The 115,343-nt window shown below is 48.4% G+C and carries 92 protein-coding genes, 3 tRNA genes and 2 pseudogenes (1 of these 97 running past the window's edge); 45 read left to right on the forward strand and 52 right to left on the reverse strand.

Going from position 1 to position 115,343, the window contains the following annotated elements:
* On the forward strand, nt 1-121 hold a 121-nt coding region (locus VGN67_RS24570), incomplete at its 5' end, for a transposase (protein ID WP_414717289.1).
* A 340-nt stretch (nt 122-461) separates the two neighbouring features.
* Here VGN67_RS24570 and VGN67_RS14140 read toward each other — a convergent pair.
* The 3 genes from VGN67_RS14140 to VGN67_RS14150 form a co-directional block, all read right to left on the reverse strand.
* Nucleotides 462-806: a carboxymuconolactone decarboxylase family protein gene (locus tag VGN67_RS14140; RefSeq protein ID WP_327487506.1), complete on the reverse strand. Its 345-nt coding sequence runs from the start codon at nt 804-806 to the stop codon at nt 462-464.
* A 144-nt stretch (nt 807-950) separates the two neighbouring features.
* Nucleotides 951-1,760 (reverse strand): hypothetical protein, encoded by an 810-nt coding sequence (locus tag VGN67_RS14145; RefSeq protein ID WP_327487507.1) that lies wholly within the window; start codon nt 1,758-1,760, stop codon nt 951-953.
* Nucleotides 1,761-2,002: 242 nt separating this feature from the next.
* On the reverse strand, nt 2,003-2,341 hold the full coding sequence (locus tag VGN67_RS14150) for a nuclear transport factor 2 family protein (RefSeq protein ID WP_327487508.1): 339 nt from the start codon (nt 2,339-2,341) through the stop codon (nt 2,003-2,005).
* 916 nt (nt 2,342-3,257) lie between these two features.
* Between VGN67_RS14150 and VGN67_RS14155 the strand changes: the two genes are divergently transcribed.
* Together VGN67_RS14155 and VGN67_RS14160 are read left to right on the forward strand one after the other, a co-directional pair.
* Nucleotides 3,258-4,994: a PQQ-dependent sugar dehydrogenase gene (locus VGN67_RS14155; protein ID WP_327487509.1), complete on the forward strand. Its 1,737-nt coding sequence runs from the start codon at nt 3,258-3,260 to the stop codon at nt 4,992-4,994.
* 334 nt (nt 4,995-5,328) lie between these two features.
* Nucleotides 5,329-6,990: a hypothetical protein gene (locus tag VGN67_RS14160; RefSeq protein ID WP_327487510.1), complete on the forward strand. Its 1,662-nt coding sequence runs from the start codon at nt 5,329-5,331 to the stop codon at nt 6,988-6,990.
* 12 nt (nt 6,991-7,002) lie between these two features.
* Here VGN67_RS14160 and VGN67_RS14165 read toward each other — a convergent pair whose 3' ends face one another.
* From VGN67_RS14165 to VGN67_RS24450, 3 genes and pseudogenes are all read right to left on the reverse strand, one after another.
* Nucleotides 7,003-8,169 carry a PKD domain-containing protein gene (locus VGN67_RS14165; RefSeq protein WP_327487511.1) on the reverse strand — a complete coding sequence of 389 codons (1,167 nt, stop codon included), beginning with the start codon at nt 8,167-8,169 and terminating at the stop codon, nt 7,003-7,005.
* Nucleotides 8,166-9,101 (reverse strand): amidohydrolase family protein, encoded by a 936-nt coding sequence (locus VGN67_RS14170; RefSeq protein ID WP_327487512.1) that lies wholly within the window; start codon nt 9,099-9,101, stop codon nt 8,166-8,168. The genes VGN67_RS14165 and VGN67_RS14170 overlap by 4 nt, the downstream gene beginning before the upstream one ends.
* Nucleotides 9,102-9,263: 162 nt before the next feature.
* Nucleotides 9,264-9,813, reverse strand: a pseudogene (locus VGN67_RS24450) (recombinase family protein); the annotation flags it as partial.
* Nucleotides 9,814-10,113: 300 nt separating this feature from the next.
* On the opposite strand from VGN67_RS24450, the gene VGN67_RS14180 reads away from it, so the two are divergent.
* Together VGN67_RS14180 and VGN67_RS14185 are read left to right on the forward strand one after the other, a co-directional pair.
* A complete protein-coding gene (locus VGN67_RS14180) occupies nt 10,114-10,881 on the forward strand; it encodes an IS5 family transposase (protein ID WP_327487513.1) in 768 nt (255 codons plus the stop codon).
* Between the two features lie 365 nt (nt 10,882-11,246).
* Nucleotides 11,247-11,447 (forward strand): hypothetical protein, encoded by a 201-nt coding sequence (locus tag VGN67_RS14185; protein WP_327487514.1) that lies wholly within the window; start codon nt 11,247-11,249, stop codon nt 11,445-11,447.
* Nucleotides 11,448-11,641: 194 nt separating this feature from the next.
* Here VGN67_RS14185 and VGN67_RS14190 read toward each other — a convergent pair.
* The 7 genes from VGN67_RS14190 to VGN67_RS14220 all read right to left on the reverse strand — a co-directional run bounded on the left by VGN67_RS14190 (nt 11,642) and on the right by VGN67_RS14220 (nt 17,662).
* Nucleotides 11,642-11,728 (reverse strand) — tRNA-Ser (locus VGN67_RS14190).
* A gap of 49 nt (nt 11,729-11,777) precedes the next feature.
* Nucleotides 11,778-12,851 (reverse strand): asparaginase, encoded by a 1,074-nt coding sequence (locus tag VGN67_RS14195; protein ID WP_327487515.1) that lies wholly within the window; start codon nt 12,849-12,851, stop codon nt 11,778-11,780.
* A 40-nt stretch (nt 12,852-12,891) separates the two neighbouring features.
* Nucleotides 12,892-13,665 (reverse strand): TatD family hydrolase, encoded by a 774-nt coding sequence (locus VGN67_RS14200; protein ID WP_327487516.1) that lies wholly within the window; start codon nt 13,663-13,665, stop codon nt 12,892-12,894.
* Nucleotides 13,666-13,833: 168 nt separating this feature from the next.
* On the reverse strand, nt 13,834-14,826 hold the full coding sequence (locus VGN67_RS14205) for a glycosyltransferase (RefSeq protein WP_327487517.1): 993 nt from the start codon (nt 14,824-14,826) through the stop codon (nt 13,834-13,836).
* Between the two features lie 50 nt (nt 14,827-14,876).
* The gene (locus VGN67_RS14210; protein ID WP_327487518.1) at nt 14,877-15,500 is read right to left on the reverse strand and encodes a polysaccharide deacetylase family protein; all 624 of its coding nucleotides are present in this window, start codon (nt 15,498-15,500) and stop codon (nt 14,877-14,879) included.
* A 28-nt stretch (nt 15,501-15,528) separates the two neighbouring features.
* Nucleotides 15,529-16,665, reverse strand: coding sequence for a glycosyltransferase (locus tag VGN67_RS14215; protein ID WP_327487519.1), 1,137 nt, complete (start codon nt 16,663-16,665; stop codon nt 15,529-15,531).
* A complete protein-coding gene (locus VGN67_RS14220; protein ID WP_327487520.1) occupies nt 16,658-17,662 on the reverse strand; it encodes a lysylphosphatidylglycerol synthase domain-containing protein in 1,005 nt (334 codons plus the stop codon). The genes VGN67_RS14215 and VGN67_RS14220 overlap by 8 nt, the downstream gene beginning before the upstream one ends.
* Between VGN67_RS14220 and ruvC the strand changes: the two genes are divergently transcribed.
* Entirely contained in the window at nt 17,661-18,284 is a 624-nt protein-coding gene (ruvC, locus tag VGN67_RS14225; protein ID WP_327487521.1) for a crossover junction endodeoxyribonuclease RuvC, read from the forward strand. The genes VGN67_RS14220 and ruvC overlap by 2 nt on opposite strands.
* An 83-nt stretch (nt 18,285-18,367) precedes the next feature.
* On the opposite strand, the gene VGN67_RS14230 is transcribed toward ruvC, so the two are convergent.
* Nucleotides 18,368-20,395: a thioredoxin domain-containing protein gene (locus VGN67_RS14230; protein ID WP_327487522.1), complete on the reverse strand. Its 2,028-nt coding sequence runs from the start codon at nt 20,393-20,395 to the stop codon at nt 18,368-18,370.
* 32 nt (nt 20,396-20,427) lie between these two features.
* Entirely contained in the window at nt 20,428-22,077 is a 1,650-nt protein-coding gene (locus VGN67_RS14235) for a T9SS type A sorting domain-containing protein (protein ID WP_327487523.1), read from the reverse strand.
* Nucleotides 22,078-22,182: 105 nt separating this feature from the next.
* On the opposite strand from VGN67_RS14235, the gene VGN67_RS14240 reads away from it, so the two are divergent.
* From VGN67_RS14240 to VGN67_RS14255, 4 genes are all read left to right on the forward strand, one after another.
* Nucleotides 22,183-22,629 carry a hypothetical protein gene (locus VGN67_RS14240; protein WP_327487524.1) on the forward strand — a complete coding sequence of 149 codons (447 nt, stop codon included), beginning with the start codon at nt 22,183-22,185 and terminating at the stop codon, nt 22,627-22,629.
* Nucleotides 22,630-22,707: 78 nt separating this feature from the next.
* Nucleotides 22,708-24,021 carry an MFS transporter gene (locus VGN67_RS14245; RefSeq protein ID WP_327487525.1) on the forward strand — a complete coding sequence of 438 codons (1,314 nt, stop codon included), beginning with the start codon at nt 22,708-22,710 and terminating at the stop codon, nt 24,019-24,021.
* A gap of 21 nt (nt 24,022-24,042) precedes the next feature.
* Nucleotides 24,043-24,120 (forward strand) — tRNA-Val (locus VGN67_RS14250).
* Between the two features lie 122 nt (nt 24,121-24,242).
* Nucleotides 24,243-24,965 carry a hypothetical protein gene (locus VGN67_RS14255; protein ID WP_327487526.1) on the forward strand — a complete coding sequence of 241 codons (723 nt, stop codon included), beginning with the start codon at nt 24,243-24,245 and terminating at the stop codon, nt 24,963-24,965.
* A 23-nt stretch (nt 24,966-24,988) separates the two neighbouring features.
* Here the strand turns inward: VGN67_RS14255 and VGN67_RS14260 are convergent, their stop codons facing one another.
* From VGN67_RS14260 to rpe, 10 genes are all read right to left on the reverse strand, one after another.
* A complete protein-coding gene (locus VGN67_RS14260; protein ID WP_327487527.1) occupies nt 24,989-26,020 on the reverse strand; it encodes a hypothetical protein in 1,032 nt (343 codons plus the stop codon).
* Nucleotides 26,021-26,025: 5 nt separating this feature from the next.
* Nucleotides 26,026-28,707 carry a hypothetical protein gene (locus tag VGN67_RS14265; RefSeq protein WP_327487528.1) on the reverse strand — a complete coding sequence of 894 codons (2,682 nt, stop codon included), beginning with the start codon at nt 28,705-28,707 and terminating at the stop codon, nt 26,026-26,028.
* Between the two features lie 6 nt (nt 28,708-28,713).
* Complete coding sequence (locus VGN67_RS14270; RefSeq protein ID WP_327487529.1) at nt 28,714-29,463, reverse strand: glycosyltransferase family 2 protein; 750 nt, start codon at nt 29,461-29,463, stop codon at nt 28,714-28,716.
* Nucleotides 29,464-29,536: 73 nt separating this feature from the next.
* Nucleotides 29,537-30,661: an acyltransferase gene (locus VGN67_RS14275; RefSeq protein ID WP_327487530.1), complete on the reverse strand. Its 1,125-nt coding sequence runs from the start codon at nt 30,659-30,661 to the stop codon at nt 29,537-29,539.
* 8 nt (nt 30,662-30,669) lie between these two features.
* Nucleotides 30,670-32,364 (reverse strand): hypothetical protein, encoded by a 1,695-nt coding sequence (locus VGN67_RS14280; RefSeq protein WP_327487531.1) that lies wholly within the window; start codon nt 32,362-32,364, stop codon nt 30,670-30,672.
* A 384-nt stretch (nt 32,365-32,748) separates the two neighbouring features.
* Nucleotides 32,749-34,491 carry a glycosyltransferase family 39 protein gene (locus VGN67_RS14285; protein WP_327487532.1) on the reverse strand — a complete coding sequence of 581 codons (1,743 nt, stop codon included), beginning with the start codon at nt 34,489-34,491 and terminating at the stop codon, nt 32,749-32,751.
* A 90-nt stretch (nt 34,492-34,581) separates the two neighbouring features.
* A complete protein-coding gene (locus tag VGN67_RS14290; protein ID WP_327487533.1) occupies nt 34,582-36,621 on the reverse strand; it encodes an OmpA family protein in 2,040 nt (679 codons plus the stop codon).
* 123 nt (nt 36,622-36,744) lie between these two features.
* A complete protein-coding gene (locus VGN67_RS14295; RefSeq protein WP_327487534.1) occupies nt 36,745-38,085 on the reverse strand; it encodes a DUF4038 domain-containing protein in 1,341 nt (446 codons plus the stop codon).
* A 2-nt stretch (nt 38,086-38,087) separates the two neighbouring features.
* Complete coding sequence (locus VGN67_RS14300; protein WP_327487535.1) at nt 38,088-40,667, reverse strand: M14 family zinc carboxypeptidase; 2,580 nt, start codon at nt 40,665-40,667, stop codon at nt 38,088-38,090.
* A gap of 47 nt (nt 40,668-40,714) precedes the next feature.
* Nucleotides 40,715-41,374 carry a ribulose-phosphate 3-epimerase gene (gene rpe / locus VGN67_RS14305; protein ID WP_327487536.1) on the reverse strand — a complete coding sequence of 220 codons (660 nt, stop codon included), beginning with the start codon at nt 41,372-41,374 and terminating at the stop codon, nt 40,715-40,717.
* A gap of 128 nt (nt 41,375-41,502) precedes the next feature.
* On the opposite strand from rpe, the gene ligA reads away from it, so the two are divergent.
* The 16 genes from ligA (at nt 41,503) to VGN67_RS14385 (ending at nt 62,827) form a co-directional block, all read left to right on the forward strand.
* Entirely contained in the window at nt 41,503-43,590 is a 2,088-nt protein-coding gene (ligA, locus tag VGN67_RS14310) for an NAD-dependent DNA ligase LigA (protein WP_327487537.1), read from the forward strand.
* 73 nt (nt 43,591-43,663) lie between these two features.
* Nucleotides 43,664-44,554, forward strand: a complete 891-nt coding sequence (gene dapA, locus VGN67_RS14315; RefSeq protein ID WP_327487538.1) for a 4-hydroxy-tetrahydrodipicolinate synthase — start codon at nt 43,664-43,666, stop codon at nt 44,552-44,554.
* Between the two features lie 79 nt (nt 44,555-44,633).
* On the forward strand, nt 44,634-45,158 hold the full coding sequence (locus VGN67_RS14320) for an ABC transporter permease (protein WP_327487539.1): 525 nt from the start codon (nt 44,634-44,636) through the stop codon (nt 45,156-45,158).
* A gap of 231 nt (nt 45,159-45,389) precedes the next feature.
* Nucleotides 45,390-46,187, forward strand: coding sequence for a class I SAM-dependent methyltransferase (locus tag VGN67_RS14325; protein WP_327487540.1), 798 nt, complete (start codon nt 45,390-45,392; stop codon nt 46,185-46,187).
* Between the two features lie 187 nt (nt 46,188-46,374).
* Entirely contained in the window at nt 46,375-48,033 is a 1,659-nt protein-coding gene (locus tag VGN67_RS14330; protein ID WP_327487541.1) for a TldD/PmbA family protein, read from the forward strand.
* Between the two features lie 24 nt (nt 48,034-48,057).
* A complete protein-coding gene (locus VGN67_RS14335; protein ID WP_327487542.1) occupies nt 48,058-49,404 on the forward strand; it encodes a TldD/PmbA family protein in 1,347 nt (448 codons plus the stop codon).
* A gap of 49 nt (nt 49,405-49,453) precedes the next feature.
* Nucleotides 49,454-51,094: a TldD/PmbA family protein gene (locus VGN67_RS14340; protein WP_327487543.1), complete on the forward strand. Its 1,641-nt coding sequence runs from the start codon at nt 49,454-49,456 to the stop codon at nt 51,092-51,094.
* A 290-nt stretch (nt 51,095-51,384) separates the two neighbouring features.
* A complete protein-coding gene (locus VGN67_RS14345; protein ID WP_327487544.1) occupies nt 51,385-53,025 on the forward strand; it encodes a TldD/PmbA family protein in 1,641 nt (546 codons plus the stop codon).
* A gap of 26 nt (nt 53,026-53,051) precedes the next feature.
* Nucleotides 53,052-54,389, forward strand: coding sequence for a TldD/PmbA family protein (locus VGN67_RS14350; protein WP_327487545.1), 1,338 nt, complete (start codon nt 53,052-53,054; stop codon nt 54,387-54,389).
* A gap of 102 nt (nt 54,390-54,491) precedes the next feature.
* Complete coding sequence (locus VGN67_RS14355; RefSeq protein ID WP_327487546.1) at nt 54,492-55,160, forward strand: Uma2 family endonuclease; 669 nt, start codon at nt 54,492-54,494, stop codon at nt 55,158-55,160.
* A gap of 48 nt (nt 55,161-55,208) precedes the next feature.
* On the forward strand, nt 55,209-55,826 hold the full coding sequence (locus VGN67_RS14360; protein WP_327487547.1) for a DUF4159 domain-containing protein: 618 nt from the start codon (nt 55,209-55,211) through the stop codon (nt 55,824-55,826).
* A gap of 2 nt (nt 55,827-55,828) precedes the next feature.
* A complete protein-coding gene (locus VGN67_RS14365; protein ID WP_327487548.1) occupies nt 55,829-56,809 on the forward strand; it encodes a MoxR family ATPase in 981 nt (326 codons plus the stop codon).
* A gap of 27 nt (nt 56,810-56,836) precedes the next feature.
* Nucleotides 56,837-57,703, forward strand: coding sequence for a DUF58 domain-containing protein (locus tag VGN67_RS14370; RefSeq protein ID WP_327487549.1), 867 nt, complete (start codon nt 56,837-56,839; stop codon nt 57,701-57,703).
* On the forward strand, nt 57,703-58,944 hold the full coding sequence (locus tag VGN67_RS14375) for a BatA domain-containing protein (RefSeq protein ID WP_327487550.1): 1,242 nt from the start codon (nt 57,703-57,705) through the stop codon (nt 58,942-58,944). Before VGN67_RS14370 ends, VGN67_RS14375 begins: the two co-directional genes overlap by 1 nt.
* Nucleotides 58,941-61,145, forward strand: coding sequence for a hypothetical protein (locus VGN67_RS14380; protein ID WP_327487551.1), 2,205 nt, complete (start codon nt 58,941-58,943; stop codon nt 61,143-61,145). The genes VGN67_RS14375 and VGN67_RS14380 overlap by 4 nt, the downstream gene beginning before the upstream one ends.
* Complete coding sequence (locus VGN67_RS14385; protein WP_327487552.1) at nt 61,142-62,827, forward strand: hypothetical protein; 1,686 nt, start codon at nt 61,142-61,144, stop codon at nt 62,825-62,827. Before VGN67_RS14380 ends, VGN67_RS14385 begins: the two co-directional genes overlap by 4 nt.
* A gap of 18 nt (nt 62,828-62,845) precedes the next feature.
* Here the strand turns inward: VGN67_RS14385 and VGN67_RS14390 are convergent, their stop codons facing one another.
* Genes VGN67_RS14390 through VGN67_RS14400 form a run of 3 tightly spaced genes read right to left on the reverse strand, consistent with a single transcriptional unit; the run spans nt 62,846 to nt 64,658 of the window.
* Complete coding sequence (locus VGN67_RS14390) at nt 62,846-63,217, reverse strand: LytTR family DNA-binding domain-containing protein (RefSeq protein ID WP_327487553.1); 372 nt, start codon at nt 63,215-63,217, stop codon at nt 62,846-62,848.
* A 3-nt stretch (nt 63,218-63,220) separates the two neighbouring features.
* On the reverse strand, nt 63,221-63,628 hold the full coding sequence (locus tag VGN67_RS14395; protein ID WP_327487554.1) for a LytR/AlgR family response regulator transcription factor: 408 nt from the start codon (nt 63,626-63,628) through the stop codon (nt 63,221-63,223).
* Nucleotides 63,603-64,658, reverse strand: a complete 1,056-nt coding sequence (locus VGN67_RS14400) for a sensor histidine kinase (RefSeq protein ID WP_327487555.1) — start codon at nt 64,656-64,658, stop codon at nt 63,603-63,605. The genes VGN67_RS14395 and VGN67_RS14400 overlap by 26 nt, the downstream gene beginning before the upstream one ends.
* A 259-nt stretch (nt 64,659-64,917) precedes the next feature.
* Between VGN67_RS14400 and VGN67_RS14405 the strand changes: the two genes are divergently transcribed.
* Nucleotides 64,918-65,178, forward strand: coding sequence for a hypothetical protein (locus VGN67_RS14405; RefSeq protein WP_327487556.1), 261 nt, complete (start codon nt 64,918-64,920; stop codon nt 65,176-65,178).
* A 277-nt stretch (nt 65,179-65,455) separates the two neighbouring features.
* Here the strand turns inward: VGN67_RS14405 and VGN67_RS14410 are convergent, their stop codons facing one another.
* Nucleotides 65,456-67,969 (reverse strand): M14 family zinc carboxypeptidase, encoded by a 2,514-nt coding sequence (locus VGN67_RS14410; RefSeq protein ID WP_327487557.1) that lies wholly within the window; start codon nt 67,967-67,969, stop codon nt 65,456-65,458.
* 266 nt (nt 67,970-68,235) lie between these two features.
* Here VGN67_RS14410 and VGN67_RS14415 point away from each other — a divergent pair.
* From VGN67_RS14415 to VGN67_RS14425, 3 genes are all read left to right on the forward strand, one after another.
* Nucleotides 68,236-68,307: transfer RNA gene (locus VGN67_RS14415), tRNA-Glu, on the forward strand.
* A 304-nt stretch (nt 68,308-68,611) separates the two neighbouring features.
* A complete protein-coding gene (locus VGN67_RS14420; protein WP_327487558.1) occupies nt 68,612-69,001 on the forward strand; it encodes a hypothetical protein in 390 nt (129 codons plus the stop codon).
* A 912-nt stretch (nt 69,002-69,913) separates the two neighbouring features.
* Nucleotides 69,914-70,159, forward strand: a complete 246-nt coding sequence (locus tag VGN67_RS14425) for a hypothetical protein (protein ID WP_327487559.1) — start codon at nt 69,914-69,916, stop codon at nt 70,157-70,159.
* A gap of 19 nt (nt 70,160-70,178) precedes the next feature.
* On the opposite strand, the gene VGN67_RS14430 is transcribed toward VGN67_RS14425, so the two are convergent.
* From VGN67_RS14430 to VGN67_RS14445, 4 genes are all read right to left on the reverse strand, one after another.
* Nucleotides 70,179-72,326 (reverse strand): hypothetical protein, encoded by a 2,148-nt coding sequence (locus tag VGN67_RS14430; RefSeq protein ID WP_327487560.1) that lies wholly within the window; start codon nt 72,324-72,326, stop codon nt 70,179-70,181.
* 85 nt (nt 72,327-72,411) lie between these two features.
* Nucleotides 72,412-73,071, reverse strand: a complete 660-nt coding sequence (locus VGN67_RS14435) for a hypothetical protein (RefSeq protein WP_327487561.1) — start codon at nt 73,069-73,071, stop codon at nt 72,412-72,414.
* A gap of 24 nt (nt 73,072-73,095) precedes the next feature.
* On the reverse strand, nt 73,096-73,722 hold the full coding sequence (locus VGN67_RS14440) for a DUF4136 domain-containing protein (RefSeq protein ID WP_327487562.1): 627 nt from the start codon (nt 73,720-73,722) through the stop codon (nt 73,096-73,098).
* Nucleotides 73,723-73,763: 41 nt separating this feature from the next.
* Entirely contained in the window at nt 73,764-74,528 is a 765-nt protein-coding gene (locus VGN67_RS14445) for an SDR family oxidoreductase (protein WP_327487563.1), read from the reverse strand.
* Between the two features lie 92 nt (nt 74,529-74,620).
* Here VGN67_RS14445 and VGN67_RS14450 point away from each other — a divergent pair.
* Nucleotides 74,621-75,523: pseudogene (locus tag VGN67_RS14450) on the forward strand (histone deacetylase).
* A gap of 62 nt (nt 75,524-75,585) precedes the next feature.
* Nucleotides 75,586-75,954 (forward strand): hypothetical protein, encoded by a 369-nt coding sequence (locus VGN67_RS14455; RefSeq protein ID WP_327487564.1) that lies wholly within the window; start codon nt 75,586-75,588, stop codon nt 75,952-75,954.
* 253 nt (nt 75,955-76,207) lie between these two features.
* Here VGN67_RS14455 and VGN67_RS14460 read toward each other — a convergent pair whose 3' ends face one another.
* Together VGN67_RS14460 and VGN67_RS14465 are read right to left on the reverse strand one after the other, a co-directional pair.
* Entirely contained in the window at nt 76,208-76,762 is a 555-nt protein-coding gene (locus VGN67_RS14460; protein WP_327487565.1) for a DUF6580 family putative transport protein, read from the reverse strand.
* Between the two features lie 140 nt (nt 76,763-76,902).
* Nucleotides 76,903-80,139, reverse strand: coding sequence for a VPS10 domain-containing protein (locus VGN67_RS14465; protein ID WP_327487566.1), 3,237 nt, complete (start codon nt 80,137-80,139; stop codon nt 76,903-76,905).
* Nucleotides 80,140-80,306: 167 nt separating this feature from the next.
* Between VGN67_RS14465 and VGN67_RS14470 the strand changes: the two genes are divergently transcribed.
* The 4 genes from VGN67_RS14470 (at nt 80,307) to VGN67_RS14485 (ending at nt 83,967) form a co-directional block, all read left to right on the forward strand.
* The gene (locus VGN67_RS14470; protein WP_327487567.1) at nt 80,307-80,864 is read left to right on the forward strand and encodes a DinB family protein; all 558 of its coding nucleotides are present in this window, start codon (nt 80,307-80,309) and stop codon (nt 80,862-80,864) included.
* A gap of 350 nt (nt 80,865-81,214) precedes the next feature.
* The gene (locus VGN67_RS14475) at nt 81,215-81,892 is read left to right on the forward strand and encodes a response regulator transcription factor (protein ID WP_327487568.1); all 678 of its coding nucleotides are present in this window, start codon (nt 81,215-81,217) and stop codon (nt 81,890-81,892) included.
* The gene (locus VGN67_RS14480) at nt 81,889-83,253 is read left to right on the forward strand and encodes a sensor histidine kinase (protein WP_327487569.1); all 1,365 of its coding nucleotides are present in this window, start codon (nt 81,889-81,891) and stop codon (nt 83,251-83,253) included. Before VGN67_RS14475 ends, VGN67_RS14480 begins: the two co-directional genes overlap by 4 nt.
* A 405-nt stretch (nt 83,254-83,658) precedes the next feature.
* Complete coding sequence (locus VGN67_RS14485; protein WP_327487570.1) at nt 83,659-83,967, forward strand: hypothetical protein; 309 nt, start codon at nt 83,659-83,661, stop codon at nt 83,965-83,967.
* Between the two features lie 217 nt (nt 83,968-84,184).
* On the opposite strand, the gene VGN67_RS14490 is transcribed toward VGN67_RS14485, so the two are convergent.
* From VGN67_RS14490 to VGN67_RS14505, 4 genes are all read right to left on the reverse strand, one after another.
* A complete protein-coding gene (locus VGN67_RS14490; protein WP_327487571.1) occupies nt 84,185-85,006 on the reverse strand; it encodes an N-acetylmuramoyl-L-alanine amidase-like domain-containing protein in 822 nt (273 codons plus the stop codon).
* A gap of 60 nt (nt 85,007-85,066) precedes the next feature.
* Entirely contained in the window at nt 85,067-87,304 is a 2,238-nt protein-coding gene (locus VGN67_RS14495; RefSeq protein WP_327487572.1) for a bifunctional alpha,alpha-trehalose-phosphate synthase (UDP-forming)/trehalose-phosphatase, read from the reverse strand.
* A 476-nt stretch (nt 87,305-87,780) separates the two neighbouring features.
* Complete coding sequence (locus VGN67_RS14500; RefSeq protein WP_327487573.1) at nt 87,781-89,361, reverse strand: MFS transporter; 1,581 nt, start codon at nt 89,359-89,361, stop codon at nt 87,781-87,783.
* 12 nt (nt 89,362-89,373) lie between these two features.
* Entirely contained in the window at nt 89,374-91,119 is a 1,746-nt protein-coding gene (locus tag VGN67_RS14505; protein ID WP_327487574.1) for an alpha-amylase family protein, read from the reverse strand.
* Nucleotides 91,120-91,318: 199 nt separating this feature from the next.
* On the opposite strand from VGN67_RS14505, the gene VGN67_RS14510 reads away from it, so the two are divergent.
* The 7 genes from VGN67_RS14510 to VGN67_RS14540 all read left to right on the forward strand — a co-directional run bounded on the left by VGN67_RS14510 (nt 91,319) and on the right by VGN67_RS14540 (nt 100,413).
* Complete coding sequence (locus VGN67_RS14510) at nt 91,319-93,244, forward strand: glycoside hydrolase family 13 protein (protein WP_327487575.1); 1,926 nt, start codon at nt 91,319-91,321, stop codon at nt 93,242-93,244.
* A gap of 79 nt (nt 93,245-93,323) precedes the next feature.
* Complete coding sequence (gene pgmB / locus VGN67_RS14515) at nt 93,324-93,983, forward strand: beta-phosphoglucomutase (RefSeq protein ID WP_327487576.1); 660 nt, start codon at nt 93,324-93,326, stop codon at nt 93,981-93,983.
* Nucleotides 93,980-94,561, forward strand: a complete 582-nt coding sequence (locus tag VGN67_RS14520; protein WP_327487577.1) for a DinB family protein — start codon at nt 93,980-93,982, stop codon at nt 94,559-94,561. Before pgmB ends, VGN67_RS14520 begins: the two co-directional genes overlap by 4 nt.
* A 25-nt stretch (nt 94,562-94,586) precedes the next feature.
* Complete coding sequence (locus VGN67_RS14525) at nt 94,587-96,914, forward strand: glycoside hydrolase family 65 protein (RefSeq protein WP_327487578.1); 2,328 nt, start codon at nt 94,587-94,589, stop codon at nt 96,912-96,914.
* 144 nt (nt 96,915-97,058) lie between these two features.
* Nucleotides 97,059-97,499, forward strand: coding sequence for a type II toxin-antitoxin system Xre/ParS family antitoxin (gene parS, locus VGN67_RS14530; protein ID WP_327487579.1), 441 nt, complete (start codon nt 97,059-97,061; stop codon nt 97,497-97,499).
* 2 nt (nt 97,500-97,501) lie between these two features.
* Complete coding sequence (locus tag VGN67_RS14535; RefSeq protein WP_327487581.1) at nt 97,502-97,951, forward strand: RES family NAD+ phosphorylase; 450 nt, start codon at nt 97,502-97,504, stop codon at nt 97,949-97,951.
* A gap of 227 nt (nt 97,952-98,178) precedes the next feature.
* A complete protein-coding gene (locus tag VGN67_RS14540) occupies nt 98,179-100,413 on the forward strand; it encodes a tetratricopeptide repeat protein (protein ID WP_327487582.1) in 2,235 nt (744 codons plus the stop codon).
* 19 nt (nt 100,414-100,432) lie between these two features.
* Here VGN67_RS14540 and VGN67_RS14545 read toward each other — a convergent pair whose 3' ends face one another.
* Nucleotides 100,433-101,182, reverse strand: a complete 750-nt coding sequence (locus VGN67_RS14545; RefSeq protein WP_327487583.1) for a hypothetical protein — start codon at nt 101,180-101,182, stop codon at nt 100,433-100,435.
* A gap of 454 nt (nt 101,183-101,636) precedes the next feature.
* Here VGN67_RS14545 and VGN67_RS14550 point away from each other — a divergent pair, with 454 nt between their 5' ends.
* Nucleotides 101,637-102,266, forward strand: coding sequence for a porin family protein (locus VGN67_RS14550; protein ID WP_327487584.1), 630 nt, complete (start codon nt 101,637-101,639; stop codon nt 102,264-102,266).
* 38 nt (nt 102,267-102,304) lie between these two features.
* Nucleotides 102,305-102,994: an OmpA family protein gene (locus tag VGN67_RS14555; RefSeq protein ID WP_327487585.1), complete on the forward strand. Its 690-nt coding sequence runs from the start codon at nt 102,305-102,307 to the stop codon at nt 102,992-102,994.
* 325 nt (nt 102,995-103,319) lie between these two features.
* On the opposite strand, the gene VGN67_RS14560 is transcribed toward VGN67_RS14555, so the two are convergent.
* The 12 genes from VGN67_RS14560 to VGN67_RS14615 form a co-directional block, all read right to left on the reverse strand.
* Nucleotides 103,320-104,144 carry an SDR family oxidoreductase gene (locus VGN67_RS14560; RefSeq protein ID WP_327487586.1) on the reverse strand — a complete coding sequence of 275 codons (825 nt, stop codon included), beginning with the start codon at nt 104,142-104,144 and terminating at the stop codon, nt 103,320-103,322.
* A gap of 371 nt (nt 104,145-104,515) precedes the next feature.
* A complete protein-coding gene (gene dnaK / locus VGN67_RS14565) occupies nt 104,516-106,420 on the reverse strand; it encodes a molecular chaperone DnaK (protein ID WP_327487587.1) in 1,905 nt (634 codons plus the stop codon).
* 409 nt (nt 106,421-106,829) lie between these two features.
* Nucleotides 106,830-107,453 (reverse strand): hypothetical protein, encoded by a 624-nt coding sequence (locus VGN67_RS14570; RefSeq protein ID WP_327487588.1) that lies wholly within the window; start codon nt 107,451-107,453, stop codon nt 106,830-106,832.
* A 148-nt stretch (nt 107,454-107,601) separates the two neighbouring features.
* Nucleotides 107,602-107,946, reverse strand: a complete 345-nt coding sequence (rplT, locus tag VGN67_RS14575) for a 50S ribosomal protein L20 (protein ID WP_327487589.1) — start codon at nt 107,944-107,946, stop codon at nt 107,602-107,604.
* A 108-nt stretch (nt 107,947-108,054) separates the two neighbouring features.
* A complete protein-coding gene (gene rpmI / locus VGN67_RS14580; protein ID WP_327487590.1) occupies nt 108,055-108,252 on the reverse strand; it encodes a 50S ribosomal protein L35 in 198 nt (65 codons plus the stop codon).
* 133 nt (nt 108,253-108,385) lie between these two features.
* Complete coding sequence (infC, locus tag VGN67_RS14585; protein WP_327487591.1) at nt 108,386-108,937, reverse strand: translation initiation factor IF-3; 552 nt, start codon at nt 108,935-108,937, stop codon at nt 108,386-108,388.
* Between the two features lie 101 nt (nt 108,938-109,038).
* Nucleotides 109,039-110,994: a threonine--tRNA ligase gene (gene thrS, locus VGN67_RS14590; RefSeq protein ID WP_327487592.1), complete on the reverse strand. Its 1,956-nt coding sequence runs from the start codon at nt 110,992-110,994 to the stop codon at nt 109,039-109,041.
* A 29-nt stretch (nt 110,995-111,023) separates the two neighbouring features.
* Complete coding sequence (locus VGN67_RS14595) at nt 111,024-112,181, reverse strand: tetratricopeptide repeat protein (protein ID WP_327487593.1); 1,158 nt, start codon at nt 112,179-112,181, stop codon at nt 111,024-111,026.
* A gap of 127 nt (nt 112,182-112,308) precedes the next feature.
* Nucleotides 112,309-113,196: a class I SAM-dependent methyltransferase gene (locus VGN67_RS14600; protein WP_327487594.1), complete on the reverse strand. Its 888-nt coding sequence runs from the start codon at nt 113,194-113,196 to the stop codon at nt 112,309-112,311.
* A 5-nt stretch (nt 113,197-113,201) separates the two neighbouring features.
* The gene (locus tag VGN67_RS14605) at nt 113,202-114,797 is read right to left on the reverse strand and encodes a hypothetical protein (RefSeq protein ID WP_327487595.1); all 1,596 of its coding nucleotides are present in this window, start codon (nt 114,795-114,797) and stop codon (nt 113,202-113,204) included.
* Complete coding sequence (locus VGN67_RS14610) at nt 114,784-115,197, reverse strand: EVE domain-containing protein (protein WP_327487596.1); 414 nt, start codon at nt 115,195-115,197, stop codon at nt 114,784-114,786. Before VGN67_RS14610 ends, VGN67_RS14605 begins: the two co-directional genes overlap by 14 nt.
* A gap of 75 nt (nt 115,198-115,272) precedes the next feature.
* Nucleotides 115,273-115,343 carry the 3' portion of a DUF2452 domain-containing protein gene (locus VGN67_RS14615; RefSeq protein WP_327487597.1) on the reverse strand. It continues 379 nt past the right edge of the window, so only the last 71 of its 450 coding nucleotides appear in the window; its start codon lies beyond the right edge, outside the window; the stop codon is at nt 115,273-115,275.

Raw genomic sequence — 115,343 nt, forward strand, 5'->3', positions numbered from 1 at the left:
ATTTGGATGGCTCAATTTCAGACGCCGACTGGCTAAGGATTATGAGAAAACCGTAGAATCTTCTGAGGCCATGATACAAATCGCTTTTGCAACCATATTCCTAAATAGAATGCCAAATTAGTTTCCAAAACATAATCTTAGTGTTAGTTTTCTAAGGTCGCTACTGGTAAGAGGTTCAATAACAACCTTAACATATGCCGGTGGGTTTACACCTGTGTAGAGCAAATACATGTTCTAGATATTTCACGAATTTACGTAAATTATAAATAGTTTACAAAAAACGTAAACTATTTATATGCAATATTCTAGGGTAAGCAGACCAAGTCAAGGTATAACAAAGTCAGGACGAGGCAGGTTAAAAGAGCCCGCAGAAGAAGCGTTTTGTTACAATGACTACCCAATCACCAGGCTGGCTCACCGTGGTGAATGGGTAGGCGTGGGATGTATTAAAAATTGATACCTTATTTGCTGGCTGAACTGGCTTCCTCAAAAAGACGCATCGCCATCAGACCGGTTCCTACCGCCCCTCCCGCCCGGAGCGCAGCCGCAATGAAAACCGTTTCGGCAATTTCTTCCCGCGTAGCACCAGCCTGTACAGCATTGTTAATATGGGATTCGATACAATAGGCGCACTGAGTAGTCAGGGCTACAGCTACCGACATTAACTCCCGATACTTAATGGGAATCACTCCATCGGTTCGTTCGGCTGTATGCTTAAGGTTCATGAAGGCAGAGGCCTCTTTGGGAGCCGCATTCAGTAGGGCGTTGGTATACGCACGATCTTTGGGTGTTTGATATTCGGACATAAGGGTTAATAAAAACGGGTTAACAATCAGTAGCACCATGAACAAGAGGAATTAAGCCTTTTGTTGCCAGGCAAACGCGGGTACGAAAGTACGAAATTTGCTTGTATAGCAGCCAAAGAGTTGCTTTGGGAAAGTCCTATACTATCAATATTTTTTGTCAGTAAATGTATGCCAATCTATTTCAAAATCACTTTCAGAGACTCCAAGTACTTTGTCAAAATCCCCATACGATTTAATGAAATCGCCTAATTTATCCTTGCCATATGTACTAACAAAATAGTCAATAATTGTGTATCCAATCGTATAAATTTGATTACTGTTGTTAAGTTCCTGCAAAGTCGGCCTGTTTTTCATACCATACTTTACACTAACTTTATTTACCATACCAGCCTCATAATCACTAAGTGCTTCCCAGAGCCATTGTGGGTATTTTTTCTGAAATTTTTCTTCAAAAGCTTTGTCAAAGTCACCCAGTCTCTCCTGTGCAGTTTTAGAAAGTGCATCTTGAATTAAAATATTTAATTGTACACAATGAGTAAATTCGTGGACTGCCACCTTGCTCATGTCTTGCGGAAAAACACTATTATACCAAGTGTCGTATTTCAAATGGAATGTCAAAGGTCCACGACTAGTTCCGTTTGCTTTGCTATTAATTAACCCAGTCGCCTTATTAAAATCTTCTTGTGAAGAATGGATGTAAACAGATATTCTATCGTGTTTAGGGTCCTGCAATTCCTCCCTGATCCTGTCGTAGTTTGCTTCTAATGCTTCTGAAATGTCCTTTCCCTCGCTTTCAAGAATACCACTATATCGTACAACAAAATTTTGTGTTGTTATTTCTTGATTGTCAGCCACAACCCTTATTTCTCTAATTATCATTGATGAAAAATAAATTAGCGCTAAACTCCCGACGGCAACCAGAGACCATTTAAAAACATTTCTTATTTTTTTCATTATTTATCCAAAAGTTTATGTTATAGTTTTATGTATGGTCCTGTTTTGCCAGTTAGTGACTTTGTGCATATAGGGCATTCTAGTACCGAAGCTGATTAGAATATTCTAATATTTGTTTTTGCACAAATGCTTCATAGAGTTCCCATCAGCCCCGCTTGCATAAAACCCTTGTTAGCGGATCGTCGCTTTTCTCGTGTCCCAGTTGTTCTTTGGTAATTAAATTTGAAATCCACTTCCTGCGATTATTTCCACGAATTATTAAATAATTTCCATACTCTTAAGTATTTAAATTTGCCATCGATAATTTGTCCGTCATATTTTGCTTTCAAATTAACTGTGACAGCAACAGCAGATATATCTTCAATTGTACTTATCGTCCGGTCGGTTGTAGAAATATCGTAAATGGTCATAATGCCTGAACGATAATTCTCAATGTCCATTGCTTTGGTAATTGTTTGTCCTGTTGGAATATTAAAAATTATACTGTCGTGTAAAAGTTCGTCCAGAACCTTGATGTCACCAATTTTTATTGCTTCTAAAAGTCTGTTTTCACAATCCACTATCTGCTCTTCCTGTGTCATAATTTGTTGAGTCAATAAGTTTTTATTGTCCAATTAAATGTCGCTTTAAAATGACCGCTAATATCCATCGGTATGCCGCTGTACCGGGATTGGTGGTTCGTCAGCTTAAATTTAGTGCTAAAGTTCAATAGAATTAAAAAGTCCAGCACTTATTCGTCAGCCGGTATAGTGGCAAACCCCTGTCGAACTAAACCTTCGGCAGCTTTTCATACGTTGAAAGTAATTACCCTGAGAAGTAAAATCAAACTAACGATAGCTATGGTGACGAAAAAAATCTTTGGAAGGAGTAAGGTGGAACAAGTACCTGAACCGGGCCTGCTGTGAGGTGGCCGGTTTTGAAGGTGTATTACGCTGAAACAGCCTTACACTTATTTCGTCGTAATTGTACCATTATAATACGCAAGGACGGTAGAGATCAGGCACTTACAATAACCTTTAGAATGTGTTTGGAAATTTTGTTTTGCCTCTTGGGTTGATTCGTTGCAGCATAATCTGAATATTTGCTAAAAGTAGCCATCCAACCGAACCAGGCGCCCGGAGGCGGCAAGAACAAAATGTTAGTGCTCAATAATGTCCGGAACAAGTCGCACCGGTGCCCCGGTTGTACATCGTGTTTTTGCCTGCGTACGTCAGGATAGAAATTATGATGAAATTTATAGCGTTTCATTTGCATAGATCAAAGAAGTCGGTCCGATTTTGTCTTGATTTGGGAAGTATCCGCTAATGTTGGCTAACAGGTGCGTAACATACAGTAGTTCGACTTTGGTCGACCACTGAGGCAGGTATTCTGCGCCCCTCTTTTTAGAATGTCCAGCAGGGTGGAGGCTAGCCTCCTCAACCTGGTATTTGCTGTGATATTCTTGAAGACAGTAAATCAATTTGAAAAACAACTTTAAACAACTTCCAATAAAGTAAAATGAATTTATCGAAAGCCTATTTTTTTGAACTGATATGCATTTTCATAGCGAGTGCCTTCCTCTACGGCTCTGTTCAAAAATCAAACCTCCCGGCAGGCAATGTTGACGATGGCGGTCTTTTCCTGCCCGACGGCTTCGAAGCGTTGGTTGTGGCAGACCATATTGGCCGTGCCAGACATCTGGCCGTGAATGAAAATGGGGACATTTATGTGAAACTTACTTACGCGAAGCAAGACTCCGGAAATGTTGCTATCCGTGACAGCAACAACGACGGTAAGGCTGACATTATAGCCTATTTTGGAGATTACAAAGCGGAGAGCGGTTATGGCCCAACGGGCATGAAAATTTACAATGGCCATATTTATTTTAGTACCAAAGGCGCTGTATACAGGCAGAAATTAACGCCGGGAAAACTAGTACCCGAAAGCAAGATAGAACTTGTACTTACAGACAATTATAAAACGGAACATATTGGCAAATCGCTTGCTTTTGACGACGATGGACACATGTATGTCAATTTTGGGTCAATAAGTAATAATTGTCAGATAGATAACAGAATTCCCGAAAGCCCAGGTCAATATCCGTGCGCTGAACTTACTGAACATGCCGGCATATGGAGATTTGCTGCTAATAAACTAGATCAAACACAAAAAGACGGAGTTCGGTATGCCACCGGACTTCGAGACGGGATAGCCATGGACTGGAATCATGCAACCAATACTCTATTCGCCGTAGAACACGGCAGAGACGGACTGCACCAAACATGGCCATCACTGTATTCAGAATGGGAAAGTGCCATGCTGCCTTCTGAGGAATTTTTTGAAGTGAAAGAGGGAATGAATGGTGGGTGGCCTTACTATTATTACGACCAACTGCAGAATAAAAAAGTGGTGTCTCCTGAATACCGTGGTGTCGATTTAACAAAAGAAGTGGATAAGCCCGCCAATCCTATTATGGGCTTTCCGGGACATTGGGCCCCGAATGATCTTTTCTTTTATACCGGCAACCAATTTCCTGACCATTATAAAAATGGCGCTTTTATAGCTTTTATTGGATCAAGTAATCGAGCCCCGTACCCACAATCAGGTTTTTTTGTTGGTTTTGTTCCTTTCAAAAATGGGGCGCCGTCAGGCTCCTGGGAAGTATTTGCTGATGGATTTGCTGAGAAAGAAACGATTGTGAGTTCATCCGAAGCGGCTCATCGCCCAATGGGAATAGCCATGGGTCCTGATGGCTCCTTATACATAAGTGATGCTGTCACAGGAAAGGTATGGCGAATCATGTACAAGGGAAGTAAAGAAAGTTTTGGAACGAATCAGTTGACAAAAATGGAAGAGCGTAAAATGCTAACCCACCTCAGGACTCCTGATAAAATCAAAGATAACCTTACCAAAGGTGTGGCGGACGAAGGGCAGAAAATTTATAATGTTTATTGCATTTCATGCCATCAGAAAGATGGCATGGGAGACGGGAGTCGTTATCCCCCACTGGGGCAATCGGAATGGGTAACCGGAGATAAAAATAGGCTAATAACCGTATTATTAAATGGTTTGAAAGAGCCAATTACCGTAAATGGGAAGCACTTCAATGGCGAGATGCCCAAATATGATTTTTTGAGTGATGCTGATATTTCAAAAGTAACCTCCTACATCAGAATGAATTTCAAAAATAACGCAAGCGCCATCCACGAAAAGGAAGTAGCTTCTGTAAGGGGTAAAATAAAGGGCAAAAAATAGGGACAGAAATCATTTAAACACAAGGACAATCATGTTTAAATTTTCAAATGAAATGAAAAATATAATCGGAGGGTTCTTTATCATACTCGTTCTTCTGCCACAGCTTCTACAAGCCCAGAATAGGGTTCAGGGACAAAAATTTATCGTTGAACCACCAACCCTTGAAAATTTGGGGTTCGAATGGTATATCGCTGGTGACGACAACCGGAATGCTACGGTAAAAGTTGAATATCGAATCGCAGGAACGGGCAACGCATGGAAAAAGGGGATGCCTCTCCTTAGGCTTGGGGGGGAACATATTGAAAGAGCGGGAATCGATTATACCGTTCCCCACATGTTCGCTGGAAGTATTCTGGACGTCAATCCCGATACCAGGTATGAGGCCCGCTTTACCCTGGAAGATCCCGATGGGGTCGAAGGGGAGGCGGTTAAAGTAGTCAGTGTTTCCACACGGGCCGAGCCTGTGGCTGCCCGTGGAGGAAGGGTGAGACACGTTTATTCCCAATATTATACGGGTGTGAAAGAAGAGCCGAATTATCCGGGGCTGGTTTCTGCTTATGGCGGTTCTGATAACACAAAGGGAGACTGGAATGTGGTGGCCGAAGATGTAGTGCAACCTGGTGATATTATTAAAATACACGGAGGACTGTATCAGGGGGTACTTCTCAACTACCCTGATTGGCACAACATACCCTTCGATGGAACGTATTTTTTCACGGCAAAAGGTACGGCGGAACGCCCCATTGTGATCGAGGCAGCGGGGGATGGTGAAGTCATCTTTGATGGAGCTGGCGCCGCTATTCTATTCAATGTCATGGCCACCGAACATCATATTTTTCAGGGGCTTACCTTTAGAAATGCCGGCCGGGTTTTCGATGCCGGCCGGAAACGTTTGGCGGGAGCAAGTGATTTGACTATTCGGAACTGTCGTTTTGAGAGTGTTGGAGAGGGGGTCGTGACGGAATTCGCCGGTTCAAAAAACTTCCTTATCCAGGATAACGTCCTCCTTGGTCGCGATGATCGAAACAGATTGTACGGTTGGAACGCTCACCGCGAGGGCCTGATCCCCTACGGGACGCACCTATTGGATTCTTACTATGGTATCAAAGTGTATGGTTCCGGCCACGTAATCGCTCACAATTCCATTGCATTCTTCCACGATGCCATTGGTGTATCGACTTACGGGACTCCGGAAAAGGAACAGGAATTGAAAGCGGTGTCGATCGATATTTACAACAACGACCTGCACCTCCTGGTCGATGATTTTATCGAAGCAGACGGGAGTGTACACAATGTACGCGTCATGCGGAATAGGGGTGTAAATGCGGCCGAGAATGGAATAAGCGCCCAACCCGTATTTGGTGGCCCCGCCTACTATATCAGGAACATCCTCTATAATGTACCACAGGGAGGAGCGCTCAAAATTCACGGGGGAGTTCCGGGTCTTACCGCTTATCATAACACGTTCATTTCGGAAAGCAATGCTGGTTCCAAATACCCAAATTCCAACTACCGGAATAATTTGATTCTTGGTACGGATGGGCCGGTAAACGTGGCGGCTTTCCCCTTTACCACTGCCTATTCGGTAGCTGACTACAACGGATATCGGCCCAATAGAGGGCCTGAAAGTCCGGAAAATCAATTTAGCTGGTTAGCACCTGATGGGAAGGTAGCTGGCTTTAAGACATTAAAGAGTTTTAACGAAGCGAGTGGTCTTGAAGCACACGGTATAACGGTAGATTACGATATTTTTGAGAATCTTCAAAAACCGATCGTACCATCGGTAGGAAGTATTCCTGGTCCCGTTTACCACGCCGTAGATCTTAATTTCAAACTTAATCCCAGGGGGAAAGCGGTAGATACTGGCGTTATCATTCCGAACGTGAATGATGGCTATAGCGGAAAAGCACCGGATTTGGGGGCACTCGAAGTAGGGAGTCCGGCTGTGATTTACGGAGCGCGCGGCCTTGATCCAGCTCATGAGTTCTACCGCTGATCAGGTATTGCCCTACCGTATCATCACTTCCCAATATCGGGTACGTTTGGAACTGCCTTGGGGCCCTTCGACCTTTAGGGTAATGACTGTTCGCACCCCTTTATTCTTAAATCGATAAATCGGATTTTGTTCCGTCGAGCTATCGCCATTGCCGAAATCCCAGGTCCATTTATCGACCGTTCCAATGGATTCATCTTTGAAGGCCACTATTCCCTTTTCCTCGTCCACCACCCTGAACGTCCACGCTGCTTTAATGGGCTCCAAAAATTCTTTTTCTAACGGCATCAGTTGAAAGGCACATAGATACGAGGCGTTATTGACCATTTTGGTGTTGTGGGCGAGATTGATGTGGCCTTCCCTTTTTCCCCCGTCAAAATCTAATATCGACCAGGCGAGGCCGATGACTTTATTTTCCCTTAGTTGCGATTCCACGGCCTTTTGCGGTCCTTCGTAAGGAGCGTAGTCAAAGGGGGTGATCCAACCTTCCAACCTCAAAGTACCGCTTTCCCCGTGTTTAAAATGATAATCATAGGCATAGTTTGCGTGGGGAAACTCAGAAATCCATGATTGGCTCCCCCACACCAATACCCAGGCATTGTTTACGGGCGGCGTATAAATATGGTAGTTCTGGGCATGCACGCCACTAAAATTAAAGTGGTTTTCGATATAGGAAGCGGTCTGAGGTTGCCACTTTATCTGCTCAGGATCATATAAGGGGTTTTGAATAAAAGGGCCGCCCGAAAGATCGCCATCGACTACGAGCTCAAATATATCGTTCAGATATCCCTCGGGATTGAAGCGTTCGAAATCCCAAAAATCGTCGTAGGCCTCGTACATAAAATAAATACGGTTCAGGCCTTTGACCCAGCCGATCGTCACTTTTACATCGAGGTCTTTAGGGTCGATGTCGCTGCCCATCCCGTCTTCGGTATCGCTTAATTGATCCGTACCATAGGTATATTTTTCGGGCACGATGGCCCAATCGCTTTTGTCTCCGTCGATGCGTGGCATTTGATTTCTGGGGAATTGAAAAATCTGAAAGACTTTCCCATTTCTTGCCGTTTTATAGGTCGGGGTGGACTGGCCGTTTGCCATCGATATATTGAACAACAAATAGCCAAGGAAAAACAGCCAGGCCCTATTACCTTCCCGAAAATTTAAGTCGCTTTTGTTTTTCATAGCCTGTAAATACGATCAGCATTTTTGTGGTATATTTTGTGGAGTTCTTCGTCGGAAAATTGTCCCGTAATTTTTTCAAAAGCCCTAGACCAGCTTTGGTAGGACCCAGCCTTCAGTACCACGGGCCAATCCCCGGCGAAGACCAAACGATCCATCCCGAACTTTTCAATGACATATAGGATGTAGGGTTTGATTTTCTCGACTGACCAATCCTGCCCGAAACGGGTGATGATGCCCGAAATTTTACAATTTACGTTGGGCAGTTCCGCCAATTTCGCTATACCGTTCTGCCATAGCGTGGTATCTGCCTCGCCTACGTTCGGATTGCCCAGGTGATCCAGGATAAAAGTTGTATCAGGAAATTTTTTGGCCAGCTCAACCGCTTCGTCCATCAAGGGTGGAGAGAGCAATAGGTCGAAACTCAGCCTATGGTTGGCCAGGGCCTTGAAGCCTGCCAGGAAATCGCTGGAAGTTGCCGCATTTTTCGGGAAACCGGCCCGTATACCCTTCACCAAAGGGAGCTCACAGAGCTGTTCCAGGGCTTCTTCCGTATCAGGCCCTTGCGAAAGATCCGCCCTGGCCACTATTCCCTTGATTTTTGGTTCGGATAGGGCCAACTGGCTGACGAGGGTAGCTTCCTTAAGACCCAAACCGGCGTCCGTTCCGCTTTCCATAAACACCATTTTTCCGATGTTCGAACTTTTCGTGGCCTCTTTGTAATCCTGTAAATCGAAATTACGGTTGATTGTGGGCGAATTTTTTAACCAACCGTAGGATAGATTATGTAAATCGAATAAATGTACGTGTGTGTCAGTTTTAGGCATTTTCTCTGGTCGGCCATCCCTATTTTCGTAGAACCACATTGCACTGGGAGTACATAGCGCACTTGTTGAAAAACTAAGGAGGTTGTTGGAGAATGTTCTTCTGTTCATGAGTCAATTTAAATTATAAGGGCTTAACTACTCAAATGTGCAATTTTCCCCGCGGATTGCTAAAATGGTTTTATTGAGGCAAGAGTACGGCCACAATCGATTCTGAGTGCTCAGGTTTTCTATTTTTTTTGGTGTAAGCACTACTGGAACGCCACGCAGGCGCAAATATTTATAAAGTGTCATTTTTGAAACGCCAATGGTTTCGGCAATTTCGTCCACGCCTATCTTTTCTTCTTTGTAATACATCTCGGCCAGCATGGATTTCTTCTGTGCTTCGGTGGAAAGCCCGCTCCTTCGACCTCCTTTTCTGGCTCTGGCTGCTTCCAAACCTGCCTTAGTCCTTTCCCGGATCAAGTCCCGCCGGTTCGCCGACGGTCAGCCGCTGCTGTGCGATCAAACTCGGCAATTGATCCAAACATATTCACTATCAGCCGACCCTGGGGTGTGGTCGTGTCAATGGATTCCTTTTTTCAAAATCAACAGCCAGGTTCAACAGGTTTTTCACCGATCGGCCCAAACGATCAAGCTTGTAAATACAAACTACATCTCCCTTCCGAAGTTGGTTAACCATTTTTTCCAGCTCCGAATGATCCGCCTTTAGGCCAGAAACCTTTTCCTGAAAAATGATCTCACATCCAGCTTTTTTGAGTGCGTCCAGTTGGAGTTCCAAATTTTGGTCCCAGGTTGATACCCGTGCGTAGCCAACTAACATTTGTATATCTTTAATCAAGTTTTATGTAAAGAAATTATACTTGATAAGTATACAAGTTTGGTTTACTAAATCGGGTACTTCTCGTCCCTTTTCCTTGCTTTTAATGTAGGTAAGCCCATTGGCTGTGGTCAGGAAAGCTTGCGGGATGGATACTTTTCGCTGGAGGATAGGATCACCCTCTTCGTTCTTTGAAACAAACTTGAAGCCGATCAAGAGTATTTAAGAATATGTTTTGGATTGAATAAAACCAATAAAAGGAGTCAGTCGTTAGCTTGTTGAATCTCACCTCAAACAAGCTAAATGAAAGAGAATTTCTCTGAAATGACTGACTCCTGCTGGCAATTTGTCGAAAAAATAATTGATAACAAAAGAGATCGCCAACATTCCTTGCGCACGATAGTCAATGCCATATTTTGGATCAATAATACTGGCTCCCAGTGGCGGAACATGGAAAGCAAGTACCCTCCCTGGCAGACCGTGTACTACCATTTCCGACAATTCAAGCTGCGCGGAATCTGGGAGGAATTGCTTGACTGCCTTGCCATTGAAGAACGTAAGAGACAGGAACGAGAAGCCACGCCCAGCTTAATGGCTATTGATAGTCAAAGCGTTAAGTCGGTTCAGTTTATTAGTTCAGAAACAGGGATTGATGGCAATAAAAGAATAAACGGACGCAAAAGGACGATTCTGGTTGACACACTTGGTATCCCATGGGCCGTCAAAGTAACCTCTGCTGGAAGCTCCGACAACCAGGCGGGTATCCGGGCTCTTGAAAGCTTGAAAGGCAAGGTGCCTCGCTTACAGAAAATCATTGGCGACCATGGTTATAAGACAACTTTCATCCAACATGCCGACGAGGAGTATGGCTGGAAGATAGAAATTGCACAAAAACCAGAATCGATCCAAGGGTTTGTGCCACAGAAAAACCGCTGGCAGGTCGAAAGATCATTTGGATGGCTCAATTTCAGACGCCGACTGGCTAAGGATTATGAGAAAACCGTAGAATCTTCTGAGGCCATGATACAAATCGCTTTTGCAACCATATTCCTAAATAGAATGCCAAATTAGTTTCCAAAACATAATCTTATATCAGGTAATAAAGGGTAGTAGCCCGTTAATTTATTTTTTCGGGCCAATTCTCCTCCAGAATCTCCGTGCTTTGACAATAAAATCGTATTCTTCAGAACTTAGAATTAATAAGTCAGGTAAAGGGAAAGATTAACCAGGTCCTATACAGGCCGTGCAAGGGGAGGGGTATCAAAGAGGGGAAAACAGGTAATAAAAAGTAGGGCAAATAGTGTGATAGTCAAATAAATACCTTATATTTGATTGCATTTTGCGTCGTACCTTTCAAGGTAACCGGGTCGTCCGCCCGTTTTACTTTTCGAATGCCGATCAGAATCTGGTTCATCAAACTCATCCCAACCACTACCATGTCTGATCTTATCAAACACCCCCTCCTGGAAAAATACATTGATCTTAACACCGTCAATGCCATATTTCCGGATACTGATGCTAACGGGCAGCCCCGTGTCGTGTTTCTGTTATTGAAAAAACGACCGAAAAAAGAGATTCAATGGGAATTTGACAACGAAGAAATACGGAACCATTTCCTGATTCAGATTCAAAAGTAGGGAAACCTTCCTCCCCAACCCATAGGCAGCGGTACCAGTTACCCGTACTGCTTTAAATTGAAATAAATATCGTAAATATCAAAGCCGCTCCTGTGATTAGGAGCGGCTTTTTGCAGAGTTTATCGTTTTGCATTTTGTCCCGCACTTGTCCCGAAAATTAAAAATGCCGTTTCCTGAGCAGGAAACGGCAAAAGCAGAGAGGAAGAGATTCGAACTCTCGATACCGTTACCGGTATACACGCTTTCCAGGCGTGCCCCTTCAACCACTCGGGCACCTCTCTGTGTGGGGTAAGAGGCTGCAAATATAGTGCAAATAGCTATACCTGCAAATCAAATGCTCATTTCGCCCCGAAGGGGAGAAGCGAGCAAATCGCGATGGTGCTGGCTACCAAGGTCTGTACCAAATACATACATCATTTTGGTGATGGCCGCTTCGGCCGTAATATCCGACCCACTTACCACGCCAATCTGCTTAAGGTACTTGCTGGTCTGGTATTGACCCTGCGTAACCCTGCCACCTTCACACTGGGAAACATTGTACAGAATTATGCCCCGATCTATCGCCATCCGGAGCTCTTCCAGAAACCAGTAGTCGGTGGAAGCATTGCCTGCCCCAAAGGTTTCCAGCACAACTCCCTTCAGACCTTCAATATGAAGTATTGAGCTTACCACCTTACGACAAATACCCGGAAACAGCTTCAGAAAGGTAACATTGGCATTAAGTGAGGTATGCAGTTGCAGCTCTTTATCCGGTTCATAGGGTTTAATGTAAGGAAGGTTGTATTCAATCCTTACGCCGGCGGTAGCCAGGGTGGGGTAGTTTTGGGAATGAAAAGCGTTAAAGTCGGAGCTTTCCTGCTTTCGGGCCCGGTTGCCTCTTAGTAGTACTGAATTAAAATAAATACAAACCTCCGAAATTACCGGCTGGCCCGCTTCATCAGTAGCCGCGGCTATTTCCAAAGCCGTAATGAAATTTTCCCGGGCGTCGGAACGGGCCACCCCAATGGGTAACTGAGCACCGGTCAAAATTACGGGTTTGTTCAGGTTTTCCAGAAGAAAGCTCAGGGCGGAGGCTGTATAAGCCATGGTATCGGTACCGTGCAGAATTACAAAGCTGTCGTACTGCGCATAGTGGTTAGAAATTATGCCGGCTATTTCTATCCATATCTGCGGTTTCATGTTAGACGAATCCAAAGGCTCCGAAAGGGTCAGGAAGGTAATCTCAAAATCGAGCCGTCGTATTTCAGGTACCTTATCAATGACTTGTTCGAAGTCAAAAGGTACCAGCTGACGGCCTTTGGTCTCGTACATCATTCCTAAGGTACCTCCGGTATAGATTACCAGCACGGAAGCCCGCGGAGGCTCGGGCGAAATAGGATTTATGTATACTTTCTTATATTCCATTTTCAGGTAAAATCACTTCAAAGGGAGAAATGGCCAATGACTACCGGGCCAGGCTGGAGGTAGTGAGTAAACTGGCGTTGCGGGTAGTTGCCTCTAGTACTACCGCTTTCGGGAGCTGCATAAGGTCTGCCACCCGCTGGGCCACCAGATCCAGGTAGGATGGTTCGTTGCGTTTGCCCCGGTAGGGAACGGGTGCCAGATAAGGGCTATCGGTTTCAAGGACCAGGTGTTCCAGGTCCACGAATGGAAGTACCTTGTCCAGCCCACCGTTTTTGAAGGTACTTACGCCACCAATGCCCAGTTTAAAACCCAGTTCGATGGCCTTGTTGGCTTCTTCGAGGGTGCCCACAAAGCAGTGGAAAATACCGGTTAGTTCCGGGTCGGCAAATTTTTCCAGAAGGGCCACCGTTTCCCAGAATGCATTACGACTGTGAATGTCTATCCAGAGGTTATGGGAGCGCGCCAGACCGCACTGTACCAGAAAGGCTTCTTCCTGTTGCTCACGAAATGAAGTGTCCCAGTATAGGTCAAGGCCAATTTCACCAACCGCCAGAAAGGGGTACCTGGACAGCCAGTCTTCCACAATCTGCAATTCTTTCTCAAAATCTTTCCCGACATAGCACGGGTGAAGCCCCATCATGGGCAGGCAACGCTGCGGGTACTCCCGGGCCAGTTTCATCATACCGTCGATGGTATGCTGGTCACAATTGGGCATCCAGATTTGTTCAATCCCCGCCTTCCACGCCCTTTCCAGCATTTCGGGGCGGTCGTCGGCAAATTGGTCATCATATAGGTGGGCGTGCGTTTCAATCATGGGTAAAATTAGGTAGTAGTCCGGGTAACATTGGCTTGCTGTAAGACTTACGGAGTCAATTCTATTTTTTTGAAATAAACGGTAAATCTTATTTTTTAGAAGAGTTGAAAACGCCCAATTGCATTCGGCTACAACTCTTTTAAGTACTTCTTTGCCGTTACTTTTTAGCTAGTACTTCCTTCCTTTCCAGACCGTAGGGTTGGGCAGGTAGTAGTTTACCAGCATGCAGGTATAGTTAATCATGGTATAAAACCAGAACAACGGTACTGCTTTCCACAGATCCCGCTGCTGGATAATGGCTACGGTAACAGCGGCACCCAGCGTAACGTGTCCATAATGAAACAGCGCGATTCCTGCACTCAGACCGGGATTCCAAAAGGCTAGTACTAACAGAAACGGCAGAAAGAGGGCAGTAACAAACGAAACGCTTTTGAGCAGCCACGGTAGCTTCATCGCCCCAACCATCCAACGTTTCCTTTGAATCATCAGTTCTTGGTAGCTCTGCAAAGGTTCGGAACGGGCCAGTACGCCCTTGTCAAAGGCCTGAACGAAGCCAAAATCCGCTTTGATAATGGCCATAAAAAGGCTGAAATCTTCCACAATGGAAAAGCCAATTTTTTCATAGCCCCCTACCTTTTGGTACGCTTCCCTCGTTACAGCCATGTTATTGCCCATACCCGTAATTGGAATTTTAAACAGGGAAAGCATACGGACGCCCCCCATGGTAAAAAGCCACTCGAGCGATTGGAGGTCGGCGAAAATGCCTTCCGGACGCATGCGGGTTACGCCCACCACTATGCCGGTATTGGGCTTGAAGTGCTGGAGAAGGTTCGTAACCCAGTGGTTGGGTACGGTAATATCCGCATCACAAAATAAAAGGTATTGGCCCCGGGCGTGGCGGGCCAGCTGGGCCAGTACATTAGCCTTGGCCTTAAGACCGGCGACTTCCTGTTCAATGAGAAAATAACGAAAATGAGGTTTGTCAGCAATAAAGGTTTTAATAATTCGGGCCGTTTCGTCCGTAGACTGGTCATCTCCCACCAGAACTTCCAGCCGATGGGCTGGAAAATCCAGGTCAGACAAAGCCTGTAAGCAACGTTCAATGTTTGCTTCTTCGTTTCGGGCTGCAACCAGAATACTTACTTTACTATTTTCTTCCAAAGCCTTTACGTAATCTTTTTCCCAAGCTACAGTAAAAATTATTCCAAAACTCAGTCCATGGGAAGTGGTTCAAAACTAAAACCGGCTTCTGAAAAATGCTGCAATACCCGCGGGAGGGCAAATTGCATGTTGGTTCGGGCTTTCAGGCTATCGTGAAAAAGTACCACCGAACCAGCCCGACCATGTCTGATAGTTTGGCGGAGGCAGGTGTCAGGGCTTATATTCCTGGAAAAATCACCACTGAGTACGTCCCACATCACCACCTGCTTAGTAAAGGTCACTACCCGCGCCTGGCTCCTTTTTATCCGGCCGTAGGGAGGGCGGAAAAGGTTGGTAGGTTGCCCAAGCTGTGCCGTGCATTGCTCAATATTAGCCAGGTAGTCTGCGTCGGGCGTTTGCCAACCATTCAAATGATTAAACGTGTGATTTCCCACCGAATGACCCGCCGAAAGTAGTTTTTGGTAAATGGCGGGATGTTTTTTTACATTATCACCAATACAAAAAAACGTGGCCCCGGCACTATATTCCGCCAGTGTCTCCATTACAAACTCGGTCACGTCCGGGATGGGGCCATCATCAAAAGTCAGAAAGAGTTTTTTTTCCTGCGTAGGTACCCGCCAGAGAAATCTGGGATAAAGCGCCCGGAGCCAAAACGGCGAATAATGTAAGAACATCAGCAAGAACAATTGAATGTACAACTTGTCAAACAAGCTTCCGGCCTTTCCACTCGTACTCCGGGTGCTGTACCACCAGGCCAAAAAAAGTGACGTAGAAGGGGTAAACTACCTGTACCAGGGGTATATACGGAATGGATTTCTTCTTTTTCAGGAAGCTTAGTATACTTCCTATAAAAAACCACTCGGGTACCCATTTGAGGAGCAATATAGTCAGAAGGGTCGAAAAGGACATGAAACCGGAAACCGCCAGGGCAATTGCCAGAATCAGAGCGGCGTTGCAACTAAAAATATAGAGGGCCAGGGCCTGCGGTACCAAACTTTTGTAGTGTTTCCACTTACTGGCCCAGCGCTTTCTTTGCCGGTAAAATTGCCGCCATTCCTTATGGGCCGTAGTCTGGACCACGGATTCATCCTGTTTCAGAAAATAAATGTCCCGGGGGTACTTGGAAGCTATTTTGTGCATCAGAAATTCATCATCGCCGGAGGCGATATGCCTGACTCCCTCAAAACCGCCTACCTCCATAAAGACCGCTTTGGGGTAGGTCAGGTTGGCACCGTTACACATGGTAGGTTTGCCGGCCGCAATGGCGCAGGCCCCACTACCAATCAGGCTCGAAAACTCCACCGTCTGCAAATGGTCCATCAGGCCTTGCTCGGCCGTAAACGTAACGGGTCCACTGATAAGCCGGGCCTGCGTTTGTTCGTAACAGTTGGCAATGGCTTCCAGCCAGCCGCTACCCACCCGGCAGTCCCCGTCGGTGGTGACGATAAGGGTACCTTTGGCCGTGTGAATAGCCGACTCAATAGCCCTTTTTTTGGGTGATTCCGTAAAAACATCGCTCAGTTCCAGCAAGTAAATAGGGCAGGTTGAGGTAGCCTGAAATTGCCGCACCAGTTCTACGGTCTGGTCGGTAGAAGCGTCGTCCACTATGATCACCTCAAACTGTTGGTTGGGTAAAGACTGCTGTTCCAGGTCGCGCAACAGCTGTAGTATATTCTGGGCCTCGTTCCGTACGGGTACAATGACCGAAAGGGTAATAGTGGTAGAAGCTTTCGGGCATGTTTTCTTTGGAATGGAAAACCAAAGTACTACCAGCCCGGTAGTAAAGACGGCATAACTCCCAATCAAAACCAGCAGAATTATATTAATTGTTTCAATCATCGCGGGAAAGCCATTTGTGTTGCCACACCAGTACTATACCTACCAGCAGTGGCCCCAGAATGTTTATGGCCCACACCAGAAGGGTAGCCGAAATTACCTGTTCAGAAGGTAAGCCGTAGTGGCTGAACAGGTACAGCGCCGTAAATTCCCGCAGTCCCAGGTCACCAAAAAGATTGACGGCCGGGATCAGGGTTTTGGCCAGCAGGATCAATCCCACGCAGGCCGAGAGCTCCAACAGACTTAGCCGGAAGTCGAAGAGCGAAAGGGCCAGGACAAACTGAACCATGAACACGCCGTACCGCAGCATACCGTACAGGAGAGCAGTCAGCAAATCGCGCGTTTCGTACTGACTGATCACCTGAAAGTAGGGGGATATTTTTTTTAGGAAGGAATTGGTACTGTTCCACTGGGTTAAGGAGGCCCGGTAACAGGCAACCACCGGACCCAGCATAACCAGAAACAACAGCCCTCCCGTAATGGTACCTCTTATCGTCGAGGAAACCGAAACGGTACTTCCTACTAAAAGCCAACTCACCAGCCCAACCGCCAGCGAAACATAAAACTGAATTCCGTTGGAAACCAGGGCTGCCCCAATGGTCAGGAGCCGATTGCCGGACTTAAGGGAGGCCACCCGGCCCAGGGTATCGCCCAGTTGGGCCGGCACGGCCACTCCCACCGCCAGACCCGTCAGGGTACTTCGAAAGGCTTCCCCAAAAGTAATGGGCACCACTTTCTGCGCCAGGCGTTGCCATTTCAGACTTTCCAAAGCCCAGTTGAGAGGGACCATCAATAGCATGAGCAGGAGTAAAGTGCCATTCTGGGCCACAAACACCCCCGCCAATACCGTTCCGATGGCCTGAAAACCTTTTTGCTCCTGTTGCAGCGTAGAAATAATATAACTGATAATAAGCCCGGTCACTAAAATTTTGAGTAACCACCAAAGCTTTCGGCGTACCGTAGTTTCGTTTGAAAGGGGGAGTTGTTTATCTTGCACCATGATGAGTAAACAGCGAGAGGAAGTACCCGGTGTGGCGACACCCGGTGTGGTAGCACCCGAAAAAGTAATTATCGGCGTGGATCCGGGTACCCAGGTGACCGGTTATGGAGTTATTATGGTCAGGAGCCAACAAATTAGCCTGGTTCAGTACGGTGTAATCCACCTCAGCAAATATAGTACGCATGAATTGAAGTTAAAGAAAATTTTTGAGCGGATCAGCCAGCTTATTGACGAATACCTGCCCGACGAAATGGCCATTGAAGATCCATTTTACGGAAAAAATGCTCAGTCCATGTTAAAACTGGGCCGGGCCCAGGGAGTAGCCATGGCCGCTGCCCTTTCCCGCAGTATTCCCATTGTTGAGTATTCACCCAAAAAAGTAAAGCAGTCGGTAACCGGTAATGGAAACGCGTCCAAAGAACAGGTAGCCTACATGCTCGAAAATATCCTCAAAATGGAGCTTAGCCGGGAGTTTATGGACGCTACCGACGGGATTGCCATCGCTATTTGCCATCACTACCATGCCAATGCTCCCGCCTCCATTGGCGCAGGTACCAATAAGAAATCCAAAAAAGGCGGGTGGGGCGCTTTTGTAAACGAAAATCCGGATCGCCTCAAGTAGAAATCAAGTTTTGAATTTAACGTTTATGAGCTTGTGGTACGGTACAAGTACTCATTTGCACCCTTGGATTCCATCCATTCTCCCTAATAACTTCTTGCCACTTTCAATTGCTGTAAGGCTTCCTCCACGCTGGTAACGGGTAGTTGACAGGTCCTGTTGAAGCAAACATAAATAGCGGTTTGGCCCTGTATAGTAGTGCGGTCGGTCAGCAGGGGGAGGGAGGAAGTGGTGGTAGTAGTACCGGCTACAACTTTATTAGGAATGAAGTACTTATCCAGCTCTTTCCGGCATTGGTCTGCCTCCGGCCCTACAATAGCGATTTCGGCCGTGGGAGCAGCCCGTAGGCAGAATAAAGCCGCCCAGTTGGTCACCCATTGCACATCCGCCAGCAGGATTTTTCGCATTTTGGAAAGCATTTTATCCGATACTTCGAGGTAGTCCGGCCTTTCTAGGAGCAAACCCAGCTTGTATAGCGTGTGCGCCATCATGGAATTGGAAGCAGGAATTACATTATCAAGTATTTCTTTTTTTCGGGCAATGAGGGACTCACCTTTGGCATCAGTAAAATAAAAAAATTCATCCTGCGGGTCGAAAAAATGATCCAGCGCATAGTCGCAAAGGGTTTGCGCTTCCCGGAGCCATTGCTCCTCAAACGTAATCTGGTACAAACCCAGGTACCCATCAGTCACGGCGGCGTAGTCCTCCAGAAAGGCAATAATGGTGGCCTTTCCCTCCTTATAGCTGTGGAACAACCTGCCTTCCTGCGACATTCGGGTCCGGATAAAATCTCCAATCCCGATGGCCGCCCGACGGATATTTTCATCCCCCAGAGCGCGGTACGCATCGGTGAGGCCTTTCAGGAGCAGCCCATTCCAGGAAGCCAGTATTTTATCATCAAGTCCCGGCCTTACCCGGCCCGACCGGACCTCGGCCAGCTTTTCCAGGGCGCTGTGGTACTTTTGGTCAAAATCCGGAATAGTTATTCCCAGTTTTTGCGCGGTCTCTTCGGGTGGGGCTGTCAGGTGAAGGTGGTTGTACCCATCCTCCCAGTTGCCGTGCTCACTTATACCGTAGAGGCGGGCAAACCAGTCAAAATCCGGCCCTAGTACCTCCTGCAATTCCGCCTGTTTCCAGATATAGTACTTGCCTTCCATGCCTTCGCTATCCGCGTCGAGTGCTGAGTAAAATCCGCCTTCGGGGCCTTGCATTTCCCGTTGGAGCCAGTCAAAAGTCTGTCGTATCCTTTGGGCGTACAGGGGCTTCCGGAACAAGGAATAGCCTTCGGCGTAGGTACTCAGGAGTTGGGCGTTGTCGTAAAGCATTTTTTCAAAATGCGGAATAAACCATTCGTCATCCACCGAGTAGCGGGCCCAGCCACCGCCAACATGGTCATAGATTCCCCCCAGGGCAATCCGGTCGAGGGTGAGTTCCAGTTGGGCCGCGGCTTCCGGGTGCTGGGTAAGGTCGTAGTACCGCAGCAGAAAGGCATAAATGGACGGCATGGGAAATTTGGGCGACCGGTTCATGCCCCCTTTTTGCGGGTCGAAATTGCGCCTGAGTACTTCAAACATAGTATCAGCTTCGTCTTCAGAATAGGTGCCCGAAGTACTACTCAGACCGTATTTTTCCGATTCGCTTAACAGCATGTTCTTTACAAAGCCTTCGGCCGACTCGGCCAGTTCCTGGTAATGTTGCCCAAAGGCGTTGTTTATGCTGAGTAAAAGATTGACCCAGTTTTGGGGTGGGAGGTAGGTTACCCCGTAAAAAGGCCTGGCGTCGGGCAGCAGAAATACGTTCAGGGGCCAGCCGCCCCGGGTACCCATGGCCTGCAGGGCATCCATATAAACGGCATCTACGTCGGGTCTTTCCTCCCGATCCACCTTTATACATACAAAATGCTTGTTCATAACCTCTGCTACCTGCTCCTGCTCAAAACTTTCCCGCTCCATAACGTGGCACCAGTGGCAGGCCGAGTACCCAATACTCACCAGTATTGGCTTGTTCTCCTGCCTTGCCTTCCGGAGTGCATCTTCTCCCCAGGGGAACCAGTCCACCGGATTATGGGCGTGCTGGAGCAGGTAGGGGCTGGTTTGGTTGGCTAATCTGTTCACGAAGTACTAGTTTAAATTTCCTGGCGTTACCGCTACTTTATCACTACCAGCCGCCGGGTAAGTACCTTGTCATTACCCGAAAACCGGGCAATGTACACCCCCGGCGAAACATCCGGCGGCAGGTTGATTTCGTAGCGCGAGTCTCCCGGATAAACCCGGTACTTGCTTTCCAAAATAATTATACCTCTCTGGTCCGACAAAGTAAAATGTACTTCACCGCCACCAACTCCCGTCAGAACCATTGAAGCCTGCTCGCGGGCCGGGTTGGGGTAGAGGTGGGCGTCAACCAGGTAAGTTTCCTCCGATACTACCACGTCATTCAGGTCAAAGCTGCAAAGAAATACTTCTCTTCCTTTCAGGCGAATGGTTTTGTACCAGTTGCGATAGGCTACCGTCAGTTCAGTTTCCTGGTTGTCGTTGGCGTAGGTATTTTGTGCCGCCACGAGTATCCGGTCGCCCTTTACCACGCCCCGCCAGATCGGGTTGCGAAGTTCCATGTGGTCGCGGGCCGACTGCGGTATAACCAGCTCATAGTTGCCCTGAAACATATCGCTGTATTGGGAAAGCCGGTACAAGCCGTAAATAAAATGTTCGTAGGTGGCGTAATTCTCCTGTCGGGTCCGTTCGTACTGGTTGCTGTCCCACAGCCATAATCCTTTAGCGCCGGAAAAAAACGGGAATATGGCCGAAGCTTCGGCCATGAAGGAAGATATCTGGAGCGCTTCCGGCGAAAAGCTGGTGTGGTACCGCATCCAGACAAAGGGCACAATGGGCTTGTTAGACCAGGCGCGGTTGACCTCCACCTGAAATAGGAGGTAAGACAGGTAATCTTTCCCTAAAGGATTGGTGTACGGATAAAAGTAGTAAGCCGACGGAGTCAGAATGTCCATCTGCTCATAAAAGCTGCCGCCAATTTTGCCGGTGTTGTCCTGCATCAGGTAGTGGGTACGCTGCGGATTGGTTGTCCAGTCGGACCAGCTATTGGCCGTAATATTCAGCCAGGTACCCCGCACGGGTACATCGCTGTAACTGGTGATTTTGGTAGATGGATCCAGTCCTTTGCTTTTCAGGTGGCGCACAGCCTCGGTATACCACCACCTGATATCCTGCTTGTACCTGCGTAAAAACTCACTGTCGGGCAGGGAGAGGTACTCATCGGGTACCCGGCGTTCCGTTTTGAGCCGAAGTATATCCCGGTCTTCCTCCTGCATGCGTTCAACATCCAGGCAGATAATATCGGCCCGGGGTACGCCGGTGCCCCTCGAGTTATCAAAATTGTTAGCCAGTCGGCCCAGGTAGTTATCCCAGTAGTTCCGGTACAGCGTGGTGTCGTTGCGCCAGGGACTTTCCAGGCCCAATACTGACCAGGGTTGTTTGTTGTCAACCGTTGCTACGGAATTCCAAAGCAGGGCACGGTTTTTGGTAGGCAACGTACTACCTTCAGGGCCACTAAAATTAGCCAGGTGACTGAACCCGTGCCGAAGCGGCTGGGACTGGGAATCGTTAAAACGCGGGCCTTCGTAAACAATGGTAAACGGCAGGGAAAACTCGGGAAACTTGCCCCACTCAATGGCGTTGGACTGGCTAACTGGCACCAGTTTATAAGCCGGTTCGCAGTCTTGTCCCACGGATACGTGTAACTTAAAAATGAAAATTATAAATAATAGGATGAAGTATTTCATACTTTTTTATTGAACAGGTACTGATAAGAATAGACGCGACTAATTCGTTACCTTTGCAAAAATCTTTAACATAGTTCGGAATCCCTAATAATAACGCTTTGATATATGAATCGTTTACTGACTTATTTATCGGTTCTTGCTTTTTTCTTTGTTATGGCTGGCTGTAACGAAGGTTCAAATCCCGGACCGACTCAATCCAAAGATAAAATTCTGGTTTCTTCTCCCTGGCGTCTGAAATCAGTCACTGATCCCAGCGGTAAGGCGATTCCCCAAAACCAGCTTTCGTTTGAAACGCAGGCTATTTACATGTTTGATATTCAGTTTTTTGATAATAACGTTACCAAGGCACTCGACCGGGTTTCGCGGCAGGTAGTAAACGGAGGTACCTGGTACCTCAAAGACAACTCCCAAACCCTGGATATTGAAGTGAGTCAGTTCAAAGGGCTGTTTGGGGTGGTTGAGTTGTCCAGGACAAAAATGACCCTGAAACAAAGATTTTCGATTGGTGGCGTGGAGCAGGAAGCCTACCTGGTTTTTGAGCCGGTAGTGTAAACTCAGCCAACAAAGAATTGAAAGAAAGCGACAGGTTAACCTGCCGCTTTTTTTATATTGCACCAAATTTAGACCCTCATGCAGAAAAACAATCCCCGCACGGTCAATGCCTGGTGCATGTACGACTGGGCCAATTCAGTTCATTCGCTGGTTATTGTGTCCAGTATTTTTCCGGTTTATTTCAGTGCTACCGCACTCAACGAACAAGGAGGTAATATCATTCAGTTTCTGGGCTTTTCTATCCGAAACACGGTCTTGTTTTCCTATTCGGTTTCCTTTTCCTTTCTGGTCGTAGCCCTACTGATTCCTTTCTGTACCGCCATTGCCGACTATGCCGGCCGAAAAAAGCTTTTCATGAAGCTTTTCTGTTATACCGGAGCCGGCAGCTGTGCCTTTCTGTACTTTTTTACCCGCGACACCCTTACCATTTCGGTTTTTGCCTTTATGCTCAGCCTAATCGGGTGGAGTGGGAGCATCGTTTTTTATAATTCATTTTTGCCCGAAATAGCCACCGAAGAAAACTTTGACCGCTACAGCGCCCGCGGCTATTCCCTGGGGTACCTGGGCAGCGTGCTTTTGATGGTTTTCAACCTCACCATGATTTTGTTCCCGCAGCTATACGGAATTACTGACCCATCGCTGCCGGCCCGGATTTCGTTTTTAACGGTGGGCATATGGTGGATACTTTTTGCCCAGATACCCTTCAAGTACCTACCCAGCAATACCCACAACAAAAAATCAGAAGGAAACTGGCTGTTTAACGGTTTCCGTGAACTCAGGAAAATATTTGGGCAGGTACGTACCCAGACCAATCTGCCCAGGTACCTGCTGGCCTATTTTGTTTTCAATATGGGGGTACAAACGGTCATGTACGTGGCTACTATTTTTGGAGCAAACGAACTTCGACTACCCGACCAGAGCCTCATCATTACCATCCTGCTGATTCAGTTGGTAGCCATCGCGGGCTCGTACCTGTTTGCCTATCTGTCGGGCCGTTTCGGTAATATCCACGCGCTGATGATGGGGGTAGTAGTCTGGATTGGGATATGTACCGCGGCCTATTTTATCACCACCGAAATGCAGTTTTATATCCTGGCCTGCGTGGTAGGTATGGTGATGGGGGGTATTCAGTCGCTGTCCCGCGCTACCTATTCCAAACTAATCCCGGACGATACCCAGGACACCGCCTCCTATTTCAGCTTTTATGACGTGACCGAAAAAACGTCCATCGTACTGGGTACTTTGGTTTATGGACTGGTAGAACAGCTTACCGGCAGTATGCGCAACAGTGTGCTGGCTCTGCTCTTCCTGTTCGTGATTGGGTTTATCCTGTTATCCCGTATTCCTTCGCAAAAAGTATATCGTTATCGCTTGGGCGGTTCGGGAAATTAGTATATTTGCTGCATTGAAAGCAGGATGTTAGCTCAGTTGGTTCAGAGCGCCGCCTTGACAGGGCGGAGGTCAGCGGTTCGAGCCCGCTACGTCCTACCAAAAAGGGAAAGTGATTTTGAGATCACTTTCCCTTTTTTATTTTGACAATCGGGTAAAAACATTTTCTTGAATTACAGGTACAATGGTAGAGAGGAGTAGTGCCTGGTAATCCTGAAAATACTATGAAAAAAAGTGAAGTAAGTTTAGCTACCATTTCCTGGGCCCGTGATGAGCCGGAAGAGTTACTTTTAAGGGAAGCCCTCAAGTACCTGGCCGAATTGGACCGACCCGTGTTTATTACCGATGGTGGTTCGGGGGAGGAGTTTCTGCAATTTCTGGCTGGATTCCCTCATTTTTCGGTTTTTAAACCCGAAGTACCTGGTTTATGGAATCAGGTTAAGCAGAGTATGGCGGCCGCCAGGGGAACCGATTCCAGATTTATTCTTTATACGGAGCCGGACAAAGCCGATTTTTTTAAATCGTCGCTTCCCCGATTTATTGACCAGGCGCCTGACCAGGAAATGGTAGGGGTGGTACTGGCTTCCCGTTCACCCCAAAGTTTCCGGACTTTCCCCGAATTCCAGCAAAAAACGGAAACTACTATCAATAACTGCTGCGCCGAGGTCATTGGTACCTCAACAGATTATACCTATGGACCTTTTTTGTTCAATCGGGACTTGCTCCCCGGGCTGGACAGGTTAGACGGGAGCATAGGCTGGGGCTGGCGTCCCTACCTGTTTGGTCTGGCTCATCGGCTGGGGTACCGGGTGGAGCCGCTGGAAATGGAGTTGCCCTGCCCCCCCGACCAGCGGGAGGATACCAGTCAGGAGCGCCTATACCGGATGCGCCAGTTGCAGCAGAATATTCAGGGAATAGTACTTTCCACCACGGTACCCGTCCCCTAGTCCATGTTTGGTAAAGTACCAGGCTATTGGTTAGTAGTCTCTTTGCTTATCTCGTTTAAAAGGAGCCGGTTGGTTTTATCCAGCCAGAGGTACTGCCCTTGGCACGTCCAGTGCGAGTCTCCGACCAGATACGACTTTTCTTTCATCTTCCGGAAATCTTCCAGTACATCCACGTAGGGTATAGTCAAATCGGGATGGTTATAGACCCTTTCGATCAGGTGATTGTAATTGTAGAAGTAGGGTAAAAGTACCGAGGTTTTGTTGGGAATAATGGACAGCAGCACGTGGTCAAAACCCATGGCTTTAAACTGTCGGGTACTTTCGTTCAGGTGCAAAACCAGGGTATCAACCTGACTATCCCTGATATGGGCGAAAGAGGAGGTAACCTGGGTGGTGTCGGTGTCGAGGTAATACACGATGTTTCGGCCGTCTTCGGAAACAGTCACTTTGTCGTTGGCACGGTCAAAGAAAAAGTGGTTAAAGCTGGCTTTTAATTCTTTCAGCAACAGGACGGGGTCGTATTGGAAAAGTAGCAGTTCCAGTCGCTCTTCGGTATGGTTAGAGGCAAACTGGTTATCCAGTTGCACCATAAATCGTGGTTCCTCGTAAGTGACCTTGAACGTAGCACTATCGGGTACCAGGCTGGCAATAGGGGCGACCAAATGTTGCCGGAAGTGCCGCTCCACCGATTCCAGCAACAGTACATTAGTGGCCGTGGTATCGATCTTAACGTGCAGCACATCGGCCCAGTGTACGTACTGGTAGCTGTCCACGGGGAAATCCTGCTGGCCTACCCGCTGCGCCTCGGTAAAGCTATCGCCAATAATGTACAGGTGTATCTTCTTATCGGCCGGTTTGGTTGGTGGGGTATAGTCGGGACAGGGTTGGCGCTGGTCCCTGAATTGGGGCAGGTTTGACAATCGGTACAAATCACCGTAGCGGTAATCGTCGGGAAGTACTTCCATTTTGCCCAATTGCTGCATAATGGTGCGGCTACAACCCGCGAGCCACAGCATACCAAACAGGAACAGGAAAAAATACCGGAGAAATTTCATATCCTTTACCTAAGCTTTATGGTCCACGCCTGAATTTTTGGTCCTGACCGGCTAAATACAAATACCTTGTAAAATGCCGGTTGGTAGGTTACCCTGACCGGCTGATCGGATGGGATGGGCTTGTCGCCCAGACGGCGGCCCGTCAGGTCAAATATAGAGGTAAATGCACCGGACCTTACCGTAATAAAACGATTATCTACCCCAAAAAAGTGGTACTGTATGTCGGAGCCGGGCTGCAGGTTCTTTATTTCAAACTGCTCGGTGCCTTCTTTGTTAAGGATAGCCAAACGGCTATCCGAAGACCGGATAATTAACCAGTCCAGCGAGTTCGAATCAAACAGTACCTTAAATCGATTGGACGGTTCGGGCCGTAGCAGTTGTCGTCGCGAACTGATCTTGCCCGATAAATCAATGGTAATCAATTCGCCCAGGTAACTTATCCCCACCAGCTCCGGTTGATTTGTGGCTGGATTCTGCGTCCAGGCAAAGGGGCTTTCCGTGCGGGTTAGTATATCGGCCGGAAAACCCTGTTTAACCATACCATCTTCCTTCAGCAGGAAAATCTTACCGTTTCGCTGCGTGACAATGAAGTACTTGTTGCCCAACTGATTCAAAGCTACCACCGGACTCTGGATATCTTCCAGATTGACAAAACGATTTAATTTTTTAGGTGTTTTGGTTACCTGGTCCCAGGCGTATAAGTCAGAAGTGGTTGTCTTCAGCACAAAACGACTACTTCCTTCGGTACCACCATCAACCCTGTATAAAGCTTCCAGCGTCTGCCCGGCGGGAAGTGAAACCGATAGAGGAGTTACGAGTCCCTGCTCGTCTTCATCAATGGCATACACCGTCCTGGGAGTGCCCAGGATGCTCTGCTGCCGCCCGATATTCAGGAAATCAACTTTATAGGAAGCGCCAACCAATGGCCCGTCGAGCCGGGCCAGAGTCTGAATTTTACCCGTTTTAACGTCTTTTATGTTGAGCAGATTGTTGCTTTTGTCAGTAAGCAGTAGCTCGGGTGTGCCGTCCGCGGCATTCTGAAGGGCCGTAAGTCCCGAGTCGTACAGGGTAGGCCACTGAATATCCGTATTAAGAAAGGTGCGGTTAAGTACCTTACTGGAGGTGCGTTGTTTTTTGGGCAGCAGGGTCAGCTTCGGATAGGCCTTGTTGCCCTCAAACCGGCATTCATAGACCAGGCTTTCCATTTTTAAGGTTAGGTCGCTGCGAAGTCCGGGAGCTGCCGCCGATATGGCTGATTCGGCCTTTCTCAAATTTACAATCATGGAAAGCTGCGCCTGGTCGGTCTTTGATATCAGCAGGCTGTCATAATCCGGCGACTGCTTCCAGGTAAGCTGGTTTTCGTAGTCCACAATGTAGTTTCTCAGGGCCTGGGAGTTATTGCTGAAAACCAGATAAGGCGCTACGTAGGTAATATAACTCCGGGGAAAACCAGTGAAAAGCGGACCGTACAGTCCGGCGGGTAACTCCGAAATCGCGACGGAATACAGGTCATATCCCTGAAACTGATCAATGGATACGTTGGTTTCGGGGGTGGAAAGTCGGGCCAGTCGGGAAAGGACAGGACGGAGCTTATCGTAGTTGGAAAACTCAACCAGCAAAATTTTGCCATCGTTAATACTATTGCTTTCTTCTAACTGGCAAAGTATCATTTCAGAGCCGGTATTCCTGACCAGAGAATCACCCTGGCCGCCAATGTAGTAGTTTAGCCGTTCGCGGGCGGGGGAGGGGTTACGCTGGCTCCAGCTCAGGTACTTCTCCTTAAAAGCCGCCTTATCCTGACTGGCCACCCGGAACAGGTAGGACGACTGCTGGGAAATGTGGCCGTGGCTCCGGAACGGCGTGCCTTCCTGATTGGTAACCCAGGAGGTCAGATAGTTTTCTTCGGGTTCGCAACCCAAAGATTGGAAGCTGAGTACATTGTTTTTGCCAGTTACCAGATGGTAATCCTGTACGGCAGGGAAAAGGCGGGCAAATTCAATCAGGTTAGGAGGGTAGGAAGATTGTAGGAGCAGGTTTTTCCACCCGATTTTCCGGATGTACAGGCTTAGGCCGTAGTCTTCGTCGTCAGCGTATTCAAATTGGGACTGCAACAGGAACGACTGCAGACGGGAGGAAATCTTACGTACCACATCTTCAATCAGGTCTCCCTGCCGACTTATAATGAGGTAGTCGTCTTTGATCAGGTACGAAAACAGCGCCTTTGACTTAGTGTCATTGACATCGGTTATCCGCTGGTCCTGAAACGTGTGGTGCAGGACCCTGATATCACTGCGTCGGGGCGAATCCAGCCATTGCCTTTCGGTTTCGTTGGCAATGGGTATGTACATGATTATACCGGCCCGGGCTCCCGAAATAGGGTGAAAAGAATACGTAATGGCCTTGTCTTTTAGGAAGGCCGCAATCTGGCTGGCATCGCTGGTAAACCAGTTGAGAACACCAAGGTTCTCGCTGGCAACGTCCAGGATGGGGAGATTCTTTACATTAATAGAAGCATCGGTTGCCACAAAGGCCGAATCCTGTAACCGGTCACTGGTCATAACGGCCAGGGTATTGGAAGGAATCAACGTCCAGGCGGCCTCAGAGCGCCCTCCCCCTTTGTACCAAAAGTACCCCGCCGCGCCAAGCAGCAGTATTGCCAGTAGGGCCAGCGTATAACTCCTTCGCACAATAACTCAGTTCGTTGATCGAATCGCCTTCACTTTATCGTTCAAATCCATACGGAAACGCAGCAGCTCATTAAATGACCGGATACACACTTTCCACAAGTTCCATTTTACAATGGACACCGTACCGGTTTGACGGTCCTTGTGGGTAATAGGAATGTTGTATACTTCCTGACCGGACTTTTTGGCCATAACCGCCAGGAAAATATTGGGAGCAAAAGGCTCCGGGTCGGGAAGCTGAGCCATCAGCTTGCGCAGAAAGCTGCCCTTAATGAGCCGGAACGGAATATTACTGTCCAAGATATACGTACCGTAAACCGCCGAAATGGTACCGCGAAGTACCTTGGTAATAAACAAACGGACCGAGGCGTCGTGACGTACCTCGCGGTAACCCAGAATAAAGTCGGACATGTGACGCTTTTCCCAGAGTTTATCAAAGTCCTCAGTTACGAACTGGTCGTCACTATCGGTCTGGAAAACATAGTCAGAACCCAGGTTTACGGCCGTGCGGTACCCATTCACTACGGCGTTGCCATGTCCCCCGTTTTTCTGGTGTACAACGGTCAGATGCGTATTATTGACCTTCAATTGGTCAAGAAGTTCTCCGGTTTTATCCTTGGAGCCATCATTGATTACAATGAGGGTAGTTTTATCGTTGGGGAATTTGCTTTTAAGGAAATCGGTCCAGTTAGCCACCACTTTTTCGATACAATCCTGTTCGTTGTAGGCGGGCATTACAATGCTTAGTAAAAAAGCCATTAAGAGTGAAGTTTGTTTGAGTGTTTCAAAATTACATAAATAGCGTGTATAAGCAGCTACTACCACCTACTATTTAGTAGGCATAGCGGTCCTTTAAGTTATTTATGGGTTTTTCAATAAAGTGCCACGAAAAGGCAGCAACCAAAGTTGTAAGCATAAAGAAAAAAACAATTTCAAAAGCAGTAACTCCTTTCAGGACAGGGATATACTGGTATATTTTGTTAAGCATGCGTATGGTTGGGTGCGTAGCTGTAATGTGAAAATGGTTATACACGAAATTGTGGTATACATACAGTCCATAACTGATTTTGCCCAGGTAGTTGCTGACCGAATTCTCAAGAAACCATTTCATACCACCTTCAAAGCCAAGTACTGCTTTTCCAATCAGGAAGGAGCAGAAGATAGAAGCAAAAAAGCGCTCCCACACATCATTGGCTACGTTATGAATGGTCCGCGGGTCCATAGCATCCACGTTGGTTTTTGACCAGCTTACAACGAGTATCCAAGATGCCAAACCCAACCAAATCCAGATTGTTTTACTAAATACCTTTTTAAACAGCTCAAACCGCTTCAGTTGCAGCCAGGCCATGAAGCCCCCCATGGCAAAGGAGTCCAGACAGGTTGGCATAGAAACGTAGTTTACAACCCACTCGTAGCCCTGGTAATAAAAATACATCCTGAGTAGTAAACTACAGACTGCCATCACCGCCAGGGAAGGTACCAGCCAGCGCCTCGGCAGGAAAAATATGAAAAACGGGAAGAATAGATAAAACTGTTCCTCCACGGCCAGAGACCAAAAATGGTCTATAACGCCCAGCCACTTTTGGTTCACGGCAATGTAGATGTTGGTGGCGTACAGAACACACCACCAGATCGTGTCGCGTACCGGCGGGACATCCAGTACATACAGGACAAAGATGGAGAGGTAGTATACCGGAAAAATGCGGAGCGTCCGGCGAATATAAAACTTCCGGAGGTACTTACCCAGGCCACCCGGCTGGCCTTCGGTTTTCTCCTTACTCACCATCAGAATCCGGGTAATCAGAAATCCACTAAGGACAAAGAAAAGAGTTACACCCAGCGGCCCCAGCGGGATTTTGTTTATTTCAGCGAGCCAGTGGTCTACCAGTACCAGGGCTACCGCTACGAATCGAAGTCCGTCAAGTTGAATTAAATAACCATTTGAAACTGTACGCATAGCTGGACTTACCAATTCTTCTGGATTATATCTTGTTTGACTGCCTTTGTGGTGATTGAATCCTTCCCGAAATAAATTCCAAGCTGCTCACCCTGCTTCCATACCAGGCCCACCGCGTATTTGTCCGCATCCAGCTCCGCAAAAGGTATATCTACCCCAAAGCCGGGGGCAAAGTACTGCTGATTTAGAAAAAGCTGTTTGCGGTTGGTGTTACGGGTCCGGTAGGTTGGGTACAGGTAGTATCGCTTCCGGGAGCTTAGTACCACATATACGCCGCTATCCTGCAACAGCTGACTGGAGTAATGGTCATTCCGTACCTGAATTGCATCGCTTTGAGTTTTAATATCGGTTTGCTTCCACAGTGGTACCAACCCCATGGTATTGCCGGCAAAGGATTGCCGGGAAGCCACGTTTAGCAGCGGAACCCAGCGGTCGTAAAAGACAGGGGTTTGAGCGACCAGATTAGCGACCCTGGAAGTATCCCGGTCGGGACTTAGGTCCCGGGTTAGGTAGGTCCAGTTGAACTTACTGGTGGTAAGGGAACGGCGCAGATTATAGGCATCCACCAGGTGGTAGTGGTAGCTGAAAATATTATACATCACCGTCAGAAACACAATCCCTGAAACATAGGGCGACAGAAAGCTACCCCTAATCGGTATAACGACGTACAGGTACCCGATAATCAGCAGCAGGAAAGAGTAAATTTTATACCGGCTGGTAATTAACGGGCCAATACCCAGGTCGGCGCGGGCATAGACAACGATGGCCGCAGTACCCATAATAAAAAGTAAAGTACCTAAACAGAATAAATCCGTAGCGCGCGCGCCCGGGTATTCATAATTATTAAGGATAAGCCGGATTACATTGGTAGAAATAATGGAAACCGCCACTAGAAACAGCACCGCTCCCATAATAATGCAAACCTGCAGGTGGTCCTGAACCGGGAATGCTTCCGCGAAGGAACCCAGAAAAGCCATATAGCCTTTCAGCATGTCCAACAGCCCCGCCCTGGAGGTATGGTTGGTAGGCGGCGAGGTGTAGCTGAAAAAGTAGAGGAAAGCATACAGCCCGCTCATGAACAGCCAAATCCCGAACCGGCTGCCTTTTTTGGATAAAAAAAGTACCAGTGCCCCAATGGGGAGTAAAAGCAGGCCGTTGCCGCTGGTAACTACCGTGAGCCCAGCCAAAAACAGCGAAACTATAAAGTACCCGAATTGCCGGGCAACACTCAGATATAAAACCCAAAGTACCAGTACCACTACTCCGAAGTTCTGGATGGAAGCCATGCCCCAATACATGTTTTCCCAGTTGGCCAGCGTAAGCCAGATAAACGGAATGGGAATCAGGGTATAAAAAGGCTTCCGGTTGCCCCTCAGAATAAGCCAGAATAATAAAATGGCGGCCAGTAACAGCAGGTTTCCGAGCAGCATCAGGTGCACGTAGTTGAGCGCGCCAAACAGTTGAAAGTCCAGGAGACCAACGAGCCGGGTTAGTAATATCCGGTGTTCATTGTGTTGCCTGGCCAAGGCTTCCCAGCGTTCGGTCCAGGTGGTAGCCTGGGAATAATCCAGCAGAAAAGCTTTTAGAATATGGTCATCCCATTTTGGAATATTGATGGCATAAAAATCGAATACCCAGAAATAAATAAAGATAGGTATCAGTATGGTTAGGCCAATCAGAATATGTAAAGCCTTACGAGGCATACGAAATGGGAAGATTCGTTAGGATAGAGGCAAAAAAGCGTTTAGACGGTTTTGAATGTAAAAAATTGCCGTAGGTACTGAAGAATGGACGGCAAGGTACTGTATGTGACATAGCTATTACTAAAGGAAGTACTTTACTTTTAAATTAGGCAGATATACAAACAGGACCTGAGAATTTTGCGGATTATTTTCATTTGGTAAGATTCTCCCCATCCAATTCTGCAACTAATCATCCTTTCAAATAAGAAGCCAAACCAAATCTGTTTCCGTATTGCTCAACCCGAAAAAAGGGTAAGTTGTTATTAAAACTCGAAATAAGGTGAAAAACAGCCCTTTTTTCAATACTGGATTTCCACAAAGGAAACAAGATTTTATTAAAATACCTTAGTACCGGTAAGTCAGGCCTTCAAAATCAAAAATCAGGGTCCGCCTGCCGTCTTGATGTTTAATAAAAACGCGGTCGGGTTCATCCATATCAATGCGCTGAATAATGGGCGCGTCCTTGGGCAGGTACAGGTTTATGTACTGCGCGTCAGTTATACCTTTGGTTCGCTCTTCTCCCACAACACCCGAGTACAGGCTGCTGTTTTGGGAAGGAATCAGGACGGTATCACCGGGGGTATAGAATTGGGTAATCCGGCTCGCCACCAGAGAGTACGGATTGGCTATACGTGGTTTGCCAAAGTAGGTGTACTTGGGCGATTTATCCTGGACGATATTCCGGTTGGTGCGGTACAAATTATACCCCTGCAGCAGCAGGAAAAGCACCGTAAGGAGCCTGATGGTAAAGCCCCGGCGAAAGGCTTCCCGCAACCCAATGGCGTAAATGATGATTACAAATGGGATACTGATTCCTATGTACCGTTGCGACAGGCTGGTTGTATGACCCGATTTGAAAGCATCGAAGATAATATAGGCCATAGGAATCAGGTACATCAGTACGGCCACCATCACCATTTTTAGGGCGCTGCTGTCCAGCAGGTAGTACTTTTCCCGCAGCCACCGGATAAAAAGCAGCAGGAAATAAAAGGAGAAAACCACCAGAAACAGGCCCACCTTGGAGCCGGTATAGAGGAAAACGAGAACTACTGTTAGCAAGAACGCCCCCAGGGCGTGCAGCAACCTGGCGTTGCGAATCCGGTCGGCCAGTAGAATCAGGAGCCCGAAAATCAGCAAGGCCAGGATAAAATTACGGATTCCCATGACCGAGTTGTACAGACCATTGGAGAGGGAATTCATATCAAAAAATATATCCACGACCTTGGTCGACACACTTTTGAAGTTGATGGGGTCTACTATACCCCGGAGCGGATTCTGGTCCTGGGGCAGGTGGGCAATTTTGTAATGCAAATCATTTTTATCCTTTAAGAATTTCAGGGAATACTGGCCTCCGCCGGCGGTTAGCCACCATACCAGCACCCCTATACTTGCCAGCCCGGCCAGGCTCATCATGACCCAGTTGCGGGCGCGACGCTCGTACAACAGGCAAATAACCGCGTGGGTAACCAGTACCAGGAAGTTGAGGTAATGGTTGAGTAAAGACAGCGAAGCCAGCAGGGTATAAAGTACTGCGTACAGAATTTTGCGGTTGGTACGCTGCTCCCTAAGGATCAGGAGAAAAACAAAGGAAGCCGCCACCACCAGAAAAAAGGAGAGGGTGTAGCTGCGGGCCATGTGGCTTTGGGCAACGTTGAGCGGCTCAACGGCCAGCAGCAGGGCCGCAAACAAGGCCGTAGTAGTGGACCGCAGGAAGTACCTGACCATGCCAAACAGCAGTACTATGGACAGGGTGTTGATCAGGGCACCAAACAAGCGTACATAAAAGTCAGAAAAGCCAAATATCTTGATCCACTGGTGTAGCAGCAGGTTGTAAACAATATGGGTACCAAAGTCGGAGCGGGCCACGGCGCCAAAAAAGTCTTCCAGTTTTTTTGGTTTCCAGAAATCCTGGGGGGTGAAGTAGGTATTGTAAAGAATTTCGGGTTGATTGGCTCCACCTACGCTTACTCCCTGAACATTCAGTAAAGTAAACTTTTCATCAACGTAAGGAGCAAACTTTCCCAGATTATAGGTTCTCAACAGCAGACCCAGGGCCACTATCAGGCACAAGGCAAGGTAACTTTTCATCAAGTTAGGTTTCTTTGTAAAATAGGTACACCTGTGAACGCAAAGGTAGCAGGCTATTCTTGATTCCCCCGTTTACGCCCGGGATTCTGCCTATATTTTCAATATGGTAAATTCAACGCGCCGGTTCCACTGACGGGTTTGCTCGGTCAGGTTGCTGGCGATGGGTTTGGCCGGGCCCCAGGCTTTGGTCTGGATTCGGGAATGCACTATTCCTTTTTTTATCAGGTACTTCTTCACTTCTATGACCCGGTCCTCCGACAGTTTAACGTTTTTCTGCCAGTCGCCCTGGTTGTCGGTATGGCCTTCCAGCAGGATTTCCATGGTAGGGTACTGGTTCATCATGGTCACGATCCGGTCCAGTTCCGGGTAGGAAGAATTGACCACATCAGCGCTACTTTGAGAAAACATGATCTGGTTCAGCCGGATACGCTGTCCTTCCTTGATGGGGATGAGCGAAATATTCTTTCTTATATTCCGGAAATTGGACTCGCGTGACAAATCTATCTCTTCCGTAACCGGAAAAAAGCCCTCCCGGCTGGCTGTAATCCGGTAAATTTCCTTGAGGGGTAAAATCAATTTAAAATCTCCGGTTTCGGGTTCAAACGAAATTTTATTCACCTCTTCGTTGGTACTTTTAATATCCGTTACAATCTGGGAACTGACCAGCGTATTGGTTTCAGAATCAGTTACATTGCCGGAGACAATCGCCACCGGTTCGGGCTTTATTTCAGGATATAACCTAATCCGGAAAATATCTTCTTGGCCCAGCGAATTTTCTACCGAACTGAAGTAAGCATAGTCACCTGCGGCGGGTATGGTAAAGTACCCGTCCCACTGGGAGGTATTGATGTTAGGTCCCAGGTTTTCGGGCTCCGACCAGTTAGTCCAGGTGTCGTCGAGGCGGCGCGAAATAAAAATATCACCATTGCCAAAGCCGCTGTGGCCGGCCGAGGTAAAGTACAGCGTTTTGTTGTCGGCAGCAATAATAGGTGAGCTTTCGGAGTCGGCGGTGTTAAGTACTGTGCCCATATTTTTCGGTTCCGACCAGGTGTCGTCCGAACGCAGAAACGACACGTACAGGTCTTTGCCCCCCTGGGTATCGCGGCGCTGCACGGATAGTAATAATACATTGCCCTTGGGCGAAAGCGCGTACTCCGTAATATTGGGCTTATGGTCATTGTAGTTGTTAATAATTCGCCATGCCTTGGGTAAACTCCATCCACCCTTGGTACGAAATGACTTGGACAAGCCATTCTCCAGCCGGCCATCGGGTAGGTAAACGTTCAGCAAATAAATTGTTTTTCCATCCGGAGAAATACCGCTAACAGCGTTATCACCGGGAGTATTTATGGGGGTATTGAGGTTTACGGCTTCCGTCCAGTTATTGTTATTATCCAGCGTCGACATCCACACATCCTGCGTTTCGGCGGTACCTACGTTGCCCGGATGCTTTCCTCGAGTAAAAAAAAGGGTTTTACCATCGGGCGAAATAACCGGTGCCATCTCCTGCCCTTTGCTGTTAATAGTTTTTCCTAAATTCTCCTTTACCAGGTCCTTGGGCGCATCAGGTGACACCCGAATGCTGGCTTTGATGGGAATAGTACCATCGGATATACCAATGGCGTCGATTTGGTTGTAACCCTGAACACGGCCGGGCTGAAGAACAACCTTAATGGCATTGGCAATCAGGCTGCTGTCTTTAGGAAAAATGGTGAAAAGCCGACCTGTTTCTTTGGTAGGAGGGGTGGGAGCAAATTCATATATAAGTACTTCCTTACCGGAAGGGTCAAATGCGAACACCTTATTGATAGCTCCCGGATTAAAATTTTCGGCAATTGCTACCTGGCGAAGCGGAATGGCTTTTTCAAAGCCCACCTTAATCCATTCTTCGGCGGCTCCGTTGGGTAAAGAAGGCGCCCAGGCGCAGGGGCTGTCTCCCACATCGGGCATTTTGTTGGGTTTATTAAGGACCTGCGTGGCCCGGTATTCCTGTCCGTAGGCTCCCGGTCGGTACTCGGAAGAATAACCCAGTATTTTGCTGGCCCATAGTACCTGCTGCCCTACCGCCTTTCCCTGAAGCGCCACTACTACGATGATAAGCTTTGTATACCTCTGTACTAGTCCGGTCATTCGCATAAATCTTGATTACAAAACAGCGGTATTTATAGATACCAATTTTTAGTTACAACGAAAGTAAAGATACACATACTATCGGGCAGGTACTTCGCCTTTTCCCGCCTACTACCTGAGTTTTTATTCCGGCGAATACCCGATAATCAGCACCCAGTCCCAGTCAGGATTCTCCGCCGGCGGTGCTATTTTCTGGTTGGGGCTGGCCGGAAAATGGGCTCCTGACCACCGCCTCCCCGTTCGGGGACTGTACCATACGGTTTTAAAATGGTCACCTTCCAGCTGGGTCAAATCTACCTCAATTTCTTTATTGGCAGGAATATACAAGGCGGCCATCCGTCGGTTGGGCAGGAAGCTGCTCGTAATGTAACCCTCGTTATTCCAATCTGTTTGTCCGCTCACCAAAAACGACAGACTGGTATCCGGCTGCATCAGGTTCCAGGGAATCCCCTTCACTATGGTCGAAAGTTTCTCCATGTTCTGAATACCTTCCTCCTTCATCTTCTGTTTCCAGCCTGCTGGAAAGTGAGCGACATTACTCCGGTAACAGTACCCCAATCCGCCTCCCAACAGGCTCCGGTAGGCCAGGTGCCGGGCCAGTAAAGCCGGACGAACCGGAGGCTCTTCCCCTGCCAGTTCTGCCAGCAAAAAGGGCCTTTTCGGGTACCGGCTAATTTCGGGAAAAGGTACCGGCCTACCAACTTCTGGTTGTTCAGTAGCTTCCGGGCCTGCTTTCTCAGCGAAATAAACCTTTATTAAATTAAAATCAAGGCCGGATGTACCAACGGTATCCCCGGCAGCCCCAACGGTAGGCGGGCTAATCAGGGAAATCAGTTGCCGGGGGGCGACTTTCCTCAGGGACTGAGCAAATTCTGTGGGTTGCAGTCCCTGCTGTTGCCAATCAGGCTGGGGGCCAACTATCCAGAAAATGTTGGGATGCGCTTTGAAACGCTGGCCCAGGTACTCGCTCATTTTTTTGAAATCCACTTTGTTTTTAGCGAGTTCCAACGAATCAGTTCCGGGAGGGGCAGGCCAGTTGACCACCAAACCAACCAACTGATTCTGGCTGGCGGCTACCTCCACTACTTTTTCAACATAGTCAAAGTAGGCGGGGTTGGGTTTGGAGAGGTCGCTACCCGCCAGAAAAGGTACCTTTCCTACCTTATTTTTTCCATCGGGCTGGGACGGGAACAGGTGAAAAAGGACGGTATTGAATGTTTGGCTCTTTCGCGTCTGCAGGTAAAAGCGGGTTTCTTCCAGAGTAAGTTTACTTAACAGGGGTAGGCAAACATCTGCCATCACCAGGAATGGCCGATTGGTCTTATCAAGCAGGTGGGTTTGGCTGGGTGCTACTGTTACGGGGAATGGCCCGGGTACCGGGGAAGTTTGTTTTGTACTCTGGGTTGTTCCGTTAAGTACTACTCCCAAAAAAAGTCCGCCAAGTATAAAAAGAGTTTTTTTCATACCTAATGCTGGGCTTGTTCAGAAGTACCGGTAACCGAAATTTTATTTCCCAGAAATACCGCGTTGAAAAACAGTTTGGAAGTACCAAACCAGGTACCCCGGAAATTCGGATTGTCAGCGAACAGGATAACCCGTCCGTTGCCCTGTTCCGAAACCAGCAAACCGGCCGAACCGGCTATGTTTTTCAGGTTTCGGGGGTGCACATAACCATTTTGCAGGGGTGATTTATCGTATTGAATGACCGTTGTGTAGGGACTTTTGGAAGGTTCGAGTAGGGTTTTGCTGTTGCGATAAAGCGCAATACTGCGGTTGGTGTAGCCAAACCCCAGGGGATGGGTGATGTCCAGGTCGGCTAAAAATATGGCTCCTCCCGTTAGGGTGGCTCCCTCGGCGGCTACCGCGTCTTCGTAGTTGAGGCGGGTTTTCTCCTGGGTATTTTCCTTGGGGTTCTCCCGGATTTTTTCGTCACTCAACTCGTTTTTTATGGCCCAGTCCGAAGCCGATTTAAAGGTAATTAAAGTACCACCCCGACTTACCCAGTCTTTGATTTTTTGGACCAGATTCCGGTCCGATGGGTACTGCCCGGTAACCATCACCAACACCGTGTAATGGTTCAAATCGACCCGGTGCAACTGGGACAGCTCAACTTTGGTGACGGGCATTCCCACGTAGGTATCCATCATGTACCATACTTCTCCCGCTTCGTAGGGGCTGGTACCTTGCCCTACGGGCATGAGTACTTTGGGTAAGGTAACGGTTTCAAAATTGTTACTGCCCAGGTCTACCCCGCTGTTGCTGTACCCGGTCCGGACGGCCTGGATTTTTACTCCGGTGTTCTTTACTATTTCGGTGAGTAGCCCGTGGAGCGAATCGGGGGAAATTTTCTGTGACGCCACCGGTACCAGGTAGGTGCCGTGGCTGAATGACTGCAGCCCTTCGGAGGTCTGAATACCAAACGGTTTAAATCCTACCTTGACCAGGACATTCTTTCTGAGGAGCTGATAAAGTACTTTGTGCGATAAAAAATCGGTGGCGGGTACCAGGTAAGCGTAGGTACTTTTTGGTACGACCGGGGGGACCGAAGTCGGCTCCGTGGGTCCGTAGGGTTTACCCGGTTTTACAGACGACGATTTTACTTCGACGAAGGGCAGGCCGTAGGCAAGGGGCATATTCCAGGCTGATGTATCATAGAAAAGACTATCAGGAAAGGTGGTTGGACGCTCAAAAATGGATTGTACCAGGCGGTACTGGGGCTGCGCCGTAGGTACAAACATGGTTTTCCCAGGCTGGAAAGTCTTCCCATCCTGCCGAATATCTGTCGTTATATCATAACACTGTATACGATGGGTAAGCAGGAATTCCTTAAAAAGGCGGGTACGGGTGTCGTCCCCGGAGGCTCCTACCAAGTACCCTTTGATGGCGCTTTTCTGTCCGGCGGTGACTGCAGAACTAAAAAACTCCCGCTGAAATTTTAATAGATTTTCGCGTTGGGCCAGGGAAGCTTTTAGGGTCGCAATGGCGTTGAGCAGCTGGTTACGGACCGCAAAAGAAAATGTCAACTCGCCATGCTGGCTAGTTTGAACGTGGCCGCGGGAGCTACCCTGCTCAAACAGGAAACCGATACCACCCATAATATCCGGGTAGGTTGAACCGTAACCCGGATACAGGTTGTCGAATGATTCTTTGGAATAGTATAAAGAACCTACCTCATTCATGGCCTCTTCAAAGTAGCGGGCAAAGGTATCGTTCAGATTCCGGTACAGGTAAACGGGTACCAGCGGGTTCTCGGCCGTTTGTTTGGTAGGTTCAAAAAAGTGGGTGGCCTGGGTTCCCATTTCATGATGGTCCGTCACTACGTTGGGGTACCACTGGTGGTAAAACTTCAACCGGTTTTTGCTTTCGGGATGTACCGCCAGGAGCCAGTCGCGATTCAGGTCAAACCAGTAGTGGTTCACGCGGCCACTGGGCCACACCTCGTGGTGTTCGCGGTCGTTAGGGTCGGCAACCAGTGGCGTTCCCTTGTGCATATTTACCCAGTTCACAAAGCGGTCACGGCCATCCGGATTTATCACCGGCTCCACAAATGTAACGGCGTTCTTCATCAGGTCAAGTACTTCGGGGTCTTCCCCGGCCGCCAGGTAGTAAGCAGTAAGCAGGGCTGCTTCTCCGCCGGAGGCTTCATTTCCATGAACATTATAGCCCAGCTGCATCACCACCGGCATGGAACCCGTACCGGGCATAGGCCGGGTTGGGTCAGCAAGCTCCAGGTGGCGAGTTCGGATTTCCTCCAGCCGGGACAGATTTTCCGGACTACTAAATACCACCATCAACTGCGGCCGGTACTCGTAGGTGCGGCCAATGGTCTGGTACCGGACCCGGTCAGACGTTTTACCCAGGTACTCAAAGTAGGCGACCAGCTGGTCGTATCGGGTATGGTGCGAACCAATAGGGTACCCCAGAAAAGCCTCGGGGGAAAGAATACCGGGGTTAAATTTCTTTTTGGGGAAGAAGTAGGCATTCTGGGCCGGCGCTGACAGCTGGCTAAACAGGAGGCAAAGCAGTACTATGTACTTTTTATTCATGGCAAGGTGAGGTAGGGGTTAGCGGATTTGCTACGCGGACAATTGCTTTATGCCATCGTAGTAGCTTTCTTTAATTCGGCAATAGTAGCCAGAGGATCATCGGCTTTAAACACAAAGCTACCCGCTACCAGCACATCCGCGCCCGCCCGGGTTAGTAAGGCCGCATTTTGGGTATTGACGCCACCGTCTACTTCAATAAGAAAGTCAAGGTCTCGTTCCTGGCGCATCCGGGCCAGTTTCTCAATTTTCCGGTAGGTGTTTTCAATGAATTTCTGACCTCCAAAGCCCGGGTTGACCGACATAATCAGGACTAGCGAAACGTCCGGCAAAATGTCCGACAGCAACTCCACGGGGGTGTGGGGGTTGAGGGCAATGCCCGGTAAGGCACCCAGTTCCCGGATGTGCTGCACGGTCCGGTGCAGGTGGGGACACGCTTCATAATGTACGGTAAGTATATGAGCGCCGGCCTTCCGGAAAGCTTCCAGGTACTGGTCCGGTTCCACGATCATCAGGTGTACATCCAGCGGTTTCCGGGCGTGCTTATGGGCGGCTTCGCACACGGGAAGGCCAAAGGAAATATTCGGAACAAACCGGCCATCCATGATATCAACGTGGATAAATTCCGCTTCGCTGCGGTTAATCATTTCAATATCGCGCTGGAGGTTGGCAAAGTCAGCGGCCAGAATAGATGGAGCAATGAAAGACATTGGTTGATGAATAAGTATCAGTATTTTTGAACGAAAATAGTCATTTCTTGGACGAATAGGACATTTATGTTAAGTATTTGCATCTTTCTTCCGGCCTAATGCCTTAAAATTCAAACCTCTATCCTTTTATGACTCCTGAGCAGCGAATTGTTGAATTAGTCGAAAAACTGAATTACTATAATTACCGGTACTACCAGGACAGTGTCTCAGAAATATCCGACCAGGCGTTTGATGGGTTGCTCAGGGAGCTTATTGAGCTGGAAAAACAGCATCCCGAACTCAAGCAGAACGACTCGCCCACGCAGCGGGTGGGAGGTACCATCAGCAAGGTATTCCCAACAGTTTACCACCGTTTTCCGATGCAGTCGCTGGATAATACCTACAATGAGCAGGAAATGCGGGACTTTGATGACCGGGTGCGGCGGGGGCTGAACGGCGAAACCTTTGAGTACATTTGTGAGCTGAAATTTGATGGAATTTCGCTGAGTTTTACCTACGAGAACGGAGTACTTCAGCGGGGTGTAACCCGGGGAGACGGTACCCGAGGCGACGACATTACCCATAATATAAAAACCATCCGTACCCTGCCGCTTCGGGTCCGGTCGGAGCAGCTGCCGCCGCTTTTTGAGGTACGGGGAGAAGGCTTTATGCCGTACAGTTCTTTTGAAAAGCTTAACGCGGACTTAGAGGCAACCGGCGAGCAACCCTTTGCCAATCCCCGGAATGCCGCCTCCGGCTCTTTTAAATTACAGGACTCCACCGAAACGGCGCGCCGCTGTCTGGATTGTTACATTTATTCCTTTCTGAGCGAGGAAGGCCAATTCGAAACCCACGAAGACAGCCTGCTGGCCCTGAAAAAGTGGGGTTTTAACGTGTCGCCGGGTTGGAAAAAATGCCAGGATATTGAAGAAGTACTTCACTATATTCATGAATGGGAAGAAAAGCGTTTTCAGCTACCTTTGGCCACGGATGGCATTGTGGTGAAAGTAAATTCTTACCCGCAGCAACAGGAACTGGGAAGTACGGCCAAGAGCCCGCGCTGGGCCATTTCATTCAAATACAAAGCCGAAAATAAACCGGCGGTACTGCGGTCGGTGGTGTTTCAGGTGGGGCGCACCGGAGCGGTCACGCCGGTAGCCAATCTGTCGGCGGAGGCCGAGCGTTCCAAACCTTACGATAAAGTACGGGGGGTACATCTGTCGGGTACTTACGTCAAAAGAGCAACCCTCCACAACGCCAACGAACTGGAACGGCTGGACCTGCACATTGGGGATACGGTGTTCGTGGAAAAAAGCGGTGAAATCATTCCAAAAATAACCGGCGTGGATACCAGCCAACGGGGTTTATTTACAACGGAACCTATACAATTCCCCACTTCCTGCCCCGAATGCGGGACCGGGCTTATCCGGAGAGAAGGCGAAGCCGCACATTATTGTCCCAATGATAGGGCTTGCCCGCCGCAGCTAAAAGGGAAAATTGAGCATTTTATTCACCGTAAGGCCATGAATATTGAGAGCCTGGGGGAAGGAAAAATAGAGCTGCTGTTTGATAAAAACCTGCTCCGCTCACCCGCCGACCTTTACGACCTTACCTACGATACCCTACTTGGTCTGGAAAAGGTCATTGAAAACGAAGAAACCGGAAAAACCAAAAAAATAAGTTTCCGGGAAAAGACCGTAGAAAATATCCTGAAAGGGATTGAAAGCTCCAAATCAGTACCTTTCAAAAATCTGGTGTTTGCCCTGGGTATCAGGTACGTAGGAGCCACGGTGGCCGAAAAGCTGGCCACTTACTTCCGTACTATGGAAGCGCTGCAACAGGCCAGTTATGAGCAATTACTGGCAGTCCCGGAAATCGGGGACCGCATAGCCCGGACCGTGGTAGAATATTTTGGCGAGTCCGAAAACCAGGAGTTTGTGGAACGGCTCCGCCAGGCCGGCCTGACCTTCCGGACCGACGACCAGCCGGTGGAGGTGGAAAGTACCGTACTGGAAGGCAAAAGCTTTGTCATTTCGGGGGTATTCGAGCATTTTGAGCGTGACGAACTAAAAGATAAAATAGAAGCGAACGGCGGCAAGGTACTTAGCGGTGTTTCAGGAAAATTGAACTACCTGCTGGCCGGAGATAATATGGGACCATCTAAGCTGGACAAAGCCCGAAAACTGGGCGTCACTATCCTTTCGGAAGAAGAATTCCTGCGAATGTTGGAAATCTGAAACAGAAAGTTCGGCAAGGTCTTTACCTTTGCACTTTCAATTCAACCTTTTACCAAATTAATTACAATCTGACATGGCGTTGGACGAGCGTTTTAAAGGAGTTGGAGTGGCCCTGGTTACTCCGCTTGACTCAAGCTTCAATATAGATTTCGACGGGTTAAAAAAACTAATAGATTTTGTGTCGGAAGGGGGAGTGGATTACCTGGTGGTACAGGGTACTACCGGCGAAACCGCTACCACCACCACCGACGAGAAAAAAGCATTGCTGGATTTTGTGAAAAAGAATAATCTAAAGGGATTACCGATCATTTACGGTTGCGGGGGAAATAACACGCAAACAGTACTTGATACTATTAAGAATTTGGATTTCGAGGGTATTGACGCCATCCTGTCGGTGTGTCCGTACTACAACAAGCCTTCGCAGGCGGGGATAATTGCCCACTTTAAGGCGATTGCCGATGCCTCACCGGTACCCGTAATTTTATACAACGTACCCGGACGTACGGTAGTGAACATGAAGGCGGAAACGGTACTTGAGCTGGCCGGTCACCCCAACATTATTGGACTTAAGGACGCCTGCTCTTCCATGGAGCAGTACATGGAGATTGCCTGGAAGGCCCCGAAGGATTTTCTCCTGTTGTCGGGTGATGATAACCTGGTTACGCCCATGATTAGTATTGGCTGGCACGGGGTTATTTCGGTGGTGGCCAACGCGTTTCCCCGCGAGTTTGGGGCGATGACCTGGCACGCCCTCGAAGGACGTTTTGCCGAGGCGGCAGCCTTACAATTCTCGTTTCTGGATTTCGACCATTTGCTGTACGTAGAAGCCAATCCGGTAGGAATCAAGAAATGTCTGGAAATAAAAGAGATTTGTAGTTCGGAGGTGCGTCTGCCCCTGGTAAAGGCCTCTGATGAACTGGGAAATGCGTTGGAATCAGCCATGAAAAGAGAAGGATTCCTGTAAAAAAACAGGAATTTATTTCCGGCCAGTTCCTGAAATCGTTAATTTACTCGTCCGTTTTTAACCCATAATCATTCCTACTATGAAAAAACTACTACCCTTGTTTTGTCTTTTCCTGAGTACTGCTTCTTTTGGTCAGGCTTTTCTGGAGGTACCCGAAGACAAGCCAACGAATGACAACGGCATTGAATATTCCTACGCTATTACCAACGAGCGCGAGGAAAGCGATTACGCCCGCTATGAGGTGAGTATATTCGCCCGGAACAACAGTGGCTGCCAGCTCATATACCTCCAGCGCAACGATTTGTCCACGCTATTTGAGGGAGACCCTTCGGCTATTGCCCGGTTTGAATGCCTCAACGCCTCCGGCAAAAGACTTACCTCCAAAGGCGCTAACCTAAAAGCGCGTCAATTTTATGTACCCTACCGTCAGCCCGAAAAAAATGCCGAAGGCAAAACCGTATACCGGAATGTGAACGTACCCGCCGGCTACCTGTTGCGCAATGGGGAGAGCGTTACCAATACCCTGATTGTGATAGTACCTAAGGGCGAGCGCCCCCGGTTCAAATGCCGGATTCAGCGCTTCTCCGAATTAACCGCGGACTAAGCAGATATTCTATTGTATAAGAAAATTAATCAAAAAGGAGGGTACGCCGGTGGTGTATCCTCCTTTTGTTTAAAGGCAAAAATTCAATCTTCTTTTGACATATATACGAAAGAGTAGTAGTTTCACAGCGCTTCCCGCTTAGTTGGGATTTTCCTCCTCGTCTATATAAACTGAAATTGTATTTAGTCTTAACAACACAACAATTCAACTTATTTAAACGAGCTTCTATTTATGAAAACAATGGTTCAGGATCTTACCCTTTACCTGGGGGTACTTCGCCGGGTGGGTTATACCATGACGGTAGGTATGATGAAGGGAAATGAACGTGAAAAGCTCCATCAGCTTTACCAGTTTTATTCCAAAAAAACTAATGGAGAGGATATTACCCCCGAAGATCCGTACATACTTCCCAAAACCGACGTTTTTGAACTTCTTCATAACGATATAGCCAAATACGAAGGGGTCTATGAGTGCGGATTTGGACATACCACCGAGTTTGAACTGAAGGTGATCAGTAATCTGGTAAAGGAACTTCAGCCCAAAACTATATTTGAGATAGGTACTTTTCAGGGGCGAACAACCCTGAACCTGGCGCTCAATTCGGGTGAAGATACTAAAATAGTGACGCTTGATTTGCCCGAGGATAATCTGGATGAAGCCAAATATAAGGTGGAGGAGGGAGAGGTACGGTATATAAAGAAGAGCCGTTCCGGTGAGCGTTTTCTGGAACATCCGCTCCGCTCAAAAATCACGCAGGTATTCGGCGATTCGGCCACCTTTGACTTTTCGCCCTACCGCAAGTCCATGGATTTGATTTTTATTGACGGTTCTCATGCTTATGACTACGTAGTAAATGATACCCTCAAGGCACTGGAAATGGTGCGGCCCGGCGGGGTTATTCTTTGGCATGACTACACCAACTGGGAAGGAGTGCGAAGAGCTTTGAATGAATTTTTCCAGGGTGACGCCCGCTTTAAGAAACTCAAACACATTGGGGGGACCAGTATTGCCTTACTGGAAACCAAATAGGCGACCTTTGTAACTTAAATATCCTTTGTAAACCCTCCCTATTTTTTACTACTGTTTAATTTAATTAAACCATAACCTTTCGCATTTACCTTTAATATCTTTCTTCTTTCGTGCCAATGTAATAAGTTTGGTTAAAGTGGAGTTACTTCCTTGATCTAACCTAAAAACCCTAAGAAATTTTTCTTGCATGAACAGAAGAGAGTTTATCCACCTATCCGGCTTCGGAATGGGTGCCTTCCTTATTCCTTCTGCTTTACAGGCTGGCGTTCCCGTGCTGGGGGCGTCAGTGGCTGCTGAGCAGTTGCTGGAACCGGGAGTGGATGTGGCCACGAAGAAAAAAATGGCTGACATTGCGCTGAATGCCGCTAAATCAAAAGGAGCCAGCTATACTGATGTCCGGATTGGCCGGTACCTGCAACAGTACCTCTTTACCCGCGAAACCCAGGTTCAGAACGTTGTCAACGCCGAATCGTACGGTGTTGGAATCCGGGTGATAGCCAATGGTACCTGGGGGTTTTCAGCTACCAGCGACGTTACCCCCGAAGGTATTGCCAAATGCGCCGAAACCGCCGTCGCCATCGCCAAAGCTAATTCCAAAATTCAACAGGAGCCGGTCCAGCTGGCTCCCCAGAAAGGGGTAGGAGAGGTAAGCTGGAAAACCCCGCTGACTAAGAATGCCTTCGAAATTCCGGTAAAGGAAAAGATTGACCTCCTGATGAAGGTAAACAGCGAGGCCCTGAAAAACGGCGCAGGCTTCGTTACTTCCAACCTGTTTTTTATAAACGAGCAAAAGTACTTCGCCTCTACCGACGGCTCCTACATTGATCAGGATGTACACCGAATCTGGCCAACCTTTACCGTAACGGCCATCGACAAAGCGGCCGGGAAGTTCAAAACCCGCGACGCCCTCAGCTCACCCATGGGCATGGGTTACGAGTACCTGGATGGCGTGGCTTCTGAAAAAATACCCGGCCCCAACGGACTGGTAGGCTACCGCTACTCATACGATATGGTCGAAGATGCTGGGCTGGCCGCCCGTCAGGCCAAAGAAAAGCTTACGGCCAAATCGGTTCAGGCCGGCAAGTATGACCTGGTACTTGACCCGAACCACCTGGGTCTAACCATTCACGAGTCGGTGGGGCACCCCCTGGAACTGGACCGGGTACTGGGCTACGAGGCCAACTATGCGGGTACCAGTTTTGCGACCCTGGACAAATGGAAATCCAAAAACTTCAACTACGGCAGTAAACTGGTAAACATTGTCGCCGACAAAACCCAGCCCCATACCCTTGGTGCCGTGGGCTACGACGACGAAGGAGTACCTACCAAAGAGTGGAACCTGATAAAAGATGGAATACTGGTTAACTATCAGGCTATCCGGGACCAGGCGGTTATTATTGGTGAAAAAGAATCGCACGGGTGCTGCTACGCCGACGACTGGAGTACTATTCAGTTTCAGCGGATGCCCAACGTGTCCCTGCGGCCCGGTACCGAAAAGCGTAGCGTGCAGGACATGATTAAAGGCGTCGAGAAAGGTATTTACATCATTGGCCGCGGCTCTTACTCCATTGACCAGCAGCGATACAATTTTCAGTTTGGCGGACAGCTATTCTACGAAATCAAAAACGGAGAAATAGTAGGAATGCTCGATGATGTGGCTTACCAGTCCAATACTCAGGAATTCTGGAACTCCTGTACGCAACTCTGTGACCAGGACGACTACCGTACCTTCGGCTCCTTCTTTGACGGAAAGGGGCAACCCTCGCAGGTCAGTGCCGTGTCGCACGGAAGTTCCACCACCCGCTTCAACGGCGTGAATGTGATCAATACCGGAAGAAAAATATAACCATCCTTAAAAGCGACCATCAACATGGCCATATTGACCCAAGAAGAAGCAAAAAAAATAATTGACAAGGTATTGAGCTACGCCAAAGCCGACGAGACCTCGGTAAGCCTGACGGGCGGACGTACCGGTAATATCCGTTATGCGCGTAACTCGGTTTCCACGAGCGGGGAAAGCAATAACCTGGCGCTGGCGGTAACCTCGGTTTTCGGAAAGCGTTCGGGTACGGCGACCATCAATGAACTGGACGATGCCTCCCTGGAAAAAACCGTAAGACGGTCCGAAGAAATTGCCCGTCTGGCACCCGAAAACCCCGAATATATGCCCATGCTAGGGCCTCAGAAGTACCTGACTACCAATCCTTACTCCGAAAACACCGCCCGCATCGACCCGGACTACCGGGCGCAGGCGGCCTTCAACAGCCTTGACCCCTGCCGGAAAAAGAACCTCACCGCTGCAGGGTACCTGGAAGACACCACGGGGTTTTCGGCCCTTGGCAACAGCAAAGGCCTGGTAGCCTATAACCGGGCTACCTCGGTAGATTTCACGATTACCGTTCGTACCGCCGATGGCCTGGGCTCAGGCTATGCCATTCGGGATGTAACGGATGTTTCAAAATTGAATACCAAAGAAGCCACCGAGATTGCCATGCAAAAAGCGCTGGCCTCGGTCAACGCCAGGGCGCTGGAACCGGGTAAATACACCGTGATTCTGGAACCCGCCGCTTCGGTAGACTTACTTCAGAATATGATGGGTAGCATGGACGGACGTAATGCGGACGAGGGACGGAGCTTCCTGAGTAAGCGGGGAGGCGGTACCCGGCTTGGTGAAAAACTGTTCGACGAGCGCGTGACAATTTATTCAGACCCTACGAATCCCGAAATTCCAACCTCGGCCTACGGCGGAGGCGGCGGTGGCCGTTTTGGGGGCGGAGCCGATGGTCGTCCGCAGGAAAAAGTAACCTGGGTGGAGAATGGAGTGGTCAAAAACATGTACTACTCGCGCTACTGGGCCGATAAGATAGGAGTGGCGGCTACCCCACCCCCGGCGGCGGTGATTATGTCGGGTGGTACCCAGTCCCTGGCGGAAATGATTAAAGGTACTGAAAAGGGCATTCTGGTCACGCGCCTGTGGTACATCCGGGCGGTGGACCCCCAGACGCTCCTGTACACCGGCCTTACCCGCGACGGTACTTTCTACATCGAGAACGGGCAGATTAAATTTCCGGTAAAGAATTTCCGCTTCAACGAAAGTCCGGTGATTATGCTTAATAATCTTGAAGCTATGGGTAAGCCCGTCCGGATTGGCGGTAACCTCATTCCTCCCCTGAAGATTCGGGACTTTACCTTCTCAAGCCTTTCCGACGCGGTATAGGTACCAGATTTTCTAATCGACAATTCGTCAACCCAAAACTAAAAAGAATTTGAACCGCCGAGAATTTAATCAACTAATGGGCCTGAGCGCAGCTGGTCTGATGATGCCCTCCCTGCCCGCCTTTTCCCACGCCGTTTCTCCGGAAGCCCTGCTGGATAACTACGTTGGTGTAGCCACCAAAAAACGTCTGGCCGATGCCGGACTCAATGCAGCAAAGGCTAAAGGAGCCACCTATTCCGACGTACGGATTGGCCGTTACCTGAACCAGTTTGTATTGACCCGTGAGAACAAAGTATTAGGCATTGTGAATACAGTGTCGTACGGCGTAGGAATCCGGGTGCTGGTAAATGGTTGCTGGGGCTTTGCGGCCGTGGCTGATCCCAAAGATGAAACTATCGTGGCCCGATGCGCCGAAACCGCCGTATCCATTGCGAAGGCCAACGCCCGCCTTCAAACGGAGCCGGTACAGTTAGCTCCCCAGAAAGGCTACGGCGAGGTGAGTTGGAAAGCGCCCATCAAACAGAACGCCTTTGAAGTACCCATTAAAGACAAGGTAGATTTGCTACTTTCGGCCAATGCGCTGGCTATGCAAAACGGGGCCAATTTTGTTAATTCGGTTCTCTTCATGGTCAACGAGCAGAAGTACTTTGCTTCTACGGATGGTACCTACGCCGACCAGGATATTCACCGCATCGGACCAAATTTTACAGTTACCGCCGTTGACTCCAAAAACGGTAAGTTTTCTACCCGAAACTCCCTAAGCTCACCGATGGGTATGGGCTATGACTACCTGCAGACCAACCCGGCTGATAAAGTGGGGGGGATTACGACCCGCTATAAAATGGGGTATGACATGCTGGAAGACATTACCGCTGCCGCCCGACAAGCCAAAGAAAAAGTCTCGGCCAAGTCGGTGGAGGCGGGTAAGTACGACCTCGTGCTGGACCCTTCGCACCTGTGGCTTACTATTCACGAGTCGGTGGGGCACCCGCTGGAACTGGATCGGGTACTGGGCTACGAAGCCAATTATGCCGGTACCTCCTTTGTTACCCTCGATAAGCTACAGTCCAAAAACTTTGCGTATGGCAGCAAGGAGGTAAATTTGGTAGCGGATAAAACGCAGGTTGGTTCACTGGGTGCGGTGGGTTACGACGACGAGGGAGTTGGAACCAAGAAATGGGATCTGGTGCGGGATGGGGTTCTGGTCAACTACCAGGCTATCCGGGACCAGGTACATATTCTGGGCGAAAAAGAATCGCACGGCTGCTGTTACGCTGATAACTGGAGTTCGGTGCAGTTTCAACGGATGCCCAACGTTTCACTGGAAGCCGGAAAAACGCCCCTTTCGGTTCAGGAAATGATTAAAGACGTCAAGAAGGGTATCTATATCATTGGCGACGGTTCCTTCTCCATTGATCAGCAGCGCTACAACTTCCAGTTTGGCGGGCAGCTTTTCTACGAAATCAGGAACGGGGAAATAGTTGGTATGCTCAAAGATGTAGCGTATCAGGCCAACACCCGGGAATTCTGGAATTCCTGTGCTGCGGTATGTGACCAAAGCGATTACCGCCTGGGAGGTGCCTTCAACGACGGCAAAGGCCAACCTTCGCAGTCAAGCGCGGTGTCACACGGTAGCGCTACGACTCGTTTTAACGGCGTTAACGTCATCAATACGGCCCGCAATATCTGATTTTTTAACTCTATAAGTATTTACTATTGCTTTCCCTCAAAAGGAGAATGAAAGCAATAGTAAATATCCGAAAACAGTTGCAGCGGGTAAACTCGTAGCTCCCTGCCTTTTATCCCTGAAAACGGCTACATATCCAATCGGGAGTAGGGCATCTGTAAGTTTTTTCTTAGTATAGCTATTTATAATGCCAACTAATAGACTGAGAGATAGTACTTTGCTGTCTTTTTGTTGATCTTATTCATGCCATGCTATATCATACAAATTCAACCGTTTAAACCTACTCTAACACCTTGAACCGCCGAGACTTTATCCAATTTGCCGGAATGGGAGCCGGAGCTATGATGCTTCCCACTATCCCGGTTTCGGGCCGACCCATTGCGCCGGAAGCCCTGCTGGCCCCGGGCCTGGACGTAGCCCTGAAGAAGCGCCTGGCCGATGCCGCCCTGAACGCCGCCAAATCGAAGGGGGCTACCTACACTGATATTCGCATTGGAAGGTACCTCAACCAGTACGTCATTACCCGCGAAGACAAAGTACAGAACATTGTCAATACCGAATCTTACGGGGTAGGTGTTCGGGTAATTGCCGATGGTTGCTGGGGCTTTGCGGCCGTGGTGGATGCCAAGAGCGAGGCCCAGACCGCCCTGGCCGCCGAGGAGGCAGTAGCTATCGCCAAAGCCAACGCCAAGCTAATGAAAGAACCCGTGAAACTGGCACCGCAGAAGGGGTACGGTGAGGTAAGCTGGAAAGCACCCATTCAGAAAAATGCCTTTGAAGTACCTATCCAGGAAAAAGTGGATTTGCTCCTCGGAGTAAACAGTGCCGCCATGAAAAACGGCGCGAACTTTGTGAATTCGGTCCTGTTCATGGTCAATGAGCAGAAGTACTTTGCCTCTTCCGACGGCTCTTATATCGACCAGGATATTCACCGCATCTGGCCGGTTTTTAACGTTACTTCCATTGACCCGAAATCCGGCAAATTTGAAACCCGCCAGTCGCTGAGCGCCCCGATGGGCATGGGGTATGAGTACCTACAGGTCAATCCCAAGGATAAAGTTGCGGGGGTAACTTCGCGGTACAGCAAAGGGTACGATATGCTCGAAGACGTGACCGCCGCTGCCCAGCAAACCCGGCAGAAATTAACGGCCAAGTCCGTTGAGGCCGGAAAGTACGATTTGATATTGGACCCCTCGCACCTATGGCTTACCATTCATGAGTCGGTGGGGCACCCGCTGGAACTGGATCGGGTACTGGGCTATGAAGCCAACTTTGCCGGTACTTCCTTTGCCACCCTGGATAAATGGCAATCCAAAAACTTCAACTACGGCAGCAAACTGGTCAACTTGTTCGCGGACAAAACCCAGGCGGGTTCTCTGGGCGCAGTAGGCTGGGACGATGAGGGAGTCAGGACGAAGCGCTGGGACTTAGTGAAGGATGGTACCCTGGTTAACTACCAGGCTATTCGGGACCAGGTACATATCATCGGTGAAAACGAATCGCAGGGCTGCTGCTACGCGGACAGCTGGGGCTCGGTACAGTTTCAGCGGATGGCCAACGTGTCGCTGGCGCCGGGCAAAGAACCGCTTTCGGTGGACGACATGATTAAAGATGTAGAGAAGGGTATCTATATTATTGGCGACGGCTCCTTCTCCATTGACCAGCAACGCTACAACTTCCAGTTTGGCGGGCAGCTGTACTACGAAATCAAAGACGGAAAGATTGCCGGTATGCTCAAAGACGTAGCCTACCAGTCCAACACGCAGGAGTTTTGGAATTCGTGCGTGAAGGTGTGCGATGAGCGGGATTACCGGCTGGGCGGGTCGTTTTTTGACGGAAAAGGGCAGCCTTCGCAGTCAAGCGCCGTGTCACACGGTAGCTCTACGTCCCGGTTTAACGGTGTTAATGTAATTAATACTGCCAGAAAAATTTAACTCACGACCCTCAAACTCAGAAAGATATGTCAATCATACTATCCGAATCGGAAGCTAAGGCACTTTTGCAAAAGGTACTTAGCTATTCCAAAGCTGATGAATGCGAGGTGAACCTGCTGGGAGAGCAGCGGGGAAATCTTCGCTACGCCCGCAACGAAGTTTCGACCAGTGGCTCCCTAATCAACCAGAATCTGGCGGTACAGTCAGCATTTGGAAAAAAAGTGGGCGTGGCCACCGTGGACGAATTTGACGAGGCCTCGCTTGAGAAAGTAGTACGTCGGTCCGAAGAACTGGCCCGGCTGGCCCCCGAAAATCCCGAGTACGTAGGGGTACTTGAACCACAGCAGTACCTTAAATCGAACGGATTTTTTGAGTCTACGGCCAAAGCTACCCCGGCCACCCGGGCGGATGCCGTCGCCAAAAGTCTTCAGCTTTCCAGAGAGGCCAAACTCATGGCGGCGGGATTTTTGGAAGACCGTCGTGGCTATTCGGCCATGATGAATTCCAAAGGATTATTTGCTTACTACCCCAATACCAACGTTAATTTTTCCCTGACCGTCAGGACCGAGGATGGTACCGGGTCGGGCTACGTAGCCCGCGGCTACAGCGATTTTTCCAAGCTCGATACCGCGGCGGCTACCCGTATTGCCATCCAAAAATCCAGAGGGTCGGTTGGGGCCAAAGCCCTAGAGCCGGGTAAGTATACGGTCATTCTGGAACCTACGGCCGCCGCGGTACTGCTGGAGAATATTTTTTATGATATGGATGCCCGGAGTGCCGACGAAGGCCGGTCCTTCCTGAGTAAAACGGGAGGGAAAACAAAACTGGGTGAGAAGATAGTTGATGAGCGGGTAACCATTTATTCTGACCCTACCCATCCGGAACTTCCCGCTTCTCCCTGGTCGGGCGATGGCCGGGCGCAGGAAAAGGTAAACTGGATTGAAAAGGGAGTGGTAAAAAACCTGGCGTATTCTCGTTTCTGGGCCCAGAAGCAAGGGGTAAAGGCCGTACCAAATCCGACGAATGTAATCATGGCCGGAGGTACTCAGTCTTTGGAGGACATGATAAAATCCACGCAGCGGGGCATTCTGGTAACCAAACTCTGGTACATCCGTTCCGTTGACCCACAAACACTGTTGCTAACCGGTCTGACCCGCGACGGTACTTTCTACATCGAAAATGGTCAGATCAAGCATCCGGTCAAAAACTTCCGTTTTAACGAAAGCCCCATTATCATGCTGAATAACCTGGAAGCGCTGGGGCGTCCGGAAAGGGTAGTAAGTACCGAATCAAATAATAACTACCTGATTCCGCCCATGAAGATCAGGGAGTTTACCTTTACCTCCCTTTCGGATGCGGTGTAATTACCCGCAATACTTTTAGGAGAATTTTAGTTACTTAAGTAAGTACTGACTTATTACTAATGCGGAGACTTTTGTAAATTCAGGTCTAAAAAGTTGACAAACATGATTGAGAACCGCGTAGCCGATTTACTGGAAGCACCCGATGCGAGGCTTGTGATTGAACGCGCACAAGCTATACTGGAAGGCGAAGCCATACGGCGTAAAGCATTTCGGGAGTGGCTTACCGACGAAGTTAAAGCGGAGTTTATCAATGGTGAGGTGATCATGCACTCGCCGGTAAAGCGTCGTCACCTGGAGGCCTCTTCCAATCTTTTTACATTGCTAAGAATATATGTAAACCTTCATAAACTAGGCGAAGTAGATTCAGAAAAGGCTCTGGTTGGTCTTACCCGTAACGACTACGAACCGGATATCTGTTTCTGGAACAAAGAAATAGCCAGCTCATTTGAAGATGATCAGATGGAACATCCGGCGCCGGACCTGATCGTGGAGATTCTTTCAAAAAGCACCGTCGGGCGCGACCGGGGCGTTAAATTTGAGGACTATGCCGCCCACGGGGTACTTGAGTACTGGATAATCGACCCGGTCAGGAAAGGAGTAGAACAGTATATACTGGATGAAGGTACCATGGCTTTTGCTACTGCCGCCGTACTTTACGTGGGGGATAGCGTGGAAGCCCGTTCCATTCCCGGTTTTTCCATACCGGTATTGGCTATTTTTGATAAGGAAGAGAACCTGAAGGTACTTCAGCACTTTTTATCGGGAAAATAAAGTAGGAGTTCTTCAGGTAATGTACTGCGTAGGTAGAATGACACAATTTTGAAGCCTTTTTTTTTTACCCGTATTCAATATACCTCCGGAAACTGGGATACAGACCAGCGGATGCCGTCTAACCTGATGCATTCGCTGGTGCAGTATACTACCCTTCCGGTCGACCAGAAGGAGCGGGTTGTGCAACTCAACAGTAACGAAATCTTCCGGAGCCCCTTTTGCTACCTGAGCGGCCATAAGCTGGTTGAGTTTTCAAGCCAGGAAAGGGACCACTTCCGTCGCTACGTACAGAATGGCGGCTTTGTTTTTGTGGACGACTGCAATCACGATATTGATGGTCTTTTTGCCAAGTCGTTTGAGCAGGAAATGGCTCGTACCTTTGGCCTGAAAGCTTTGCAAAAGATTCCCAACAATCATCCCCTGTATACCTGCTTTTTTAAGTTTGAAGATGGGCCGCCTACCACTTCTTTTGAACTCAATGGCTGGGGCGACGACCTGGTCCATGACTACCTGAAAGCCATCATCGTGGGGGGGCGAATTGGGGTCCTGTACAGTAACAAAGACTATGGCTGTGAATGGGACTACGACTTTCGCAATAAACGCTTTCTGGCCGAAGACAATACTAAATTTGGTGTCAATATTGTCACCTATGCACTAACCGTATAAGCGTGGAAACACAGGAATTATCACATTATAAAGCTCTGGTAGGAAAATTACCGCTGTTAGGAAAAGAGATTGGGAAAGTCATAATTGGGCAGCAGGAGGCTATTAATCAGGTACTTATTTCGCTTTTGGCGGGTGGTCATTGTTTGCTGGAAGGTGTGCCCGGCTTAGCAAAGACCCTGATGGTACGTACCATGGCCGATGCCCTGGATATGAGCTTCAAAAGGGTGCAGTTTACTCCCGACCTGATGCCCGGCGACATCATTGGGACCGAGATCCTGGAAGAAGATCACGAAACGGGGAAGAAGTTTTTCAAGTTTAACAAGGGGCCCGTATTTGCCAATGTGGTCCTGGCCGATGAGATAAACCGTACGCCTCCTAAAACCCAGGCGGCTCTGCTGGAGGCCATGCAGGAGTACAAGGTTACCTACGGCGGCAATGACTACCCGCTGCCCCGGCCGTTCCTGATTATTGCCACCCAAAACCCCATTGAGCAGGCAGGTACTTACCCCTTACCCGAAGCCCAGCTGGACCGGTTTCTGCTGTACATCAGGCTTAATTATCCCACCGAACAGGAGGAGCTGGATGTCCTCAGAAGTACTACGGGAACAGCCCAGTCAAACCTTCGGACCATTCTGACCGACCAGGAAATACTAGAACTTCAGCTCCTGACGCGACAAGTACATATCAGTGATGAACTGCTCACCTCCATTAACCGGCTGGTTCGGGCTACCCGCCCCGATGGCACCTCATCGGCCTTTGTAAAACAGTGGTGCAGCTGGGGCGCGGGGCCCCGCGCCGGGCAGGCGCTGGTACTTTGCGCCAAAGCCCGGGCGGTGTTGATGGGGCGGTACTCGGTACTACCCGAAGATATCCGGACGCTGGCCTTCCCCGTGTTGCGGCACCGGATCGCAATGAACTTCAAGGCCGAAGCCGAAGGGATCACATCGGACGAGGTAGTCAGGGAATTATTAAAAAGTAGTTAAAGTACTTTAACGACCTACTAACGGGAAATGGCCTTACTGGCAGCTGAACTCGTCAAACTCAATAACCTGCAACTGGCCGGCAAACTGGTCAGTGATGAGCTGTTGTTGGGTATACATGGCAGTAAGCGTTCGGGAACCGGGACTGAGTTTGAACAATACCGCCACTACGAGCCCGGCGATGACCCCAAGCGCATTGACTGGAAACTCTATGCCCGCACCAGCAAGCATCTGGTACGGGAGTCGGCTACGGAAAGTAACCTGCACATTCGTTTCCTGCTGGATCTTTCCGGTTCCATGAATTATGCCGAAAATGAAATAAAGCGCCTGGATTACGCCAAAATTATCCTGGCCTCGCTGGCCTACCTTGGGTACCGCCAAAGCGACCAAATGAGCCTGTACAGCCTGCACCAGGGAGGTTTGCAGACCCTGGTACCCGCTGGAAAACAGGCGTTTCAAAAAATACTGTACGCTTTGCAGAATGCCGAAGCGTCCGGACCCTGGCAAAATGCAGCCCCCGTCTTTCCGGAGTTTCAGCAAAAGCAGAAGGAGCTGCTTATTATGGTGTCAGATTTTTTTCAGGTGAAGGACGAGTGGCTGAAGCTTATTGCATCGGTGGCCAATCCCCGGCGGGAGATAGTCATTTTTCAATTGCTGGGTGAGCAGGAGCTGGAGTTAAACCTCAGTGGGTTTTACCGTTTCAAAGACCTGGAAACGGGACGAGAGGTGGAGTTGCAGGCCGAAGCCGTGAAGGAGACGTACCAGAAGGCCGCCCGGGAGTACCTGCACCAGCTGGAAGAAGCCTTGCGCTTGCCCCATGTGCATCTGCTACGGGCCAGGCTTTCGGAGCCGGTGGCTTTGGTCCTAAAGGATTTTCTGACCAAGCGTTCGTTCTGATGGAGTTCCTTAAACCAATCATGTTGTGGGGGGCGTTGGCCGTCATCATTCCCATCCTGATTCATTTCTGGCACCAGAAAAAGGGTAAAGTTATTGCCTGGGCAACCACCCAGTGGCTGCTTGATAAAAATCAGCAGCAACACCGGGGACTGCGACTGGATAATCTTCTGCTCCTGGCTCTGCGTTGCCTGCTCCTGCTGGTACTTTCCATGCTGCTTAGTCGGCCGGTGATGGACTTCTTCCAATCTGATGCTACCCGACAAAACGTACACCTGGTGCAGGCGGATGACTACCTGACCCGCAACTTTCGATTTGAACTGGAAGAAGCGGCCCGGCAGGGGGAGAAGATTTACTGGATAAGCGCCGCACCGGAAGAAGCCTCCGATATTTTGCAACCACCCGGCTCAGGTACCTTTACTCCGATTCAGCTCCAGTCTTCAATCAACCAGTTAGAGCGGAGAGGGGTACTTGGTCCCGAGTCAGAATTGCACTTGTACCTGCTTAATCAGCAACAGCTGGCCGACGTGCCGTTTGTTCAGGTACCCACCCCTTTTCAGCTCCACGCGGTAGCCGACAGCACCCGAAGGCCAGTCCAACGGTACATGGTCCTGCCCAACAACCAGAAGTTGTACGTAAATGCAACCAATGAACTGACGCGGACCGACAAGTTACCGGCCGGACAGCGGTTTCATCCTGAACCCATACTCCCGGAGAAAATAACCGTTTTGGTGGCCTATCAGGACAAGACCCAGCAGCAAACCGTGGCGGCGGCCCTGGCCGCTCTTATGGAAGTGTACGGCCTGAAACTAGTCCTTGAAAAGGAGGATGAACCGGGAAAAGCTTTTGATTTGGTATTTACGGACAAAGTACCTGAAAAGCCCATAAGCAGCACGTATTACGTAGTTTCTAACGGTGGTAAGCAATTTGACAACGAAAATTCAGCCCAAAGTGCCTACTTTAACGTCCACGTTTGGGATGAAGTACTTACTCCCCGTTCGTCGGAAATGGTAGCCAGCGGACAGCTTCCCGAACGCCTGGGCGAGTTACTAGTAAAGCATTTTGGGTTAAAGGAAAACGCGCGGTCTCTGAGTCGCCAGGAGCTAAATTCACTTTTTATACAGGAAGATTCAACCGGCAACTCACCTGAAAGCGGCCCGGATACGTTAAAAAAAGGTCTGCTTCTCCTGTTTATCCTTTTAATTGGAACGGAACGGTACCTGGCTTTACAAAAAAACGCATGAAAGAGCTAAAACGGGTCATCCTTACGGTACAGTACCAACTTTACGCGAAAGCGTTGGTAATCTGTATTGTCCTGGCTTTTTCACTGGCTGTTATTACCTCTGTATTTACCGAACTGGTCATTCCACAAGCCCTGGCGGCCGCAATCGGATTTTTAGTGGGAGGGTACTGGGGTAAAATTTTTCAGAATAAAAAGTCCATTGCCGTCGGAATCCTGCACCAGCAGGTCGGCGACACGGAGTTTAGTCTGGATTTACTGGATAAGCGGGAGCTTAACGTAGCCGAGCAACTGCAACTGGAAAGGTTGGCGGAAACCGCCCGGGGAGTACGCGTACCTACTGTCCTGTTTTCTGGAATGGGACCGCTGCTGTTGGTACTTATGGTTGCCCTGGCTTTTCGCTTTCTTTTTCCCCTGTTAAAAATCCAGAATTCAGCCACTACTACTCAAGTACTTAAAAGGGAAAGTTTGGCGGAACAGAAGGTACTTGTCCCCAGGTTTCAGTCAGCAACAGTCCGGATTCAACCTCCTGCCTATACCGGCCTGCCTGCTACCGAAACTCAGGAGCTCAACGTGTCGGCCCTCAGCGGTTCCGCCCTAAGCTGGCAGGTAAAATTTGATCGGCCCAACGACCTTAAGGTAAAGCTGGCTAACAGCCGGGGCGAGGAAGCGGGTTTTGTTAAGGAAGGTGAGGGGTTCAGCTACCGGGATAAATTGAGCGGTTCGGGTTTGTATTCCATTAAAGCCTACTGGTCTGCCGGGGGCGCCAAGGATTCATTGGTGTACCAGTCAGCGTTTTACCGGCTGGAAGCCCAGCCAGATCTGAGTCCACGCATTGAGCCGGAATCCAAGGAGCTTTATACGTACCATTATCTTAAAGATAAAAAAACGCTCACCGTTACTGCCCGTATTTCGGATGATTTTAAGGTGAAGCAATCCTTTATTGTCGCTACGGTGGCCAGGGGGTCGGGAGAAAACGTTAAGTTCAGGGAGGTGAAGTTTCCGTTGAGTCCGTCCAACTTTAAACAGGCCCGGCTGAGCAAAACCATTGACCTGAAAGCGCTGGATTTTGCGCCAGGCGACGAACTATATTACTACTGGGCGGCCATTGATAACAAAGAGCCCGAAGGGAATTTCTCCAAGTCGGACACCTACTTTCTGGTGTATAAAGACACCACCAAACTGGATGAAGCCGAGCTGGCCACGATGGCGGTGAACGTGATGCCTGAGTACTTCCGGAGCCAGCGGCAAATAATCATTGATACTGAAAAACTGATTGCCAAACGGAAAACGCTGAGCAAGCAGCAATTTAACAGTACTTCCAACGAAATTGGTTTTGACCAGAAAGTACTTCGCCTGCGCTACGGACAGTACCTGGGCGAAGAGTTTGAAACCTCCATCGGAGGGGGAACCGGGGTACCTGACTATAACGAAGAGGACCCGCTGGAAGGCTTCCGCCATGCCCATGACTCGGGCGAAGGAGATCACAGCGCCGCCCCTCCCGAACCGCACGGCCACGAGCATAACGACGCGGCCTCCCATTCCCAGCAAGACCCAGTGGCCGCCCTGATGGAACAATACGTACACAGCCATGACAACGGCGAACTGAATACCTACTACGAGCAGTCCACCCGGAGTTTGCTCAAGATGGCCCTGGAACAAATGTGGCAGTCGGAGCTGCATCTGCGTTTGTACGAGCCGGAAAAGGCCCTGCCTTTTGAAAACAAGGCGCTTGAGTACCTCAAGTCGGCGCAGCAAATAGCCCGTTCGTATGTAAAAAAGAGCGGATTTGACCCGCCTCCCATCAAGGAAAAAGAAGTGCGGCTAACGGGAGAATTTAAAAAAGTAAATCCGCACTTCAAACAGGAGCGGGAGTACGACCGGGAGCGGATGGCTATGGTAGCGGGAGAAGTGGTAGGGTACTTAAATTTTGCCCAGAGAAAAATGGGGTTGAATCAGGCCCAAAAGCAAAGGGTACTTTTGTTGGGTTCCCTGCTCTCGGAACAGATTGAACAAGGTGACATGAAAGGATGGGGAGTGCTGGCTCATGTGCAAAGGCTGGCGGCCGGGAAACCCTTTTCAGACAAAGAGCTGGAGGATTTTAAATCCCGGCTTTTCGCCCTTATCGGACCAGGTACCCCCGTAACCCAACCGCTGGCCAGTGAAAAGGAACTTCAAAAATCTTTCTGGAAAAATCTGAAATGATCAGGTTTAACTTCGTCCAAAACTTTAACCAGACCGATTTCCTTGATTGGATTATCGTCGCGCTTTTAGTACTTCTACCTGTATTTCTGCTGGTTAGGCTGGCTCGAAAAAAGAATATTATTGGTAGCAGAAGGTGGCTTAGATTAGGGCTGAACCTGACGCTGTGGCTAGTACTGCTGGGCTATATACTTGAACCAACCTGGACCACCCGGATGGATAGCAATCAGATACTCCTGGTCGGCGCGGAGGTATCCTCTGCACTGGTGCGACAACTGAAAGATAGTCTGCGGATATCCCATAGCCAGCGTGTTGAGGATTTCTTACGGGCGGAAGAGAATAGTGCGGGGAATAGGCCCGATTCAATAACCCTGGTCGGGCAATCTTTTCCGGGGGATATTCTTCGCCGCCTGACCGACCGCACCGTTCGCTGGGTACCTTATTGGGGTCCTGACCAGGTACAAAGTCTCCATTGGAAGGGAATACTCCGCCGGGGTGAAAAACAAAAGGTTGTAGGGGATATAAATTCGGGCAGGGAGCAATACATCAGGCTAAGGTTTGCGAACCAGACTCTGGACAGTGTTAAGCTACAGGCGGGCCTAAACCATTTTAAGCTGGAATTTCCGGCCTTTTCGGTAGGCCGGACCGAAACCCTGCTTACCTTGGGAGAACAGGTACTTGATACGGTTCGGTATTTTGCCCGTCCAACGAAGCCCCTCAACATTCTGTTTATTCTGGACAGTCCCGACTTTGAAAGCAAATCCCTGGCCAACTGGCTGGGAAAACAGGGACATTCGGTTCAGGTTTCGGCCAACCTCTCCCGGGACATAGCCAGCACCCTTACCATTAATCCAACAAGAAATAAAGAAGTTGACCTGATTATTTCAGACCCGGAACATGTCACTCACCCTCAAGTTAAAAAAGCAGTGGCAGAGGGGAAAAGCGTCCTGTTTATGAATATGGTTGAACCAAGTCGGCAGATACCTTTCCTCAACCGTTCCCTGGGTACTATATGGAAAGTCAGGAAGGTAGGGAACGAACCTACAGTACCCGTTGGGAACAGCCTTTCGGCTTTGCCCTATTCGTTTACCGAGGCCATCAACCAGGTGGAGGTACCCGGCCTTCCGGTAGCCGTTCAGCGAACTACAGGAAAGGTTGGGGTAAGTCTCCTGATGGAAACTTTTCCTTTGCAGCTAAGTGGTGATAGTGTGGCCTACCAAAAGGTCTGGACCGCCGTACTGGCGGAGTTGCAACCTGTTTCTCCGGATAATATTCAGGCAGAAGCACCACTGTTTACGAGGAATAAAGAACTGCTTCGATTCAATAATTTCTCCTCTACCTTATCCTCCGTAAGGCTGGGGACCGATACCCTTTTTCCCGACTATTCCCCCCTGAACCCGCTTAGCGCCGAGCTAAACTACCGGCCGGGTCGTTCGGGTTGGGTTAAGATTCAGGATTCCCTGGAGCTATTCGTAGAAAACGAAGCCGGTTTAGGTACCCTTCGGCAAGCAGAAATGATACGGGAGTATTTGCGGGCCCAGTCCGGGTACCAAGTGCAGAGGGCTTCCGGTGTACCTGCAAATAACCGCGTACAGGAAGTACAGGTACCGGACTGGGTTTGGCTACTGCTTTTTATCCTTTGCTTTACCGCTTTATGGGTAGAGCCCCGCTGGAAACCCGCCTAATCCGTGGGCGTCCAATCGTTATTCCCCGAGCCAATTTTTAAATTCGGCCGCTTTGTCACGGCTTATTACTACTTCCTCTTTCGGGGTTGGCGTAAGAGCTACTTTTAGTTTTCCATTAAAGTAGTGGTTTAGCCGGTTTACCGAGTTGTACTCTACAATAAACTGACGGTTGGCCCGGAAGAAACTCCGTGGCTCGAGTGACTTCTCCAGCTCATCCAGGGTATAATCCACAAGGTAGTGGCGATTTTCCCGGGTACAGGCGTACGCCAGTCTTTCACTGGTAAAAAAGTAGGCAACATCACTGGTGGTAATCGGAAACATGCGTTGCCCCTGTTTGACCAGAATCCGGTCCCGATAAGTACCCGCCGGGGGCGAATTCTGGACCTTCAATTCCTACAAAAGGGCTTCAAAGTTGACCTGAACGGGTTGCTTGTCAGCAAAAACCTTTTTCAGATTCCTGAATTTCTGCAGACTTTGGGCAAGTTCCTTTTCCTGAATCGGCTTAAGCAGGTAGTCAATACTGTTGATTTTGAAGGCTTTGATGGCATATTCATCGTAGGCGGTTGTAAATATCACCGGACACTGTACTTCTACCTGACTAAAAATTTCAAAACTCTGACCGTCTACCAGCTCAATATCCAGCAGAATCAGGTCCGGGCCTGGATTGTCCTGCAACCACTTTACACTTTTTTCAATGCTGTCGAGTAGGGCAATCACGTTAAAAGCCGGGTCAAGTTCCTGCACCATTTTCTTTAAACGGCGCGCCGCAATGGATTCATCTTCTATTATGATTAAGTTCATGGCGTTGGTTCGTAATTAGGGGGACAATTACCTGAAAATGCGAATTGGATTCGTTCACTACAATGGGGGGCTGGTTCAACAGGCTATACTTTGCCGATATATTCATCAATCCGGTTTTGGAGGAAGGTACATAGGTTTTTCTTTTCTGGAGATTGTTAACTACTATCAGATTATTGGCTTCGTCTGAATAAATCCGAATGTGCAACGGCTTTGATTCGGAGACCATATTGTGTTTGATGGCGTTTTCCACCAGTATCTGCAGGGTAAGGGGGGGAATCAGGTATTCATAATGAACCGATTCAATTTCCTTGGTGATACTAAAACCTTCCTCAAACCTGGTTTTCAGCAGGTACGAATAAGCATCCATAAATTCCAACTCTCGCGCCAGGGTAGTGAGTTCCTGCTCGTTACTCTGCAGAAGGTACCTGTAGATGGCTGACAATTCTTCAATGAATCGGACCGCCCGTTTGGGGTCTTCTTCGACCAAAGCGGTGAGAGAATTTAAGCTATTGAATAAAAAATGCGGACTTACCTGATTTTTTAGGGAATCCAGCTGACTCTGTAGCGTTCTTTTTTCCAGTTCATCGGTTCTCAATACTGATTTTTTCCACTGGTCCAGGTAGTATGTAGCCTCGTATATCCCCGCAATGAGCTGACTAAAGAAAAGTGTCATGCCTATACTGTACAGATAGTTGTAAATATCATGTTGTTCTTCGAGCCAGAATCCCAGCCAAAGTTCCATCCATACGTGCCAGCTTCCAACCACCACTGCCAACAGGGTAAGGAGGAGGGCAAGATAAATAATGCGGGGACGAATGAGCCCAAGACCAGGGTACCGGTGGCGGCTTATGCGGATAACGAACCGAACACATTCCCAGATAACGGCCACAAAAAGTACCTGCCACGCTACCACCTTCCATAGCGGTTCACCCCGCACCACGACCTGTTTCAGGTAGAAAAACAGGAAGAAAATCAGGTTCTGAATCAGCATTCCGATGATTCGGAACCTGGTATCGTTTAATTTTTTCATCCGAATTTTCCCGGGGGTGAAGCTTCTGGGGTACAAGGCTATTTCAGTTCGAAAATACAACGATTCAGACTGTTTCAACAAGTGAGCTGGAATAATTCGGGGTACTTACCTTTTCTTTTTCTCGACTCCTTTTAGCAACTACCAATCGGAAGATAATCAAGAGAGAGGCTATCGATGGGAGCAAGGCTATCGGATTTAGTACAAAGGAGGGTGAAATGAGGATAATCTGCAGGAGATTGATACGGATAAGCGGGGTGTAATGGCTTTGGTTGCCCCGGCTCAGGTGTTTGATACAATACAGGGAGTACCCGTTTATCAGCAGGAATACCACCCCATACAGTATCAGGGAATAAAAGCGGAAGTCATAGAAAAAGGTACCATCCTGGTAGCTGAAGTAGCTAATAATACTAATGGCAATGATATGGCCCACCATGTTCAACAGTGGGTACATAGCCAGGAAGGACAAAAAGAGGATGAATCCTTTTTTCTGCGAAAAGTCCGGATGACGAAACAGGGATAAACAAAACAGTGGGGTTGCTACTAATGTAATAAGTAAAACGGACAGGTCTGCTAATTCTTTGTTAACCATGGCTTTTAGCGATTTTGGGTGAATTTTTATTTGTTTTTATGCAAATGTGGAGCAGTACCCGGAAAGTTGAAACAACTCCGTGTTTAAACCGCAGGATAAAAGGTCCGAAGGGTAGGAAAATAGTTTTAAAACGTAGCGGAAAGGCGCAAAAAAAATCCCCCGCCAGGTACCTGGCGGGGGATTGGTAAATAGTCAGTCTGAATTTAGCCTAGCGGAATATGGCGTTGCCAAACATGAGCTTGCCGTTGTACCAGAAGCCCCGGAAAAGCGGGTTGTCGGTCATGTAAATGATTTGTCCGCGGCCGAGGTCTTGAGCGCCCAGAATGAGGGTGTTTTTCAACTTTTCGCGGGCATTGCGACCGGCAAAACCAGCCAGGTAAGAGTTATCAGTAAGGTACCCCACGTTCCAGCCGTCGGTGAGGTAGTCGAGGCTGTAGGTGTTCCGAACCAGACCGTAGTAGCTATCCCCGTAGCCAAACGAAAGAGGATGCGTGGGGTCCAGCTTTACCCGAAAAATACTGCCGGGGGTTTCATCGCTTACCGCTTCCCGTTCCCGGTTGGCATACTGCCGTAACTGGTTTTCCTGGTCCTTTTTGTCGTTAGACTTTTTACGCTTGAGGTTAAAATCGGGTTTGTCGGCAAAAGCATTGACGGCCCCTTCCATGGCAATCAGCCTGCCACCGTTGTTAACCCACTCTTTCAGGTTAGAAAGCAATTTATCGTTCAGAATACGGCCGTAATTCCCGGTTGGCAATATCAGAACGTCAATTTCGCTCCAGGGCAACCGGGCCAGGTCTTCTCCCTGCACAACAGTGAGCGGGTAGTGAATCTGCTGCTCAAAAAAGTGCCAGACTTCCCCAAAAGCCATGGCCGAAACGGCCTCGCCGGCCACGGCTACTACCTTCGGGGCCCGCATGGCGGGTACATCATAAGAACCAAAGTCAGCGCCCTGACCCACAAAACCGGTGGCCGCTGGTGTAAGTGCTACCTGGTACTTGTTGGCGGTTTCGGTCAGGATACGGTCAAAATTGGTGCCCAGGCTTTCGTTACCCTTTCGGGTTATTACCAGGGTACCTGCCGCATACTGCGCGCCATTTATTTCAAAGGGTACATTGGACGTTCGGAGCCGGATATTCTGCTTTAATAAATCAGACAGGAACTGTAAATCCGAAAGAGATTTCCAACGGGCCAGATAGGCATAGGGGGGCACCGCAGGTACCGCGTTGGTTATTTTTTCAGCTGAGTATGCCGCTGGGGTCAGCCGGTCCTTAAGTCCGTAGGCTTTGAGGCCGTAGGCGTAAGCAAGACCCCAGCTGGTAATATCATAAGTGACAGAATCTTCCAGTTCGGGCCGCGCTTCAAACAGGATTTTCAACAGGGTAGACTTGGGCTGGAAAGCACTGATCAGGAGGTCCTTGCTTTCCATTTTTATATTTTCGTCCGACAACGAGGCCAAATCAGTACCCTTTACCGTCTGATTTTTCCCGGCCATCCCATACTGGATTCCCTGCTTGTCGAGCAGCTCCCGCAACGCGTTTACCCGGCCTTCCTCTCCCTGGGTCTTCACCACGTACGTTTTAAAAGTACCAATGGGGTTGGTGCGGGCGGTTTCGTGGTACTTTACAAATTCGTTAACGGTTTTTTCGGCGCGGGACGATATGGCTTCCAGCGTTGACATACTGGTGGCGAAGTGGTGGGAAATGCGGGCTTTCAGCGTCAGGGTATCGGTTTCATTTTCGCGCGCGAGGGCTACTCCCGCCCGGCCACCACCTCCCTGTTCGTAGGTCATCCCAATGGCACCGTTGTAAGTTGGCCAGGTATCGCCGTAGCTGGGGTAAAACAGGTCGTAGTTATTACGGGTAAAGTACAGCCAGCTGTTTTTGTCAAAGTACCGGCGGCTGTATTCGCCAAGGGTATTGTTAAACTCGCGCTGCCAGGGGGTAATATCCTTGTGGAAAGGCCGGGCTGCGGGGGGGAAGTAGTAAGAGCTAGCCGAGCCCATTTCGTGGAAGTCGGCGTGCAGGTGGGGCATCCACTGGTTATAAAGCTTGATGCGCTCCTGCGACTCCTTCTGCATTTGCCAGGCCCAGTCGCGGTTCAGGTCAAAGTAGTAGTGGTTATACCGGCCACCGGGCCAGGGTTCATTATGTTCCCAGGAAAAGGCGGTGGCATCCCCGTTGACCGCCATTACCCGGTTGTACCATTGGGCATAGCGATCGCGGCCGTCGGGGTTTATGCAGGGGTCCAGAATCACGACCGTGTTTTTCAGAATACCCTGGGTAGTCGGATTGCTCTTGTTCAGGAGTTCGTACATAACCTGCATGACCGCCTCAGACGACACGGCCTCGTTGCCATGGACGTTGTAGCTCATCCAGGCAATAGCCGGCACCGGACCGGTTGACTTACCTTCCAGCAGGCCAATGCTCTTTAGGTTATCGGTCCGGATGGTTTCCAGACGGGCCAGATTTTCGGGTGTAGCAATAACTGACACCAGCAGGGGACGGCCTTCGTAGGAAGTACCATACGGTATCAATTTTACGCGATCCGGATTTTTCTCCGCCAGGGTACGTACATAATCTAGGATGCGGTAGTGAAAGGTAAATTTGCTCCCCAGCGGGTACCCCAGGTACTCCTCGGGAGTTTGAAACTGGGCCAGAGCCTGGTTACAGATGGCCCCCAGCAAGGATAATAATAGGAAAAAGCTAAGAAGGGGTTGTTTCATGGGTTGATGATAAGTCGTAAATGGTTTAATTTTCAAAAATACAAAAAAAGTAGGTCTGGGCGTGGCAGGTGCCAATTACAACGGCTGAAAAAAACTTTGTACAACAAATTGTTGAAAATGAGTAGCTAATAAAATAGTAGTACTTTTTTTTAGTTGAGGACTTGCAAAATAAAATTCAACCCCCCATATTTGCACCACGTTTTCAGGAAAAGAAAACGAAACCAACTAAGGAGTGCCCTTTAAGGCAACGAAGTAGGAGACCAGTCGGCCCATTCGTCTAGCGGTTAGGACACGACCCTTTCACGGTTGAAACAGGGGTTCGATTCCCCTATGGGTCACGAAACAGCCCCGCAGCAATGCGGGGCTTTCGTGTTTTTCGGGGTATTCAGGATGTATTCCTCCTACGCTGCCGTAAATTTTGAGTTGCTGAACTATTGCTATACAGTACTAAACTTGTATACGGTTTATCAATAGTCAGCACCCTCTGTACTTTATTGCGACCGCCTGTCAAAAGATTCCACCTAAAGGGGTAGAATGCGGGTCATTATTGCATTAATCTGAGAAGTACCCCAGGATATTTCGAACGGTACGTACTCCGATTGGAAATACCAGTAGCCCACAGGGCTTCTACAAATGATAGCCATGAAAAATACTGAAAGAGTAAACATTGCCAGATTCGCGGATTTGGCGGCGGGGGTGTCGCGTTTTCGTGAGGCACCCCGTACTATGCTTCTTACCAAAGCCAGCTGCTTTCTGGAAATAGAGCCTACCGTTTTTCCGGAAACGTTACGTCCCCAATGGGAGGTAATAATGGCGCAGGTTACCGAACGCGAAGCCGCATTTTGTGCTTTTGGTGATGCCGAGCTTGATAAAATTGTGCACACCATTTTTTCCTTGTCTGAGGCGCAGTGCCGGTTCGTGGTCCGGCAGATACTGGCCCTGCACGGTCAATTGCTGGAAAGAAACGCAGTACCAACTTTTATATCCATCCGGCGGCAACGGATGACCGCCCTGACCCCGGAGTGGGAGTAATACAACATGGAAAAGGGCCTGATCATTGACCAGGCCCTTATAGCGTGTGCAGTATGTATGATGGTGTGAATATATATAAATTTCATAGAGTAACTCAAAACTATTGTACCAGCCGATTCCCAAACAAAACGTCCTCCCGGTAGAACCGGGAGGACGTTTTGTTTACATATAAAAACAATAGTGTGTCTAAAAAAAGAAATAAGGTTTTGTTTTACAGCTACTAATAGCCAATGAGGGGTATATAAAAAATCACCCGTACAGTAAATCCGTACGGGTGAAGTACATTATTTACACCATAATAAACTTTAAATCGGAACAAATATTAAATCTTTTTTATACATACACAATTTTATTGTAGAATATTTTCCGCAGAATCCCCAAATAATTTTTGTAGATTCTCATCTACAATCTCTTACCGGATAGGAAGTACGAAAACAAAAAAGGGCCAAGCAATGCTGTGGCCCAATAGGTACTTCAATCTAATAAGTCAAGGGTTTAAATAAATGTCAGAAGGAATAGGCAATTATTAAAATTCTGTGCCAATGATAGACCAGGACGTTTTTTTAGGTTGCATGATTATTTAAACCGGTAATGGGGGCTAAATAGTACTACACACGTCAACTAAAAACTACCTATGCAGATGTTCCTGAAGTTTGGTGAAAGGTGGAAAATCCCTTTCGGAATTTTACTTGTGATTTTCTTATACCACCTGGTTACCCATTTTGTTGTTGTCTTTCTGCTTAATCCAACTGGCAATTAGACGTTACCGGAACAAGGAGTTGAACTTAACAACAATGCATTCAAATCTAAACGAACAAATGGCACAACACTTTACTTAGGTACTGGAGGCGGTGAGGAAATTTCACACTTTGTCCTTGAATCCACTGATTAACAATTCACCAAACTCATCCTATGACTCAAAATCCTGAAAATATTAAGATAGGCGACCTGGTAACGGTAAAAACCGGCGGACCCACGCTGCGGGTACTGGAAATTAACGAAGACGGTCGGGCTACCTGCGAACCAATGACCGTTAACCAGGAAAAGCGGGTAGGGAGTTACGAAGGAACTACCACCGAAACCTATGACTTGTCAGCGCTCCAGAAGACGGATCAGGACACTTCCGACGAGGGTTTTGTGGATATGACAGGAATCTGAAACCAGTAAGTAATATCCCTTACATTTCACCACGGTACAACGAGGGCCAGTTCCCATACAGTTGAATCGTGGTTTCTTTTCCATTGGGTAGTCTGACCAGTACTGCCCGGTTTTGGGTGGGGCTTTGGAAGCTATCCAGCGCAAGTACTACAATTTTATTTCCCTTAACTACCGAAGTTACAAACGGAGCTTTGTTCATAGCCGCGAGCACGGCCTGCCCGGTTTGGGGCTGGTTCCACTTACCATTCAGCTGAAAGGCCAAATCCTGAATTTTTCCCCCTACTATTATATCTTCCACCTGTTTGGCCATCCAGTTTCCCAATACAAAGTATTCTGACGGATAATCCCAATAGCGGGGTGATTCGGGTGCATTGGCGCGCTTTCTAAATTGTTCCGTTCCGGTGCGACCATCGGTGGGGTACCATTCCCAGGGCCAATAGGAGTCTTTACTGAGGTTATAGTTGTTACTGCCCCGGCCAAAGGGCTGGTCATCGTGCCAGAGGTAGTATCCATCGCCGGTGATCAATGAGAACATGGACAACCCCAGAGCCTGACTGGCGGGCAGAGTAACCATTTGATTGACAATCAAATCGCCCTTGGGGTTGCTGGTCTCTACGTGCCAGGGGTTAATAGGGTCTTTATATTGAGGTTGGTAGCGGTTCCAGCAAAACCAGATAACCTTATTATTTTTCTGAAAAGGAATTAGTTTATTCATCCGGGCTGTATGCAAGCCCGAAAGTATCAGGTAGTTGTTGTGGGTATTACTGTTTTCGCCAAAAAAGGACCTTGGATAAACTTCGGCGATGGATAGGTTGAAATAATTGCCCAGAAAATCACCGTCGGGGAGTTTGGTAAAATTAGGGTGATTAGGAGAGGGATTTTTGTATTCTGGCAAAAAATGGCCCGGGTCAACCTTGGATGAATGGTAAAGAAAGCGATTACGGTAGGCAGATCCTCCCCAATAATCAAACAGGAGCATGGAAGGGTTACGTTCCTTGAGTCGTTGGGCAAACCATAGTAACCGTTGTTTTACGGCCGGGGTGTAATCATTATTCCAGTATTCAAAGTCCAGCCCATAAACGCCCAGGGGAGTAATTCGGTCGGCGTAGGCTTCTACCTCTTTTTTGGAGAGTGTTGAAAACCACTCCTGATCCCGGTCACCAAAAAAGCTAGGCCCTTCAGTCCAGTGTTGCCTGGCGTTAGGAATTGATTTTTCTTCCCAGCGGGGTAAATGGGTAATGCCTCGATTTAAATAATTTTGAACGGGTACATCAGCGTTTAGCCGGTACTGCATCACCAACTTGCCAGGAATGGGGGCGAACTCAGGAAATTTTGTGTCAAACTGAACATTGAAGGTTCTGGAAGGGCTGAACCAATCAGGAATTTCAATTTTTTGCAGGGTGGTTGGGGTAGTGGGGGAGGTGGCAATGGCTTTTTCGTCAATCCATACGTTTTGCTGTCGAATGGTACGGTACCGGAGGTGGTTCCACCATTCCGAATAAGGAGCATCTATCCAACAGGCAATGACGGAGTAAAGGTACCCTGGCTTTATTTCAATTCCCTGTTCAAGATTTTCAACCCGGATGTTATCAATCAGGTAGACCCTGGTCCGGCCATCGTTATAATTGGCAAAATCCTTCAGGAATAATTTGCCCCCCCGAATTTCAGGACGTACATCCAGCCAATTATCCTCACTACCCTGACGTATCCAGCGTGACTCATTCAGAATAGTACCGGCCAGTGCTCCTTTGTATTCGATGGCTGCCGTGGTAGTACAACCCTTTCGGCTCTCACTCCTAATAGACACCGTAGCCGGGCCATCAGCGAGTTGTACATTGCGAATAGTTAGCCAGGTACCTGCCCGGTGGGGTACCGTCGGAAAACGCTGGGTTTTTCCTTTCTGGATGATTTCAACCGAATAAGGTGCCAGACCGCCCGCACTGGCGTATAGCTCAAACTGCAGCTCCCTGCCGATTTGACGGTAGTGCTGGACGGTTAGGTCGCAACCTTCCTGACTGGTGGCAAGGGTTTGGGCAACGGGTAGTTCTGGAGCAGTGTATTGGTACTGGCTCGCATCGGAAGGACCGTAGCGATACCAGGCCCAGGAACCACCCGCCACGCCAAAAGCCAGCAGTATGGTTATCCAAAGTAGGTTTGTTCTGGACAATTTTATAGTACCTGCCAAAATGATAGAAACCGTTTTGTCGGGTCTGATTTATTAATTAATAGGTCGAAAATACAAAATCTAAGTACTACCACCAACGGTAGAACAATCCAACCGAAGCATTAATGGCCGATACCCCATTGGTTACGTAGTCGTAGTTGAGAGGGGTATGGTTGTATTTGACCCGCAAGTCGGCTCCGAAGGAACCATCTCTTTTAAAGAGTATTTTCGAACCTGCTCCCAGGCCGTAGGAAAAGGCAAACTTTTGCTGCTGGTCCGACAGATTTCCCCAGTAAAGGGTGTAATCTACCAGACTGGCACCTGCACTTACCTGGACGTAAGGACGAAACATAGCACCTGAACGAGCAAAGTGGTAGTTCACAAATCCTAAAAACGGGTACTGGGTCAGCGTACGGGTTTGCACCGCAGAAATCTCCTGATCGCCCATTTGGTAGGTTTGTCGGGGGAGTCGTTGCTGAAAATAATTCTGACCAACCTCGCCCCCAATCGATAGGTTATTACGAAGTACCCACTCCAATGACAGGGAGTAGTTTTGGGCAGAAACCTTATCAATGTAGCCTTCGGCAAAAGCTCCAATTGGCACCCCGGCCGAAACCCGGGCTGTAGCCAGGTAGTGAGTATATCTTTCGTAGGGCGAAGGCAAACTATATAAATTAGGCCCTTGTTGTGCATGTACCTCGACTACCGTCAGCAAGAACAGCACGAGAATTAAACTATATCTTTTCATTTTTAAAATCTTAATAAGGTTAAATCAATTGAGTCGCAGGTAGTTTGACTGCTGAAATACTTTATCAACAACCTCACTTACATACTGCTTGTCGAACAGACCGGCTCCCCGGATTTCAGCATTCCATACTACATTAAGTTGTTTATTGGCCGTATCCGGATTCTTGAAGTCTACCATCTCTAGGTACCAGTAGTTTTCATTGACCTGGTAGTAGCTATAATAGTTGGGATATCCGTAGCCTCCCAAACCGCCTCCGTAAAAGCCTCCGCCCCAATAACTACCCAGGTAGGGTGACATTGGTTGAGATACTACATTAAGATAGCTGTTCCTTATCTGGGCTACGTTAATACCTAAATCAGGTTTCTCCCTTGGATTGACATAACGATACCCTAGCTGTTGCATATTCGCGATGACTCGGTTTAGTACCTGAATATCGACATCACTCAGGGAGGTGCCCGTTCCCCGGTTACCCATTACAATTACCGAGTCAACTATACTGAAGGTTTGGTATTGATTAAAACTAACGGACTTATCCCGGTTGGTAATAAATACCTGAGAATCTTCTACTGACAAATCACTCAGGGGATCATTGGCGCAACCCATCAGAAGAAAGCCGAGCACCAAAGCAAAAATTGAAGTTTTATAGGTCATGACTATGTTTTTATAAAGTTGTCTTACTAATTTAACGAATTTCAGGCGTAAATCATTTTACGGGTCATTCCCCCGTCAATGATAAAGTTCTGTCCGGTAATGAAACTATTGCGGGCATCCAGCAGGAAAACGATCAGATTGGCAATGTCTTCCGGTCGTCCCACGCGGCCGACCGGATGCTGCTTATGGTCTTCTTCGGTTAGGCGAATCTGATTGGCTTCGGTACTTTTCCGGACAGCCGACACATCAATCCAGCCGGGGCTGATGGCGTTTACTTTTACATCTGGTCCCAGACTGATGGCCAGGGCGTGGGTAAGCGCAAAAATACCGCCCTTGGTGGCTGAATAAGCTTCTGTGTCCGCCTCGGACATAAAGGCCCGGGTCGAGCAAAGATTAATAATACTTCCGGAATGGCGCTGAAGAAAGGGAGAAGCATACTTGGAACAAAGGAAAGTACCGGTCAGGTTGGTGTCAAGTACCGCCTTCCACTCGCTTAGCTTTAATTTTTGAATGGGTTTATTGGCCGAAATAGCTGCGTTGTTGATTAGGTGGTAGGGGGTACCTACCTCAGAAACCGTTTTGGCAATCCAGGCCTTTACTTCTTTTTCGCTACCAACGTTTCCGGTATAGAGGTGAATGCCTTCGGGCAGAATACCCTTTTCCCATTCGGCCACCGCTTCCCGGTCCTGTTCTAACACCGACACCCGGTAGCCCTCGTGATGCAGGCGTTCGGTTACGACCCGGCCAATCCCCTGGGCTCCCCCGGTAATAAGTACTACCTGACCTTGGTGTTCATTAGTTAACATTGCACTTCCTAATCCGTTAAGTACCTACTAGTGTGTATAAGATAACTTCAAAGCCAAAAAGGTTGTGCCACTGGCGGTATTATTCTCCTGGTATGCTCAAAATTGCTTATTGCCCTCTGTATTGTCACCCTCTGCCCGAAGGCCACCGTTTCCCGATGCTCAAGTACGAACTCATTCCGGAGCAGCTGCTTTACGAAGGTACCTGTACCCCGGAAAACTTTTTCTGTCCGCAGGAGCCGGATGAAAAATGGATAACAGCCGTTCACGATTCGGGTTACTGGAATAGTTTAAAGAGTCTTCAGCTCGACCCCAAAATGATTTGACGGATTGGGTTTCCGCTTTCGGAGCCACTGGTGCGGCGGGAAGTAGTCATAGCGCAGGGTACTATGGATTGCTGTCACTACGCCCGGCAGTATGGCGTGGCTATGAATGTGGCCGGTGGTACGCACCATGCCTTTGCTGACAAAGGGGAGGGGTTCTGCCTTTTGAATGACGTCGCCATTGCCGCGAATTATTTACTGGAGCAAAAGATGGCCCATCGAATTATAGTCATTGACCTGGACGTCCACCAGGGTAACGGTACTGCGGCTATTTTCCGGTCGGAGCCGCGGGTATTTACGTTTTCTATGCACGGGAAAGACAACTACCCGCTGCACAAGGAAACCTCGGACCTGGACCTGCCGCTGCTAACCGGTACCCGCGACCCGGAGTACCTCCGGTTGCTCAGGGAAACACTACCGGCTCTGTTTACAATGCACCGGCCGGACTTTGCTTTTTTTATTGCGGGCGTTGATATACTGGAAACGGATAAGCTCGGCCATCTCAAAGTTAGTCCGGAGGGGTGCCGCCAACGCGATGAATTTGTGTTTGAAACCTGTCTCAAAAATAAAGTACCCTTGGTAGTTTCCATGGGTGGGGGCTACTCCCCCCGTATTGCCAGCATAGTGGAAGCCCATTGTGCTACCTTCCGGATGGCCCAAAAAATGTATTTTTAACCTTTTTATTGCTTGTTTTTTAAGAATATTCATTAAATTTTGCGTGGATAACCCTCCTTTCCATGCAACTTTCATTGGTTGAACAGTTACCGGAATTAGATAAACGTATTTTTCTGGATGTATTTGCCAAAATGCACCTTGACCCCCGGACCCGGCTCCCGGTTTTAAAAACAATTGAGGGCCAGCACGTTCCGCGTGAGTTGAGGGTGAAGTGCGATCGCCGGTCCATCTTGTTATTTCCGGAAGGTACTATCTATAAGCTGGATGCGCGCCTGGTACATACGAAGGGGAAGAGGCCTTATTTTACCGCCATTCAGAGTAAAAAAATTCAGCGGGCCATTGAATTTTTTGAATACAATCTTCAATTACAAAAGGGAGGATTTTCCCACCGGAAAAAGACCAGTTCCAAAGCCATTTTTGTTCCGCACTAAACTCGGAGGGCAATCTGCTGCCAGCTATTTTTTTCTTCTGTTTCTTTCTTTGTATCAAGTGGACGCTACTGTCCAGTCTTCCGTTGCCAGCAAAAGTCTGGTTGTGCTTTCGTTACGTCTGTATCCCCGGCGATGATGTAGAAAAGCACCGGAGCCTTTCCCGAAAATTAGCTACCATGAATTGATGGTCAACAAAAAAGAGGAGTAAAACCGTTTTGGTTTTACTCCTCTTTGAAATTTGCTTTGTTTTTTATCAGACCTTGGCCGTTTCCAGTACCGGCGCTTTGCTTTTCAGCCACTCAAAACCACCAATGAGGAGAGTGGTAAAAAACAGGTCACCCATAACGGTATTAAGGAACAGATTGCCAAACAACTCCTGCTGATAAAACTGTAAACCTGCCACGTAGCAGGCGAGCAAACCGGCGGGGGTTTGGGGGTACATGCTCCCGGCATGGTACCAAACGGCAAAGTTTGTAATGAGGAAAAACAAAATGGACGAAAGGGTAGAAGCGGCTAGTACCCGACCTACTGTGATTTTACGCAACAGCCCCATTCCAATAAGTACTATAAGAATAAATGAGCCGTAAACGGCCCACATGGAACCGTGAAAACCTAACAACAAATCGCTGATAAGCATCGCCGAAAGCGGTACCAGAAAAGCCAGGTACTTCCGGCCAAAGTAAGCACCGCCAAAGAGCGCCATGGCACCAATCGGAGTAAAATTAAAGGGGTGGGGGAGCAGTCGGCTTAGGGCCGCCGCCAGCACTATCACCGCCAGCGTAACCAAACGTATATTCGTATCTTTCATATTTTTATTTTTCGTATTGACGGGGTAAATATACAATAGCTTAGTCAAGGCTGCAATTTTCTTTCCTATTACCTCGTCAAAACTCTCCTAATGCTACCGGTAGGTCGGCACCGGATAAAGTACCAACCTGCCCTACCTTTTCAATTAACCATAATGGCCTTGACCTCACCCTGGCGGGCGGCCTGGTTGAAGGCCGCCACCTCCCGCTCCACCAACTGCTTCAGTTTGCCGAGGTGGGCATCAATGCGTTTTGAAATATCCTCAAATGCCGCGTAAGAAGATGTGGTTGGTTTATGGTCCGAGGCCATCACCACGGTTTTTACGCCCGCCAGCTTGTCATTGAGTTGTATCGGGAAGTTCAGGGCGTCCTGCAAGGCTTTTGACTTAGGCTGCATCAGCGCGTTTTCTATTGTCTCAAACTCCTCCAGCATAGGCTTGGCCATTTCTTTTAGTCGCCGGGAGTGGGTCGAATCTTTCACCGTACCGAGGTACTCATTAACCTGCTTCCGGATACTTCGTAGCTGATTAATGGCTTTATGCGTTTCGGAGAGTTTTTGATTTATTTTTTGAATCAGGGCTATTTGTTCCTGGAAGTCAGCGTCACTGGTGGTAAGGCGGGGATCTTTCAGGATTTGAAATTCCTGCTTTCCCAGTAGCCGGGTACCGGCGTACAGGTGGGCCTGGTAGGTACCTGGTACTGCTTTGGGTCCCACCGCCGAGCCCGACCACATAATGTTGGTTCCCTCGACCTGTACGGCATCCGGATATCGCATGTCCCAGACAAAGGTATTTGTACCTGCCTGCGCCGACAGGGAACCCGGCCGCGTCATTTGTTCGTCGGTATAGAAGTTGCCGGAAGGTTTAAAGGGTTCGCCTTTCTTATTTTTTTTGCTGGAATACGTCAGGATGGAATCACCCCGGGCAGTCAAAAAGTGCATTTTTAATTCCTCACTGGGTGCTTCTTTTAAGTAATATCGAAGTACTACGCCGTTTGCCCGGTTTTCTCCTTCCGAAGGTACCTCTACCAACTGGCTACCGCCACTCGTGCGGTAGGTATGGTTAGGCTGAAAAAAGTAAGAGTCAGCCCGTGCCACTTCGGCGTTGAGCTGGTACAGCGGAGTCAAATCATCAAGTACCCAGAAGGAACGGCCGTGGGTAGCTACCACCAAATCTTTTTCCCTTTTCTGAATTTTCAGGTCATGAATGGGAGTAACGGGTAAATTTAGTTGTAAGGATTGCCAACTATCCCCTCCGTCAAACGATAGCCAGATTCCCTGTTCGGTGCCGGCATACAACAAGCCTTTGCGGTTGGGGTCTTCGCGCACGACCCGTGTAAACTGGTCCGAGGGGATACCTTTGGTAATCAGTGCCCAGGTTTTTCCGTAATCGGTAGATTTCAGGAGGTAGGGTTTCAGGTCATTGAGCTTATAGCGGGTAGCAGCCAGGTAAACCGTAGCCGGGTCCGCGGGCGACACTTCCAGGGTACTTATTAGGGCAAATTCCGGTAGTAGGGAGGCAGGTGGCGTAATATTGTTCCAGTTCTGGCCTCCGTCTTTACTTATATGGACCAGCCCATCATCAGAACCCGCATAGTACACCCCTTTCTCGTGGGGCGATTCTTCAAAGGCAAATACGGTCGCGTAGGTTTCCACCCCGGTGTTATCCTTACTGATAGGCCCCCCACTGGACCCCATAGTGGCCGGGTCATGGCGGGATAAATCAGGGCTGATTATGGTCCAGCTTTGCCCGTGGTCCACCGACTTGTGCACGTACTGGGACGTTACAAAAAGGGTTTGGGGGTCATGGGGGGAGAACATGATAGGATAGGTCCACTGGAAGCGGTACGTCCGGCTGTCGGAACCGTGGCCCATGAAGAATTCCGGGTACACATTGATCAATCTCCTCTCCTTGGTACGATGGTTGTAGGTACTTAAAAAACCGTCATAACTACCTCCCACGCTGATATCGGCGTTGCTGGGGTCCTGAACCACGTATCCTGACTCCCCGCCGGCCACCGGAAACCAATCCTTATCCGTGATTGAGTAGCCATCGGTCCGGCTGGCAATGCGGACGGTACTATTGTCCTGCTGGGCTCCGTAAATATTGTAGGGAAACTCATTGTCGAGGTGTACGTGGTAAAACTGGGCGGTGGGTACATCTTCCTGGGTAAACGTTTTTCCCCCGTTAAAAGTGACCTCGGCCCCGCCATCGTCGCCGATAATAAAGTTGTCTGAATTGTCCGGATTAAACCAGATGTCGTGCGTATCGGAGTGCAGTACTTTTATTTCTTCGAAGGTTTTTCCTCCGTCAAATGATTTCCAGGCGTCAACATTCAATACGATTAGTCCATTTTCATTTTTTGGATCCGCCGCCAGCATCATGTAGTACCAGGGGCGTTGTTTCAGAAAAGCGCCGCCATTGATCAGTTGCCAGGTAGCGCCGGCGTCATCCGACCGGTACAATCCGCCATTTTCCTTGTTTTCAACCATGGCGTACAGCCGGTTGGAGTTGACGGGAGATACCGTAATTCCGATTTTGCCCAGTAGCCCTTTGGGCATGCCGGGGTTAGTGGAAAGCTGTTTCCAGGTTTCACCTCCATCCGTAGATTTGTACAGGCCACTTCCCGGCCCGCCACTACTCATGGAATGGTGGTTACGGTAAGCCTGCCACATGGAAGCATAAATAACCTGCGAATTGGAAGGGTCAATTTTTAAATCAACGGCACCGGTACTGTCGTTTTTAGCCAGGATTTGTTTCCAGGTAGTACCTCCGTCGAGGGAACGGTACACGCCCCGCTCCTTATTGGGGCCAAAAATGTTACCCATTGCGGCTGCATACACAATGTCCGGATTTTTGGGATGCACCTGAATTGTGCCAATGGCGTTGGCCGCTTTAAGGCCGATGTGTTTCCAGGTTTTTCCCGCATCGCTCGATTTGTACATGCCGTCACCCACCGAAATATTACCCCGGATGTCAGTTTCTCCCGTACCGGCGTACACAACATTGGGGTCAGACGGAGCCACGGCCAGGGCCCCGATGGAGCTGGCCCTAAAGGTACTATCGGAGGTGGAAAACCAATTGTTGCCGCCGTCAATTGTTTTCCAGATTCCCCCACCCACGGCACCAAAATAGTAGATATAGGGCTGGCCCACAACTCCACTTACAGCCAGGGATCGGCCGCCCCGGTAGGGTCCAATACTCCGCCAGCGCAGTCCTTTCAGGAGGGCGTTATCATACTTCTCACTTTTTGAACCGGCGGCCGGTGGGGCGGCTTTCCGGGACTTGCTGGTCTGCGCCGCGACAGGACGGGTGTCCAACGTCAGCAAGGCCAGGATAAATAAATAGTACAAGAAGGTACCAGGAATAAATCTTTTCATACAGCTTTGTTTAGGTTAAGAATTTTCGGCAAGAAAAGTACCACTATTTTAAAAACCTTTTGCAACGCCGGTGCAGAAAACAATAGGGGGCAGCCCAGGGGTTTATTTTAAAATAGGGAGGTATATGCCTATATTTGCCGGAAATTCATGGAGAGAATATTAATACTATGGAAACCAGGGAAGAGACTTTGCGTATCATAGACCTGATAAACGATACTTACGAGAGCGAACAAGCCTGGCACGGACCTTCCGTAGTGGAAGTACTCAGGGGGGTGTCGCCCCGGATGGCCGAGTCCAAACTCACCTCCAACACGCATTCGATCGCTGAAATTATTTTCCACATGACTACCTGGCGCATTTTTGCGGTCAGGAAGTTACAGGGAGACGCGGCTTTTGATATTACAACCAAAGAAAAAAATTGGAAGACTTTCCCCATCGTAGATGAGTTAGAATGGGAAACCTTGCAGATGGAGCTGAGCCTTTCGCAGGAAGAACTGGTAAGTGAAATTGAAAAGAAGAAAGACGATTCGTACCTGGAAGAAATAGTGCCGGGCCGTGACTATACCTACTATACCATGATCCACGGCCTGATTCAGCACGACCTGTACCATGCCGGTCAGATTTCATTGCTCAAGAAAGCCCTGACGCTCAGTGTTCCGGATGACGATGATTTTGACGATTTTCGGAGTGAAAGTCAGTTTAATGAAGATTATGATGATTTTTAATCAAAAATTAACCCATTGTATTATTTTTGTTAAAAAAAATTCTTCTACTTTGCATTCAAGATAAGTTCAGCCGTCCTAGGCTGTTCTTTTAATGGTGTGGATATATGTCGGAAAGCCACTCGAAATCTCGGGTGGCTTTTTTGTGTCCTTACTTTTTTGTCTTTCTGTCCTTCACCCACTAATTCCTAGAGGCGTTTTGTTAAGAAGTAGTAACCAATAGGTAAATGATTGGTTATATCTAATAAGAGTTACAAAAAACCAATCAGACCTGGTTTCAACCTGGTTTTTGTCTATTGACAGGGGTAAATTCTATCCTTTTTCTTCTTTGCATTCCTTTCAATCAAGCAGACATGAAAGTACTTATCGTTGAAGATGAACCCAAACTGGCCAGCTTTATTAAAAGGGGGCTTGAGGAGCAATCCTGGGAAGTAGAAAACGCTTATGACGGTCGTGTAGGCAAAAGTCTGGCTACCTCCAATACCTACGACATTATAGTACTGGACGTGAATTTGCCGGTTATTAACGGATTTGATTTAGCCCAGCAACTCCGGCAGGAAGGAATAACTACCCCCATCCTGATGCTAACCGCCCTGGGTACCGTGGAGGATAAACTGCAGGGCTTTGATTCGGGGGCTGATGACTATCTGGTAAAACCTTTTGAATTCAGGGAGTTTATTGCCCGTCTGAAGGTACTTGCCCGCCGGGGGGGGAGAATTGAAGAAAAGGTACAGACGCTGAAAGTGGCTGACCTTGAACTTAATCTGGACGAAAGGATAGCCCGCCGGGGAGGAAAACAGATTGACCTGACTTCCAAAGAATTTGCCCTCCTGGAGTACCTCATGCGGAACCGGAACCGGGTCGTGTCGCGGGTGGATATTGCCGAAAAGGTATGGGACATACATTTTGATACCGGTACCAATGTCATTGATGTTTACATAAATTTCCTTAGAAAAAAAGTAGACAAAGATTTTCCCAAAAAGCTGATTCACACCGTAGTGGGCATGGGATATATATTTAAGGAAGAATGAATATCAAGGCCCGCCTGACGCTACGGTTTACGCTCCTGGTAGCCTCCATCATGTTGATTTCCCGCCTGGGGAGTTACTACTATTATGACCAGTACCGGGAGCAGCAGTTTTTTGCTTACCTCAAAGAAAGGGCTACCACCATCGTTCCCAGTATTGCAAAAATAAATAATGGTTCAAATCCGGAAAAAGCCCGGCAGGAACAGGAAATTGATAATCTTCTGCTTACCGAATACGTCACCGTTTACAATAACGCCAATAAAGTTGTCTATAACAGCGGCAAGGAACCGTTTATGGTACCGCCGGTGCGACTGGCGCAGGCGAGACAAGGGCAGGAGGTAAAGTACCGCCAAGGAGCCAAGGAGATTTTTCTTATTCGTTTTTTCCTGGGTCCCCAGCAAGAGCCCTGGGTAGTTGCCTATGCCACCGACCTCAATGAACTGAACGAACACGATACATTATGGGATATTCTGGCCATTGGCTGGCTTATCAGTCTTTTTCTTATTAGCTGGGCCGGCTGGATTTTTGCCAAAGATGCTCTTAGACCCGTTTCCGTGATTATCGGGGAAGTCAATAACATTTCGGCGGGTAACCTGCACGAGCGGCTGCAGGTTGGGTCGGAAAAAGACGAACTCACCAAACTGGCCGCTACTTTTAACCTGATGCTTAACCGGCTTGAGCAGGCCTTTTCCGCCCAGAAAAGCTTTGTTTCCAATGCTTCGCATGAATTACGCACTCCCCTGGCGGTCATAATGGGGGAGGTAGAGGTTACCCTCTTGAATGAACGCTCCAATGAAGTATACCGTGAATCTCTCAAACGCATACTCAATGAAGTTAAAAGTTTGAACGGGGTAGTGAATGGTCTGCTCGAACTGGCGCGCGCCGATACGGGAGTTTCGGCCTCGTTCAAAAAAATCCGGATTGATGAAATACTATGGCTTGCCCAAAGCCACGTAATGCAGAAAGATCAAAACTATAGCGTCGAAATTAAATTTGAACATTTTCCGGAAACCGAAGAAGAACTCCTGCTAAGGGGGGACCAGACCCTGCTGGAAATGGCCTTTGCCAACCTGATGGAAAATGCCTGCAAGTACTCTGAAAATAAACGGGTGGAGGTGCTCCTGGAGGTACAGCCTAAAATGGTTAAAGTACACTTCAAAGACCAGGGTATAGGGATCGGAAAAGAGCATTTGCCCCAACTATTCGACACTTTTTACCGCATCAATTCTACCCAGAGCCCCCAGGGATATGGAATCGGGCTGGCCCTGGTAAAAAGAATCATTGACCTTCACCACGGCCAGATTGATCTTACGTCGGAGCCGGGCGTTGGTAGTACCTTTGTCATCAGCTTCCCATTAATTTAATTGGATTTTAACTTGATCTTAATCTGGTTTTAACGGCACCGCCGGTAATTTGTATCTGTAAATTAACCACCTGACAGGTACTACTTTCGACATTCAATTTTGATATAGTTTCAACGAGCCTAAGGTACTTCAAGTTGGGAAGTACAGGTACCTGGTTGTGGCTACCGGTAAGGCGTTTCTCCTTACCTTGCCGTTCTTCCTTCTTCGTCTGTAGCAAAGACGGAGGCTCCTATCTCCTGAAAAACATACTTTTTGATTCAAATCAGGTATTTCAGGATTGGTAGCATTTAACCAGATTTTGATTTCGACCGGCTTTTCCGAAAGAAGCCTGTTCTTATCCACATTAACAATCCCCTCCGTATTCAAATGGAATTTTTGAAAATAAATAAATTTAATAAAATAGGCATGGCTTACATACCTGAGCTCCCTTATGAGCTTTTTTATGAGCGGGCCCGGGAGTACCTGAATGATCCGGCTACCAAAATTCTCAGCTATTATGGTATAAAAAAAGATGACAAGTTGACCATGTTTTGTGCGCTTGCCAATGATCAGACCGAAAATATTTATATAGCAAGTTATACGTTACCGGACGACCCTAGCCTAATACTGACGTCACTAAGCCTTTTTTACCTGGATGCCTACTACTTCGAATTTGAAATTTCCCAAAAGCTCGGGATTCAGTTTAGTTTCCTGACCGGACAAAACCAGCCTTAAACCTTTAAGGGTAGGTACCTGGGGCGAGTTGAAAGTTTTGGTAAATATAGATTCCTGACTAAGTCTTAGAATGCTGCCCGTAAGAATAATAAAAAGTTAGTTGAGTTATGTGATTAGTCAAAAAGCGCCTTTCGATTTGAAAAGGCGCTTTTTTTGAATGCTTATTTTTCAAACCCTAATAAACAAAAAAGGTACCTGCCTAAGAATTACCAGGAATTTATTCAGACATGCGAGCTACAATTATGCCTGAGTGCTTCTTGATGGAGGCCACGTACTCTGCCAGAGGCTGCGGACTCAGTACCACCTTTTGGGCAGTTGTAGAAGCGTGTAACAAGTAGGCCCGGTTGCCCATTTTGGTAATTATTCCCTGGTGGTTGCAATCCAGACCGTCGACAGTAGAAGTAATTCCGATAATATCGCCATCCTGCAACAAGGGCTCGACCTGCCGGATTGAGTACTTGGGGATATAGGTATAGGTGCGGCTGTTAATCTCCTTTTCAATTTCCTTTACCTTTTCCCACTGGGCCTCGGCCTCCAGGCTGGGGTACAGGTTTGGGTGGCTGGACATAAAGTGAATATCCTTGGAAAAAGGTACTCCTCCTAGCTTTGCCGTTATGTCAGTCAGGAGCCCGCGCTTCTGGTTTTCGTGGAGCCAATCCACAAAATAATGGAGGCGGGAAGTATAGCCGTCAATGACGCCGTTGCGGTACCTGAGTTGGGTCAGCTCCTGCTGGAAACCACCGTAATCAAGGTTCTTTTGTTTGGCTACGGCCAGGGCCACGGCGTTTTCTACCAGGGTGGTACAGTCCAGTCCGTCAAATCGGCAAACGAGCATTTCTTTGGGATTGCCTTCCAGCGTCTGGGCTAGGTAGGGAGTTCCCAGAAAAGTACGGGCCATACTTTGGACCAGTACGGGCATGGTACCGCCTCCGGGCTGCTCCATCCGCTTCCGGAACATCTTCTGCATATCATCATCCTGCGCAGTGGTATAGCCTATGCCTACCAGCATCACTATCAGCAATAAAACCGGGCGATACATAGCATTTGTAAACTTGGTAATTTAAAAACTGGGAACATGACAGGTTACTAACGAATCTGCTTAGTTTTCTGCCTGACTATCCCGGAAAATTTTCAGCAAATCTACCACCTCATTCTGATTTCTGACGTGGTTTCGGGCCACCGACAAGGCATCACCTACTTTAATGGTATAGGTATTTTTGGGTAAAGCCTCAAACATATCCTCATCGGTCGTGTCGTCTCCCATGGCCATTACAAATCCATACTCACCTTTTTCCAGAAACGACCGGGCGGCAGTTCCCTTGTTAAAGGCCGTCTTTTTTACTTCAATCACCATGTTCCCCTCGATGATCTGAAGGTGCATTTCGGGCTGAATAAAGCTTTTTAACTGCCAGGCCAGTTCCTGCGCCCTGCGTTGTGCGTAAAGCTGATCATCAGCAGTTCGGAAATGCCAGGCCAGGGAAGTTTCCTTTTCTTCGACAAAAGCGCCCGGACAACGTTTAACGTACAGGTCAAGGATAGAACGGATGCTTTCTTTCCAGCCGTCCTCGTAGTTTTCATTGAGCTGCCAGGTTCCGGTTTCTCTGGTTTTGACCAGGGCACCGTGTTCGGCAACAATGTCTACTGGCAGGTCGCCCAGGACATTTTCCAGAAACTCCCGGTCACGTCCACTGATTATAACCACGGTATCTTTCTGTGCCAGTTCTCCGACCAGTTTTTTCATTTCCTCTCCAATCACCGCTTCCGCCGGATCCCGTACAATGGAAACCAGGGTACCATCGTAATCGAAGAAAAAAATGCGTTTAGAAGCCTGGTGGTAGTCGCTCTGGATTTGTTTCCGGTCTTCCTGTGTGAGGTAACGCTGCCGGAGTCTTTGTTGTTCTTGTTCAATCATAGTCATTTGGGTAAAGAAGTCATTGGTCCAGGTAAAAACATCGTAATCTCTAAGCCGGATCTGCATGGCCTGTATCCGTTTGGCCTGGTCTTCGGGCGGGAGTTCCAGGGACAGTTTTATGGCGTTGGCAATTTCGCGGTTATCGGTAGGGTTAATAATAAAGGCCTCCCCCAACTCCGCGGCGGCACCGGCCATTTCACTCAGGATCAGGACACCCCGCAGGTCCTTTCGACTGGCTACGTACTCTTTACATACCAGATTCATGCCATCCCGAACGGGTGTAATAAGGGCCACATCACTTACCGAGTACATTCCTGCCAGTTCTTCGAAGGGCATAGACCGGTACTGGTATATAATGGGTTGCCAGGTTATATCGCCGTACGTAGCATTAATCCGGCCAACGGTCTGGTCAATATCTGACTTCATCTGCTGGTATTGTTCAATGGTATCCCGCGAGGGTACTACAACCATGACAAAGGTTACCTTGGCGTGCCAGTCGGGATAAACTTCCAGAAAACGTTCAAAACCATGCAATCGATGCAACAAACCTTTTGAGTAGTCGAGGCGGTCGACCGAGAAAATGATTTTTTCTTTCAAAGACTGCCGGGCGTCGGCCCGGACGGCCGCTACCTGGGGGTCATCAAAAGCATCATTGAATTTTTTATAATCAATGCTGATGGGGAAAGAGTCAACTTTTACAATGCGGTTGCCCAGGTTTACATAGTGTAATTTATTTCTGAAGCCCAGGACCAGCCTGACCACCTTCAGGAAGTATTCTACGTAATCGTTGGTGTGGAAACCTACCACGTCTGCTCCCAATAGCCCCTCCACCAGACTCTCCCGCCAGCGGCGGGGCAGTAGTCGAAACAATTCGAAAGTGGGGAAAGGGATGTGGAAGAAAAATCCGATTTTGTTATCCGGAAAGCGTTGCCGGACCAAATCGGGTAACAGCATGAGCTGATAATCATGAATCCAGATGGTATCTTCGGGCTGAATGATAGTACTCAGTTTTTCGAAAAATAGCATATTGGCTTCCTGATAACTTTCCCAGTAGCGGTCTTCAAACCGGGCCAGGGAAGGGAAATAGTGGCAAAGCGGCCAAAGAAGGTCATTGCAAAATCCTTCGTAATAGTGGTCGTTTAGCTCCTCCGAAATAAATACCGGATGCGCCTTGAAATTTTCGTTTTCAAGATTTTGCCCCTCCAGTTCTTCGGGTGAATTGTCGGTATAGCCTACCCACTGAATTTTATCCTTAAAAGTGAAGTTGGTGTTCTCTTGCCCCTGGGCCAGTGATAATACCGCCGAAACCAGGCCACCCGAATTCTGGAAGAGGTGAAGTTGATCTTCCTCTTTTACTATCTTAAAGGGTAAACGGTAGGCAACTAAAATGAGCCTTCCTTTTTGTGCTGAATCTATATGTTTCATACGCTGTGTTACGTCCCGATAATTTACCTGTACCCTATAAAAATAGGATTCCAGGAACCTTAAATGCAGTAAAGGAGGGGACCTAAGGCGGAATTTTATTTGGTGTACTATCTACTAAGGTAGCTTATAAAAGCCGGTAAAACCAAAAAAATGCAAACTTTGCCGAATATTGTCTTAATAAATTACTAGGTTCAGGTACTTCTGTTTTATTCTTTTCAATCCGAATATTTACTACCTGATTTATAGGTAACTTAATGGCTATCAATCTTTTTATTCTGAAAAAAGGTTTGCCACGAAATTTGAGACAAGGCCCTGCTTCCGGGCTTTAACTCTTCCACTGTTCCGGGTACATTTTCCCATAGTACTTTATTGTTTCTACCATTTTCACTATAAAACAAATGAGCCAGTAGTGCTTACAAAGCTACTACTGGCTCAAGTCTGAAATTGTTTCCGTTTCCGGCTGGTACCTTGACTGGTTAACCTACTCCAATGTCGCTTATTTTAATATCATCACGGTCATTGACGCGCAGGCAAAGCAGACCCGCCAAAATCATGGAAACTCCTCCCAGCATCAGGGCATAAATGGGTTCTCCGTCAAAAAGTACCTTTACCAGAAAGCCCAGTAGTGCCGCCGCTACGATTTGGGGAATAACAATAAAGAAATTAAAAACACCCATGTAGTAGCCCATTTTGTCGGCGGGAAGCGAGCCGGCCAGCATGGCGTAAGGTACCGAAAGAATAGAAGCCCAGGCAATACCTACCCCAATCATGGATACCATGAGGTAGTTAGGGTTAGTGAGGAAGTAGATAGATAATAATCCCAGTCCACCAGCTACCAGGCAAATAAGGTGAGTAACCCTACGGCTGGTTTTTCGGGCCAGTACTGGTATGGCAAAAGCGACCAGTGCCGCTACCCCGTTGTAAATACCCATACATAGTCCCACCCAGTCGGCTCCGTCGTTGTACAGTTTGCTAGTAGGATCGGTGGTGCCATACACCCAGCTGGTTACGGCCGGGGTAGTGTAAATCCACATGGCGAACAGCGCAAACCAGGAAAAAAACTGCACGACGGCCAGTTGCTTCATGGTAACGGGCATGTTCTCAAAGTCATTCATAATGGTAACAAAGCCATTCTCGTAGCGGCTTATCTTCTGAAGGTACCCCGACGCAATGAAAAGGAGTCCCACAATGGCAGTACCTACCGAAAAAACATAAAGCTCTTTATTAAGCCCCTGGGTAGAAAACCAGACCGTCAACGCCAATCCTACCAGGGAAACAATACTGCCCTTTCTGATTTGCTTTTGTCCGTTTAGCCCGTGTACTTCACCCACTGCTACGCTTGTAGCCTGGCTGGCGGCCGGTACTTTGGCATTATCCTCAAAAGAACTTAGCTCTTCGGGACTATACTCTTTCGAGTTTAGGACGGTCCAGAGTACCGCCAGCAGGAATACCGCTCCACCCAGGTAAAACGACCACTTCACTGAATTGGGAATTACACCCGCCCCCGCCTGATTAGGTACCCCAAACCAGTTGGTGAAAATGTAAGGCAGGGAAGACGCCACAATGGCCCCGATACCAATAAAGAAACTTTGCGTGGCAAAGCCCGTAGTACGTTGCCCGGAGGGAAGGTTATCCCCCACAAAAGCCCGGAACGGTTCCATGGTAACATTTATGGATGCATCCATGATCCAGAGCATACCTGCCGCAAACCAGAGGGTAGGGGAATTAGGCATTATAAACAGGGCCAGCGACGCCAGTATGGCACCAGCCAGGAAGTAAGGACGACGACGGCCCAGGCGGGTCCAGGTGCGGTCACTGAAGTACCCTATTATCGGCTGAATTATCAGTCCGGTTAGCGGAGCGGCGACCCAAAGAATGGGAATGTCGTCCACGCTGGCCCCTAAAGTTTCAAATATGCGGCTTACGTTGGCATTTTGCAGGGCAAAGCCAAACTGGATTCCCAGGAAACCAAAACTCATGTTCCAGATTTCCAGAAAACTGAGGCGGGGCTTTTGCCGCAGGGAAACTTTGACGGCGGAAGTACTTGAAACGGCCATAGGGATAGAGGGTTATTTTTTTGAAATCTCAAAGATGCGGACCGACATGGGGGAGAGGCTGACAGGTACGCCTTCGGTTGTCATAGTTTTACCGGAAACCTCAAGGCGATTTTCTCCGGCCGGGAACACCTGTTTAAGCGCGTAGTCGGCCGTAAGGTCCAGCCCTAAGGTGTCGGTTACGACAGGTTCCGGCAGGCGGACAGTAGTGTTGACCGTTTTGCTTTTGTCGAAGTTGTAAACGCAAAGCAGTTGTTGGCCGGTAGTGTAGCGGAGGTAACTGTAGACCATTGCCTTGTCGTAGTCAGGGTTTTTTTCGTCGACGTTCATAAACTGGAGGTCGTAGAAACCACCTTTATAAATGGCACTATTCTGTAAAACAAAATGGTTGAGCTGCCGGTAAAACTCTCGCAGACTTTTTTGTTTGGGGCTTAACTTACCTCCGTCAAATTTACCTCCGTTCACCCATTGCTGAAACTCGGGTACTCCCCAGTAATCAAAAATAGTAGTACGGCCATCCTCGCCCTGGAAACCTTCGGCCTGGGTTGGATTCACCCCAACCTCCTGTCCGAAGTATATCATCAACGGTCCGGTATGGAGGGTGGCACTGAGGGTCATAGCCGGAACGGCCGCTAACGGGTCACCCGCAAAGTACCTGGAGGCAATCCGTTGTTCATCGTGGTTTTCAAGAAATCTGAGCATGTGTTGGGATATATCTCCGGACTCTTTTTGCCATACCGCAGTAATATCCTCTACGGTCCCCTTGCCTTCCATTAACCTGCGCAGCGCGTCGTATAGACCTACTTTATCGTAGAGGTACGAAAATTGTCCCCGTTTTATGTAGTTGTGGTACTCCGCCGGATTGTATATTTCAGCAATAAAAATAATGTCAGGATTGACCTTCCGGATTTCCGGGATGACCCAGGCCCAGAACTCTACGGGTACCATTTCGGCCATATCACAGCGGAAACCATCTACCCCTTTTTGGGTCCAGTAGGTAAGGATATCCCGCATTTTCAGCCAGGTAGTTGGGATCGGGTCAAAGTGTTGGGACCTGCCGTTCTGGTAGTCCAGCCCGTAGTTAAGTTTAATTGTTTCAAACCAGTCGTTTATACCGGGCTGAGCCTGAAATACATCATTTCCGGTTGCCCGGGCCGGACTTTCCTGGTAGGGCGCTGTGAAGGCTACGGGTGGGTTTACTCCATCGGGTACTTTAAAGTCCTGGCCGGGAATGTAGTAAAAGTTATTTGTTGGGGAAAAAACCACGTTGGTGGCATCCTCCTCGCCAAAGTCCTTAACTCCGGCGGGGCGGGCATCCGAAAAGTACTGGCGGGCTACGTGGTTTGGTATAAAGTCAATCAGTACTTTAAGACCGTTACTATGGGTACGTTCCACCAGGGCTTCAAACTCTTCTATTCGGTCCTTTACTTTGACCGCCAGGTCCGGATTAACGTCGTAATAGTCTTTAACGGCGTAAGGTGAGCCCGCTATTCCCTTGACAACCAGCGGATGGTCCTGCCGGATGCCAAATTCTGAATAATCGGTCATGGTAGCGTGTTCAATAACGCCGGTATACCAAACATGGGTAATACCAAATGATTTCAGCTCCTTTAGAGCCGTATCAGTGATGTCGTTAAATTTACCTACTCCGTTTTCATCACGTGTTCCGTAGAATTTATTCGTTGTATTCTGGTTACCAAACAGCCTCGTAAAAATCTGGTAAATTACTAATTTATCGTGTTCTTGTACTCGGGAAGTCATACTTTGATTCGACTGGTTATCATTACTACTGGTACTGCAGGCCCAAATTAGGAGAAACAGTAACGAAAGCGCCAATATCGAAAGCTTTTTTAACATTTTTAGAATAGGTTAAGAATTCAAATGTATAGAGGATTTATTTATGATAAAATAGGGTATTTGCTTTAATTTGGCAATCTAAATTGGTATAAACTAAACGTATATGCATAACCTGCCTCGCATTAGACCTTCTATTTACCTTTTTTTATCTATTTTTTTATTTTCCTGCCCAATTTTCGCCCAGAAGATTCAGGTCCAGCGGGTCGAGCCTACCAATTGGTGGGTAGGGATGAAGGAACCCCGGCTTCAGCTCATTTTGCACGGCAAAGACCTGGGAGGTAGCAACGTTGAAATTAGCCATCCGGGCGTACGACTGGAACAGGTACATACGGTTGAAAACCCCAACTACCTGTTTGTTGACCTGACCGTGGGGCCGGATGCCAGACCCGGTACTTTTAACCTGGTACTTACCAAAGAAGTAGCCGTACGCCGCGGGCGACGCACTACCCAGCAACGGGTAAGTACCAGCTTCCCCTACGAGCTCAAGGCCCGGACCAATGAATTAAAAGCCCAGGGGGTAGACCAGTCGGACCTGATATATCTGCTCCTGCCGGACCGCTTCGCCAACGGAGACCCTTCCAATGACCGCTTTGCCGACATGGCCGACACCAAGGCCGACCGGAACGATCCGTTTCTGCGTCACGGGGGTGACCTTCAGGGGGTTATTAACCACATGGATTACTTTAAGGAAATGGGGGTAACTGCCTTATGGTTAAACCCTATCATAGAAAACAACCAGCCCCTGACCAACGAGGGAGGCGTGCAACGCAGTGCCTACCACGGCTATGGTTTTACAGACCATTATCAGGTAGATAAACGCCTGGGCGGCAACACGGCCTACAAGAAGCTGGTGGAAGTAGCCCACGCCAGCGGGATAAAAATAGTGCAGGATGCCGTGTACAACCACGTGGGAATAAACCACTGGTTTATCAAGGACCTCCCCATGAAGGATTGGCTGCACCAGTGGCCCACCTATACCAATACCTCCTACAAAGACCAACCCCTGGTGGACCCCTACGCCTCGGCCATTGACCGGAAGGTAACCTCCGACGGGTGGTTTGTGCCTTTCCTGCCCGACCTCAACCAAAACAATCCCTTTGTAGCCAACTACCTGTTGCAGCACGCGATCTGGACGGTTGAGAAGTTTGGCATTGATGCCTGGCGGGTAGATACCTATATGTACAATGACCTCGAGTTTATGAACCGCTGCAACGCGGCCTTGCTGGAGGAGTACCCACGGCTGCATATATTCGGCGAAAACTGGGTGAATAGCGTAGTAAACCAGGCGTACTTTCAGCGGAACAACTTACAGGTACCTTTCAAAAGCAATCTGCCGGGCTGCACCGACTTTCAGCTACAGTTTGCTATCAATGACGCCCTTAATCAGAATATTGGCTGGAACGAAGGCGTACAGCGACTATACCAGGTACTTGGGCAGGACTATGTTTACGAAGACCCCTCTAAAAACGTAATCTTTCTTGACAACCACGACATGGACCGTTTCCTATCGGTTGTAGGGGAAGATATGCAGAAATACCGGATGGGAATGAGTTGGTTATTGACTTCCCGCGGTATTCCCCAAATCTACTACGGTACCGAAATCCTGATGAAAAACTTCAAGAATCCGTCCGACGCGGAGGTACGTAAGGATTTTCCGGGGGGCTTTCCGGGTGATAAGGAAAATAAATTTCTGACCTCGGGGCGTACCAACGCCGAAAACGAAGCCTTCAACTTTGTAAAGAAACTCGCTACCTATCGCAAAAATACCCCCGCGCTCCATTCGGGAAAACTAATGCAGTACCTGCCTCAGGACGGTGTGTACGTTTATTTTCGCTACGACGATACCAAAACGGTCATGGTGGTTATGAACTCCAATGAAAAGGAGGTTAGTCTCTCTACCGCCCGGTTCTCGGAGCGTATAAAAAGTGCAACCAAAGCTAAAAATGTAGTCACTGACGAAACAATTCCGGTGGTCGAAACGATGAAACTCGCCGCCCGAACGGCCTATGTTTTGGAACTGATTCCGTAAGTTTTACTATCTTTCTTAACCAAAAGAGTGGTTTTGTCACCCTTTTATTATTTTTACCAAATACCAATACCTATAAAGTATGTCTTTTTTACAAGCTTGCCTTTTTGATCTGGATGGAGTAATTGTGGATACCGCCAAGTACCATTACCTGGCCTGGCGGCGAATGGCCAACCAACTTGGGTTTGACCTGACGGTGGAAGAAAACGAGCTGTTGAAGGGAATCAGTCGGATGGAAAGCCTGGAAAAGATTCTGGCAATTGGTGGTGTAAAACTTGATGAAGCAACAAAACTAAGTCTGGCCGCTGAAAAAAATAGTTGGTACCTGGAACTCTGCCAGCAGATGTCGCCCGATGATGTACTGCCGGGAGTACGGGAATTTGTGGAAGAGTTAAAGACCAATCAAATCAGGGTTGGTCTGGGGTCAGCTTCCAGAAATGCTGTACTGATTCTTGACCGTATTGCCATGTTGACCTATTTTGAAACGATTGTGGACGGCAATCGCGTTACCAGGGGCAAGCCTGACCCGGAAATTTTCCTTACCGGAGCGGCCGATTTAGACGTTCTTCCGGCATCCTGCGTTGTTTTTGAAGATGCTATGGCCGGTGTGCAGGCTGCCAAAGCCGGCGGCATGAAGGCCGTTGGGGTGGGCGACCCGGTTGTATTGACGGAGGCCGACGTAGTAATTAAGGGCTTTGAAGGATTGCATGTACAAGATATAAAGCAACTTTTTGTGGTATGAAGACCGACTATGCCGTTTCAGATTTAATAGAGGAAGTGACCCGGGCTCATGTTAATATCCTGGCCAGGGTTAACGATGAACTGGAACGGCTGACGGAAGTCCAGAAAAGTTGGAAACCCGCGGCTGATCAGTGGAGTATTGTGGAATGCCTGGCGCATCTTAACCTTTCCAATACCTACTACATTCGTCAAATTCAAAAAAAGACCGACGACGCCCGGAGAGTTGAAGTTAACCCCGGCGATAAACGCTTCAGCATGAGTGCCAATGGCAAGTTAATGCTGAAGGTTTTGGATCCTGCTTCCAAAATGAAAATACCAGCGCCGCTTTCTGCCCGACCGCGGTCCAATCCTGACCCCAACGCGGTGTTTGAACGCTTTAATGAATTGGAAAACCTGTTTCTGGAACTCGTGCCCCAGACGGCCAAACTGGATTTGGAACAGGAGAAGGTTATTTCACCCTTTGTTAGCTGGCTGAAGTTCCGGGTAGGGGATGTACTCCTGTTTTTAACGGCCCATACCCAGCGCCATGTCAACCAGGCTTTTCGGGTCATGCAGGCTCCCAATTTCCCATTGACCTAAATTAATCCCTATCTCTATACAATTGATGAAAAATTATATTACGCATGACGAATGGTGCATCATTGAGGATGGTTTTCACGCTGAACACAACGAGATAACTGAAAGCCTGATGAGCCTCGGTAATGGCCGTATGGGCCAGCGCGGCAACTTTGAAGAAAAATATACGGGTAAAACTCTGCTGGGTAATTATGTGGCCGGGGTTTACTACCCGGATAAAACCCGGGTTGGCTGGTGGAAGAATGGCTACCCCAACTACTTCGCCAAGGTACTTAACGCCTGTAACTGGATTGGGATCGACATAAAAGTGGGCAAGGAAACCCTGGATCTGAACCAATGCCAGGTTGAAGAGTTTCGGCGGGTACTTAATATGCAGCAGGGAGTTCTTGAACGTACCGCTACGGTTATCCTGCCGGGCGGTCGTCGGCTACGACTTGAGTCCCTTCGCTTCTGTAGCATGGTCGACGACGAAGCCGGCGCTATCCGCTACGCCATTACTCCGCTTGATTTTGACGATACAATTACCATAACTCCCTACCTGGACGGGGATGTTCGGAACCGGGACGCCAACTACGAGGAAAAGTTCTGGAATGAGGTCAGAAAGGAAACCAGCTTTGCCGAAGGGTACCTGACCCTGGAAACCAAAGCCAATCCGTACGGAATTGATCAGTTTCAGGTAACCAGCGGAATGCGCTTTGATATTACCGTAGATGGCGAGTCCATTGCTTTTCATTCACAACCCATCCGGACCGAGAAGTACGTGGGCGGGGAGGTTCAGCTACCGGTAAAACAGGGGCAGGAAGTAGTGGTCTACAAGTACGCCGTGAACCTGTCATCCATGAATTATCCGAAAGATACCCTGGTGGAAGAAGCAAAGGCGTACGTAAACAGGGTCGTTCAAAAAGGATTTGACACCTTACTGGCTGAACACCAGCAGGCCTGGGCCGACAACTGGAGCAAAAACGATATCGTTATCAACGGGGACGTAGCGGCCCAGCAGGGAATCCGGTTTAATATTTTCCACCTGGAACAGACCTACACGGGGGAAGATGAACGGCTGAACATTGGGCCCAAAGGATTTACCGGAGAAAAATACGGCGGAAGTACCTACTGGGATACCGAGGCGTATTGTATTCCTTTTTATCTGTCTACTGCCAAGCAAAAGGTAGCCCGTAACCTGCTTGTTTACCGCCACAAACACCTGCCCAAAGCCATTGAAAACGCCCAGAAGCTTGGCTTTACCGGGGGAGCGGCGCTGTACCCCATGGTGACCATGAACGGCGAGGAGTGCCACAATGAATGGGAAATTACCTTTGAGGAAATTCACCGCAATGGCACCATTGCCTACGCTATCCATGATTACATCCGGTATACCGGCGACCAGGCTTACCTGGCCGAATACGGGCTGGAAGTACTGATTGGTATTTCGAGGTTCTGGAAACAGCGTGTTAACTGGTCGGAGGCGCAGGGGCAGTACGTTATGCTGGGCGTAACCGGCCCTAACGAATACGAAAACAACGTAAACAATAACTGGTACACCAACTACCTGGCCTGTTGGACCCTGCGCTATACTCTGGAATCCCTCGAGAAAGTAAAAGGGATTGATGAAGAACGACTGAAGGAGATAGTTGCCCATACCAATCTGGATGTGGCCGCCGAAACCGAAGCCTGGCGGCACATAATTGAAAATATGTATTTCCCATATGATCCCGAGCGGCAGGTATACCTTCAGCAGCAGGGGTTTCTGGATAAAGAAATTTTAACGGTGGAAGATATTAGGAGTCAACGCCCTATTAATCAGCGCTGGTCCTGGGATCGCATCCTTCGTTCCTGTTTTATCAAGCAGGCTGACGTACTACAGGGACTTTATTTCTTCGAAGAAGATTTTACGGAAGAAGACCTTCGCCGCAACTTTGATTTTTACGAACCAATGACTGTGCACGAGTCGTCGCTGTCGCCCTGTGTGCACGCTATTCTGGCGGCGCGTCTGGGTCGGCCGGAAAAGGCCTATGAAATGTACCTGCGCACCGCCCGCCTGGATCTGGACGACTACAATAACGATACGGAGGACGGCCTTCATATTACTTCTATGGCAGGTACCTGGATGAGCGTGGTGAAAGGCTTTGCCGGACAACGGGTACGGGACGGTCAACTGGTACTGAACCCGTACATTCCTGAGCAATGGAACTCTTACTCCTTCCGGTTGGGATTCCGGGGCGCCTGGCTCCAGGTAGATGTAGCGAAGGACGGTATAAAAGTTGAAAACAGTTCGTCGGAGGATTTGACCCTACTTTTGCACGGAGAGCTTTTGGAGGTAAAAGCCAACGCCGTTACCGAAAAAGTACTGGCGATGTAGTTGTCAATTCATCCTGTCCGGCAGCGACCGGCTCTGCCATTTGCAGAGCCGGTCGCTGTTTTTGTATACTTACTACTTTGAATTGTGGTACAAAAAAATTACATTTACGTTCAGTTGACAGTTTTAAAATAATCATTTGCGAGTATGCAGGTTTCCGTGAGTCAGGTAGTTGCCATACTGGGAGGTAAAAAATCGCTGCAGATAGGGGTGGACAATGCCCTCGATTTTATCCGGGCGGCCGAAAAGGGATTCTCTATTTCGGTGGCGCAGCGCGTTCAGCAACGTCTTGAACTATCAAACAAGCAGTTCAGCCGGTTGCTTAACCTGTCGGAAAGTACCTTTCAGCGCCGGATTAAAAACAAGGCAGCCCTTTCAACCGAAGAAAGCGAGAAAGTAATTGAACTCTCTACCATCATTGCCAAAGGACTGGAAGTGTTTGAGGAAGAGGATGCCCTGAAATTATGGCTGAATACGCCCGTGCTGGCGTTGGGCAACAAAAAACCTGTCGACATCCTTAATTCCTCTCTGGGCCGCGAAGAGGTCATGGACATCCTTTTCCGGATTGAGCACGGCCTTTACTCCTAGGCATGCAGCTGTACCGCATTACTAAGAGTACCTACGCCCACGACCTTATGGCAACAGGTTGTCTTTTCGGGAATGGCCGCTGGCACCGGCGGGGAACCCGGGTACTTTATACTTCTGAGCATGTATCACTGGCCAAGCTTGAAGTACTGGCCAATTCCGTTATACTTCCCAAAAATCAGGTACTTGTTACCATTGAGATACCCGACAACGCTACTAGGAAGGAGCTGAAAGCAGAAAAACTCCCCAAAGGCTGGTGGAGCTTTCCTTATCCTGACTTCCTGGCTAATTTTACCGAACAATGGATCAGGGAAGGTACCAATTGGGTCCTGAAAGTACCTTCTGCTCAATCGGTCAATGAATTTAATTACCTCCTTAACCCGCTGCATCCCGAACATCATTTTGCCAAAGTCCTAAAGGTAGAAGCAATACAATTTGACCAACGTTTGAAATAAAGCGTCAATACCCTTTCTATTGACCTGAACCGGTGACAACGGCTTAGAATTAGCTGTAATAGATGAGATAGATTCAAGAAATTTTTGTAAGAAATAACTAAAGAACATCAGTTTTTGGGTGAGTAATTGCAATATTTTACATTTTGTAGTAGGTTTAAAGGGACTGGAAGTCACTTTGAAACATGGTGGGTGAAAAAGCTTGGTTAAGGGTAGTTTGGTTTTCACTGATGTTCGTAGTGGGTATTTGCTACCGAACCTCAGCGCAGGATTTTCGTGAATGCCAACAGATTTTTGAGCGCTTACTCCCTATTTTCAATCAATCCTTCGAAGACAATAATCCGGCTCTGCTGCATACCAAGGAGTACCGCCGGGAGCTGCTGGAGCTGCAGAAAGCCTATCAGGCCTACCACCGGATATCCTACGCTTATACTGATTCTCTACAACGTACCAACAACGAAGCCGTCCTCCTGGCTTTGTCTGGAAATCATTCTAAATCATTGCGGCTTATGGAATCCCTGGATTCGGTGGGAGGGGACAGCCGGTATAGGTACAACCGCGGCCTGGTGAAGTTACTGAACAAGCAGTACGCCGGAGCGCGGGAGGATTTTTTCTCCAATACGGCAAGTAAGTACTCCAGCCTTAATACCCTGGTAGCCTACGGTCAGGACGGAATGGTGCCGGAAGGAATCAACTACGCCGTGCAGACTGCCCACGGCAATACGGCCGGCAAATGGAACTATACCACCGCCTTACTCTATAAGTTCAATAACCAGCTGGAATTAGCGGTGGATGAGTTAACGGCGGCTATTCGCCAAAAAGACAAGCTTATGGCTTACCGGCTGCAAAGAGGGGATATCCTGATGCGGCTGCATAAAGACAAAAGAGCCGTTGGTGATTTTGAGAAGGTAGCCCGCCAGCATCCCAAGGCCCAAATCAGGTACGCCAACGCCCTGTTGTCCTTAAATCGGTTTCACGAAGCTAAACGGGTTTTTGAGCAGTACCTTGAAGCCGACGAACGTGACTTTCGGGGCAACGCCTACCTGGGATTGGGACATGCCAACTATGGACTTCAGCAGCTAACTGAGGCCCAGCGGTACTACCAACTGGCTGCCTCGGTACTTCATGAAGATAAAGTGGCTCTTTGCGGCCAGGGCAATGTCCTGATTAGTAAACACGAATACGCAAAAGCCAGAAATATTTTTGAACGAATAATTCAGGCCGACAGTACCTACCTTTCGGCCTTCCTGGGCCGGGCGCTGGTCCATTACGGGCTCAAAGAATACAAAGAGGCGCTGAATGATTTCGAAAGGGCCGCTCCGTTACTAGATGAAAATAACCGGGCGCTGGCTGATGTTTTTGTGAGCCGGGGGTACAGCTACTACTACACCCGCCAACCTGCCGCCGCTCAGCTTGACTTTCAACGCGCCATCCGGCTCGATGGCGCCAGCTACGAAGCCCTGGCCGGCATGAGCAATATATTGATTGATCAGAGGAGGTATCCGGAGGCGGGGCAGTACCTGAGTCGTGCGCTGAATTACGAAAAGAATTACGACCGCATGTGGAGTAACTACGGTAATCTGCTGCTGCACTTTGACATGTATAGCAAGAGTTACGACGTATTCAAAAAGGCAGTAGCTTTAAATCCGGCCAATTTGAAGGCCCAGAATGGCTGGGGCGTGGTGTTGTTGGAAAGTGATAAGCTGGATAAATCAATTGCCCTTTTTGATAGTCTGATTAAGGAAAACCCGACCGTACCGTACCTGCTGAATAATCGCGGAATCGTGCAGGCGTACCTGGGTAACCGTCATGAACAGCGCCTACAGAGAATAGATGCAGATTTACGGTATCAGAATGCCGGTCAGGATTTTGAAGAAGCCATGCGAATGGCACCCAGTCGCAAATTTTATAACGTCAACCAAGGCAATGTTTACAAGTACTGGGAGAAGTATGACGAAGCGAGGCTAAGCTACAAAGTTTATCAGGATAAAAGTGCTATAAATAACACGGGAATATTGTACGCGGGGATGGAAAAACTGAAAGATGCCAAATACTACCTCGGCGTAGCCATTGGTTTGGATTCTACCCACCGGGTATTTCAGTTCAATATGTCCTTGCTGGTAAAAGGCAAGTACAAAGACTTAGCCCGGGCGGTAGCCTCAGCCAAAGACGATGGTCCCTATTCGGATATTGGGATCAAGTACAGTCGGGATGGATTCGTTACTATTTATCTGTATGACTATGAATACGATACCCTGTATTTCCCGGGCCGTCATTACCTGCCTTTACCCGTTGATACCTACAACGAAGACTATTTTATTCCTGAATATGATTTTCAATTGATGCCCTACGAGGAAAAGAAGTTTGGAAAAAAGGTTACTAAGAAAGGGAAATATAAATCTCAGAAAGTAAACATGCCCGGACGTTCGCGCAGGTCAGGTACCAAGTGCCCTATTTTCTTCTGATTGCTTATCTGTCAGGTACTTACAGGTGGGTAGGGTGTGGTTGTGAGTGAAGACGATGACTAAAGAAGAGCGAATAAAGTACATACATAAACAGCACCAGTGCCCCAATGCCCGCCAACACCATCAGAGAATAATATTCCGGCTCGCTTTCATGGCGCTTGATAATAATACCCACCATCGCCCAGGCTACCCCCAAAGCTACATAGCCGTTGGAAAGGGCATTTGCCGTATAAAGTCCGATAAAAATCCCGCCCAAAATCATTATAAACGCCCAGGTAACTTCGCTTAACCCGGAGCCATCCCAATTTATGGCGACTAACCAGGCTGTAACATTGGCAATGGTCGCCACGCAAATCCAGCCCAGGTACAAACCAAAAGCAGCTTTGGTAAGGAAGTGACCGGTTTTTCCCAGGTACGGCTGAATATTGTAAAGTCCAAAATTGATACGGAGCAAACAAACCAACAGCAGCAGCATAATGGCCAGCGAAACCGGAAAAAGCTCATAGTGCCAGGCTACAATCCAACTGGCGTTAAGCAGGGAGGAGAACAGGTACCAGCCACTAACATTGGCCACTACCAGATCCACTTCTTCGCGTTTTGGACCGGCGGGTTTCCTCAGTTGGTATCCGGTATAAAGGGCCAGCAATGCATAAATAACCCCCCAGATTGAGAAGGTCAGTCCGGCTGGTACAAACAGGTTAGGGTACTTATCGGATAACTCACCCGTAGTATGGCCATTTAGCGGAAGCCAGTTAGCAAGAAAATTCATTCCAACCATAAGGATAAAACCCAACAGACCGGCTATTCGCCAAAGTCTTGTTGGTGTTTGTGACCGTTCCTGCAAAACCCCCATGTTCTGGTTAGTTGGCATCTCTGTTTTTAGTTAGTTGTGTGTACAGGATTAAAAGTAGCAAATATGTACCAGGTTATAAAATCAAGTACTAGACTAAATATGAGTATTTATTTCCCCTTGTTTTTCATTTATTCCACTACCCGTTTAAACTACGAACCTAAAAAAAATGCAAGGTTTATATTGGCGAGTAGCAGGTAAAACTACTTTCAATCAGGCCAAAATACGGTATAAACTGGCCTCTTTTCTCTTAAAGACGCTTTCTCAATGCGTAGGACGTGTAAAACTGAGCGGGTGGAATAGATATTTATTATCTACGAATAACACTAATTCTTTACATGATATGAAAGCAAAAATATTTTATTTAGTAGCATTGGCAGTCCTATTATCGGCGAGTGCTTCGATGGCGCAGCGCTCTTTTAAACTGGGTCTGAAAGGAGGGGCGAATTTATCAACCCTCCGGGGACAGGATGTATTTAACACCAGTGATCCCTCCATTCGTATAGGAGATAACCAAACCCGATTGACTGGTTTTGTGGGTGGGATGTACGCCCGCTTTGGGTCATCCTTATTTATTCAACCCGAATTTCTCTTCTCCCAAAAAGGGGGTACCTTCAATATTTACCGCGATGGTATCACAAATGACCAGAACCAGGTGGATGTTCGCTTTACCAATATTGATGTTCCGGTTTTGTTAGGTATCCGGATTGGACAGGTACTACGTCTGAACGCCGGGCCCATTGCCTCGCTGCAGGTGGCTCAGAACCAGGGACTGCGGGATGCCTTAAATGATATTGGTGCCCGTTCGGCCCGGGAAAATTTGAATCGGGCTGCACTTGGGTACCAGGCCGGGGTGGGTTTCGATATTGGTAATCTGAGCCTGGACCTTCGTTATGAAGGTGGGCTAAGTAATGTTATTAACACCAACGATTCAAACCTGAATTCTCAGTTGATGCGGAAAGGAAACCTGTGGCAGGCTACCTTAGGCTTTGCTATATTTTAATCATAACTCTATATCATGAGTATTAAAATTGAATTGCTATGAAAAAAATAACGATAGTACTAACGGCGGCTGTTTTGGTAGTCTCTTCCCTGTCAGGTTGTAAAAACAGCAAACTTTCCCGCCAGGAAAAAGGCGCGATAATTGGAGCCGGAGCCGGTGGAGCGGCCGGGGCTGTAATAGGACGAAGGTCGGGCAATACCGCCGTGGGGGCCATTATTGGTGCTGCGGTAGGTGGCTCGGCGGGCGCCCTTATCGGGATTTATATGGATAAGCAGGCCCGTGAACTTGAACAAAAAGTAGAGGGTGCCAAAGTAGAGCGAGTTGGAGAAGGGATAAAAATGACCTTCGATTCCGGACTCCTCTTCGCCTTTGATTCGGAAAAAGTTAACAATGAAACAAGGGGCAATCTGGACAAAATGGCGGAGGTACTCCGGAAATACGAGGATACGGAAATCCTGATTGAAGGCCATACCGATGGTCAGGGGACCGATGCTTACAATAAGCGGTTGTCTAACCGCCGGGCTGAGGCCGTGGCCAATTATTTACGATCGGCTAATGTGTCCAAAAATCGACTGGAAACAGTGGGCTACGGTGAGAATCAGCCGGTTTCCACAAACGATACCGAAGCCGGGCGACAACAAAACCGTCGGGTGGAAGTAGTAATTGTGGCCAATGAAAAGTTGAAGAAGGAGGCCGCTCAGGGCAAAACTCCGATGTCCCTGCGGTAATTGATAGGAATTTAATTCCTTGTTAAAAAAGCCTGGAAGCCCGCTCCACTAATGGAAAGCGGGCTTCTGCGCGTTTAAAAGAATGTGCAATAGAGTATTTAAGCTTGAAGCAGTGGTCGACTAATCATGCATGATTACTTGCGAGAAAGTATAGTACCTGCATTTTTGCGGACACCGCCAGAAGGTAAGTAGTTAGTGCAATAGTACTTGCTGTAAAGGCTGAGAATAGGCACAAAAAAAAGCCTTGACAAAAAATAGTCAAGGCTTTAAAACGACTGGTTGTTCACTCATAATCACTCATACACTCATCCTCAGTGTCCAGCCGTTAGCCATTATCCGAAAACTCTGGATATAATGTCATTCCCCCGTCGATATACAAAGTCTCTCCGTTAACGTAATCTGACTCATCCGACGCCATCCAGGCCACTGCCTTGGCGACATCTTCCGGAGTACCTATCCGACGATAGGGTATTAGTTCAAGTAATTCCTTGTACTTACTTTCATCCGACCACACCTCCTTGTTTATAGGGGTCTTTATAGCACCCGGACTTACTGCATTGACCCGTACTTTATACGGTGCCAGTTCCTGGGCTATTGATTTCATCAGCATTAGTACTCCTCCCTTAGAGGCAGCATAATTAACATGCCCCGCCCAGGGGATAATATCGTGTACCGAACTCATTAATACTATTTTTCCAATAGCTCGGTTCGTTTTGTCCTCTTCGTTACTATTTTTTTGTTGGATGAATTGTCTGGCGGCTTCCCGACAACAAAGAAACTGCCCGGTCAAATTCACATCTATTACTTTTTGCCATTGTTCCAGGGTCATGTCCAGAAACGGTGCATCAACCTGTAAACCAGCATTACTTACCAGTACATCGAGTTTTCCAAATTCGGTGATAGTCCGCTGAAAGATGCCTTTGACATCTTCTTCCTTACTCACATCACCCTGGACCGTAAAACCGCTCCCTCCTCGTTTTTTAATTTCCTGTAGGGTTTCTTCGGCTTCCTCATCACCACTTCTATAGTTAACAACTACCTGGGCTCCCAGACTCCCGAGGTGTATAGCGCAGGCTTGTCCCAGTCCACTGCTTGCACCCGTTACAATGACTACCTGACCTTGAAATTTTTTAAGCCCGTTAGTCGTCATCTTTCTTTCTCGACCGATTTCAGACGTTTCCAGACGCGACGATTAACATTTTTTACTGCCCAGTTCTTAGCCATAGAAATTGCCATAGATACAGCCTCCTTTGGTGATAAGCGATGACTCGATACCAGCTGCTGAGCTATAATAATCGCTCGTTCCCGCGTAGTAGGAGACAAGTACGATAGTTCCGGAGAATTGATTGTTGGTTTCATAAGCTATTTATTTATTGATAGTTACTTCAAAAAATGATACCATTCCAGATTTAGCACGCTGGCGGGGACGGATGTAACCAAAATTTCTCAAATGGCTGGGGTTAGGTAAAAAAAAATCCCCACCACCAACGTGGTAGGGATTCTACACTTAAGGGGGATGGCTTACTTCACCTCTTCAAAATTCACATCAGTAACGTTATCGTCGCTGGTGGTACCTTCGTTGCCCGCCCCGTTTCCATTTTCAGGAGCACCTTCCTGCGGACCGGCGGCATAAATCTCCTGTGAGGCAGCCTGCCAGGCCGTATTCAGCTTTTCCATGGCCGAATCAATACCCGTCAGATCCTGGCTTTGGTGGGCGGTACGTAGTTCGCCAAGTGCGCTTTCAATGCTTGACTTACTTCCAGCTGACAATTTATCTCCGTATTCTTTCAACTGTTTTTCAGTAGAGAAGATAAGCGTATCAGCCGCGTTGATTTTCTCAATTTTTTCCCGCTCAGCTTTATCAGCGGCTTCGTTGGCCTTAGCCTCCTCACGCATCCGGGCTATTTCAGCGTCTGTCAAACCGCTGGAAGCTTCGATTCGGATTTTCTGTTCTTTACCGGTACCCTTATCACGAGCCGATACATTCAGGATACCGTTGGCGTCCACGTCAAAGGTTACTTCAATCTGTGGTATGCCGCGGGGAGCCGGTGGAATATCCGACAGGTGGAAACGTCCCAGGGTACGGTTCTGGTTAGCCAGCGGACGCTCACCCTGCAATACATGGATTTCTACGGAAGGCTGGTTATCAGCGGCCGTCGAGAACGTTTCGGTCTTCTTGGACGGAATGGTTGTATTTGACTCAATAAGCTTAGTGAACACGCTACCCAGGGTTTCAATACCCAAAGACAGCGGAATAACGTCCAGAAGCAGTACGTCTTTTACTTCCCCGGTTAGTACACCCCCCTGAATGGCTGCCCCGATGGCTACCGCTTCGTCAGGGTTAACGCTCTTGGATGGTTTCTTGCCAAAGAATTTTTCTACTTCTTCCTGTACCCTTGGAATTCGGGTTGAACCACCCACCAGAATCACCTCGCTGATTTCGCCGTTGCTGAGGCCGGAGTTCTTCATGGCGCGACGCACGGGTTCCATCATTCGCTGGAAGAGCTTGTCGGCCAGCTGCTCAAACTTGGCCCGGCTCAACGTACGCACCAGGTGCTTGGGGATACCATTTACCGGGAAAATGTAGGGTAGGTTAATTTCGGTTTGGGTCGAGCTCGAAAGTTCAACTTTGGCTTTTTCGGCGGCTTCTTTCAGACGTTGCAGAGCCATTGGGTCCTGCGTCAGGTCTACACCTTCGTCCTTCTTAAATTCATCGGCCAGCCAGTTAATGATTACCTGGTCAAAGTCATCACCTCCCAGGTGCGTATCACCATCCGTAGACTTTACTTCAAATACACCGTCGCCCAGTTCAAGTACTGAAATATCAAACGTACCACCTCCCAGGTCAAATACCGCAATGCGCATATCCTGGTTTTGCTTGTCCAGGCCGTACGCGAGGGCCGCTGCCGTAGGCTCGTTGATAATACGTTTTACATCAAGGCCGGCAATTTGACCGGCTTCTTTGGTAGCCTGGCGCTCGGCGTCGTTGAAGTAGGCAGGTACTGTAATAACTGCTTCTTTTACTTCCTGGCCCAGGTAATCCTCGGCCGTTTGCTTCATCTTTACCAGAATAAAAGCAGAAATTTCCTGGGGAGTGTACTGACGGTCGCCAATACGAACCCGGGGTGTATTGTTAGGGCCTTTTTCTACATCGTAGGCCACGGTTTTCATTTCGCTGCTGACATCATCGTAGCGCTTTCCCATGAAGCGTTTAATGGAGCTGATGGTATGCTTGGGGTTGGTGATTGCCTGCCGTTTGGCCGGTGCACCTACCTTACGTTCACCATTTCCATTGTCCATGAACGCTACCACTGATGGAGTTGTACGTGCCCCCTCGCTGTTAGCTATCACTACGGGTTCGTTCCCTTCCATGACAGCTACGCAGGAGTTGGTAGTTCCTAAGTCAATGCCAATAATTTTTCCCATTGTATATACGTGTTTATGCAGTTCTTTAATGTACTATTTTGTTACAAAAAGCCTGTACCAATCGCGTATACATAGTTTTTATCCTGACAAATTGGCACAAATCAGGCTAAAAGAAGGAATTTTACACCTGGAATGCTGAATGGCGGTTTTTCTCCGATGGGAACAGTACTTTACCGCCGCCCTAAGAAGCAGGGGAAATAGAAACCGGATAGTAAAGCAGTTGAGAAAATGGAAAAGCAGCCAAAGTACCTTACATACAACCTGGTAGGAGTGGGAAGCGCAGGTCGGTACTTTGATTGATAACTCAGGTAAGAAAAAAGTACTCCTACATCCTGCCTCATCCAATAGACAAGATGACAGAGTACTTTATCAATATCAGGGGAAAGTCTGCCAATAATAGGCCTGCGTACTATTTCTGGCCAAACAATCCGCCCAGCAAACCACCTAATCCAGGGGCGTCTCCTTTGTTTCCGGAAGTACCTGAGGTATTCCCCAACAGGCCGCCACCCAGGCGCTGGAGGTCATTCATGTCCAGTTTGCCGTCGGCGAGCGCATACCCTATTTCATTGAAGTTTATACCATTGCCTTTTTGAGCGGGGGAAGCAGTACTGGCACTACCACCCAACAAACTACCAAGGATGCTGTTAAAATCCATACTTGAGTCATTAGGGTTACTCGTCTTATTTATGAAACGACTCAATACGGCGGGTAGTACCGCTGCCACAATACCACTGGCAATGGCGGGAGAGAGACCAAAACGTTCGACAAGTTTGGAGGTGGCCGTTTGGGAAATTGACGAGACAATCGGGTTCGCCAGCATAGAAGCAATGCCACCACCCCCAACGGTACGACCCGACAACAGGCCCATGACCCCATCCAGGTTTCCCTGCTGTACCTCCTGCTGCATGCCGCCCGTTATGGAGCCCATCAAGGTTTGCATAACATCCCGATTATATTGGTCAGGTACGGCCGGATTTTTTACCACGGCCTCCTGTGACTGGTCTTTGATAAGGTTAAAAAGCTGATCTAACATAGTATTGCTGGTTTAAAGATATTTATCCTACTGAGGCAGACGCTCAGGTACCTAAGGTTTTCAGGATAAACTACCAGCCGGTACTACTTTGTTATGAAGAAAAGGGGAAGAGCAAAAAAAATCCCCACCGAAGTGGGGATGGGCTGTTTTATTTAACTTTATCGACGATTGCTTTGAAAGCATCCGGATGATTCATTGCCAAATCAGCGAGTACTTTGCGGTTCAGCGAAATGCCTGCTGCATTTAATTTACCGATAAAAGCGGAGTAAGATAATCCGTTTTGACGGGTTCCGGCGTTGATACGCTGAATCCACAAAGCCCGGAAGTTACGCTTCTTTTGCTTACGACCGATGTAAGCATACTGCAATCCACGCTCAACGGCGTTTTTTGCTACGGTCCATACATTCTTGCGACGACCAAAGTACCCTTTGGCCATTTTCAAAATTTTCTTGCGTCTTGCACGTGACGCTACGTGATTTACTGAACGTGGCATAATTTACCTGTTTTTTGACGGTCGGTGCTCTAATCTTTCGGGAGACTTTTTAAACCGACAATCGGGTTGAACAAAAAACCAATTATTAAAACTAATAAAAGGGGGGCCTTATTTAACGGCCAAAAGAGCCAGCACGCGGCGTTCGTTAGTCTCATCCACAAGGCCGGTTTTTACCAGATTGCGCTTGCGTTTGGTAGACTTCTTAGTCAGAATGTGGCTGTGAAAAGCGTGCTTACGCTTAATTTTACCAGTTCCAGTCAGCTTGAACCGCTTCTTGGCGCCGGAATTTGTTTTCATTTTAGGCATGATAAAAAACGTCTGAACGGTTAAAAAATATAAAACAGCGTGCAAAAGTACATATATAATCATAAAAATAAAAATCGTGCGGTAAGAGCTTTTGCTCTACCGCACGATTTGATATATCAAAAGCGGGGGGCTGCTATTTACCTTTAGGAGGTAGCGGAGCCAGGATCACCGTCATGCGTTTTCCTTCCAGTTTAGGTTCCATTTCCACTTTGCCGTAATCACCCAAAGCTTCCGAAAAACGATTCAACAAATGTTCTCCCCGTTCCTTGAACACAATGGTCCGGCCCACGAAGTGTACATACGCTTTTACTTTTGAACCTTCCTTAAGGAAGTTGATGGCATGTTTTAGTTTAAATTCAAAGTCGTGGTCATCCGTATTAGGGCCGAAACGTATCTCTTTGATAACTACCTTCTGCGCCTTGGCTTTAATCTCCTTCTGCTTTTTCTTCTGCTCATACTTGAACTTGGAGTAGTCAACTACTTTGCAAACCGGCGGTGCGGCGGTAGGAGCAATCTCAACCAGGTCAAGATTTTGGGATTCAGCAATGGCTCTTGCCTTATTAATATCAAATACGCCCTGTTCAACATTGTCTCCAACCAGACGGACCTGCTTGGCGGTGATACGTTCATTAATACGGTAAGGTTCTTCAACGACTCGAACTCGACGTGGGGGTCTTAATGCCATACTTGGGTCTTTGGTGTATAATTTATTTTAAGTGGAAAAATCAAAATTAATGGTTGATGCGCACAAAAATAATGCCTGTACGCCGGAATAATAACTAAAAATCAAAAAGTTGACAAATTATTTTTGATTTCTTTTTGAAAATAGTCGGCAAAGTCGGCGATAAGCATGGTACCTAAATCTCCTTCGTTCTTGCGACGAACGGAAACCATTCCCTCGGCGGCTTCTTTTTCACCTACAATAAGCATAAAAGGCACCTTGGTTACCTCCGCATCCCGGATTTTCCGGCCAATTTTTTCATCCCGGTGATCCACAAAACCCCGAATGTCGTGGTCCTGTAGATTAAAAAACACTTCCTCCGCGTAGTCGGCGTATTTTTCGGAAATAGGGAGTATAGCTATCTGATCGGGTGATAACCACAGAGGAAACTGCCCGGCGCTGTTTTCAATTAAAATAGCGATAAAGCGCTCCATTGACCCAAAAGGTGCCCGGTGAATCATGACCGGCCGGTACTTTTGGTTATCGGAGCCGACGTATTCCAGATTGAACCGCTGCGGTAGCTGATAGTCTACCTGAATAGTACCTAACTGCCATTTGCGCCCCAGCGCGTCGCGTACCATGAAGTCCAGTTTGGGACCGTAGAAAGCCGCTTCACCCAGTTCGGTAACGGTAGAGAGGCCACGTTCGGCCGACGCTTCAATAATGGCCTGCTCGGCTTTGTCCCAGTCTTCGTCCTTTCCAATGTACTTTTGTTTATTTTCCGGGTCACGCAGGGAAATCTGAGCGCTGTAGTCGTTAAAGCCGAGGCTGCGAAACACGTATAACACCAGGTCAATAACCCGGATAAACTCTTCTTTTACCTGATCGGGCCGACAGAAAATGTGGGCATCATCCTGAGTAAAGCCACGTACCCTGGTTAAGCCGTGCAGTTCTCCGCTTTGCTCATACCGGTATACCGTTCCAAACTCAGCCAGACGAAGCGGCAAATCGCGGTAGGAGCGGGGCTTGGTTTTATAAATTTCGCAATGGTGGGGACAGTTCATTGGCTTGAGCATGTACTCCTCGTCCGAGTCAGGGGTCCTGATGGGCTGAAAGGAGTCCTTTCCGTACTTTTCCCAGTGGCCGGAGGTTTCGTACAAGGCTTTACTTCCAATGTGCGGGGTAACTACGGGCAGGTACCCGGCTCTGAGTTGCGCCTTGCGCAGAAAACCCTCCAGACGCTCACGTAGCATGGCACCTTTGGGTAGCCATAAAGGCAGACCCTGACCAACTTTTTCCGAAAAGGCAAAAAGCTCAAGTTCCTTACCGAGTTTTCGGTGGTCGCGTTTTTTGGCCTCCTCAATCAGGGTCAGGTACTCATCCAGTTCTTTCTGTTTTGGAAACGTAATACCATATATACGCGTCAGCATTTTGTTTTCCTGGTTGTTGCGCCAGTAGGCTCCAGCCACGTTGGTCAATTTGGCGGCCTTAATAATGCTGGTGCCCGGAATATGCGGACCACGACAAAGGTCCGTAAAGTTTCCCTGGGTATAGAGGGTGATAGAACCGTCTTCCAGCCCTTCAATTAATTCAAGTTTGTACTGGTCGCCTTTTTCTGTAAAAAAGGAAACCGCATCGGCTTTACTGATTGGCTGGCGGGTATAGGTACTCTTCAGGCGGGCCAGTTCCATCATTTTGGCTTCTATTTTTGGGAAATCCTCCTGAGAAATAGTGTGCTCACCCAGATCCACGTCATAGTAAAAACCTTTTTCCAGAGAAGGGCCCGTGCCAAACTTTACGCCCGGATACAGCGCCTCAAGCGCCTCGGCGAGCAGGTGAGCCGAAGAATGCCAGAAGGCCGCTTTTCCTTCGTCGTCGTTCCAGGTAAGTAGTTTAACAGAAGCATCCAACTCAATGGGGCGGGTAGCATCCCAAACCTCGCCATTTACTTTAGTAGCCAGTACATTACGAGCCAGGCCTTCACTAATGCTCAGGGCTATTTCCAGGCCGGTAACGCCCTGTGGGTAATTACGCTCACTACCATCGGGTAGTGTTATTTTGATTTCAGATGAATCAGTCATTCAGAAGGTACTGTTTATCAAATTTACTGTTATCTAATTATTACTTTTCGGGTGGTGTCGGTACCCATATCAATTGACCTGCGCGGTTGAATAGTTCTAATCTGAACCCGGTTTGTATCCAGTATGCGGGTAGGCGCGGAAGGCTGAGCAGGTTCGCGAGCCGACGGGGTGCTGTACTGGCCCATTTCCCTTCTTTGCAAACGTACTACGCCCGCGTAGGCCAGTTGATTTTCCGGCGACTTTTCCAATTCCATTTTATAGAATTCACTAGCCCTATCGTCGTATCCCATACGCTCCAGGGTTACCCCAATGAGGTAATTTATCTGGGGGTATTCAGCCTGGTTATTCTTTACTTTCTCAAAGGCTTTCAGGGCGGCATCGTGCATTTTCCATTTCAGGTAAATCGACCCGCTCTGAAAGTACGCTTCGGTTAATTTGGGATCAAGGGCGGCGGCTTTGTTATAACTCAGCAGGGCACTGTCGGACTTATTAAGGGCATTGTAAAACTGGCCCCGCTCAAAGTGTAAAATGGCATCCTTAGGGTACCTTTTCAGGGCCAGGTTATTATAGTACAAGGCATTGTTTAAATTGCCCAGGCGGTTGTTGATAATAATATTTTGCTGGTACGCCCTGAGCAGCCGGGGGTTTAGGTCAATGGCTTGTTTAAAGCTGCCCAGGCTGGCGGTAGTATCACCAATCCGACTTTGGAGCATTCCTTTTACATAGTAGGCGGACCCATCGTAGGGGGCCATCTGCAGGGAACGGTTGAGGTAGTTCTGGGCTTCCCGAAAACGTTTTTTCTCCTGAAGAATATCCGCCATCAGAATGTATAATTCGGGACTAACCTGTTGCAGCGCTTCGGCGCGCTGGGCGTCTTGCAGGGCCGCGTCCAGGTTATTCAGTTCCCGGTTGACCTGCCCGCGTAGCAGGTAGTAATCGCCAACGTTATCTTTGTTTTCAATGGCATCATTAATATCATTGATGGCCAGATCGTACTGCTCATTTTCAAAATAAATACGCGCACGCTTGAAGTAGCTGTTATCCAGGTCAATCTTGCGCCTGATGTTATTGGTAAGGGCGTCGATGGCATCTTTCTGCCAGTTTGACTTTAATTTTTCGGATGGGGTAGGCGGTATGCGCGTAGCATTGCGGGCATCACTCTGACAGGACACCAGAAAGCCTGCCATCGAACAAACGGCAAGCAATAGGAGTGAGCTGAAAACAGACCTTCTTCCCTTCATACCCAAATAAAAACCACTGAATTAAAATAGATTACTTTGTTTCTCCTGCAAAGTTGGGGAATAAGTACGTATTTTACACGGATAGGTCCGAAAAACGGGAAAAAACTCCCAGCGGAAGCTTTTTGTCAAAAGAATCTTTTAAATAAAGCTCGCCAAACTCGTGGTTAGGTACCTGACCAAAATGCGCCCGGACAAGATTCTCAATAATCAGGGCGGAGAAACCTAGAGAATACAGATTAATAATAAAGAAGTAGTTTTCCTTTTCCAGAAGCTGAGCGCAAAGGCCCAGCATTTCGTTGATTTGCTCCTCCAGCAGCCATTTTTCACCGTCAGGTCCCCGGCCGTAGGCGGGCGGGTCCAGAATGAGACCATGGTAGCGTTTGCCCCGGCGTACTTCCCGTTTTACAAACTTCATGGCGTCTTCTACCACCCAGCGAATGTTATCCTGACCACTTAGCTCCATGTTTTCCCTTGACCAGCTGATTACCTGCTTGACGGCATCCACGTGGGTGACATCCGCTCCGGAAGCCCGGGCCGCCAGGGAAGCTCCACCGGTATAAGCAAAAAGATTAAGTACCGCTGGTTTAGGCTCACGCAGGAGCGACAGCTTTTCGGCGATGTAGTCCCAGTTGGTAGCCTGCTCGGGAAACAGACCCACGTGTTTGAAAGACGAAAGCGCCAGTTTGGTACGAAGGTGCAGCTTATGGGTACGGTACTGAAAAACCCAGCGGTCGGGCATATCGCCTTTTACTAACCACTGCCCCTTTTCCTGAGACCCTTTATCCTTTTTAAAAATAGCATTGGAACGGGTTTCCCACTCCTGCTCAGACAAAGATTTGTCCCAAACCGCCTGGGGTTCGGGACGTGTCAGTATATACGGGCCAAAGCGTTCGAGTTTTTCAAAACCGCCCGTATCCAGCAGTTCGTAGTCGGTATGTTGGGTAGGGGTAAGTAACAGCACTGGTACTAAAAGGATATTTTGCTAAGATAAAAGACATTCCGGCGACCGCGGCTCTGGGCATCCCCCGCGCTGGCGTTCACAATACGCTGTTCTCCCCAGGCCAGGTAGTAGTTGTCGTACCAGTGGTCAATATCATCGGTACTGGTGCGGCGTACTTTATCACCTTCCTGGCTGGTGGCTACCGCTACCTGCCGGTCTCCGTCTACGACGGCATCTCCTTTAATTTGCTTGCTGCGAATAGCTCCGTTGTGCGAGTAAACCAGCTGGGTACTTCCGGCCTTGGTCATCTGTACATTTATTTTTTTGCGGAGTTCCATGCTCTTTACATTATCAAAGTTGATGCTGTTGTCCCACATCAGATTCCCGTCTTTATTGATACCGGCCACAATAGCGTGGGTATACACAAAACCGTCAAAAACCTGCTGATTATAACCACCGCGCGTACCGTACAGCGGATTCCACAGCCAGGGATTGTAAAGGCCGTAACCGAAGGGAGAGCCAATCATCATGGGATTTCCCCAAAAAGAATTCATTCCGTACAGGTTGGGGCTTTGGGAGCGGTACTCCGGGTAAAATACTTCCGAAACCAGCAGGTACTGATTTTCCTTTTGGACAATGTCGTGGACAAGCAGGCGGTAGTTTAGCCGCAAATCAGAACCACTTTCTTTTTTCTTACGAATGCGGCGCTCCATTTTCTCCTGCTGCCTTTCATTCATAAAATTGAAGAAATTATCAAAATCGGTAAAGCTGTGGTACTGGGTGTACTGGACCTGTTCATCCACTATTTTGCTGATAAACAAGCCCTGAGAGGCGGCGTTATTGGCGCTCTGCATGTTCCGGTAGCCGTAGGTACCTATCAGGAGTTTTACTGAGTCGTTCAGTACCTGTAGGCGGCCGTTGAGCAGGGAGTAATCTTCTTTTGGCTCCACCATGACCTGCGAGTGCAACTGACCGGACTCATCAAAGGAGCGGGCAACAATCCTGGTTTGTTTGCCTTTTTTTACCGCAAAACTGACATTGACCAGCCTATGCGTGGTGTCTACCTCAATGGACTGAATGGCACTGGAACCCCGGATAGCCGAAGGTACTACCTTGGTTTGCAGATTAGTCAGGTTGGTATGGATAAGAACCGGTTCTTCCCGGACCATGCCGGCCATGAAAATAGAATACCCCAGCGTTTTGAAATCGGTAATCTGAAAACGGTCGAGGGTATTGATGGTAAAGGTTTCTACAAAACCAGGACCGATATTTACCTTGACAATCTGGTAAATGTTGCTTCTGAACCGGCTGAAAAGTAAAAAGACCGATTGACCGTCGTAGGTAGAGGAAACCAGGTCGAGGTTAGCTTCAATGGCCCCGTCAATTGACCACACGCGGTCCAGGCTGGTATCAAACTTCTGGACATTGTAGGTACTTCGGGTTGGTTTGGAGACAAGCAGGAGCCCTTTTTCTCCCATAGAGATGGTTTGGTAGGCTCCGCTACCCGGCGGTACTGGCAGCTCGATACGCTTGACATCCTGCGCCAGCAGGGGTTGAATAAATAAGGATAACGATAGTAACAGGAGGAATGCTGACTTCAGCATAGCATTAGTTTTGTTCATGGGCTAAACCTAAGATTACGTCAAATTCTTCGGGCCGCAGGGGAAGGACAGATAAACGGGACTGTCGGATGAGGGCCAGGTCCTGTAAGCGTTCGTCAGTTTTCATCTGGCTGAGGGGGACGGTTCGGGGCAGTCGTTCCATGGGTTCTAACTCAACTACCACCCAACGGGTGTCGTCGGTGGTGGGGTCGGGGTAATGCTCCCGGCTTACTTTGGCTACGCCTACCACTTCTTTTCCTTCGTTGCTGTGGTAAAAAAGAACCAGGTCGTCCTGCTTCATAGCCATCAGGTTATTTCGTGCCTGATAGTTCCGTACGCCATCCCAAACGGCGCGCTTTTCATTAACGAAATGTTCCCACGAATATTTGAAGGGTTCCGACTTTACAATCCAGTAGTTCATTAAAGCTAGACAGAGAGGTTATTAGAATTAATTTTGGGGTAATCAGCACTATTTACGCAAGCTATTCAATAAGTACTAGGTATGGGTTTGTACTTCATCGGTATGGTACTCTACTTCCCAGGTATGGTCGGCCAGCATATGTACCT

The organism is Telluribacter sp. (assembly GCF_035998675.1).
Classification (GTDB): Bacteria; Bacteroidota; Bacteroidia; order Cytophagales; family Spirosomataceae; genus Telluribacter.

Excerpts from the sequence above, each read along its gene's own strand:
- VGN67_RS14140 (WP_327487506.1), bottom strand. The coding sequence starts at position 806 with ATGTCCGAATATCAAACACCCAAAGATCGTGCGTATACCAACGCCCTA.
- VGN67_RS14145 (WP_327487507.1), bottom strand. The coding sequence starts at position 1,760 with ATGAAAAAAATAAGAAATGTTTTTAAATGGTCTCTGGTTGCCGTCGGG.
- VGN67_RS14150 (WP_327487508.1), bottom strand. The coding sequence starts at position 2,341 with ATGACACAGGAAGAGCAGATAGTGGATTGTGAAAACAGACTTTTAGAA.
- VGN67_RS14155 (WP_327487509.1), top strand. The coding sequence starts at position 3,258 with ATGAATTTATCGAAAGCCTATTTTTTTGAACTGATATGCATTTTCATA.
- VGN67_RS14160 (WP_327487510.1), top strand. The coding sequence starts at position 5,329 with ATGTTCGCTGGAAGTATTCTGGACGTCAATCCCGATACCAGGTATGAG.
- VGN67_RS14165 (WP_327487511.1), bottom strand. The coding sequence starts at position 8,169 with ATGAAAAACAAAAGCGACTTAAATTTTCGGGAAGGTAATAGGGCCTGG.
- VGN67_RS14170 (WP_327487512.1), bottom strand. The coding sequence starts at position 9,101 with ATGAACAGAAGAACATTCTCCAACAACCTCCTTAGTTTTTCAACAAGT.
- VGN67_RS14180 (WP_327487513.1), top strand. The coding sequence starts at position 10,114 with ATGAAAGAGAATTTCTCTGAAATGACTGACTCCTGCTGGCAATTTGTC.
- VGN67_RS14185 (WP_327487514.1), top strand. The coding sequence starts at position 11,247 with ATGTCTGATCTTATCAAACACCCCCTCCTGGAAAAATACATTGATCTT.
- VGN67_RS14195 (WP_327487515.1), bottom strand. The coding sequence starts at position 12,851 with ATGGAATATAAGAAAGTATACATAAATCCTATTTCGCCCGAGCCTCCG.
- VGN67_RS14200 (WP_327487516.1), bottom strand. The coding sequence starts at position 13,665 with ATGATTGAAACGCACGCCCACCTATATGATGACCAATTTGCCGACGAC.
- VGN67_RS14210 (WP_327487518.1), bottom strand. The coding sequence starts at position 15,500 with ATGTTCTTACATTATTCGCCGTTTTGGCTCCGGGCGCTTTATCCCAGA.
- VGN67_RS14215 (WP_327487519.1), bottom strand. The coding sequence starts at position 16,665 with ATGATTGAAACAATTAATATAATTCTGCTGGTTTTGATTGGGAGTTAT.
- ruvC (WP_327487521.1), top strand. The coding sequence starts at position 17,661 with ATGATGAGTAAACAGCGAGAGGAAGTACCCGGTGTGGCGACACCCGGT.
- VGN67_RS14220 (WP_327487520.1), bottom strand. The coding sequence starts at position 17,662 with ATGGTGCAAGATAAACAACTCCCCCTTTCAAACGAAACTACGGTACGC.
- VGN67_RS14235 (WP_327487523.1), bottom strand. The coding sequence starts at position 22,077 with ATGAAATACTTCATCCTATTATTTATAATTTTCATTTTTAAGTTACAC.
- VGN67_RS14240 (WP_327487524.1), top strand. The coding sequence starts at position 22,183 with ATGAATCGTTTACTGACTTATTTATCGGTTCTTGCTTTTTTCTTTGTT.
- VGN67_RS14245 (WP_327487525.1), top strand. The coding sequence starts at position 22,708 with ATGCAGAAAAACAATCCCCGCACGGTCAATGCCTGGTGCATGTACGAC.
- VGN67_RS14255 (WP_327487526.1), top strand. The coding sequence starts at position 24,243 with ATGAAAAAAAGTGAAGTAAGTTTAGCTACCATTTCCTGGGCCCGTGAT.
- VGN67_RS14260 (WP_327487527.1), bottom strand. The coding sequence starts at position 26,020 with ATGAAATTTCTCCGGTATTTTTTCCTGTTCCTGTTTGGTATGCTGTGG.
- VGN67_RS14270 (WP_327487529.1), bottom strand. The coding sequence starts at position 29,463 with ATGGCTTTTTTACTAAGCATTGTAATGCCCGCCTACAACGAACAGGAT.
- VGN67_RS14275 (WP_327487530.1), bottom strand. The coding sequence starts at position 30,661 with ATGCGTACAGTTTCAAATGGTTATTTAATTCAACTTGACGGACTTCGA.
- VGN67_RS14280 (WP_327487531.1), bottom strand. The coding sequence starts at position 32,364 with ATGCCTCGTAAGGCTTTACATATTCTGATTGGCCTAACCATACTGATA.
- VGN67_RS14285 (WP_327487532.1), bottom strand. The coding sequence starts at position 34,491 with ATGAAAAGTTACCTTGCCTTGTGCCTGATAGTGGCCCTGGGTCTGCTG.
- VGN67_RS14290 (WP_327487533.1), bottom strand. The coding sequence starts at position 36,621 with ATGACCGGACTAGTACAGAGGTATACAAAGCTTATCATCGTAGTAGTG.
- VGN67_RS14295 (WP_327487534.1), bottom strand. The coding sequence starts at position 38,085 with ATGAAAAAAACTCTTTTTATACTTGGCGGACTTTTTTTGGGAGTAGTA.
- VGN67_RS14300 (WP_327487535.1), bottom strand. The coding sequence starts at position 40,667 with ATGAATAAAAAGTACATAGTACTGCTTTGCCTCCTGTTTAGCCAGCTG.
- rpe (WP_327487536.1), bottom strand. The coding sequence starts at position 41,374 with ATGTCTTTCATTGCTCCATCTATTCTGGCCGCTGACTTTGCCAACCTC.
- ligA (WP_327487537.1), top strand. The coding sequence starts at position 41,503 with ATGACTCCTGAGCAGCGAATTGTTGAATTAGTCGAAAAACTGAATTAC.
- dapA (WP_327487538.1), top strand. The coding sequence starts at position 43,664 with ATGGCGTTGGACGAGCGTTTTAAAGGAGTTGGAGTGGCCCTGGTTACT.
- VGN67_RS14320 (WP_327487539.1), top strand. The coding sequence starts at position 44,634 with ATGAAAAAACTACTACCCTTGTTTTGTCTTTTCCTGAGTACTGCTTCT.
- VGN67_RS14325 (WP_327487540.1), top strand. The coding sequence starts at position 45,390 with ATGAAAACAATGGTTCAGGATCTTACCCTTTACCTGGGGGTACTTCGC.
- VGN67_RS14330 (WP_327487541.1), top strand. The coding sequence starts at position 46,375 with ATGAACAGAAGAGAGTTTATCCACCTATCCGGCTTCGGAATGGGTGCC.
- VGN67_RS14335 (WP_327487542.1), top strand. The coding sequence starts at position 48,058 with ATGGCCATATTGACCCAAGAAGAAGCAAAAAAAATAATTGACAAGGTA.
- VGN67_RS14350 (WP_327487545.1), top strand. The coding sequence starts at position 53,052 with ATGTCAATCATACTATCCGAATCGGAAGCTAAGGCACTTTTGCAAAAG.
- VGN67_RS14355 (WP_327487546.1), top strand. The coding sequence starts at position 54,492 with ATGATTGAGAACCGCGTAGCCGATTTACTGGAAGCACCCGATGCGAGG.
- VGN67_RS14370 (WP_327487549.1), top strand. The coding sequence starts at position 56,837 with ATGGCCTTACTGGCAGCTGAACTCGTCAAACTCAATAACCTGCAACTG.
- VGN67_RS14375 (WP_327487550.1), top strand. The coding sequence starts at position 57,703 with ATGGAGTTCCTTAAACCAATCATGTTGTGGGGGGCGTTGGCCGTCATC.
- VGN67_RS14380 (WP_327487551.1), top strand. The coding sequence starts at position 58,941 with ATGAAAGAGCTAAAACGGGTCATCCTTACGGTACAGTACCAACTTTAC.
- VGN67_RS14385 (WP_327487552.1), top strand. The coding sequence starts at position 61,142 with ATGATCAGGTTTAACTTCGTCCAAAACTTTAACCAGACCGATTTCCTT.
- VGN67_RS14395 (WP_327487554.1), bottom strand. The coding sequence starts at position 63,628 with ATGAACTTAATCATAATAGAAGATGAATCCATTGCGGCGCGCCGTTTA.
- VGN67_RS14400 (WP_327487555.1), bottom strand. The coding sequence starts at position 64,658 with ATGAAAAAATTAAACGATACCAGGTTCCGAATCATCGGAATGCTGATT.
- VGN67_RS14405 (WP_327487556.1), top strand. The coding sequence starts at position 64,918 with ATGGCTTTGGTTGCCCCGGCTCAGGTGTTTGATACAATACAGGGAGTA.
- VGN67_RS14410 (WP_327487557.1), bottom strand. The coding sequence starts at position 67,969 with ATGAAACAACCCCTTCTTAGCTTTTTCCTATTATTATCCTTGCTGGGG.
- VGN67_RS14420 (WP_327487558.1), top strand. The coding sequence starts at position 68,612 with ATGAAAAATACTGAAAGAGTAAACATTGCCAGATTCGCGGATTTGGCG.
- VGN67_RS14425 (WP_327487559.1), top strand. The coding sequence starts at position 69,914 with ATGACTCAAAATCCTGAAAATATTAAGATAGGCGACCTGGTAACGGTA.
- VGN67_RS14435 (WP_327487561.1), bottom strand. The coding sequence starts at position 73,071 with ATGAAAAGATATAGTTTAATTCTCGTGCTGTTCTTGCTGACGGTAGTC.
- VGN67_RS14440 (WP_327487562.1), bottom strand. The coding sequence starts at position 73,722 with ATGACCTATAAAACTTCAATTTTTGCTTTGGTGCTCGGCTTTCTTCTG.
- VGN67_RS14445 (WP_327487563.1), bottom strand. The coding sequence starts at position 74,528 with ATGTTAACTAATGAACACCAAGGTCAGGTAGTACTTATTACCGGGGGA.
- VGN67_RS14455 (WP_327487564.1), top strand. The coding sequence starts at position 75,586 with ATGCAACTTTCATTGGTTGAACAGTTACCGGAATTAGATAAACGTATT.
- VGN67_RS14460 (WP_327487565.1), bottom strand. The coding sequence starts at position 76,762 with ATGAAAGATACGAATATACGTTTGGTTACGCTGGCGGTGATAGTGCTG.
- VGN67_RS14465 (WP_327487566.1), bottom strand. The coding sequence starts at position 80,139 with ATGAAAAGATTTATTCCTGGTACCTTCTTGTACTATTTATTTATCCTG.
- VGN67_RS14470 (WP_327487567.1), top strand. The coding sequence starts at position 80,307 with ATGGAAACCAGGGAAGAGACTTTGCGTATCATAGACCTGATAAACGAT.
- VGN67_RS14475 (WP_327487568.1), top strand. The coding sequence starts at position 81,215 with ATGAAAGTACTTATCGTTGAAGATGAACCCAAACTGGCCAGCTTTATT.
- VGN67_RS14480 (WP_327487569.1), top strand. The coding sequence starts at position 81,889 with ATGAATATCAAGGCCCGCCTGACGCTACGGTTTACGCTCCTGGTAGCC.
- VGN67_RS14485 (WP_327487570.1), top strand. The coding sequence starts at position 83,659 with ATGGCTTACATACCTGAGCTCCCTTATGAGCTTTTTTATGAGCGGGCC.
- VGN67_RS14490 (WP_327487571.1), bottom strand. The coding sequence starts at position 85,006 with ATGTATCGCCCGGTTTTATTGCTGATAGTGATGCTGGTAGGCATAGGC.
- VGN67_RS14495 (WP_327487572.1), bottom strand. The coding sequence starts at position 87,304 with ATGAAACATATAGATTCAGCACAAAAAGGAAGGCTCATTTTAGTTGCC.
- VGN67_RS14500 (WP_327487573.1), bottom strand. The coding sequence starts at position 89,361 with ATGGCCGTTTCAAGTACTTCCGCCGTCAAAGTTTCCCTGCGGCAAAAG.
- VGN67_RS14505 (WP_327487574.1), bottom strand. The coding sequence starts at position 91,119 with ATGACTTCCCGAGTACAAGAACACGATAAATTAGTAATTTACCAGATT.
- VGN67_RS14510 (WP_327487575.1), top strand. The coding sequence starts at position 91,319 with ATGCATAACCTGCCTCGCATTAGACCTTCTATTTACCTTTTTTTATCT.
- pgmB (WP_327487576.1), top strand. The coding sequence starts at position 93,324 with ATGTCTTTTTTACAAGCTTGCCTTTTTGATCTGGATGGAGTAATTGTG.
- VGN67_RS14520 (WP_327487577.1), top strand. The coding sequence starts at position 93,980 with ATGAAGACCGACTATGCCGTTTCAGATTTAATAGAGGAAGTGACCCGG.
- VGN67_RS14525 (WP_327487578.1), top strand. The coding sequence starts at position 94,587 with ATGAAAAATTATATTACGCATGACGAATGGTGCATCATTGAGGATGGT.
- parS (WP_327487579.1), top strand. The coding sequence starts at position 97,059 with ATGCAGGTTTCCGTGAGTCAGGTAGTTGCCATACTGGGAGGTAAAAAA.
- VGN67_RS14535 (WP_327487581.1), top strand. The coding sequence starts at position 97,502 with ATGCAGCTGTACCGCATTACTAAGAGTACCTACGCCCACGACCTTATG.
- VGN67_RS14540 (WP_327487582.1), top strand. The coding sequence starts at position 98,179 with ATGTTCGTAGTGGGTATTTGCTACCGAACCTCAGCGCAGGATTTTCGT.
- VGN67_RS14545 (WP_327487583.1), bottom strand. The coding sequence starts at position 101,182 with ATGAATTTTCTTGCTAACTGGCTTCCGCTAAATGGCCATACTACGGGT.
- VGN67_RS14555 (WP_327487585.1), top strand. The coding sequence starts at position 102,305 with ATGAAAAAAATAACGATAGTACTAACGGCGGCTGTTTTGGTAGTCTCT.
- VGN67_RS14560 (WP_327487586.1), bottom strand. The coding sequence starts at position 104,144 with ATGACGACTAACGGGCTTAAAAAATTTCAAGGTCAGGTAGTCATTGTA.
- dnaK (WP_327487587.1), bottom strand. The coding sequence starts at position 106,420 with ATGGGAAAAATTATTGGCATTGACTTAGGAACTACCAACTCCTGCGTA.
- VGN67_RS14570 (WP_327487588.1), bottom strand. The coding sequence starts at position 107,453 with ATGTTAGATCAGCTTTTTAACCTTATCAAAGACCAGTCACAGGAGGCC.
- rplT (WP_327487589.1), bottom strand. The coding sequence starts at position 107,946 with ATGCCACGTTCAGTAAATCACGTAGCGTCACGTGCAAGACGCAAGAAA.
- rpmI (WP_327487590.1), bottom strand. The coding sequence starts at position 108,252 with ATGCCTAAAATGAAAACAAATTCCGGCGCCAAGAAGCGGTTCAAGCTG.
- infC (WP_327487591.1), bottom strand. The coding sequence starts at position 108,937 with ATGGCATTAAGACCCCCACGTCGAGTTCGAGTCGTTGAAGAACCTTAC.
- thrS (WP_327487592.1), bottom strand. The coding sequence starts at position 110,994 with ATGACTGATTCATCTGAAATCAAAATAACACTACCCGATGGTAGTGAG.
- VGN67_RS14595 (WP_327487593.1), bottom strand. The coding sequence starts at position 112,181 with ATGGCAGGCTTTCTGGTGTCCTGTCAGAGTGATGCCCGCAATGCTACG.
- VGN67_RS14605 (WP_327487595.1), bottom strand. The coding sequence starts at position 114,797 with ATGAACAAAACTAATGCTATGCTGAAGTCAGCATTCCTCCTGTTACTA.
- VGN67_RS14610 (WP_327487596.1), bottom strand. The coding sequence starts at position 115,197 with ATGAACTACTGGATTGTAAAGTCGGAACCCTTCAAATATTCGTGGGAA.